This is a genomic window from Erwinia sp. S38 (genome assembly GCF_016624545.1).
GTDB classification, from domain to species: Bacteria; Pseudomonadota; Gammaproteobacteria; order Enterobacterales; family Enterobacteriaceae; genus Erwinia; species Erwinia coffeiphila.
Genome location: NZ_JACVTS010000020.1, coordinates 1 through 112,836 on the forward strand (window position 1 = coordinate 1; position 112,836 = coordinate 112,836).

Below are 112,836 nucleotides of genomic sequence, written 5' to 3' on the forward strand. Positions count from 1 at the left end.
CATCGGGCGTTTTACAGGCAGAACGTTGTCAACCTAAATCAGGACTAGTCAGTGAAATTTCAGTATTCATCCGTCCCCCTGCTAGATTAATTCTCTAAAGGTCAACCCGCATCAACGTACATCGATCAACACATGTTGGTACAGATGATGGTATTTCCGGTTCGATAATGCTTGTACCAACGATGCCTTGCAGCTCATTCAGTGAGTCAGGACTCTGATCAAAAGATGCAGTAGAACGCCAGATGAGTCATATGGAACGTAATTCGGTACGCATAGCGTATATCCAGAAGGCAGAATGTATCGATGAATTTAAGTTGATGCTGCAGTGGTGGGCTGATTTTTTGAATTAGATCAGTTAGATGAAGTACCAACAGAAAAAAGAATGCCTGAAATAATGCCTTGAATGTACATATATTTGCGAGCATCATCGCAAATATATGTACATGGATTCTTCAACATAATGACCTCCGACAAATCCCTAAAGCAAGCGATATCAAATATTACTATTTGGCGAAAAGGTGAACAGCGTGCGCCACATAAGCCATTATTGCTGCTGTACGTCCTCTCACACTACCGTCAGGGCCATGATCGACTGTTTAACTATGGTTCTGAAATCTATGAGCCACTGTTGGAACTCCTGGAACGTTATGGACCGCAGCGCCGCGATCAGCGCCCGGATATGCCGTTCTGGCGTCTGAAGGGCGATGGCTTCTGGGAACTGCAAAACGCAGAACTGTGCTCAACCAATGGAAGCCGCCAGCCGCCCCGACGTGAACTGACCGAATATAATGTCGCGGGTGGATTTGATGCCCCCAATTTTACGTTGGTGGCAAAAAATCACAGGCTAATTGATACGCTGGCGCAACAACTTCTTGAGGCGCATTTTCCGGCCAGTATTCAGGAGGACATCGCTGACGAAATGGGGTTTGATATTCGCACCTCTCTCCGTCAACGCGATCCGAAGTTCCGCCAGTTGGTGCTACGTGCATACAATTATGAATGCGCGGTCTGCGGCTTCAATATGCGCCACGACAATGCGCCAATTGCTTTGGAAGCTGCCCATATCAGATGGAAGCAACATAATGGCCCCTGTGAAGTACCTAATGGCCTGGCGTTGTGTGCGATCCACCATAAAGCGTTTGATCGTGGTTCGATTGGGCTGGATGAAAATATGCGCTTGAAAGTTTCAAATGCGATTAATGGCGGTAGTGTTGTTCAGAGACTGTTCTGGGATTTTTCGGGAAAGGCGATTGCGTTGCCACCGATTAAAGAAAATTATCCGAGTGAGCAGTTTATTGAATGGCATCTGGAAGAAGTATTCAAAGGATAATATTGATCTGGGATAGGACAGTTATTTAACGTGCCGTATAAAAATCATTCACCCTTGATGAATTAATGGTTTTTCAGGGGGGGTACGATGCCTCACATTCTGCAAGTTCGGAGTATCTGCCATAAGGTTTTTTTCCAGAAGGTACAACTTCTCTGAGACTGTAATTAAAATTCAGATAAAAATTTTATGGATTGAATAGGATATAAAATCTTCGAGCCGCCTTCCTGATTTTTATCTGTACTCTTTCGTCTTATCTTATTCATTGCATAATGAATTCGTTACACCCTATATATTTTTGCCTTTATGGAAGATTAGCAATGAAAACAGAATGCGACGTTATAATGGAACATACCGAGCTGATCCTGGCGATCGGTATTGAACGAATTGTCACTGGCCGAAACGCTGCACTAGCAAAGATTGAAAAAATCCTTGAGCAGATTGATGCTATCTCCCAATTAACTGCAGAAATCGGTGGGGGGACTGTCAAAGACTGGGCGATGAAAATGGAAAACTGTTATGGCTGTTGGCTTATGGAAACATCTGACCAGGCGATACCAGAGATCATCCGTAATATTGACCGAAATATCTGGCACGACTTGATGCTGAAGTCTGGCCTGATGGCATTGATGGATACACAGGCTCGCGTTATCTGGCGTAAAAGTCTGGAGGAGAATAATTTTCCATTCATCAGCAAAGAAAGTATTTTAACTACCTTTGATAAGCTGCAAAGTAATAAAATGGATTTTTTTGAACGAGGAGTTATCAATGTATTTAGAGGACTATCGTGGGATTATAAAACAAACAGTCCCTGTCGATTCGGTAAAAAAATAATTCTAAAAAACCTTGTGGCGCACAATGATTGGGGCTTCAGCCTGAACGGTGACTGGCATAAGAAACAACTTGCTGACCTGGAAAAAATGCTGCTTCTGCTTGATGGAAAGCCTGCTCCCAACGACGGGCGAGATATCTCTATCCGGTTAATGGAACATGTGCGTGATCATCCGATGATGGGGTTTTACGAAGATGAATTGTTCAGTATTCAATATTTTAAAAAGGGAACCGCTCACCTGACCTTCAAAAAAATAGAGTTGATTGCAAAAATGAATAACATTATCGCTAAATATTATCCGGGCATGTTGGCCCCAAGACAATGAAAAATTAATGTTGTATGCACTATTCCTCAACCGGTTTTCGATAAGTAGCACGGATAAAGACCCTACTGGAGTTCTTTATCCGTGAAGATAGTGAATTTTAAGCCGCAGGGCTGATTTTTAAATAGTCCAACTATTCGATACGACTTCAGCCTGTTTGAGTATCAGTTCAACCGCATAAGGTGTTTTATCCGGTGGGTATTTGTATTTACGCAGTGTCTGTCGGACCAGAATGCGTAATCTGGCACGGACACTCTCGCGTACCTGCCAGTCTACGGTTGTGGATTGACGCAATTTTTGTGTCACTTCAATAGCCAGTTTCTTCAGGACATCATCACCCAGTTCGCGTACCGCACTTTCGTTTTCTGTCAGCGCATCGTAGAAAGCAATTTCATCAGGGTTCAGGCCCAGCGCTTCATCACGCGCCATCGCATCCTGAAACTCTTTTGCCATCTGGATAAGCTCTTCAATGACCTGTGCAGTTTCAATGGCGCGGTTATTGTATTTGAGCAGTACGGCTTTCAGGCGGTCTGAGTATTTCTTCTCCTGAACCACGTTGTTCTTAGTGCGGGCATGAATGCCGTCGTTCAGCAGTTTTTCCAGTAACTCGACCGCCAGATTGCGCTGCGGCATTTCACGTACTTCTTCCAGAAACTCGTCTGATAATAATCCGATATTGGGTTTATCCAGACCTGCCAGTGCAAACACATCATCCACTCCTGTCGCAATAATAGCGTTATCGAGGATTTTACCGAGCAGCGTGTTTTTCTCTGACTGGCTGAATTTCTTGTCGGTTGTCGTCAGTTTGATGATTGCTACTTTCACCGCAGATAGGAACGCTATCTCTTTTTGCAATGGTTTGGCTTCATCCAGCGTACTGCACAGCGACCAGGCTTTGTTCATTGCCAGCACAACATCAAAAAAGCGTTTTTTACCATCATCAAGCCCCAGCACGTAATCTGCGGCTTTGAGTAAAAATCGTTGGGGTACTTCTTCAAAACCGGTGTAATCAAACCCGGCAGCGGTTGGTGTTTTGGCAAACATGCCGTGAATCACATCCAGCTTTTCTAGCAGAATAGCGAAAGCTTCATGAGCATCGACAGTCGTCTGTCCCTTACCTTTAGAATCGGTATAAGTTTTTAGCGCCTGTTTCAGTTCATTGGCGATACCGATGTAATCAACCACTAAACCGCCAGGCTTATCCTTAAAGACGCGGTTGACGCGTGCAATAGCCTGCATCAGGTTGTGACCACGCATCGGTTTGTCGATATACATGGTATGGCAGCAGGGGGCATCAAATCCGGTAAGCCACATATCGCGCACAATTACCAGCTTCAGCGGATCGTTAAGATCTTTAAACCGTGCCTCAAGGCGTTTTTTTGCCTGCTTATTGTAGATGTGTGGCTGAAGGAATTTATTATCAGAGGCAGAGCCGGTCATGATGATTTTAATTTCCCCCTTCTCAACATCATCACTATGCCATTCCGGACGCAGGTCAACCAACGCATCATACAGTTTTACGCAGATTTCGCGGCTCATGGCTACAATCATCGCTTTGCCATTCATTGTGGCGTTACGGGCCTCGAAATGTTGAACAAGGTCGGCTGCTACCTGCTTAATTCGTGGATCGGAACCCACCAGTTTTTCCAGCCGGCTCCAGTCTCCTTTGGTTTTCTCTTTTTGCTCGGTCTCTTCGTCCTCAACCAGCTCATCAACCTGATCGGAAAGTGTTTCCAGCTCATCGTGATTGAGGTCGAGTTTTGCCAGACGCGATTCGTAGTAGATAGGCACGGTTGCACCGTCTTCGACTGCATCCTGAATGTCGTAGATCGAGACGTAATCACCAAATACCGCGCGGGTATCTTTATCTTCGGAAGAGACAGGAGTTCCGGTAAAGCCCATAAACGAGGCATTGGGTAATGCATCGCGCATATGTTTGGCATAACCATACTTATAAGCACCCGTTTCGCGATCCAGCGTAGCGCTCAGACCATACTGGCTGCGGTGCGCTTCATCGGAAATGACGACGATATTGCTACGTAAATTGAGCGACGGATGTGTTTTTTCGCCCTCCAGAGGAGCAAATTTTTGCACGGTGGTAAAAATAATCCCGCCTGATTCACGGGCATTAAGCATTTCTCGGAGCTGGTCGCGGTCGTTCGCCTGTAATGGTTCTTGCTTAAGCAGATCCTGCGCCTGGCTGAACGTGGCATAAAGCTGTCCGTCGAGGTCGTTACGGTCGGTCACCACCACGATGGTCGGGTTGTTCATTTCTGCCTGTTGCAGCAGCTTACCTGCGTAACAGCACATTGAAATACTCTTACCGGAACCCTGCGTATGCCAAACGACGCCTGCTTTTCTGCTGCCAGGCGTGATGTTGCTGCGGAGCGGCAGGTGTTTACCGGTTGAGGCCACAATCGTCGCTGCTACTGCTTCACGTACTGCATGGAATTGATGGTAGGCGGCAATCTTTTTAACCAGTCGTTTACCATCGCTTTCAAACAGGATGAAATAACGAATGTAGTCGAGCAGCAATTCACGATTAAAGAATCCTCTAACCACCGTTTCAAGCTGCCACTCAAACAGCGGCTTGTCGTCTTCATTGGTTAACGTTTTCCATGGAAGGAAGCGTTCTTCGTTCGCGGTAAGGGAACCTATGCGTGCGTTATAACCGTCGCTGACCACCAACGCCTCGTTGCAGATAAACAAATCGCTGAGTTCATTTTTATAGGTTTGTAGCTGATTAAATGCCGCCCAGATATCGGCATTGGCATCAATTGGACTCTTGAGTTCGATAACGGCTATGGGCAGACCGTTGATATAGCCGATGATATCCGGGCGGCGTACTTGCTTCGTTCCCTGAATGGCTACCTGATTTACCACCATATAGCGGTTAGTATTGGGGTGGTTGAAATCCATCAGGAACGCTTTATCGTGAAGGACTTTGTCATCCTTCTTATACTGTACCGACACGCCGTCGAGCAGCAGGTGGTGGAACGCTTTGTTACTGACGACCAGATCCGGGCTTTGAGCGTGGGTGATACGTAGTATCACCTCCTCCAGCACGGTAACCGGTAGATGCGGGTTAATCTTTTGCAACTGTTCCAGTAACACCGGGCGCAAAAACACATCGTGGAACGAAGCACGCAGCGGATGATTGCCATCTGGCGCAATATCCGGCCCGTGCAGTACTTCCCAGCCCAGTTCAGCAAACCATTTCAGGCTTTGCTGTTCTAAATCGTCTTCGCTTAGCATCAGGCTTCCTCAGTATCAGTTTCTTCCATTTCTTCCGGCACGTTTGAAATTTCTTTGAGCGCCATATTCAGTGGGGCAATAAAGGGAGCGAGCGCTTTTTCAAACGCCGTCAGATTTACCAGCAGCCAGTCGATCATCTCAGACCAGTTCGCTTCATCAAGGCTGATGGCCGGGCTGGCAAAGGAAATTCGACACGATTTTTTACCTGGCAGGGGCTCCCACTTAAGCGTATGGCCAAACGTGTTTTCAATTGTCTCATTGCGCTCATACAGCCAGTTAAAAGCAAAGGTGTTGCTCTCTGAGGAGGCTTTGGCAATCCATAGCTCAACGCGGATCTCTTTTTTACTGAAAACCAGGTTGTATGAAACGCCACTAATACCAGAACCCGCGCTGATCCAGTGGTCAGTTGAGGGGCTGATATTATTATAAAGGTTACAGGCACTGGCTTTGAGGCGCTCCAGCATCTTTGTCCAGAAGGCTTTACGCATCAATTGAACCGGCTTTACACCACCGCTGACGGATTGCTCTTCCGCCTCTTTTTGCGCCATGCCGATCATGTAGGATTCGGCTTCCGGCGTGGGGATTACCTGCCGGATATCAACGAAAATATCGTCGTTGAATTTATAGGGTTTTACCTTAAAGCACTGTACCCGCAGACCAAACTGCATTAGCCACAGGGCGGTGTTGGTCACCTCTTTGCGAAAGCTGGCCGCGACCATGATGATTCTCTGTGTACGGCTCTGGTTGATTAAAACTTCATCCAGCGTTTCATATTCGAGGAATTCAGCAAGTATCTCTGCCGCCGGACGATTTTCCTCTAGCTCGTACTTATCCAGATAAAGCTGGAAGATTTGCAGAATTTGCTCTTTACGCAGATTGGCGCAATACCCGGCGTATTTGAGCGCTTGCCAGACGACGTCGCGACCTGAATCATCAAGCTTGTTCTCGATGATCACCAGATTGCCTTTTTTATCGATAGCCAGCAGGTCAAGGCGTTCTTTGGTGTCGTCAAAACCGGCGAACTCTTTCTGTATAATTAGTAGCTCATCGTCATTATCGCGAGTTAGCGCTTGGGGATTCTGTGCCAGCCATTCCTGCAGATTGCCCCGTTCGGTAAAACCGAGACTGCTGAAAGAGACTTCCTGTAAGGAGTGCAGGCTGTTAGTGGGCGTATCAACTTTATACATTTTCCACCTCGCTTACTGCCTGCTCCGCTGCTGGCAGTGTGATTTCGCCGGAGAGGAGCTTGGGGAGGAGGGTGTCGCGGGTATTGGTGAGTACCTCATTCTGATCTAAGTTATTTGCTCGATACGAGAAAAATACTCCAGTTCTTGAACTGAAAATTTTTAGTAACGACTCTAATTTTTTCCGTTCGAGAGGCAGTACACATTGTGTGGAGAGAACAACATCTGCGTTCACTGCTGGATAAGCACCTCCATCAGCCAAATGAGCTAAACGTTCAATACTTTCCTTTGATGTAACGCAGAGATAAATATACTCACTAAAAACCCGAGCCTTAGGAGTTAGTACAGCAAACCCAGTGCTTCCGGTTAATCCTGTTTTATTTATGTAGGAATAGGACCCATTTCCCGGCCGGACTGTGCCAACGATTGTATCGTGCGGCTTTAATATTCTTCTTGCTCTACTTGGTGCATCTGAAAATTGATACGTTTCTATAGAGTTAATAACCCCCCATTTGGTATTTGCCAAATCAACGTAACTGACAGATTCAGGAGCATTTTTCTTCGACCATGATTCTGCATTCAATGAGGCTACTTCTGATAAATCACTAACGTACCAACCCTCAGGAATCTCCCCCAACTCACTATCCTGCATCGCAGACGGGAACAGTTCTGCTGCGGCTTTTAACTCAGCATATTGCTCTGGGTATTCACGCTCAAAAACTACCAGCGCATCAGCATCTTTCCCAGAAATCGCCGTCATAGCGGCCAGCGTCGCATCTTCCTGAGAACCACCCGCTTCCAGCACTGCGATTTTGGCTTTGACCGGTTCAAAATCGACAAACCAGCTTTTGAACAGGGCTTGTGCTATTTGTTCGAGGGTTTTATTTATGTCCTCATTGAGAATAATTTTATCATCAAGAGCTTTGCTGAATAACTCCAATCGTAATAAATCTGCCTTCGGTGGTACTGATACCTCTAACTCTTGCAATACTTTTGTATCTAATTTACCCGCACCAATTCCAGTATTCTCAACCTTATCTAAGAGAAGTTCTCTCGACGAAATCAACCAAGCGAGAAGATAATATGGGGTTATATCTTCACTTTTGGGGACTAATGCTTTCACGTCTTGATTAAAAGTTACCTCACGTGTCGTGATACCAACTGGTATTTTATTATGGAGAGCTCCACCGCGAACTAACAAAAGAACGGTCCCTGCAGGTACTCTACGAGTGCCATTAGTGCATCCTAAAGAAGTTACCCGTAGGTCTGAATCTTGGTATCTAGTTGACTGCATGGAAGAAGCACTAATCCATGGAATTTCTCCATTCCAGTAATCTTTGTTACTTTTAGATGGTGTCCCTCCGGAAAGGAAAGTAACCAGCTCGCCGAGCTTTTTAACAGTCCAGTTAGAACTCATAACCAAGCTCCCCCAGATTTGTCTTAATCTGTGCTTCCAGCTTGGCGCTCTCTTCTAGCTGGCATTTAAGTTGAGCCGTCAGTCGTGCCATCTTTTCAGCAAACGGCTCATCGTCTTCATCTTGCTCAGCAGCACCCACATAGCGCCCTGGGGTTAGCACAAAGTCATTTTTCTGGATATCTTCAAGAGTTGCGGAGAAGCAGAACCCTGCTTCGTCCTGGTAATTTTTATCTTCCTGCCACGCGTGGAAGGTATCGGCAATTTTGGCGATATCCTCACCTGTGAAGTCACGCAGCACGCGGTCTCTCATAAAACCAATCTGACGAGCATCAATAAACAGGACTTCCCCTTTACGGTGCGCTTTGCCATTACCGCCTGATTTATCTTTGGTCAGGAACCAGATACAGGCCGGGATTTGGGTGTTGGTAAACAGCTGGCCTGGCAGGGCCACCATGCACTCCACCAGATCGGCTTCAATCAGCTTACGGCGGATTTCGCCTTCGTTGTTGGTGTTAGAACTCATTGAACCGTTGGCCAGCAGTAGCGCCATCGAACCTTTCGGTGCGAGGTGGTGGATCATGTGCTGCATCCAGGCGAAGTTAGCGTTCCCCTGCGGCGGCGTGCCGTATTTCCAGCGCACGTCGTTTTCCAGCTTCGCGCTCCACCACTCCTTCATATTGAATGGCGGGTTAGCCATCACGAAGTCGGCGCGCAGATCCGGGTGCTGGTCGTCCAGCAGGGTATCGGCGTTTTTCGTGCCGAAGTTAAAGTCGATGCCACGGATTGCCATGTTCATCGCCGCCAGTTTCCATGTAGTCGGATTCGACTCCTGGCCGTAGACGGAAATATTGCGCTTCTGTTCGGCAGCGTTGTAATTCTTCTCGCCGGCGTGCTCTTCAATAAAGCGGTCGCTGGAAACAAAGAACCCACCGGAACCCATCGCCGGATCGTATACTCGCCCGTTATACGGTTGCAGCATTTCGACAATCAGGGTCACGATGCTTTTTGGCGTGTAGTACTGGCCGCCCTGTTTGCCTTCAGCCAGCGCGAACTGGCCGAGGAAATATTCGTAAACGTGGCCGAGAATATCTTTGCTCTTTAGGCTGAGTTTCTGGCCATTATGTTCCGGGTTGCTGAAATTGGCGTCAGAAAAGGTGTTAATCAGTCCGGTCAACAACTCGTTGCCCAGCTGATACTGGCTAATGCGGTTCAAAATGCCTTTCAGTTTCGGGTTGGTTTTTTCAATTTCATCCAGCGCGTTATCCACCAGCCAGGAAACAGAACGTAATTTGACGTCCTGTCCGGTTGTTTCATCCACCCACAGCACCGTACCGGTCGGCAGCATAGCTTTGTTTTTCAGTGTTTCCCAACGTGCTGCCTTTGGCACCCAGAAGACGTTTTTCTCGGTGTAGTAATCTTCGACCTCAAGCTCTTCCTGAATAGCCAGTGCGTATTCTTCGTCAGAATCGTAACCGTCACGCGACATGGCGTAGGTATTGTCCGGATTACCAACATCACGGAACAAAGCGATCAGATCCTGCTGGCGAGCCTCAAAGGCATCGGAAACATACTTCAGGAAGATGAGCCCCAGCACTACGTGCTTATAGTTGGCAGCATCCATGTTGGCACGCAACTTGTCGGCGGCCTTCCAGAATTTGTTATCCAGCTCATTGAGAAACTGTTGTTCAGCGTTGTTCATGAAAATCCTCGGGGTAGATCGCAGCGAAAGAGCAACCATGCCTTATCGCAAATTCAGGTTTGGAATGCAGTTCGCAAAATGATACCCGGAACGGATACGATTACAAACGACGCAGTGCGAAGATGTTTGCTTTTGAAGGGGAAAAAATAGGAAACTGGGGCACCGTTCCGCCAGCTTATTCTGCTTTACCATTCATCCCTTTGGGGGGGCTGAGGCCTTTCAGGCACAGTAGAGCGCTACGGCGTCAACCATTGCAGCATATTAATTTTGATTAAAGGCAATCAGAATATTGTCGATGGTCATTCTGATTATGGATTAATATATTAAACGGATAAAATAATGTCCTGGCTTAATTCTCTTTTAGTGACACTGACTTCTGTGGAACCCCATTGGGTGCCCGTCACCGTTATCGTCCTTGTTAGCTTTGCCTTCATCTGCTTTATTTTCTTTTATTTATTCAGAGCCATCAAAATTGTTAATGGCCTTAAAAAATATACAAAATCAATCAGCAGCGTTGAAAACAGTGCACCAGCGGCCCAGCTGGACCAGCTTAAAAGCCTGTTTCAACGGCCTGAACTCAGGCACGCGTGGAATGAGTTCAAAGATTCCCTGCACCCGCAGCGTGAACTGGAGAATGGGGAAGAGAAAATCGTTCGAATTCGCGCTACCGTTCCGAGCGCCAGCTTTTTCTCGGAAGAGCAACTGGTCGATATTCCACTGAATACTGAATTCTTCAAACACTTGCCAGGTATTCTGACGGGTATAGGGATTATCGGCACTTTCTATGGTTTGATGATTGGCCTCAGCCACTTCGATCCCAGCACGCCAGAGCAGGTCTCCAGCAGCGTCAATAACCTGTTACGAGATGTGCTGTACGCCTTCCTGGGGTCTGCATGCGCTATTTTCGCCTCCATTCTTGTGACCTGGCTGGAAAAACTGTCGATCGCCAAGTGTTACAAGTATCTCGAAAAATTCACCGCGGCCCTGGATTCCCTCTATAACAGCGGCGTTGGAGAGGAGTACCTTGCTTCACTGGTCAAATCCAGTAATGAAAGCGCGACCCAGGCCCGCCATTTGAAAGAAAGTCTGGTCACCGATTTGCGCGATATGTTGCTGCATCTGGCTGAAAGCCAGAAAGAGGAAAACGAGCGACTGGCTACAACGCTCAGCACCACCTACCGTGAATCAGGGCAACAGTTTGCCGAGCAGGTGAGTGGCGCAATTGAAAACAGCCTTAAGTCGCCGCTGGATAAAATTGCCGGAGCCGTGCAGACCGCCAGTGGGGATCAAAGCGGCATGGTACAGCATATGCTGCAGGATGTGCTGACGGCATTTATGGCCAAACTTGATACCACCTTTGGTCAGCAGTTTACGAATCTCAACGACATGATGGGCCAAACCGTTGGCGCTATTCAGGCAATGCAAACCGGCTTCTCCACGTTATTACAGGACATGCGTCAGGTGAGCGATGATTCCCGTCAGGGCAGTGCGCAACTCATTGAGCAACTATTATCAGAGATGAAATCTGGCCAGCAGGCTATGCAGGCTGGCATGAATGACATGCTGACCAGCCTTCAGGCCTCAGTGGCTAAAATTGGGGCGGAGGGTGAAGGGGCCGGTGAACGTATGGCTCGGCAGCTGGAAAAAATGTTCGCCGATAGCGAAGCACGAGAAAAGGCGCAGGCAGAACATATGGCTGCGTTTATTGAAGCCATTCAAAACTCGGTGCAGCAGGGGCAAAGCGCCACAATGGAAAAAATGGCAACGTCGGTGGAAGCGCTTGGCGAACAACTGGGTAGCCTGTTTGGGCAGATCGATAAGGGGCAACAGCAGATTTCATTGAATCAGCAAGCGAGTCAGCAATCCCTGCATGAACAAACTCAGCGTGTGATGAGTGAGGTTGACGATCAAATTAAACAGCTGATTGACACTGTTGCCAGTCAGCATCAGGGAACGACTGAAACACTCCGCATGCTTGCGGAACAAACTAACCGGCAGATTCAGGATATGCAAAATGGTGCGGACAAAATGCGTCTGGCAGCTGAGCGCTTTGAACATGCTGGCAATCGGGTTTCAGAAGCCAATCACATTACCGCTGAAGTGCTGAATAAAGCGCAATCAGCAGGTTCATCACTTTCCCTTGCTACCAGCGAACTGTCATCCGTTGTGGCTGATTACCGTAATAATCGGGAAGCGGTGAGTAAATCAATTGCCATGCTGGAACTGCTTGCTGCCAATACGCAGTCTGAACAAACCACGCGTCATCAATTTATTGCCGACCTCAAACAGCACGGTGAGCGTTTGCAGAGCTATAACCGGGAAGCGCAGGACTTTATGGAAAATGTCAGTGGCGTGCTCGGGAAAGGGTTCGAAGACTTCTCTGAAGGTGTTTTACGCAGCCTGGATAAAACAATGGGCAAGCTGGACGTTGAAATGGCAAAAGCCTCCAGTCTGCTGGCCGGTTCTGTGGAACAGATTGGAGAAAGTGTCAGCGAGCTTGATGATGTTCTGTCGCGTGTGCGCGCCTGAGGAGTAACGGCTGATGTTTGGAAACGCATTTGGCGTTAAAAAGCGCCGCGGCGATGAAGCGGAGAAGCCATTCTGGATCTCCTATGCCGATCTGATGACGGCCATGATGGTGCTATTTTTAGTCGTTATGGTGGCGTCGTTGAGCTCCGTTACGCAACGCATTCAACGAGCGGAGCAAGGTGAAAAAACAAGAGGGCAGGATATATCCCGACTGTGTGAGCGCCTGGAACTGCATGCCCGAAATATGAACAAAACCATCGTGGTGGACTGCCATGATAATCGCATCAGCTTTGGTGAGGCAGGGCGTTTCAATCACAATCAATTCTTCCTGAATGCTGAGGGACAAAAAGCGTTGCAGGATGTTGTTCCGTTGGTACTGGAAGCGGCTGACAGTGAAGAAGGGCAAAAGTGGTTCAAGCAAATTGTCATTGAAGGGTTTACCGATACCGACGGCTCATATCTGTATAACCTGCATCTTTCCCTACAGCGTTCCGAATGGGTGATGTGTAGTCTGCTCGACAGCCGCAGCCCCTTGCAAAAGAACCTTTCTGCGCAACAGCAGCTGCAAATCCGCAAGCTGTTCCTTGCGGGGGGCGTCTCCTTTAACAATGCGAAAGAAAGCAAAGAAGCCAGCCGACGCGTCGAGTTACGTATGCAGTTCTTCGGCTTGAAGGATAAGCGGGATAAGGCCGATGAGGTGGATTTCCCGCCGGTCGTTAATAAAGAAGTGTGCCAGCTGGTAATGCCCCAATGACGCCCGCACTGAGCGCTCTTTCTCAACGCATTGCTGCCAGGCTCGCATCCAAAAAACGGGATGACGGTTACCTGCAAAATGATTTCCATTCGCTGGCCTCCGCTGCCCTTGATATGGAAAAGCGTTTTGATAAGGCTGAAAAAATTCCTTCGCCGCCACAGGAAATGCGGTTGGCGGCTTTGCGCCGCCTCCGTCTTGCTGAAGAACTCACGGAACGAGAGTGGCGGATGGTCTTTTATGGCCTCGCCGATAACGATCCGTCATATCCCGACCAGCCAATACTGCTGGAGGATGATGCGTTCTTTCCTGAGGTAGACGATGCCATCAAAAGAAGGCTTGAAACTAAGACGCTGAAACGCAGGGATTGGGCTGCGCTTTGTTCAAGCTATTTTGCCTACCAGCGTGAATTACCCGAGGCTAACCCTCACTGGTGCGTACTGCGTGGGCATATTGCTCAGGGTTATTTCGTGGTAAAAGCTGCGATACGGCGAGAAAAATCGTGGATGAAAACCATCGAGTTTTATCACGATATATTTACCCCGCAGGCCGGGGGCGTAATCTCCAGGCAGTTGCTGGCGGGGGAAAGTAATTCACTGTCGTCGTTAGAGAAAATCGCGCAAATTCCCGATAGCAGCTGGCTGTGGAAGCGCATTTTTACGGTGCTTTTAGCGCAACTTGACACACTTGACGATCCCCAGTTTATGGAAAAAATTAACTGGTTGTTAGGTCTGGCCGCGCAGTGGGTACGTTTTCGTGATGACATCATGACGGCGACCCTGACCCGCTATTACCATTCAGTTTATCGCGATCAGGCACATTCCGCGCTGAAGCAGGCTGCACTGGAATACTGGGATAATCCCCAATTGAAAAGCCAGCAGAATAAATGGCATCAGTATGTCTCCGAGTCGGTTGCGGCAATGGTTCGGGGATGGTTGGCAAAACAGGATCTGACACATTTCTTTGAACTGCTGCGTGGAAACGGCGATGTCGATCAGGCGCGACTGCACTACTGGCTGCGTTTTGCCAATCAGATGGGATTCACCCGAATCGTCATGGGAGCTGATGCCTGGCAAGATGGTGGAAGTGACTTTGTTAAATTCCGTGAAGAAAACAAGGGACGGTTAAGCGAGTTAAGAGGTGGACGTAGCCTCGACAACGCCATGATTATGCAGATTAACAATTATCTGTTCGTTGAGTTTTCAGGAACAGGAAACGCGATGTACTACTACCGGGTAGGCCAGGCACCGTTTAATCCGGAATCACGGTTACTCGATATCAAAAACCAACTTAAAGATAAGGGATTATGCCCTAAACCTCTAACACACTTCCCGCCCGCTGAAGAATACAAAAACAATCAACTCACTGGCTGGATGTTGAAATATGACGATGAGCTACGTAAGTTGGGAATTCGGTGGATGGCGGAAGAACCCGTCAAATTTGTCGATAAAAAAGCGTCTTCCCCTGTCTCTGTATCTAATATCAAAATCATCAATCCGCTGCGGGATACGGCAATACAGCACCTGGTAGAAAACACGTCGTGTATCGTCAGCGATAACCGACAAAATGGCGGATTGTTGTCTATTCAGCTCAAGATGCCTGATGACGCAATAGAAAGGGAGTTGTTACGACTAGGCTTTGCGCCCGTGGCAAAAGAACCGCATCGTTACTGGATAAAATAATGCTGAAACGTCTGTTAAGTAGACTGACGGGTGACCGTCAGCAGATAGAACGCCACCTAAAGAATCAGTATCAGGTTGAGGAGAGTGGCCTCAGCTTTCCATTATCGGTGGTTGAGAATTCACAGCTTTGGGCTCTGGCGTCCTGGCTTGAGCAGCTGGCTGAAGAAGACTATCTGATATCACTAACAGATCGATGGTTGCTGAGCTGGGATGCTTTGTATCGCCTGCTGGAAGATGAAGAACATGCCAGCAGTTTGCCTCTGATTGGTGTACCTGACGTGCTGCCATTACGCGCCAGCCTGTGTTCACGTGGTGCATTAAGCGACAGTGATTTTCGTGTCTGGATTGCTGAATGGGCCATACTTCCCGCCCGTCGTCCCATCCAATTCAGCCGCACGGGTGCCATTTTTACCTATGATGGTCAGCAGTATCTGTTATCGCGGGAAAACTGGACGCTTTTAAAAGCAACAGAACAGCTAAACGTTCAGCAAAGTCTTGTGTCTGGTGAAACCACTAACCAGCTGGGATGGGCTGCTATTCGCAAATGTGCGAAACAAGCTGCAGCAAAATTTGATGATTATTTAGAGAAAACGAACGTCGTCAAACCGACATCATTGTCATTGCGTTTACGTAAAGCAACGATTGCCGATACTGCGGTTATTGAAATTGAACCGCACTTTGAGGATCAGCCGGCTAACTGGCTGGGCAGTTTTGACAGGAATTCGCAGGTTCACGATAGCTATCGTATTCCTGGCGTTAATGGCGAACTCAGCCACGTCATCATCACGCCCGAAGTGAAAGAGGTCCTGAATTCAATACATTCAATCCCTGGAAGGCGAGTGGCGGGAAGTGAAGCGCTTTCGTTTGTTCGCAATCCCTATACATTTTTGGGCGAAGACGCCGCCGATGTTATCGCTCCCGAAAAACATGAACAGGCGTTGTTTGATGCCGGAATTTTCTTTCACCATTTTAAGTTGATACCTCAGCAGAATACTGAGAATAAGATTGTGGACGTTACGCTGGTGCTTGAACCCGTTTCACCTGTTCCACAGCCAGAAACCACGTTTGTGTTCACTGCGCCCTGGGAGCTTGAAAAATTCATTCAGCAACTTGGTATTAGCGTCGCAGCACAGATGCCTGCAGGCTCCTGGCAAGGTTATGAGCTGGAGTTAAGTCAGTTTACCGATCGGCAGTGGTGCGATTGCCAAGCATTGCTGATCCGTTGGCAACAGGAAATTGAAGGGAAAGAATTTTCCGATGTTCTGGATATTGCGAAGTATGGCGATCGGGTAATAGGCATCGGTGAATTTGAGAAAATTTCCTCTCCGTGGCTGACCAAGGCCGAAAGTGAAAATTGGCTTCCTGATGATATGGATTTTTCAGGGTTTTCAACAGAAATACTGGATGGCTGGCAATCTGAAAACGCTCACCAGTTGGATGAGCTTCGGGAGAGAATCACTCAGGCAGAAGCCGCTGGTGAAACCCAGATCACCGCACCCTGGAATGACAGTAAGTTATCACTGGATGTAGCCAAAAAACTCACTAAAAACTGGGAAAAAAAGCTGGAGGCGGAAAGGGGGGCTCAGGAACATGCTGCTGATAAATCTGCCCGTGCCGTACTCAAAATTGAGCAAAATATTGAAGAAGCGGCTTACATTAAACAGCGTCGGGATTCACTGCTTAATGCGCGCCATGCCGAACCTGAAATTCCCCTGAGTCTTAAAGAGCATATCCGACTCAAAGATCATCAACTTGAAGGCGTGGCCTGGCTTCAGCAGCTCTTCCTTCGTTCACCTGAGGAAACCGCTGGCTGCCTGCTTGCAGATGATATGGGATTGGGAAAAACGCTGCAAATTCTGAGCTTCCTGGTCTGGTTTATCGAAAAATTTCCGCAGGAACCGCCAAGCCTTATTGTTGCCCCTGTCTCTCTTTTAGATAACTGGGAACGAGAGCTGAACAATTTCTTCCACACCTCGGGCTTACCCGTGCTGAAATTGTATGGCGAAACAATCAAAGCAGTGAAATATCCAAAACAGGCTATTCCTACTCATCTGCAGTCCCAGGGAATAAAAAACCTACTTAAACCAGGCTGGCAAGGTGAGGCGAAGATCATTCTGACGACTTACGAAACGCTCCGCGATCAGGAGTTTTCACTGGCACGCCAGCCCTGGTCCATAATGGTGTGTGACGAGGCTCAGAAAATCAAAAATCCCGCTGCGTTAATCACGCATGCTGCCAATGCGGTACAGGCCCGGTTTAAGGTGGCATGCACCGGCACGCCTGTTGAAAACACGCTTGTAGACCTGTGGAGCTTATTTGATTTTGCGCAGCCAGGGTTGTTAGGTGCACTCAATGAATTTGGCAAACACTATGTTCGTGCCATAGAAAATGAGGCAGGGCGCGATACGGATCGACTGGAACGTTTGCGAGCGCTGATTGAGCCCCAGACATTACGGCGAACTAAAGAAGAGGTCGCCCGTGATTTACCACAAAAAATTGAAGTGGAAAGTTGTAAGCAATTGGCATTGTCTGGTGTACAAAAACAGCTCTATTTGTCGTCTGTTGCAAACTGGCAACAACAGCAAGCATTAAGCGAAGGGATGCAGCAGGCGGGAGCAGGTATGTTGAGTTTGTTGCACCGATTAAAGCTTATTTGCGCACATCCTGCCGTCGTGAATCCTGAACCACGTTTTCGTGATAACTCACCTAAGCTTAACTGGTTGCTGAAAATACTCGGTGAGATAAAACACAGCACTAAAGATAAAGTGATTATTTTTACTGAGTTACGAGATTTACAGCGTGAACTTCAACATGCTATCCATCAAAAATTTGGTTTACGCCCCGTAATAATTAATGGTGATACCAGTACCAACAGTCACAGCCAAAACAGCCGTCAGCGCCTGATTGATGATTTTCAAGCCCAGCCTGGATTTGGAGTGATCATTCTCTCTACGGTCGCAGTTGGGTTCGGTGTTAACGTCCAGAAAGCCAATCATGTTATTCACTTCACTCGATGCTGGAATCCAGCCAAAGAAGATCAGGCAACTGACCGGGCGTATCGAATTGGGCAAACGAAAGACGTCTATGTCTATTACCCGACGGTAAGAGACAGCGAAATCACCACGTTCGAAGAAACTCTGGACGATCTCCTTCAGCGAAGACGTTCATTGGCGCGGGATATGCTTTGCGCTACTCCTGATTTGAGTGGTGCCGATTTTGAGGTGATTCTGCAAGGGACTTAAACCTATTCAATTCATCTTACAAAACTAAACAGTATTTAAGACCATCGCAGAGGACATTGTTCACTGTCCCTGCAACTGAATTAAACGGAATCTTTGATAAGGAAATCAGCATGAAAAAATGGTTGGCGAAAATATTTGGCAAGGAAAACCGTACGCAGAACAGTCCAGCAGGTACGGTATTCACGATCCCATGGGAAATTAACCGGCAAAGTATCTATCAGTATTTATTGCCTTATACCGAAGGGAATGAGCCACTGCCAGAAAAAGCGCAGATTCTCCCTGATGAAAATAGGCTGAAAGGGGAGCTTTGCTGGGTGGCGGGCGGCATCGATGGCGCTTTTGGGCATCATGGCGGAGGCTCTACTGCGGAAGAAACCGCAGAACAGCTGCTCGATATGTTAATTGCTGCGCTCGAACATCCCTCTAAAAGCAATATGCAAAAACTTTATGCCTTGCTCACCGATGAGTCCCCGCTTGATTACATCGATTTGCTGATGGAAAAGCTGCCGCAGTCCCCTTCAATTTCTCCGCCAAAATTATGCGATCTGATGCATTGGCTGGCAGTCGAAAGCCCCGATCGTAACCCGGTGAAATGCGCAATTGCTTTGCTGGCCTATTTTCCATCAGACGAGAACAAAACGCTGGTGGCCACTCTTGGATTGCACGAGGAATTTACTCTTTTCACTGTCGTAGCGCTGCGTAACATGCTTCCTGCAGAATGCCTTGAAGAGGCGCTGTTTAAGCTGGCGAAAAGGGTAACAGGATGGGGTAGGATTCAGCTTATTGAGCGTTTGCCGGACGATGTTTCTGCAGCGACCAAAGACTGGTTGCTGCGCGATGGTTACTCCAATTCCGTGATGCTGGAATACACCGCCTGGGATTGTGCCACTAAGGGGCAGCTTCTTACTGCGCTGACGAACGATAATGTTGATTCCGGGCTGCTTATTGGCGCGGGTGATATTCTTTCTGTTCTAATTAACGGCGGTCCAGCGCGAGATATAGATGACTATGCTGACGGTGCGCAGGCCTGCCATCGTTTTCTAGCGTTGGTGCGGCAAACTGCGGATGACAATATAAATCACCTGTTGAACGCTGGAATTATCGGCGACTTTGTTAATGACAAGGATAAAAACTGGGAATCTCTGCTGGCAAAAGGCTGGAGCGAAGATCTCAGGCAGAAAATGAGTGATGATTCTGGAATTATTCTTGACCAGCCCAAATGGCGGGAGAAGGTCGAAAAGGATCTGACCCTCAGTGAAAATCCACACTACTTGACGATTCAGGCCGCTAAGCGGTTAGAGATCGATTACTGGGGTGCAATTTTCGCCAGTCAGTCACTTTGCCCGGAAGTGAGTAACTGGTATGAATTGATGCAGACCGAATCTGTAGAGCGCCTTGAACAGATTCTGGCTCTGGCGGAGTCACAGCTGGATCTGCCCGCGATAGCAACAGGACCCGATACGCAAATGGGCCTGGGACCACAGTACCAGCAGCACAGCGCGCTAGGTTTTATTCTGCAGGATCTTAAACGTTTTCCCGGTAAGGGATGGAAGCTAATCAAAACAGGCTTACGCAGCCCTGTCATCCGTAATCGTCATATGGCGTTGAATGCTCTGGAAAGCTGGCCGCTGGAGGAGCCCCCTGCCGAACTGCGTGAATTACTTGTCGCCGCTTATCAACAGGAGCCAGAGGATAGCATTCGTGAACGGTTAGAGAAGGCTCTGAGCGAGTGTAAGGTTTAAAGCTGTAAAGGCGATAATCGTCGACTAAATATTATAAGGCAACAGCCTAAAGGGAAGCATGGATATGACAAAGGGTGAATACGCGTCAGTGTTGCAAAATATTCTGAAATTACACACGCAGGAGGCTATCGATAATATTATCAATATTAAGCGTATTCTTCCTGAAAAAGCGTGTATTGCTGAGGTTGGCATCCATCCTGCTCAGGATGAGGAAGGCATGTTTTCAATCATTGTCCACCTTTGTGGCCTGGACTTGTATCTACTTAATCAGGTGATCGCACCCTATCGGGTATTATTCGATGTGAAGTATAGCGAGGGTAAGTTACAACCGGATGTTCCTCTATTTTGCCCTGAAGAAACTAGCTTCTCGGTCAATGATTTGATTGTAGAAGTGAGTATTAATTGGGTTCAGGAAATATGGGCTCTTTCAGGTGGCTTAGGTATCCCGGCATATACTTTTGGAGAAGAATGCTCAAAGCCTGAAGGATTTATTTCTCTGAAAAGTATGTGATTTTTAGTGAGTCATCACGTGATTCTAACCTAAATACAACACCGTCAAGATACAGATACATAATGTTAAAATTGTTTGATGTCGGTGAAATAAATGGGGGGGGCGGGTTAGGCTGTTACAACTTCTGAGTTATTAAGAAGCGCTGTTCGGTATGTTTGTCGAAGGAGGATGCTATAACAAGAGTATCCAGGTTGATCTTGCAGATGTTAATACTGACCCTGTGATAAGTCACTCGGGCATGCTGAATTTCTCCAATCGTTTAAATAAATCATAATAAATGGAAATTCATTGGGCGATTAGATCTCATAATCATCTGGAACATACCTTCCGTTTTGCTATTCAGTATAGCCGCAAGCATGCAGCAACGGCTTTAAGGTTTACTACGGACTCTGTGAGAGCTGTATTTACATCGTGGAACTTTGGCATAAAAAATGAATGATGAGGAAAGTTATTTTCGTTAACTAATATTGTGAGTGATTTTCGATATTCTGGTATCAGCTCCAAAATAAACATAACGTTATTGAAAATGTGTAGAGCGTTACTGTTGTTAAAGGTCATCTTACCTTTTTGAAGATAATAAGGATAAGAGGGACACAGACAGCGAAACCAATAATAGAAGCTAGCGCCGAATCGGAGTGATTTTTCGATAGCTCCTTAACAAACCAGGTGTATTGAGAAGGTGTAAATTCTCCGCCCTGGCTCATTGTCTCAGAAAAGTTAAGAGCGAAAACTAGATCGAAATAAAGCACAATAAAGTAATACGCTACGCAGATCAGCGCGATACTCACCCACCTGATCCAAAATTTCTTATTCACCATCATAAGTGCTTCCCAGTTAGCCGCCAACAGCGTTGCCGGAATGCCGGGGCTGGAGAGTTCCAGATTTTGAACTTCATCTTACTTTCCTAAATATAAGCAAGATGAGCACGGTTGAAATTATATAGCCGAAGAGAGCAATATCAATCAGTTTGTCATAATATCGTTCAAATTCGGTAACAACAGCATTACATGCTTCAATGGTAATTGTCTTATCATTGAGTATGTCAGTGTATTTTCTTGTTATCCCGTAATCTAATACGCTAACTAACACGGATGCTATGTAGATAAATGAGATCGTAAGTATGCAGCCCCATCGGACGAAGAACTTTTTTCTACTCGTCAAGGTCATACGAACCTCCCAGGAATCCTCCAACGGTGCCACCAGAATAACCAGAAACGGAACCTAATGTTGAGGCTCCCGCAGCAAGATTTTTCTCCATAGGGTTTTCTTCCGCAGTCGTATAGTTATCCACATTTGGAAATTGTTTTTTAAAGTAATGAGTCACTTCAAAAATTTGCATTGAATTCAGACTGCTGCTTTTTCGCACAAGATAATTTTGCAAAGATAAAGGCACAGTAAAATCCTCCCTACCTTCGATTGGTAATTGTGTTGAAGTTGATATGTAGTTTGTTTCGAAAATTTTTGATCCGGCTTCGCGAATTAACTTAACAGTATGAGTTGTGCAGTTGCTACCTGTAAGATCATAAATGTCAATTACTCTTCCTCTACGTTTGGTTCTTTCCCCCATTTTTTCCGTAAGGATTGGTTTTTCTCCGATGTTCCATAGGTTTTCAAATAATGAACGTGTCACTACTATGGAGGCATCATCAATCTGAAATACCCGCGCGTTAACTTTGTAAAGTTCTTCTCGGTAGTAGCTGCGAGCATCATCCTCAATAAAGAAGTTTAGTATTCCATCCCCCGTTAAGTTTGCTGGCCCTCTTCGACCAAAACGGCCGTAGGTGTAAACGTAAATCGAACTATCTTGATGTACGGAGACGAACGCATGCCCAGCATCGGTGATTTCAGTCCAGATAAACACCCCGTTCAGTAACGGGTTATCTTCTGGCTTGCAGGTCTCAGCAAAATTATCGGTTTCAGGATCGGCCAGTGGGCCAGGAAGCACTGGAAATTCAATCGTGTGGGATTGTGTCGAGTTGGTTTCTGCTGGCTCTTTAGAAAATTCGTAGGTGTCGTAGATTGAAGGAATAAAACGTGAGTTACAGGGGCAGGAGCTACGACTGTGCAGTGTTCCGGCAATCCTTTTGCCGTGTATGTCGTCGTTTTCAAGCCCACCCACGATGCGGAATCTACTCGCATATTTACCGCATGTCACCTGATGGCCTTCACATGCCATGTCTCTGTCGAAGTGCTGATGGTCTGTACATCCTTCAATAATTCGACCACCGCAAACCGTCTTATCACCCCTGAATAAGTAGTGACCTATAGCCATTTTCTTTCATCCTTGTATTGGCTTAAAATCCATACAAAAATTGTAGCCTTTTCATGTTGGTGAGTAAATAATCAGTCGCAACAAAGTGATAAGTAGTTAGTGAGGATAAAATTTTATTAATAGAATGAAAAATACAAAGAGATATTTGAAAGTTTATGTGAATTTATACCTTTTAGAAATTCTGGGTTGAAATCCAGAATCAACGAAGCGCGATTATCTATTTCACGAAATAAATCATTTCGATAAAAAAACCGTACAGCATCGGTAACAGCATCAAACCCAGTAAATTAACCATGGGGGGAAGCTGGCGGATAAGGAGTACGGGAAACATCATGAAAAAGATAACTATCTGAACAGGTAAGGTTTTCCACTCCGTGCGCCGCTGCCAGAGTACCCACCCAACCGGAAGAATCAGAAACAGCACAATCACCAGTATCCGCATCGTTATCATATCGGAACCCTGCCATGCACTGGCCCCCTGCCACCCGCGATAAAAAACCGTCAAAAGAATTAGCATAGAGGCCAGCCAGAAAGCACTGTGAACGCAGCTCTTGGCGATCCCATCAGTTTGGAACCGACGGATGAGGATTGGATAACCCCAGAGAAATATGGCTACCACGACTAACATCAACCCAGACTGTAGTGCCAACTTTGGTGATTCCTGGCCCGGCAACCATGCTGTGTATCCCCAGAATACAATGGCAATCACCGCTTCCCAGCTGAGAGTCCACTCGGACTTGTTAAGATTATCAAGCAGTAGTGGATTAAGGCGCTCCTGAAGAGCGGGATACCGTTGACGAATTTCGTTGACCTGCTGGGCCAGCTGTCGCAAAAGATCGGGAGCAAGCCTTCCCCACCATGGCACTGTGGTGCCTTTCTCCGCCAGCAAACGCCATTTAAACTGCCCGTAACGATTGTTGGCATAAACTATGGCAAGCTGCTGCCAGTAGTTTTCCTGCTCAGTATTTGTAATCTGCTGTTCTAAGGCACAAATAACGCTTTCGGGTAAATAGGATGAGAAGTAGCTGTCTAACTGCCAGTGCATCACCGCAGACACTTCGTTTAATAACGAGCGGTAAAGCCAACGCTGTTCGCTGAGTGCTTCAGCCAGCATCTGGCTAAAGGCTTGCCTGGCTTCGAGTGAGTCGGGAATGTCGTTATCAAGATAACGATGAAGTTCGCCCAGTCCTTCAAGCTCATCCTGAATTAATAATGTGGAAAGCTCTTGGGCTTTGTGCCAAAGCACCTCTCTGCTCCAGCCCGCTTTGGATAGCGCAGTTGGTTCCTGCATCAATTGTTGGACATATTCGACCATCGACGTCGGCTGAGGTTCTTGAGTCGATATGGCCTCTTCATCCGGCAGAATTTCTGCCGAACTGGCATAGCGTTTCGCACCATCAAATGCTTCTCTCAGTTCCTGAAACCCCTGTGGGTCACGGTCCGGCCGACGGTGTTTTAACTCTCGAGCATAGGCCCGGCGTATCTCACCTTCATTCGTTGTCGGTTCAATGCCCAGCACATCCCAGATTGTTGCCATGGTTAGATTCCATCCTTAATTTTATCCAACAACTCGTGCAGCTTATTTCCGAAACTAAAATTGGATTATACAGGAATCATATTATTTACCTTACTATATTAAAACTCACCTGATTAATTCCCGAAATTAACTTCTTCCCCAAACGTATTCATCAACTATCAAAAATCTTCATCATCATTCCATACCGAATCAATCTCTAACAATTAACACCTATCACACACCTTATTCAGATTAGTCGTAATCAATAACGGCAAACAAATTATTGCGATCCCTCTCACATCGTGGACAATACTTAGCCATGCACTGAATCTATATCAGCGAAATCAATGATTTTAAATCAAGGGATGGAATATGGACCGGAACACGCAGGCGTTCACCTCTTACTGGCGTAATGCGCTGGCGGATGCAGAGTCGGGTAAAGGGGCATTTGAGCGCAAAGATGCGGACAAATTTACCCAGTGGAACGATATCTCCTCGGGGCTACTGAATAGCGAGATCGTCCAGGCGTTTTTTATGGGGGAGCCGGACTCGGTTAAAACCGTTGAGGTGCTGCTACGGCCAGAAGCCTGGCTCCGCCTGCTGAAGCACGGCAAAGAGCGGACGGCAGGCGCACCGGGAGTCGTCACGCCGCTGGTCACTTCTGCTCTCCTGAACCGTGAAGGGCTATTATTTCCCGTCGCGCAAACCACCATCCCCCGCGATCTCCTTGAGCCTCTTCCCTCCGGCACCTTCTCGATTGGCGAAATGGAGCAGTACGACAGGTACAAAACCACCCATGACTCATACACCTTCGGAGAGGATGAAGAAGATCGAAGTGAAGAGACGGAAGAGCAGCGTGAAGAGCGACATACTAAGCACTATCACCAGTGGCAAAAATACCGGGAAGATATTGAGAAGCTTTTAAACGAAGTGGCGGGGTCGTGGAGCAAGACTCACGAGCAGTACGAACCCGCAGGCTATGGCTACGTGATTAAAGCGGGTCAGGCCAACGGGGCAAGCTTCCATATTCTTCCCCTGTACGACCATCTTGCGATGTCTAAAAAAGAGGTTCCGCTGCTGTCGCGCTTTGCCGCCGCGGACACCCCGCCGTTAAAACCGCTTCTTGCCGCCAATGCAAAGTTCACCCAGCGGCTGGGGCATTCCGGGGATGCGTTCCCGCTGGCCGCCGCGCAGCGCGATGCCCTCAGCCATTATCTTACTCAGCAGCCGGGCGATATCCTGGCCGTTAACGGCCCGCCGGGCACCGGAAAAACCACGCTGTTGCTCTCTATCATTGCGACGGAATGGGTGAAAGCGGCACTGAATAAAGCCGAACCGCCGGTCGTGGTAGCGACCTCAACCAATAACCAGGCGGTCACCAATATCATTGAAGCCTTCGGCAAGGACTTCTCCGCAGGCTCCGGCGCGATGGCCGGGCGCTGGCTGCCCGATCTGCATAGCTATGGCGCTTACTTCCCGTCTCAAACACGCCAGGCGGAAGCGGCGAAGAAGTATCAAACGGAAGATTTTTTCACCCGCGTTGAGTCTCTCGACTACGTGGAAGACGCGCAGGCCTGTTATCTCGCAAAAGCTCAGGCGGCGTTCCCGTCGGCAGAGTGCAGTACCCCTGAGCGCGTGGTCGATCTCTTGCATGAGCGTTTAATCCGCTCCGCCATGCAGCTTAAAAAAATCGAGCCAGCCTGGGAAAAACTGAACGTCATCCGCCAGCAGCGTCAAGCCATCGGGGACGATCTTGAACAGTATATCCAGCAGAAAAGCGCGCTAGTGCAGGGCTGCCTGGATGAAATCGCGTTGCTGAACCAGGGCAAAAAACAGTGGCAGCAGTACCGCGCCGGGGAATCCATGATCTATGCGTTCTTCTCCTGGCTTTCGCCTGTCCGAACCAAGCGCCTCTACCAGATGAATCTTTTCCTGGATGAGACGTTTGGCAGCCGCATGGCCGGGTTTCAGGGTCAGATCCCGGAGGGGATTGAAGGCTTTATCGCTGGCCTGATTGCACAGGCGGAGAAAGCGCAGGGCGAGTACCAGCAGCAAATCGATCTGGCCGAGGCGATTCGCCAGCGGGAGAGTGAAGCGCTGGGCGACTGGCAGGATCTGGCCCGTTCACTGGGGCATTCCGGTGAAGAGGAGTTGAGCCTGGCCGATGCCGACGATCTTGCCGATACCCATATCCGATTCCCCGCGTTCCTGCTGGCCACCCACTACTGGGAAGGGCGCTGGCTGATGGATATGGCTGCGATCCCCAACCTGCAGCAGGAAAAACGCCGCAACGGAGCGAAAGCTCTTCAGGCCCGCTGGCAGCGCTGGATGAAGCTCACGCCCTGCGTGGTGATGACCTGCTACATGCTGCCCCGGCATATGAAAATCAGCGAGCATAACGGCGAGTCGAAAAGCTTCGAGGACAGCTATTTTTATAATCTGGTCGATCTGCTGATCGTCGATGAAGCAGGCCAGGTGCTACCGGAGGTCGCGGCGGCTTCCTTCGCGCTGGCGAAGAAGGCCTTAGTGATCGGTGATACCGAGCAGATAGAACCGATCTGGAGCAGTTTATCCAGCATCGATATGGGGAATATGGTTGAAGAAAATATCCTCCCCGTCGGCAGTCAGGAAGAGCTGGCCGAAGCCTATGCGCGGGTGTGTGACTCCGGCAAAAGTGCGGCATCGGGCAGCGTAATGAAGATTGCCCAGTTCAGCTCGCACTATCAGTACGACGCTGAAATGGCACGCGGTATGTATCTTTACGAGCATCGCCGCTGCTTCGATAACATCATTGGCTACTGTAACGCACTCTGCTACCACGGAAAGCTACAGCCGAAACGCAGCGCTGAAAAGGACACGCTCTTCCCGGCGATGGGATATCTGCATATCGACGGCAAAGGGATGAAGGCCCACAGCGGTAGTCGATATAACCGCTTCGAGGCCGAAACGATAGCGGCCTGGCTGGTGGCGCATAAAGAGGACATCGAACGTCATTACGGGAAGCCGCTGCATCAGGTGGTGGGCGTAGTCACCCCGTTCTCAGCACAGGTTGAGGCCATCAAGAATGCATTAGCGTCGCTCGACGTTAACTGCGGCGGCGGTGAAGACTCGCTGACGGTAGGTACGGTGCATTCACTCCAGGGAGCAGAAAGGCCAATCGTGATCTTCTCTTCGGTTTACTCCAAGCATGAAGATGGCGGATTTATAGATAAGAAAACCAGCATGCTGAATGTTGCCGTCTCTCGCGCTAAAGACAGCTTCCTGGTGTTCGGCGACATGGATCTGTTTGAGATCCAACCTGGCTCAACGCCCCGAGGCTTGCTGGCGAAATACCTGTTCGCGTCGGCAGGCAATACCCTGCATTTTGAGTTCAGGGCCCGTAAAGACCTCAGCGCCGCACAAACCCAAATCTCTACGCTTCACGGGGTAGAGCAGCACGATACGTTTTTAAATCAGACGTTTGATGATATCGGTAAGAATATCACCATCGTTTCCCCCTGGCTGACCTGGCAGAAACTCGAACAGACGGGCTTCCTGGCATCGATGATTCAGGCACGTTCACGGGGTGTCGATATCACCGTTGTTACGGACAGAAGCTTTAATACCGATCACACCGATCCCACGCAGCGCAAGGAGAAGCGGGAGCGCCTTCAGGCCGCAATGAGCAAACTGAACGAGATGGGCATCGCGACGAAGCTGGTGAATCGCGTGCACAGCAAAATTGTGATGGGCGATGACGGGCTGCTGTGTATCGGATCCTTTAACTGGTTCAGCGCCACGCGGGAAGAAAAGTATCAGCGATATGACACGTCAATGGTGTACCGCGGTAACAGTTTAAAAGGTGAAATCGAAACGATTGCATCCAGCCTGGAGCAGCGGTTGCTATAAAACGCAGGAGAGGACATTAGCGCTTTGCGATTGAGTTTAAGCAGGGCGCTAATATTTTTGGAGAGTCCGGGATTAAGTTTTAACTTCGTTGATTCAGCTATTGTGGTAAGACATCGCTCCAAATCATAAAACACCCTCTGGATTGACAAAGAGGTCAGCCGTATCCTGTGGCACACTTAAAACAAGGATGTTCAGTGATATGGCCTTACATGGAAAGCTCGTTATCAATGATGCGTATTATTGTCCCCTATCATTTCCCGGAGTCGGTACATTTTTAGCGTTTTCTGGCGATGGTGCCTATCGCAATCGCGGTGCGTGTGGAATGAAACCTGCGGTTGGTCCTGTTCCTGCGGGTAAATACTGGATTGTGGACCGCCCAGAGGGTGGTATCAAATCGCAGGCGATCACGGCAATGAAAGATGTCTGGAACCATTATCAAAAGGGCGCCACCTTTACACACAAAGAATGGTTTGCATTGTGGCGCGATGACGGGAGCGTTGATGATTACACGTGGATAGAAGGTGTTAAACGAGGAAATTTCCGTCTTCATCCGGGCACTTTATCAGAAGGTTGTATCACTCTGCCACACGATACCGATTTCGCCATGTTACGAAATGCGCTATTGAGAACACAGAAAATAGATGTTCCTTGCATGAAAAGACTCAAGGCATACGGCACTATTGAGGTGATTGCTAATGGTAAAGTATGCCCTTAGTATGGCGATGAAAATATTGCTATTTTCTTTTCTTATGATGGTCGTTGCAAAAGCACTTTCTTATGATGATTTGGTGAACAGTTTCGTAATAAAATATGTCACCTATGATAATGCTAGTTTCATTAGTGAACTGATCTTAGGTGAGCCCGACCCTGAGCCTTATGATTCAATGATTTTCTATATTGACGTTCTGCTCAATATGCTAATTTGTGTTCTATTGTTCAGTGCAATATTTTCATTTTGTCATGCTATTAAGCGAAAGCTTAAGGTTGCAGAAACTCTAAGAGACTGTGGAGTATCTACACTTCGGCGATTCGTTAAGCTATCCTTTTTCACAGTTTTGTTCTGCACTTTGTTTCGAATTTTACCTTATCAGTCAATATTACCCGTAGGCGAAAAATATTCAGTCGGAATGATAGTGGCTGTAGTTATGTTTAACCTGATACTAACAATTTTCTGTTATTGGTTTGTTACGGAAAAAATCACAATCAAAAGGAGTTTGTAAAATGCCTATTCCGGCTTATATGTGGCTTAAAGATGATGGTGGTGCAGATATCAAAGGATCTGTAGATGTTCAGGATCGCGAAGGTAGTATTGAGATTGTGGGCTTTAGCCACGGACTGAATATCCCTGTGGATAGCGCCAATGGAAAGATCACAGGTAAGCGCTCGCACTCACCGATGATGATTGAAAAGGAGTTTGATAGTGCCAGTCCGTATTTGTACAAAGCGGTTGCTACGGGGCAGACACTGAAGTCTGCGGAGATTCGCTGGTACCGTATCAATCATGCAGGTCAGGAGGAATGTTATTTCATTATGACGATTGAAGGAGTTAAGATTACTGGGGTTAATCCAGGTATGCCAAATGCTAAAATGGCAGGTAATTCGCAAATCAATCATATGGAATCTATCGCTCTGATGTACGATAAAATTACATGGCGTTATGTGGATGGTAATGTTCAGTATACAGATGACTGGAATGTGAGAGCGTAGCAATTATCATTCAGGGCATTCTGTGTGGAAAATATCGCGATTTTCCTGAGAAAAAAAACGATCTTCTTTGGGAGTCAGTAATAGTAATTTAGTCATAGAGTTTTATTTTTAATAAAGTCGCATATGAGTCATATCGATACCATAAACATGTCATCCCAACATGTTTAAAAAATCGTGTTTTATCGACATATCGGCCAGATGTGTCGATGCCATAAACATGTTCGGGCCATATGTTTAAGAAAAGCGGTTTTATCGACATATACTGAGAGGTAAAATGCATGTTTTACGGCGCTATCGGCAGCCGTTTTCAGCCACATCTGTGGCAAAACACTCGCTCCATCATTAAGGAAGATATCCATGTTAAAACCCCTCCTCACCGGCACGCTGCTCCTTGCCGCATCCACTCCCGCTTTTGCCGCACCCACAACTGACGCACAGCTGGCCGATGTGGTTAACCGCACTGTCGCGCCGTTAATCAAAGAACAGGCGATCCCGGGGATGGCGGTAGCGGTGATTTATCAGGGCAAACCCCATTATTTTACCTGGGGACTGGCGGACGTAGCGGCGAAGAAGCCGGTGACGCAGGAAACCCTGTTTGAGTTGGGTTCGGTAAGTAAAACCTTTACCGGCGTGCTGGGTGGCGATGCGATTGCCCGTGGGGAAATCAGCCTGAGCGATCCGGCCAGCAAATACTGGCCTGCGCTGTCCGGCAAGCAGTGGCAGGGGATAAAGCTGCTGCATCTGGCGACCTATACCGCCGGTGGCCTGCCGCTACAGGTGCCGGATAACGTCACCGACGCAGCCGCGCTGCAAACGTATTACCAGTCCTGGCAGCCGGAGTGGGCACCGGGGGAAAAGCGCCTGTATGCCAATTCCAGCATTGGTCTGTTCGGCGCGCTGGCGGTGAAGCCGTCGGGCATGGGCTTTGTGCAGGCAATGAACAGCCGCGTACTGCAGCCGTTGGCGCTGAAGCATACCTGGTATCAGGTGCCGGCAGGTGAGGCTAAAAACTACGCCTGGGGCTACCGTAACGGGAAAGCGGTACACGTCTCTCCGGGCATGCTGGATGCGGAAGCCTACGGCGTGAAAACCTCGATTGAGGATATGGCCCGCTGGGTACAGGCCAATATGCAGCCGGAGAAAGTAACCGATGCGTCGCTGCAAAAAGGCATCGCGCTGGCGCAGTCGCGCTACTGGCAGGTCGGGGACATGTATCAGGGGCTGGGCTGGGAGATGTTGAACTGGCCGCTTCAGGAAAAAAGCGTGGTGGACGGTAGCGATAATAAGATCGCACTGGCCCCGATGAAAGCTACGGAGATCGCACCTCCCGCACCGCGTCAGCAGGCGTCATGGGTGCATAAAACCGGGTCTACCGGCGGATTTGGTAGCTACGTGGCGTTTATCCCGCAGAAGGATATCGGCATTGTGATGCTGGCGAATAAAAGCTATCCGAACCCGCTCAGGGTAGAGGCGGCTTACCGCATTCTGACCGCGCTGGAGTAACCTTTTTCAGCCTGCATCGGCAGGTTGATGTATTTAAGCGGTTGGTCGCCTGAGTCCGATCAACCGCTCTGATTTTTGTCAGGGGTGGCCTGGTTTTTCCTTTACATTTTCTGCTTTGACCTGCTCCATCCAGCCTTCTAACAGCCACAGGCATTCTGCTGCCTGCGGACCGGCATCAAGTAAAGACAACCGCGTATCATGATAAACACGTACGGTCTCCTTCATGGATTTATCCAGAGGAAATAAACAGGATAAAGCCGTTCCCTGCTGATAGCGAATATGCTGCTTATCCAATAAGGCTAGCGTTTTCAGTGTGGCATTAGCATTGGGGGCAAGAGAATAATAAAGCGCGGTAGTCAACTGGTTTGCCTGTTGCTGATCTACAATCGGAGCCAGATCTACGGCAAGAGCTATCCATTCACTTTTTCCGCTGGAAATATTATCCAGCGTAAGCTGCCAGTCGGCGGGGGAAAGATGAGTTGAAAATCCCGCTGCACCGTAGCGCTGAATATCTTCATGGATGGCGATAATCGTCGTCGCTGAATAGGACAAAACAGGAAAAAACAAAAGAATCAAAAGGTACTTAACCCGATGACAAATATCATTCCCTGTATTTATGGCTGTAGCCATAGTGAAAATCCTTTTTAGTTTAAAGAGATTTCACTCTAACCACGATTTAGGTTTGGCCTCAATCGGGTGCCCGGCGAAAAAGTCTAATATTGACCTCCTCGCGCAGGGCACCCGTTAATGCTATTCGCTATTCGCTATTCGCTATTCGCTATTCGCTATTCGCAATAACTCATCACACCAGCCCCTTCACCATATCCATCAGCTTCACCACATCTTCAGGCCGCGTGCAGCCCGTTGTTGGATCGATAATCGAGCTGTAGATATGCGGCATCACGCGCGGTACGCCCGCCTGCAGGCAGGTTTGCAGGATGATGCCGAAGTTTTCCAGATCGATACCGCCGGTAGGTTCAATCAGCGTCATACCGTTCCGTGCGGCTGAGGTGGCCAGCGCGTGCAGCTCGGCCAGCGATTGCTCACCGCCCATCGGGAAAAACTTCGCCGCGTGCGCGCCCATATCCTGCATCATCCGTATCGCCGCATCACAGGAGACGCGGGCAGGCGTTCCCTGGCTGCTGCTGACTCCGGTAGAGATCAGCACCTCGCCCGGCGTGCCGGTGGGGCTGACCAGCGCGTTGATATGCGTCTGCTCGCCGCCGGTTGCCGCCAGCGCACCGGCGGCAAAACCGCTGCCGGTAAAGGTCTGGTTAACGTGGGCCGGATGCACGGCAGAGGCGATCATCGCCGCCTTATAAAACTGCGACGGATCGCCCGCGCCCAGCCCGACGGAAATGGAAGGCACGGCGGCCGTCCAGCGTTTCACTTCGCGCACGCCCTCCTCAACGGAGGCAAACTGCGCGGAAAGCACGCCGATAACCGCATGGCCTTCGGCGGCGTCATAGATTTCCCTGGCGTTGGCGATATCTTTCGCCAGCACGTTAATCGCCACGCGCTGACGATAAAAATTAATTTGCTGCATGTTCGGCAATCTCCTTCAGACGTGCCACGATCAGCGCCATTTCTCCCTCTGCCACCGTACGGGGATCGAGGCTGAAAACGCCCTGGTGCAGGTTGTAGCGGCGGGCGTAAATTGCGATCTCCCCGCCGCGCAGCTGCGCCTCTACCTCGCGAGCGTCCAGCCCCAGCACGCTGGCCTCCACCCGGATGCAGATACGCCAGATGGCGCGGCCCGCCTCATCCTGCTCGATATCGGCCGCCAGCCCGCGAATCGCGGAGATCGCCTCGGCGGTGGGCTGGAGCTGTTCGGCGGTCACCACGGTCTGCCCCTGGTGGTAGTTCTCCAGCGCGTATACCAGCCCGACCATATTCTCCTTGCCGATTTTCATCGCCCGGGCAATGCCCTCGTGCTGGGCTTTGCAGGCGTCGATCCAGCGCGCTGTGCCGGTAATAAACCCGGAAGTCGGCGCGTTAAACGCCTTCGCGCCGCTGTAAATCACCATATCGGCCCCGCTGGCGACCCAGGCGTGCAGATCCTCTTCGGCGGCGGCATCGACAATCAGCGGCAGCTCGTGCTGACGGGCGACCGCCACAAAGTCCGCAATGCTCAGCATGCCTTTCTGTACGCAGTGGTGCGATTTCACATACAGCAGCGCGGCGGTGCGCGGGGTAACCGCGCTTTCCAGCTGCCAGCGGGCAGACAGATTGCTGGAACCAACCTCCACCACCCGTCCGCCGCCGGGGCGGATGGCGCTGGTAATCGGTGCGCCGTAGTCCACGTTGTGCCCGCGCAGCATCACGACCTCGTTCGCCATGCCCGTGCTGTCCGGCATCATCGCCACGCGGGCCGGATCGCCCCGGGTAATGGCCGCGGCAACGGCGATGGCAATCCCCGCCGAGGCGCAGGAGGTGATATAGCTGGCCTCCGCGCCGGTATAGCGGGAAACCAGCTCGCCGCTGCGGTCCACCAGCCGGTCAATCTCCACAAAGGCAGAGGCCGCCTGCGCCGTGGCCTGCATCACTTCCGGGGCCACGCTGGATACGCCCAGAATGGTCATCTTGCCGCAGGCGTTGATCACCCGTTTAAGCCCCAGACGTTGATAGATATTTTGCGTCATGATTTACAGTACCCCCAGCAGCGAACAGACCACGCTCAGCGCCACAATCGACAGCAGAATGGTGGTGTAGCGCGGCCCTTTTTTCACCAGATAGAAGTAGACCGAGAACACCGCCGCCAGCGGCAGCAGGCCGGGGGCGATCGAATCCAGGATCTGCTGCACCACCACTTCCGATCCTTCCAGCGCGCTGATCTTCAGCGGAGTAGTGATCTTCACGTAGCTGGCGGACAGCGCGCCCATCATAATCAGCCCCAGCACGTTGGCACCGTAGATCAGCTCTTTGATCCGCCCGCCCTGCAGCAGGCCGATTATCGAGTCGCGGCCCAGGGTGTAGCCTTTGTGGATCATGCCGTAGCTCACCGCCAGGGTAATCGCCGGATAGAGGATCAGCGGAATAATCCCGCCCATCGCGCTGCCGCCGGCGGCGAAGGGGATGAAGATGGCGATCAGCAGTGGCATCACCGCCGCCCAGATGATCGAGTCACCCATCCCGGCCAGCGGCCCCATCAGGCCAGTTTTGATCCCGGTGATCGACGCGTCGCTGATCGGTTCACCCCGCGTTTTTTGCTCTTCCATGGCGATGGCGATCCCCTGGATCACCGCGCCGAAGGTCTGCTCCGAGTTAAAGAAGTTCAGATGGCGTTTCAGCGCTTCGACCTGTTCCTCTTTCTGCGGATACAGCTTTTTGATAATCGGCGTCATCGAGGCGCAGAAAATCAGGCTCTGCAAACGTTCGTAGGAGCTGGAAACCTCCGCGCCCAGCCAGTAAATAAACCAGGCCTTGGTGATATCGCCCTTGGTCAGCGCCCGGCTCTCCCGTGCGCGCTCCACCAGTTCATGCTGCATTACGTCGCTGCTCATCATGCTGCTCCTTCATTTTTCGCCAGGCCCTTAATCAGGAAGGCCACACAAGTACCGAAGATCGCCATCGCCATGATGTCTAACTTGAGGTACAGCACCGCAAAGAATCCGCCGATAAACCACGGCAGCAGGCTCTTTTTACCAATCACCATAATGGTGATGGCGAAGCCGAGCGCCGGGAGGATACCGCCCATGATTTCAAAGGAGTGGGTCAGCCAGTGCGGCATCAGCTTGAGGAAGCTTTCCACCACGTTCTGACCGAAGTAGTTGGCGGCAAACACCACCGGGAAGCGCAGCGCCAGCCCGAGCAGGGCCGGATAGAGAAAGGCGCAGCGCATAATGCCGGACATATTGGCGGTTTCGGCGTGCTTATCGGCCATATGCACCCACGCGGCGTTCAGCGTGCGGCGCAGCTGATCGAGGAACACGCCGATCACGCCAAACGGAATCGCCAGGGCAATTGCCAGATTCGGGTCCATCCCGGCCTTCACGGCGATAGGGATCGAGATACAGGCGGCCAGCGCCGGGTCCGACGGCACGTTACCGCCGGGCGTGGAGGTTACGCCGAGGTACACCAGCTGCATGCCCGCGCCGATAATCATCGCCGTATGCATATTGCCCAGCAGCAGGCCGACAAACACCGCGATCACCACCGGCTGTAGCAGCATGGCGGAAAGGGTATATCCGAGGCGTAAACGGGCAAACCAGTAGTACAGGCCCATCAGGCTTGCAAAAAGTAAGGTATCCATAATGTTATCCTTTACACCTTATCCTTCAGGCGGGCTGCGCCTGAAAGAGGGGTGCAGTGAGTGAGTTAGAATTTTTTCAGGATATCGTCCAGCGACTGCGGCTTATCTTCCGGGATGGTCTGGAAGAACACCTGCACGCCGCGATCGCGCAGATCTTTCAGAATGCCGACGTCTTTCTCGTCGAGGGTGATGTTCTGGAAGACCGCTTTGCGGTTAGGCCCACCGCCCAGCCCGCCGACCTGCACATTGGTGACATCAAAACCCTGCTGTACCGCATCCTGGATCGCCGCCAGCGACGGGAACAGCACCAGCACTTTGCCGTCGCCCAGCTGGTTCTCTTTCCACGATGCCGCAAAGCTCTGATTGCTGTAGCAGTCCACTTTGATGTTCGGCGGTGCGGCCATCAGGTAGATGTTTTTCATAAACGGATCGGCGTCCAGCTCGTCGCTGACTACGGCGATGCGGTTGGCCTGGGACTGCCCAACCCATTTGGTGACCACCTGGCCGTGAATCAGGCGGCTGTCAATGCGGCATAAAACGATCGTTGCCATGCTGTGTTCCTTTTTATTGTGGTTGTTGTAATTGACGAACGTGGGCGACCACGTCCAGGCAGCTGCTGCGCCCGGCATCGACCAGATCGGCCACGCAGTCGGTCAGCGGACCCGCATCGCGGCGGTCCAGCGCTTCCAGCAGCAGGGAGGCGTTCAGCCCGCATATCACCGCCACCGGGTAGTCCGCGCTGAGCCGCGCCGCCACGTTAGAGGTGGTGCCGCCGATAAAATCGGTAAGGATCAGCGAGCCGTGCGGCATCGCTTTCACCACGGCTTCCACCCGCTGATAAAACTCGCCGAGCGTATCCACCGGCATCAGCGCGATTTCCATCACGCCCTGAATTTCGCCGGTCACCATGCGCAGGCTGTTGCAAAGCTGTTCTCCCCAGCCGCCGTGGGTCAGCAGCAGGATCTGGGGCAAGGGTTCAGTAGGGACAGCGGTAGTCAAAGTGGCCTCCTGGCTCAATTACGTTTACAGACGTACATAGAGCAAGGGCTGTGCCAGAGTTTGTGTCACGCAGGGGAGGTGGCAGGCACGGCCGGGCGCGGGGCCCCGCCGGATAAGGGGTTAACCGTAGAGCAGTTCGTAGATATAAAAATATTCCGCGTCGGACATTCTAATGGCGTAGGCCTCTTCAATCGGCAGAAACGCGGTTTTGATGACACTAAGCGCGCGGACGTCGAGATCGGGCCGGTTTTCCAGCGCCATCTGTAACGGTTTTCGATTAATCACGATACGCTCGACCATGCAACAGCAGTGGATCAGGAAGCGCAGTGTCACCTGGCGGCTCGGTTTAAGCGAAAGGGTGGTGGTGAGATGGTCAAATACGCTCTCCATCTCCTTCAGTATGCGCTGAGGATTGAGCACCGAAATGTGGTTGATGATGCTTTCCATGGTCAGCGCGCTGATAAAACGCATCGCGCTGCGCTCCATTTCCAGCCGGCGTTCGGCACTGGAGAGATCCGGCGTCAGCAGGCTCAGCACCAGCTCCGGCCCCTGCTCGGAGAACAGCTCCTCCAGCGAGATAAAGGGAATATCCGGCAGCCCCGGCTGGAAAGTACCGACGATGCCCGCCAGCCGTTCACCGGGCTTCAGCGCCTGCTGCACGCGCTCCAGGCTGCGCACCTCGTTGTAATCGAGGATCGCCAGCCGGGTATCCTGCGACATCAGCTCGCCGAAACTTTCCTCCAGCACCTTTTTGATTTTCTCTGCCGTGCCCATGCCGGTAATGCAGGAGATGGCCAGCACCTTGCCGCCGTGCTCTTGCTGCGGCGTGCAGAACTGGCTGGCGATGCCTTTATCCTGCATCAGCTGGGCCAGCTGCGGCAGATCGCTGGTTTCATAGCTGAGATCCAGCCCCACTTCCAGCAGGCTGGTCAGAGTGATATTCGGCATCAGCAGCACATCGATCTGGAACAGTTTGCTGATGGTGCTGCCAAAATGGACCAGCGAACCGATGTCCACCATCAGGATCAGCCGCCGGTACCGGCGGGCCTGAATCATCTGCGTCAGCGTTTCCAGCGTATCGTGCACCGACTGCTCAAACGGCATATCAATGGCGCTGAACAGCTCGCGCTCCAGCACCCGATTCACGTACTGCGCCATGCTGGTGGCGGTAGTCGCGCCGTGGGCAATCAGGATCACCCCGCAGTCGGGGCTGGCGTCGATCCGCTGGCGGTAGTGGCGACACTCCTTGAGGAACAGGCACAGCCAGACGACCTCCGTCGCCGGGCACTGGATATGCAGCAGCTCGTTGATTTTCCGGCACAGCAGGGTGGCATTCTCGTACTCATCCTTACAGCGGTCGAGGATCAGATTCGATGAATAAAGCTGTGGGATCAGTCCACGCTGCACGTAACCAATCAGCGCGAGGAAGTGTTTGCGCAGCGGGTTCAGCAGGTTTTCCGGCAGGGCAAAGCCCAGCACCTGTTCCACGCAGCCGATCAGCAGCGTGACCCGCTCTTCGATCCGATCGCCGTAGCGCGGCGGATGCGCGGTACTGCCGCGGCTGTAGAGTCCGTATTCAAAAATCGAGCTGAGCTTGTTTTTCAGGATCGCCAGCGTTTCAGCGGGCGGCACATTGCTGTTGCGCAGGTTGACGTATTCGCGGGTCAGGAAGCTGTAGAACAGATCGCTCTCTTCCGCCTCCATCCCGCTGGCCAGCGAGGTTTTTAACGCGGGCAGAGTGCGCGCATCCACGCTCAGCCGCTCCTTACCGGCAAACAGACCATCCACCCGCTGGCGCTGTTCTGGCGTGGCGTTAAACGGCATTTCCACCAGCTGCTTATCCAGCTGGAGCGTATCGTTATGTTCCGTCATCCCCGCCGCCCAGGCCTGCGCGCACAGGAACTGAATATCGCTTTTCAGCTGGCCGATATTGCCCTCCAGCGGCTTATTCAGCAGCCAGAGCAGCAGCGTTTTATCAATGCTGACGGTGCGTTCGATCTTGCGGCTTTCACGCTGTAAGAAGCCAACGATCAGCTCGATCTGTTCCTCAACCGATCGCTGACGGATGCCCGGCAGGTCGATGCAGACCTGAATTCGCCGCTGGAAGGTGCGCAGCAGGGCGGAGCTGACCGGTTCGGTGGTGGCACAAATCAGACGGATGGCAATCGGGCGCGGCGTGCTGCTGGTTCCCAGCGGGCGATACTCGCCCTTATCAAGGATAGAGAACAGTTTTTCCTGGCCTTCATACGGCAGGCGATGCACTTCATCCAGCAGTAAATAGCCGCCGTCCGCCTGCTCCACCAGCCCGATTTTATTTTCGCTGGCACCGGTAAACGCGCCCTGGCGATGCCCGAACAGATGGGAAGAGAGCAGCTCCGGATTGTGGGCGTATTCCGCGCAGTTAAAGTAGACCAGCGGCGGCGGAGTTCCGGCCGCGTGCTTGCAGGCAAAGCGATGCATCAGCTCGGCGAAAAAGGTTTTGCCCACGCCGGAAGGGCCGGTCAGCAACACGTGCAGCCCGTGCGGGTAGAGCACGGCGGCACGGCCTTTTTCCACCGCATCGCGCAGGCTGCGATCGAATCCGGTCAGCGCAGTGAAGGGATCGTCGGTAGCGTGATTTTCCCGGCGCGGCAGCAGGTCGGCGATCGATCGCACTTCGCGTTCCGACTCCTCCAGCGCTCGGCCCAGCAGCGCTTCCGCCGCCCGGCGGTGCAGAAAGAACACCGGACGGCCGCGGCTTTTGATTGCCAGGCCATCATTCCACAGCTGATTAAGGTCCTTGCTCACCGAGTTGCGCGCCAGTCCGAGGTTAAATCCCATCGCTTCGGCGGTGCAGGCTTTTTCTTCTGCCAGGTCGGTCAGGCTGAGTCCCTGCGTTAACCGTTCCAGCTCCCCCAGTATGATTTCAATCCGTTTCATCTCATTACCACTGAAAAATAAATGACGTTTCAGAACATACACTAATCGGCGGGAGGAGAAAGAGACGAGGGTTGCAGATGCGGGGTGGGGATTGGCGTTGAGATTGGCGATCGGGGCACGTCCTCTGCGGCGGTCGGGCGGTCCTCGCGCCGCTATGCGGTCCCTTCGGTTTCGGCTGCGGGTCTTGCGGATCGGCGCAGAGCGGGCGTCCTGCCCGCGCTGCACCTGAGTCCAGCATCCCTGCTGGTCTCTCCGGCCCCGCTGCCTGCACCTCAGCGCTGCGGATTGCCCGGCCGCCGCAGAGGACGTTTCCCTTTTGGGCTAATTAGTCGCTGTTTTAGAACTTGAAAGATTGATTTCAGGCTTACCGGAAGGTAAGCCTGAGTTGTACTCTTATACTCAGAACGTGTAGTTCAGCGACACCCAGTAGTTGCGGCCAGGCGTTACGTAGCCGGTGGTGGAGGCCAGCGTCTGGAAGTAATCACCGGCGTAGGTGCTGCTGCGGCCAGCCTGATACAGGCTGACTTTCGAGAAGTCCTTATCCAGTACGTTATTGATCGTGCCGTTCACCGTCAGCGCCGGGGTAATCTTATACGCCGCGCCCATGTTCACCACCGTCCAGGCCTTCAGGTAGGCACCGCGATCGTCGTAGACCGTTTTCTCAATCGCGCTCAGGTTGCCGTAGCCGGTGGTGTAGCGCGGGGTTTTGCCGTGATATTCCGCTGTGATCCACGAGGTCAGATCGTCGCTCATCTGCCAGGACATCTTCGCGTTAGCCATATGGCGTGCGGTATTGGTCAGCGGCGCACCCGGATTATCGCCACCGCGCTGTTTACTGTCGGTGTAGGTGTAGTTCAGGTTCAGCGTCAGTTCAGGGATAACCACCGGGAAGGAGGAGGCGAACTCAATCCCCTGGTTGATCGCCTTGCCGACATTACGATACGAGTTTGTCGAATCGTCGATGGTTTCACTGGAAATGGCGTTACGGAAGTTGCTGATAAATCCGGTGACGTTGGCTTTTACGTTATCGGCATTTTCATAGTAAATCCCGGTTTCGTAGTTAACGCTGGATTCCGGCTTCAGGTTCGGATTGCCGAGGGTGCTGACAAGGCCGTTGCCCGCCACGCCGCTGACGCCGTTATGCAGCTGGGCGAGGGAAGGGGCTTTATAGCCGGTGCTGACGCCGCCCTTCACCGTCCAGTCATCCAGCGCGTTCCATACCAGGTAGGCACGCGGGCTGACGTGGCCGCCGAAGCTGTCGTGTTTCTCGTAGCGCGCGCCCCAGGTCAGGGAGAGCGGGTCGATAATCTGCCAGTCGTCTTCGGTAAACAGGGACCAGGTTTTCTGCTTGAAGGTTTCGCCGCTGTTCGCCAGCACGATGCCGTCCTTCAGGCGGGAATCCCAGTATTCACCGCCCACGGTCAGCAGATGATCGTCACCGATCGGCGCCACGATGCTGGTATTGAAAATCGCATTGGTGTTCTTCAGCTCACGATCCTGTCCACTCAGACCGCTGTTCTCCGCAGAAAGCGTACGCGGGGTCAGTACGCGGCCTTTGTTTTCCGTAACCGCATAGGAAAGGCTGGAGCTCCAGCGGCCTAGTGACAGATCGGTGTCGTGGCCGATAACCACTTTGTTGCGCTGATAGTGCAGTTTGTCGCGATAGCCGCCGCCGCTGGTGCCGATCGGGCCAAGCTGACTGTGGCTGTTGTCATACTCCTGCTCGGCGGTTTCGCCATCGATCCACAGAGTATTTTTATCGCTGGTTTTGTAGTTCAGCCGCCCGCCCACGGTGTAGTTATTGCTTTTGGTGGGATAGGGAACGCGCGTATCGCTGCCGCTGTCGCTCAGGCTGGTGACGCTGGAACCCTGGCGGTGTTCGAAGTTGCCGCGCAGGGTCAGATCCAGCGTATTGGGGATCAGCGCGCCGCTGGTGTACAGGCCCACGGTCGAGCTGTCGCCCCATTTGCTGTGTTCCTGTACCGAATGGGAGAGGTTCAGCCCGCCGTGCCATTCGTCGGTATTTTTCTTAGTAATAATGTTGATGACGCCGCCCATGGCATCGGAGCCGTAAAGCGTTGACATCGGGCCACGGATTACTTCGATATGATCGATAGCGGAAAGCGGCGGCATCATGGCGGTATTCAGGGTGCCGAAACCGTTGGGGGTGGTATCGGAACTGGCATTCTGTCGGATACCGTCGATGAGGATCAGCGTGTAGCTGCTGGGCATGCCGCGAATGGAGATATCCAGCCCGCCGGTTTTCCCGGTGCCACCGCGGACATCTACACCTTCCATGCCGCTGAGTGCCTCACCCAGATCGCTGTAATTCTTTTTGGTCAGTTCATCCTGGCTGACGACGGAGATTGAGGCGGGTGCGTTAGTGAGTTTTTGTTCATAGCCGCTGGCCGTTACTACCAGAGTGCCTTCCTGGGCAAAAACGGGTGCTGATACCGCAAAGAGGATTGCGGCGGTGATGTTATTTTTTTTCATATCAGGACCATTAAGTAATTTCGAAAAGACGCGGCGTTACATTAATAAACACTTTCTAAACGGAGTGTTAACGATATAAAGAATGATAATGATTGGCATTTCTATTTTTGTGAGTCTTTTTTACTTGAGAGATTGCGATGTGAATGGCGGCGGGAATGGAGATCGCTGTACGTTTTCTGCTGCGGGGCTTGCGGTTTGGATTGGCGATCGGTGCACGTCCTCTGTGGCGGCCGGGCGGTCCTCGCGCCGCTGCGCGGTGCCTTCGGTTCCGGCTTCGGGCCTTGCGGGTGGGTTGCGTTGAGATTGGCGATCGGTGCACGTCCTCTGCGGCGGCCGGGCGGTCCTCGCGCCGCTGGCGGTGCCTTCGGTTTCGGCTGCGGGTCTTTCGGATCGGCGCAGAGCGGGCGTCCTACCCGCGCCGCGCCTGAGCCCAGCATCCCTGCTGGTCTCTCCGGCCCCGCAGCCTGCACCTCAGCGCTGCGGATTGCCCGCTCGCCGCAGAGGACGTGCCCCTTTTGGCTAATTGCTCGCTGTTTCAGGAACGTTATTCAGCATCTGTTTGCAGGATGTGCTCCTTACGGCTAATTCCTCGCTGCTCCTGAAATATTAAAGTTTGTTTTCATACTTTGTATTCGGCCTGATATCCGTAGTGCCAGTTTGTTAAAACGGGTTGGTGGGGAGTTTTCTCTGCTGATTACAGAGTGGTTTTGTGGAGGAAGATGCTTGCCGATACTGCGTCTGATTTTTTCCGCCATCCAATTCAGTAGAATCCCCCGATCACTCTTTGTTCAACACGTAAAACGATAGCCTGAATGGTGTTGTCTTTAATTTTCAGCAGGCAACGCGAAAGTCAGAAAGCAGGCGGGTTGTGCCCCCGAGCGGGCAATCCGCAGCGCTGAACGCAGAGAGGAAGCCAGGATTCGCCTGCATGGACGCAGGCGAAAGGTACAGCCGCGCAGGACGCGCGTCTGTGCCGGTCCGACAGGCTGACGATCGAAGTGAGGGCACCGCGCAAGCGGCGTGAGGACCGGCCGATCGGGGGCACAACCAGCCAGCGCTAACGTCAGACTTTGCAAACGACCCTCTGTTGAGCCGGTCCGGCAGCAATCCCCTCTGAGCAAAACACAAAACCATCACCTATAGTCAGTAACCCAGCCCCCACCCCGGACCCCACTATGCTGCTGCGCCTTTCCCTCCTGCTGACCCTCAGCGGCCTGCCGTTTATCACCTCCGCACACAACCTGATCCCCGGCCAGCCCCTGCCGCCGGTCGGCGTGACGGACCGCGGCGAGCTGGCCGTGCAGCAGGATGAAATACGCTACCAACGCTGGGACAGCGCCAGGCTGACCGGCAAAACGGGCATCGTGCTGCACATGGCCGGGCGACTGGCAGCGAAAGAGAGCAATGCCGCGTTAATTCAGGCAATTGAAAATGCCCGCTTCCCTGCCGCCACGGTCCGGATTACAACCATCGTCAATACCGACGATGCCATCCCCGGCAGCGCGATGTTTGTCCGGCAGAGCCTGGAAAGCAGCAAAAGGGAAACGCCCGGCGCACAGTTTGTGGTGGATGAAAAGGGCGCAGTCAGGCAGGCCTGGCGGCTGGCCGAAGGCGGATCGGCGGTGGTGGTACTGGATAAGCAGGGCCGGATCCGATTTGCCAAAGACGGGGCGTTAACCGATGAACAGGTTCAGCAGGTCATTGCCCTGGTTCAGCAGCTGCAGGTTTAGATCCCAGCGCGAAGACGGCCGGAAACCTGTACAAACCATATGTTTTTTGTAAAAGTTTGTCGCATCCCCCAATACTCAGAGAAATTTCTGAATATTGCACTAGGCTTTGCAAATAAAGCCATGTGAATGTCAGGGGTAGCCTGCAACGATGAACACTCATGAAGACGAACTGAAAAGGCTACGGGAAGCCCTGCAGAACCGCCTGGACCAGCTTTTACCCGCCGGAGAACAGCAGGATTTGGTGTTTACCGCCATGCGCGAAGGCACGCTGGCATCCGGGAAACGCGTTCGCCCGCTGCTGCTTATCCTTGCCGCCCGCGATCTGGGCTGTGCAGTAGAGCAGCCCGGCCTGCTCGACCTTGCCTGCGCGGTTGAAATGGTGCATGCCGCGTCGCTGATGCTGGATGATATCCCCTGTATGGACAATGCGTTACTGCGCCGCGGTCGTCCGACTATCCACACTCAGTATGGCGAGAGTGTCGCTATCCTTGCCGCCGTTGCGCTACTTAGCCGCGCTTTTGGCGTGGTGGTGGAAGCACAGTCGTTGACTCCCGCCTGCAAAACCCAGGCCGTTGCAGAACTTTCGCTGGCGGTGGGTTCGCAGGGGCTGGTGCAGGGCCAGTATCTCGATCTCAGCGAAGGCAGCCGGGCGAGAAGCAGCGAAGCGATCCTGCTGGCCAACGAACTCAAAACCAGCCGTTTATTTGATGCCTCATTACAGATGGCGGCCATCGTAGCCGGATCTTCACTCCAAACCCGTCAGCGCCTGCGCTGTTTCGCTCAGGATCTGGGACAGGCATTCCAGCTGATGGACGATCTCTCCGACGGGCTGAGCAACACCGGCAAAGACGCTAACCAGGACAGTGGCAAATCGACGCTGGTGGCCCTGCTGGGTGCCGAAGCGGTCCATCAGAAGCTGCGTGAACATCTGCGCAGCGCGGATGAACATATCGCCAGCGCCTGTCATCGTGGCCTCTCTACCCGGCATTTTATGCATGCCTGGTTCGACAATCAGATGGCGCAGTTTGGTAAAAACAGCACGCAGCCGGGGTGCTAATGAGCGATCTTATCCAGCGAAAAAGCGATCACCTCGATATCATTCTTGACCCTTCGCGCAGGGTGAAAACCCGTACAACCGGTTTTGAACGCTGGCGCTTTGAGCACTGTGCGCTGCCGGAGCTGAGTCTCGATCGCATCGATCTTCACACCGCGCTTTTCGGTAAAACGCTGCGGGCTCCGCTGCTGATTAGTTCGATGACCGGCGGGACCCGGCGCGCCAAAAGTATTAATCGTCACCTGGGGGAGGCCGCTCAGGCGCTCGGGCTGGCAATGGGCGTGGGTTCCCAACGCGTGGCACTGGAAAGCGAACAGGACTGGGGGCTGACGCGCGAACTGCGCCAGCTTGCTCCGGATATTCCGCTGCTGGCAAATCTTGGCGCGGCACAAATCGCCGGAAAAAGCGGTACGGAATATGCCCGGCGGGCGGTCGGAATGATTGAGGCCGATGCGTTGATTATCCATCTTAATCCGCTGCAGGAAGCCCTGCAGCACGGGGGTGACCACGACTGGCGCGGCGTGCTGGCCGCCATTGCCCATACGGTTGAAGCATTGCCGGTGCCGGTGATTGTCAAAGAAGTTGGCGCGGGGCTGTCCGTACCGGTGGCGCGTCAACTGGTTGACGTGGGTGTGGCGATGCTGGATATCGCCGGCGCGGGCGGCACCAGCTGGGCAGCGGTGGAGGGAGAGCGGGCCGTATCACCGCAGGCCCGGGCGGTGGCGATGGCTTTCTCCGACTGGGGTATCCCTACCGCGCAGGCGCTGACAGAGCTGCATCAGGCGCTGCCGCACGTGCCGCTGATTGCTTCCGGCGGTATTGCCGATGGCATAGATGCGGCGAAAGCGCTGCGCCTGGGAGCCAATTTAGTCGGCCAGGCCGCAGGTGTACTGAGCTGCGCAACGGTCTCCGGCGAGGCGGTGGTTGATCATTTTCAGGTGATGATTGAACAACTGCGTATAGCCTGCTTCTGCTCCGGCAGCGGCAGCCTTCGCGATCTCCGTCAGGCTAAACTGGTCCCCGCTGAATGAGTGCACCTCGCTGGGATCTGATACTGGTGGGTGCCGGGCTGGCGAATGGTCTGATTGCCTGGCGGCTGCGTCAATTGCAGCCAGGGCTGCGCGTGCTGATGATTGAGTCGGATGCTGAACCGGGCGGTAATCACACCTGGTCCTTCCATCAGCGCGATCTGCTGCCCGGGCAGCATCGCTGGCTGGCGCCGCTGGTGGCGCACCGCTGGGCGGGATACGACGTGCGCTTCCCGGCGATGAACCGCACGCTGGCGGGCGAGTATATCAGCGTGACCTCAGAACACTTTGCCATCGCGATCCGTCAGGCGCTGGGGGACAACCTGTGGACCGGTGCTCGAGCCGTTAGCCTGACGCCGGAAACGGTGACGCTGGATAATGGACAAACGCTGAGCGCGGCGGCAGTGATTGACGGGCGCGGCTATCGGCCCAGTCCCCATCTGATCGTCGGCTGCCAGGCCTTTTTAGGCCAGCAGTGGAGCCTGAGCCAGCCGCACGGTCTGACCCGGCCGATACTGATGGATGCCACCGTTGACCAGTCGGCGGGCTACCGTTTTGTTTACACTCTGCCGCTTTCCGAACATCGGCTGCTGATTGAAGATACGCACTACATCGATCGCGCTACGCTGAGCGGCGATCTCGCGCGGCAGCAGATCCGCCAGTACGCGGCGCGTCAGGGCTGGATGCTTGAACGGCTGGAACGAGAAGAGCAGGGCAATCTGCCAATCGCGCTGGCAGGGGATGCGCGTGCGTTCTGGCAGGCACAGGCGGGGCTGCCGGGCAGCGGGCTGCGCGTCGGGCTGTTTCACGCCACCACCGGTTATTCACTGCCGCAGGCGGTGGCGCTGGCGGATTTAATCGCCGCAGCCCCCGATCTGAACGCCGCTGCGCTGTTCAGGCTGATTCAGGATTACGCCCTGGCACAGTGGCGGCGTCAGCGCTTCTTTCGCCTGCTTAACCGCATGCTGTTTCTCGCCGGGCCGCCGCAGGCGCGCTGGCAGGTGATGCAGCGATTTTATCAACTGAACCACGGACTGATTGCCCGCTTCTACGCGGGTCAGCTAACGCTGCAAGACAGGGTGCGGATTCTGGCAGGTAAGCCACCGGTTCCGGTTGGCGAAGCCCTGCGCGCCGCACTGAACTACTCCCCCCGGCTGCGAGTTTTTCACGATGAATAAAACAGTCGTTATCGGTTCTGGCTTCGGCGGCCTTGCCCTGGCGATCCGCCTGCAGGCCGCAGGTATCCCCACGCTGCTGCTGGAGCAGCGAGATAAACCGGGCGGACGCGCCTATGTTTACAGGGAAGAAGGATTCACTTTTGACGCCGGACCGACGGTGATTACCGACCCAACGGCGATCGAAGAGCTGTTCAGCCTGGCCGGTAAGCGCATTGAGGATTACGTCGAACTGCTGCCGGTCACGCCGTTTTACCGGCTTTGCTGGGAAGATGGTGAAGTCTTCGATTACGACAACGATCAGGCAAGGCTGGAAGCACAGATCCACCGCCTCAACCCGCGCGATGTGGAAGGCTACCAACAGTTTCTGGCCTACTCGCAGGCGGTGTTTAAAGAAGGATACCTCAAGCTGGGCAGCGTACCGTTTTTATCCTTCCGCGATATGCTGCGCGCCGGGCCGCAGCTGGCAAGGCTTCAGGCGTGGCGCAGCGTCTACGGCAGGGTATCGGCGTTTATTGAAAACGAACAGCTGCGCCAGGCATTCTCCTTCCACTCGCTGCTGGTCGGCGGCAATCCCTTCGCCACCTCGTCCATTTACACGCTGATCCACGCGCTGGAGCGGGAATGGGGCGTGTGGTTTGCGCGCGGCGGCACCGGGGCGCTGGTGCAGGGGCTGGTGAAGCTGTTTGAGGATCTCGGCGGCACGCTGGAGCTGAACGCCGAAGTGACCAGGCTGGAGGCGGAAGGCGAGCGCATCTGCGCGGTGCAGCTGAAGGACGGGCGGCGGATCGCAACGGCTTCGGTGGCTTCAAATGCCGATGTGGTACAGACTTATGCAAAACTTCTGGGGCACCACCCCATCGGCGCGGCACGCGGCGCATCGCTGAAGCGTAAGCGCTTGAGCAACTCGCTGTTTGTACTCTATTTCGGGCTGAATAAGCATCACAGCCAGCTGGCGCACCACACCGTCTGTTTTGGTCCGCGCTATAAGGCACTGATCGATGAGATCTTTCACTCCCCCACGCTGTCGGAAGACTTTTCCCTTTATCTGCACGCGCCCTGCGTGACCGATCCGTCCCTGGCTCCGCCGGGCTGCGGCAGTTACTACGTGTTAGCGCCCGTACCTCATCTTGGCACGGCGGATCTCGACTGGACGGTGGAAGGTCCGCGCCTGCGCGACCGCATTTTCGCCTATCTGGAGCAGCACTACATGCCCGGCCTGCGCGAGCAGCTGGTGACGCACCGCATGTTTACGCCGTTCGATTTCCGCGATCGGCTGGGTGCCTGGCAGGGATCGGCATTTTCCATCGAACCGATCCTGCGGCAGAGTGCCTGGTTCCGGCCGCATAACCGCGACAGCCGGATTAGCAACCTCTATCTGGTTGGCGCGGGCACCCATCCGGGAGCGGGCATACCCGGCGTCATCGGTTCGGCAAAAGCCACCGCTCGCCTGATGCTGGAGGATCTCCAATGACGAACAGCACGTTGATGGATCACGCCACCGAAACGATGGCGGCAGGATCAAAGAGTTTTGCCACCGCATCAAAGCTGTTTGATGTTCCGACCCGGCGCAGTGCGCTGATGCTCTACGCCTGGTGCCGCCACTGTGATGATGTGATTGACGGCCAGGCGCTGGGCTTTCATCAGGCGGCCCCGGACAGCGACAGTGCGGTACAGCGGCTGCATTGCCTGAAAATGCAGACGCAGCGTGCCTTTGACGGCATAAAAATGGACGACCCGGCCTTCGCCGCGTTGCAGGAGGTGGCGCTAAGTCACGGCATTCCCCCACGTCTGGCTTTTGAACATCTTGAGGGCTTCGCGATGGACGTGCGGGAAACGCACTACGTTACGTTTGAAGATACGCTGCGCTACTGCTATCACGTGGCGGGCGTGGTGGGCCTGATGATGGCGCGGGTGATGGGCGTGCGTGACGAATCGGTGCTGGATCGCGCCTGCGACCTGGGGCTGGCGTTCCAGTTAACCAACATCGCCCGCGATATCGTAGAAGATGCGCAGGTGGGGCGCTACTATCTGCCCGCGCAGTGGCTGGCTGAGGAAGGCATCACCGCCGCTCAGATTGCCGATCCGGTTTATCGCGACAAACTGGCGCGCCTGGCGCAGCGGCTGGTGGTGGCAGCGGAACCTTACTACGCCTCTGCCCGCGCCGGTCTGCCCGGCCTGCCTTTACGCAGCGCGTGGGCGATTGCCTCTGCGCACGGCGTTTATCGCGAAATTGGCGTGAAGGTTAGCGCTGCCGGCCCCCGCGCCTGGGATGTTCGCCAGGGGACCAGTCGGCCGGAGAAGCTCGGGCTGCTGGTTAAGGGTGCTGCGCAGGCGCTCAGTTCTCGCCTCGCGAAGCCGACGCCTCGTGCGCGCGATCTGTGGCAGCGTCCCCGCTAGCTGCTGTTGTTTTGTCGGTTCTGTCGCTGCTGGTGTGTGCCTGTTTATTACGGCTGCGCAGCGTCGCCTGTAGCTTTGCCACCGGCGGCGCATAGAGAAAACCGAACGACACGCAGTGCTCTTTCCCCCGCACCGCATGATGCAGCCGATGGGCCAGGTACAGGCGTTTTAAGTACCCCTTACGCGGAATATAGCGAAACGGCCAGCGCTGGTGGACCAGGCCGTCGTGAACGATAAAGTAGAGCAGGCCGTACAGCGTCATCCCCGCCCCAATCCACTGTAATGGCCAGACGCCCGACGCGCCGGTGGCGATCAGCGCGATCGCCAGCGCGGCAAAAACCACGGCATACAGGTCATTCACTTCGAATTTGCCGCTGTGCGGTTCATGGTGCGAGAGGTGCCAGCCCCATCCCCAGCCGTGCATGATGTATTTGTGCGTCAGCGCGGCAATCACTTCCATTGCGGCGACGGTCGCCAGGACAATCAGGGTATTCCACAGCACGAGCATTTGTATTCCTTGTTGTCCAGGGGCTGAGAGGGTATGTGCTCCGGGTGATTGATAAGTATAGCAATGGGGTGGGGGGCTGCTGAGTATGCGGTGTTAATTGCTGTGGGATTAGCGATTTGGGTTGGCGGTGGGATTAGCGATCGGGGCACGTCCTCTGCGGCGGCCGGGCGGTCCTCGCGCCGCTGCGCGGTCCCTTCGGTTCCGGCTGTAGGTCTTGCGGATCGGCGCAGAGCGGGCGTCCTGCCCGCGCTGCACCTGAGCCCAGCATCCATGCTGGTCTCTCCGGCCCCACAGCCTGCACCTCAGCGCTGCGGATTGCCCTGCCGCCGCAGAGGACGTGCCCCTTTTGGCTAAGTGCTCGCTGTTTTAAGAACGTAGTTCAGCGTTGAGTACTCAAACCCGGCTGTATTGCTCAAGACTGCTCTCAGGTTGTTATCCAGGACCTTCAGCTAGCGACGGCAGTTCACAAAATGGATTTGTCATGAACTGCACTTAAGCAAAACGATCGCAGGAATGGTGATATTTCTGGCCTTCAGCGTGCTGGTTGTGCCCCGGACGGGAAATCCACGGCACAGAACGGAAAGAAGTAAGACCTGATTGGTTTTTCAGGCAACGCGGAAGTCAGAAAGCAGGCTGGTTGTGCCCCCGAGCGGGCAATCCACAGCGCTGAACGCAGAGAGGAAGCCAGGATTCGCCCACAGGGAAGTGGGCGAAAGGCATAGCCGCGCAGGACGCGCGTCTGTGCCGGTCCGACAGGCTGACAAACGAAGTGAAGGCACCGCGCAGCGGCGCGAGGACGCCCGACCGGGGGCACAACCAGCCAGCGCCAACTCAGACTTTGCAAACAAGCGACTGTGCCGGTCCGACAGGCTGACAAACAAAGTGAAGGAACCGCAAAGCGGCGCGAGGACCAGCCCGACCGGGCACAACCAGCCAGCGTTACCACCGATTCACATCGAATCTCACCGACCGTTAAACCGCCGGAGCATCCACCTCATTTAATCCCCCGTTAATACGAAAAGCCACCCGCTGCGGATGATTCACCGAAACCAGATACTCAATTGGCCGACGCTGCCTGTCGTAAATCACCCCGCGATACACCAGCGCCGGGCTCTCCGGCTTCGCCTGCAACAGCTGATGTTCCTCTTCGTTCATCGCCGCAGCGCGAAGCGTTCCTTCATCGTACACATCCTGAATCTGGTAGCGTTCGGCCAGCAGGCGATACAGCGATCCGGCTTCTTCCAGCATTTCGGCACTGAGATCCACGACCCACGCCCGGGGTAAATAGCTGGTTTCCAGACAGAAAGGCTGCCCGTCGGCCAGACGAAGGCGTTTGATCATCACCACTTCGTCGCCCTCTGCAATATGCAGCAGGCGTGCAATACGGGCGCTGGCGGTAGATATATGGAAATAGATCAGCTGGCTGCTGGGAACGGCACCGTTAAGCTCAAGGATCTTACCGATCCCCAATGCGGGCTGTAGCGGTCGTTCAATGGGGGTATCCAACAGCCAGGTGCCCTGATTGCCCCGGCGCTCCAGCACACCTTCCTCAACCAGCTCCGCCAGCAGTTTGCGCACGGTCATCCGGCTGAGGGACAGTAGCTCACATAGCTCGCGTTCGGCGGGGATCTGATCGCCGCTGTTGAAATCGGGGGAATGGAGGATCTCCAGCAGCCGCTTACGTGCCTCAAGATAGCTTTTTCTGGGCTTCCTGGTCTGCTTTTCAGATGTGCTCATGGTCTGTTTAGCTCTGATGTTGAAAATGAAACAGGTTGAATATCAAGATATTGTTTTAGTGAACTAAATGCGTTTAATTGAAGCGACAAACTGCACAAATAATAACATACCATCCGGATTTTTTTGGTATTTAATCAACAATAATTGTTGCTATATAAAGCACTAAAAGCGTATATCAATACTCATGGTATGTTTTTTGGTATAAATGCAACACCAGGGGAACAGCTATGAGAATAAAAACAACTATCGCAGTACTGGCGGCCGCTCTCGCTCTGTCAGCAAGTGTCCACTCAGCAACGGCTGCGGATCAGATCCGTTTCGGCATCGATCCCACTTTCCCGCCGTTTGAATCGAAAAACGCCAGCGGTCAGCTGGTTGGCTTTGATATCGATCTCGGCAATGCCATCTGTGCGGAGATGAAAGTGGAATGTACCTGGGTGCAGAACAGCTTTGACGGGCTGATCCCGGCGCTACAGGCCAAGAAATTTGATGCGATTCTCTCGTCCTTATCGATCACCGAAGAGCGTAAGAAAGCGATCGCCTTCAGCAACAAGCTGTTCAATACGCCGGCATTCCTGATCGCTGCGAAGAACAGCTCGCTGCATCCCACGGCGGAATCGCTGAAGGGCAAGCGTATTGGCGTGCAGCAGGGATCGGTATTTGAAACCTATGCCAACCAATACTGGCGTAGTGCGGGCGTGGAAGTCATTACCTATCCGGATGCGGAATCAGTGTATGCCGACCTGATCAACGGTCGCCTTGACGGCACGCTGGACGACGCGGTGGTGATTACCGAAGCGCTGCTCAACAAGCCACAGGGGCAAAGCTTCACGCTTATCCAGCCACAGGTCAAAGACGATACGATCTTCGGGCCCGGCACCGGTATCGGTCTGCGCCTGAAGGATCAGGTGCTGCTGGCCCGTTTTAACCAGGCTATCGATACCATCCGCGCTAACGGAACTTACGATCGTTTAGCGAAAAAATACTTTAATTTCAACATCTACGGTGAGTAACGCCATGCAGACCCAAACCATTATCGCCTCCCTGATGAGCAGCCATTTCCAGACAACTCCGCTGCGTCAGATTTTCCTGGTGGCCTGCGGTGGCTCGCTGGTGGATATGTATCCCTCTCACTATTTCCTCAGCGAGCAGAGTGACATCCTGCGTTCGTGGATGATGACCGCCAATGAGTTCGTTTACGCCACGCCGAAAGCGCTGGGGGCATCATCGCTGGTTATCGTCTGCTCGCACGGCGGTAACACGCCGGAATCCGTCGCGGCGGCGAAGCTGGCGAAAGCGCGCGGTGCGGCAACGGTAACGCTGACTCACAATGCGGAAGCGCAGCTGTTGCAGTGGGCCGACCATAACCTGCTGTACCAGTGGGGAGATGACACGCCGGTGACCGATAATCCAATGGCGCTGATCCTCAGCCTGTGTGTCGATGTGCTGCGCCAGGTGGAGGATTATGCCGGATGGCAGGATTTCCAGCAGGGCTTCACGCAGATCGATGCGGTGATCCGCCAGGGCCGGACGCAGGTGGCCGATCGCTGTACGGATTTTGCGGACCGCTATCAGCATGATTCCCTGTTTTACGTGCTTTCCAGCGGCGCGTCTTACGGCCATGCCTATGGCTTTGCCATCTGCTCGCTGATGGAGATGCAGCGTGTTGATGCTGCCTCCATCCACAGCGGCGAGTTTTTCCACGGCCCGTTTGAAGTCACCGACAATCACGTACCGTTTATTCTGCTGATGAACGAAGGCCGTACGCGTGAACTCGACCAGCGTGCGCTGTCATTCCTGAACCGTTACAACGATAAAACCGTGGTAGTGGATGCCCGTGAGCTGGGCCTGAACGCGCTGCCCGCGTCGGTAGTGGACTACTTTAACCCGGTACTGTTTTACAGCATCATGTGCGACTACCGCGCGGCGCTGGCCGATATCCGTCAGCATCCGCTTTCAACCCGTCGTTACATGGGCGTCGTGGACTACTAAGGGCAGCGTAAGATGAAAGTGATTGGCGTGGGCGACAACGTTGTCGATAAATATGAGCACCGGCGCGTGCGTTACCCCGGCGGCAATGCGCTGAACTTCAGCGTCTATGCCGCAATGCTGGGCGCGGAGTCTGCCTATCTGGGGATTTTTGGTGATGATAATGCGGCGGAGCACGTGCAGCGTGCGCTGGCCGCGCGCAGTATCGATACACGCTACTGCCGCCAGGTGGCAGGGGAAAATGGCTATGCGCGTCTGACTATCCAACAGGGCGAGCGGGTGTTTCTTGATTCCAATCTTGGCGGCGTGCGGCAGACAGAATCGATGGCGTTTATTTTGCCGCATCGCGACTGGCTGCAGGATTTTTCGTTGATCCACACCAGCAGCTACAGCTATATCGATGAACAGCTGCCCGAGCTGGCGCAGCTCCCCGGCTGGCTGAGCTATGATTTCTCGGATGATTTCGTAACCGAACAGGCGCTGCCGCTCTGCCGCTGGCTGGACGCGGTATTTTTCTCCTGCGCGGATCGTTCACTTGAGGAAACGCGCGAACTGCTGGTTAAGGTGGTTGAAGCCGGGAGCCGATACGCGATTGCCACGCGCGGTGCTGAAGGTGCGCTGCTGTTCGACGGGAAAAACTGGTATCAGCAGGCACCGGAAGCGGTTACGCCCGTTGATACGCTGGGCGCGGGAGATGCATTTATCACCGCCTTTCTGCTGAGTTTCCGCCAGCAGGGGGATATTGCGGTAGCACTACACGCCGGAGCGCAGTTCGCGGCGAAAATCTGCCTGCTGGAAGGCGCTTTTGGTGATGGGGAAGCTTACTGAGGAAAATGTCATATAGCACATTATTATCTTTAAAAATGAGAGGGAATAATAAGGCATTGCTCATTTTTTCTATTACAAGTTAGATTAAATACTACTGGCGATAGCCAGTAGTAATGATTCAACTATTACGCAAAGAGGCAATTTCTCAGTTTAATGTTGAAGTTTCGCTTTTTGTTACACATTTAATAAACCAAGTCGTGAATTGAATTTTATTTAGACGTACCATTTAATCCATTACATGGAATGTAAGAGGTTAACTTATGGATACAGTTGAAGAATTAAATGGAACATACTTCTATGATGGATCTTCTAATCTTAGTGCCGGCGAGTTGTTTTTCTGGATTATGATTGATGAAACATTAGACCATTTTGGTATATCAGACATCACTGCAGTGGCTGCAATATATATGGGTTCCAATACCGTTACGGTAGCAGGGAAGTTTTCAGGAGCGACACCGGGAACCTCTATTGCTTCTGTCTATTCAAGACGGTTATTCAGGGAGCGTATGATGCCAGTCAGGCTTCCAACGTGGGTGGGGTTTCCTCCTAACACTAAAAGAATAATGACTCAGAAATTAGGAACATTCGTTGGCAGAACCATTCCCGTATTGGGATGGATAATACTGGCAGTTGATGTGTCTACTATTTCATTCAAAGCAGTGAATAAATATAATACCCTCGCACATCCTTCCGATCGTATATGGTAAGAGCTTAATGGGTGCTTCCTGCGTAACACAACGGCAAGTGATGGCCTGGTATGATGAAAACTGGAACAGCCGCGTGTTTCCTTTTTTCAAGCGGCCGATGTTGACATTAGAAACCAGCCTGTCGACGGGGAAATATCCCTGGTCAGCTGATGATGCGATGGACATACTTGAAGATTACTTCAGTCGTTTTTCTGTCGACAGACAGACCTTCGCCTTTCACAGTTACTGGCCTAACGAAGAAACATTTATCCCGATAATTTTTTTACGTTCAAAAAAAAATAAATGGCAGTGGCTTGAACCCAAACCACTTACGTTAAATATGCTGGTGGAATCAGCTAAGGCTGGACGCTGGCTTTATGATTAAAAAGGAATTTGATTATGGCTATACCTGCTCATCTGTGGCTCAGAGATGACGGCGATGCGTTGATTAAGGGTTCATCCGATGTCAACGAACGGGAAGGTAGTATAGAAATTATTGGTTTTGGCCACGGGCTACATATTCCTACGGATAATAACACAGGGAAAATCACTGGAACCCGCATTCATGCACCAATGATTATTGAAAAAGAATTCGATAGTTCAACACCTTATCTTTACAAAGCGGTTGCTACAGGTCAGTCACTACGAAGCGCTGAAATAAAATGGTATAGAATTAATGACGCTGGCCAGGAGGTTGAATATTTTAATATGCTTCTTGAAGGCGTCAAAGTGGTGGCGGTGATGCCGACGATGTACAACACAAAAACTGTAGAAAAATGTAATCATATGGAACGCGTAGAACTTCGTTATGAAAGGATTACCTGGAAATATAACGACGGAAATATTCAGTATAGTGATGCATGGAATGAGCGCTCAACGGCATAAATGTACAGACCCGAAGCATGAGCTTTGGTTTTTTTAAACTATCTCAACGTTTCATGCAAAACATCTCGCCAAACTTCAGATCCAGCCGGGATTTTCTTTTTATACAGGCAACGCGGAAGCCAGAAAGCAGGTTGGTTGTGCCCCCGAATGAGCAATCCATAGTGCAGAATTGAAAGAAGGAAGAGCTGATTGGTTTTTTCAGGCAACACGGAAGTCCGAAAGCAGGCTGGTTGTGCCCCCGAGCGGGCAATCCACAGCGCTGAACGCAGAAAGGAAGCCAGGATTCGCCTGCAAGGACGCAGGCGAAAGGCACAGCCGCGCAGGACGCGCGTCTGTGCCGGTCCGACAGGCTGACGATCGAAGTGAAGGCACCGCGCAAGCGGCGCGAGGACGCCCGACCGGGGGCACAACCCGCCAGCGCTAACTCCGGGCATTACAACCATTCGTTCATGCAGATAGCGAAGCACTCATCTAATCCAGCCCGAAGCTGCAACCATCACCCCACATTAATATCCTCAGCGTGCGCCAGCAGATACTGCTCCGCCTCGCCGGACCAAATCCCATGATGCCGCTCCAGAATCGCCGCCAACTCAGGATCGGCAATCTTACCCAGCGGCGTCAGCGGCAGTGATTTACCGGTGTACACCAGCTTTTTCCCGCCGCCCACCGCAGGCAGATCCAGCGTCGTTTCCCCGGCCGCATTCAGCCCCAGAATATGAGTGACGATCTTCGCCGCATTGACTTTCTTCGCCTGCATCAGCTCAACGGCGGCACGCATATCGTCGGTATTACCGCCGGAAGTACCGACGTAGTGGGTAAAGGCATAGTGCACATCGTAGAAATTAACCGGCGCGCTGAAGGCCTTATCCTGCGGGCCGGCGAAGAAATTAACGCAGCCGTCCGGGGCCAGCAGCGAAGAGGAGAGGGTCAGCAGATGCTCCTTCGGAACGAAAACGAAAATATCATCAAAGCCTTTGCCGTCGGTCAGCGCCATCAGCGTATCGTAATCGGCCTCGTTGCCGTCGATATAATGCAGTTCGGTCTGCGGCTCGGAATGATAGTGCTGGCGCGCATAGCTCATCTTCGGCTTATTGGTATCGGTGACGACCAGCAGCGACGGGTTGATCGGGCCGTGCAGGGCATAGTCGATGGCCAGCAGCCCCATCGGGCCGGTACCGCCGAGGATCAGCGTGCGGCCCTGCGGGCGAATGCCCATCACGTGATTATAAGTGCCTTCCTGCAGGTGATAGTTGGCGTTAAACGCGCCGATCACGCAGGAAAGCGGCTCGACCATCGATCCTTCAAACCAGGTATCGCCCTCCCAGGAGAGCAGACAATCCTGCTCCATCACCTCGTTGGGGATCACCACGTGAGTCGCGCCACCGCCGATCCACGGGAATGAATAGCCCGGGCAGTCGGGGCGATCCGGCAGTTGCAGGTTGGCCTGGATCACGTAGCGCTGCCCGGCGTGGAATTTATGCTGCCATTTCTTGCCGACTGCGAGGATCTCACCGCAGAACTCGTGGCCGATAATGATCGGATTAGTTGCCACATCGTCCGGCACCTTTTTGTGGTCCGCGCCCAGATTGGCCTCTTTCCAGGAAGAGAGGCACAGGCTGTCGGTCACCACGCGTGCCAGAATTTCATCGTCCTGCATCTCCGGCAGCTCAAAGGTTTCCAGGCGCAGATCGCGTTTGCCGTACAGGCGTAAAGCTGTTGTTTTCATAAACCACCTCATTGTTTAGTGTGCCCCGCCAGCGATGCGGGGCGGAAACTCAGGACAGGAAGCCCAGCGCGTTGCCGACAATCCCTAAGCCAAACAGGGCGAAGATCAGCCACACCGGGTTAATTTTTTTGTTGAGAAGACGCACCATCAGCAGCGTCAGGCCCAGCGCCAGCAGGCCGGGGCAGAGCTGATCGAGAATGTTCTGTACGGTAGTCGTCACCGTGCTGCCGTCCGGGCCGGGCGTTTGTGACACAATCACCGGCACGCTGATGCTGGTCCATTTGGTTACCAGCACCCCCATCACAAACAGGCCGAGGATTGATGCCCCCTCGGTCAGTTTTTGCAGCAGGTTACCGCCCATATCGCTGACGATGTTGACCCCTTTACGGAAACCCCAGGTCAGGCCGTACCACTTCAGTGCCAGGCGCACCGCATTGAAAATAAAGAAGAAAAGCAGCGGGCCGAGAATATTGCCGGACAGCGCCAGCGAGGCACCCAGCGCGGCGGTGATCGGGCGCAGCGTGCCCCACACCAGCGAGTCGCCGACCCCGGCCAGCGGTCCCATCAATCCCACTTTGATACCGTTAATTGCCCCGTCATCAATATCGGCACCGTTGGCGCGCGCTTCTTCCATCGCCACCGTCACGCCAATCACCGGCCCGCAGACCGCTGGCGTGGTATTAAAGAACACCAGGTGCCGCTTCAGCGCCGCGACCTGATCTTCCTTCAGCGGGTACAGGCGCTTGATGGCGGGAACCATGTCGTAGCAGAAGCCCAGCCCGTGAATACGTTCGAAGTTGAATGACGCCTGCTGCAGGTTCGAGCGCAGAAACATCTTAATCAGGTCGCCCTGGGTGATTTTTCTCTGTTCCATTGTGGTCACCATCAGTCATCAAGCTGGTCGAGGGAGGAGGAAGATGTGGTGGAAGCCTGAGGTTCGGCCTTGCGCCACTGCGGATTCAGCTGGATATAGATCAGCGCGATAATCACACCGACGCCGCCGAAGGCCAGCAGGCTGAAATTGAGGTAGCCGCCCGCGAGGAAGCCGAGGAAGAAGAAGGGCATCAGGTACTTCACGCCCATCATGCGCAGCACCATGGCGTAGCCGACCACCACGATAAAGCCGCCGGCGATTTGCAGGCCGCGGGTGACGAATTCCGGGATGGCGTTCAGCATATTGCTGACCATATCGGCGCTGACAAACATCGAAACAATCAGTGCCGGAACGGCCACGCGCAGCGCCTGAACGCCCAGTGCGGAAACGTGCAGCAGATCGATGGTGCCAAACTTCGCTTCCTCTGCGGCTTTATCCGCCGCGTGCTGGAACACCACGGTAATGGTGCGGGCGAGCACCGTCAGCACCTGGCCCGCCGCGGCGACCGGCAGCGCAATAGCAATACCGGTGGCGATGCTTTGGTGGCCGACAATCACCAGAATGGCGGAGATGATGCTGGCCAGCGCGGAGTCAGGCGACTGCGCCGCGCCAACGTTCATCCAGCCTAGGGCAATAAGCTCCAGCGTGCCGCCGAGCATAATCCCGGTTTTTAAATCCCCAAGAATTAAGCCAATAACGGTACAGGCAATTAACGGACGGTGGGTCTGGAATTCATCCAGCACGCTGCCCATTCCGGCAATACAGGAAAAAATAAAAATAGCGATTATTTGTAGGGTACTTATTTCCATCTTTTTCACCATTGAAATATGACGGTGCCTGCCTGTCACGGCATAAATACAGGCGCTGTTGTTTTTTATTCTGTGGCGGCGTGTTCTTTAATCTTGTCGAGGATATTTACCGATGGATCGGACGCCACCACGCGTAAATCCAGTTTTACACCCAGCTTATCCAGTTCTGTGAAAGCCTGAATATCCTGCTCATCCAGAGAAACCGCTTTGGTTAACTGTTTTTTCCCCGGTCGCCATGCCATGCCGCCAATATTCAGTGTGGCAATTTTTACGCCCTGTTTAACCATCGACAGCGCATCCTGCGGATTGGTAAATAAATAGAAGACGGTTTCATTCTGATATTGTGGGTTGTGATAAACCGCGACGGCTTTTTCAATATTCACCACGTTCACTTTCATACCCGGCGGCGCGGCCTGGCGCAGCAGCGTGCGGCGGACTTCATCGTTAAATACGTCATCATTGCAGATAATAATGCGCTGGGCGTTGGCCACTTTCGACCAGACGGTGGTGACCTGGCCGTGGATCAGGCGGTCATCAATACGGGCGAGCGTAATGTTCATTACAAATCCTCCTCAACGGTTTCCGGTTGCTGCCAGACGACACAGCACTGGCTGGCTATCGCGGTCAGGTGCTCGCACAGGGCATCAACGTTCAGTGCATCCTGGTTATCCACCACTTCCAGCGCCAGCGGTAACGACAGGCCGCTGATGACCCTCAGTCGGGGATTGTGCATGGCCAGTGCTGCCGCCGCATTCCACGGGCTTCCGCACTGTAAATCCACGGCTATCAGCCACTCCTGTTCATTGTGAGCACTAACTAACTTTTCCAGTTTAGCTGTGATATCCCCGGCGTTCTCACCCGGGACAAACTCCACCGCCGTGGCGTTGACCTCGCCGTACACCATCCTCACGGAATCCAGTACGGCGCAGGCAAACTGGCCATGGGCACAGAAAATAACGTTGACCATTTTTCTCTCCTTAACCGCGCGTTTTACCGCCAGCGATGTTAGTGGTCACTCCGGTTATATAGCTTGCACGCTCTGAAAGCAGGTAACAGGTGAAGTCCGCGACTTCGCTCAGGCGGCCAGAGCGGCCGATCGGGATGGTATTTTTGCTGTAGCCGTCGCGCAGCTGCTGCACGCTGATATTGCGCGTCCAGGCCAGCGCCTCTTCATATTCCGGGGTACGCAAACCGGTTTTCTCCAGAATGCCCGGCGCAACGCCCACGACGCGAATGCCGTGTTTGCCCAGCTCTTTTGCCCATGAGCGGGTAAAGCTGTTCAGCGCCGCCTTGGTTGCCGCATAGCAGCTCTGGCCTTCGGAACCTTCCAGCCCGCTTTCCGACGAGACGTTAACAATCACCCCTTCGCGCTGTTTGACCATCTGCCGCGCGACCGCCTGCGACATTAAGAACACGCCTTTTTGATTGATATTGACCATTTTCTCAAAGGCTGCTTCATTCAGTTCATAACGGCCCGCCGGTGCCTTTTCATCGACTAATAAACGCGGGAAGTTGACCCCGGCGTTATTGACCAGGCCATCAATGCGGCCAAATTTTTGAATGATATTTTCTACGCTTTGATTAACGTCAGTCGCGCTGGAAATATCGGTTGGCCAGAAATGATAATTCTCGCCATTATGATATTTATCACCGCCGTGGATATCGGTCATCTGTACATTGGCACCCTGCGCCAGTAATTCATCGACGATTGACAAACCAATTCCCGATGCGCCGCCGGTAACGATAATTATTTTCCCTTCCAGGTTTAACCATGTGTTCATTTCATACCCCTCGTTTTTTAGATAAAGGGATTTCCCGCAGAAAAATCTGCGTGAAATCACGTTGTTATTTTTTACTTCAGTAACGACTCGGCGGTTTCTTTATTCGTTATCAAACCATTAATATATTTACCGTGCAGCGCACCCAGAATACCGGCGTATTTGGCTTCCCCCATCGCGATGCCGATGCGATAACGCGCCTGTTTTAGTTTTTCCATTTTTATCGACAGGGTTTTCTCATTCATATTGGTTTCAACCATTTCGCCGTCGATATCGTAAAAGCGCGAACAGATATCGCCGACCACGCTGCGGGCGTTGAGATCGTCACTCTCTTCGCTGCCGTAAAACGCGTGCCAGTTTGCCCCATCGCGAATCGCCGGGGAGCCAATCCCTACCAGGGCGATGTCCAGATTATCCCAGTAGGAGGAGATGGTTTTAAAATGCTCGGACTGCATAATGCCGTTACGAATCAGTGCGTTGTCCAGCAGCGCCGGAAAATCTGCCAGGTGAGACTCTGCTTTTAACTTCGCGGCGGCATCGTAGGTCAGCGTATTCACGTGATAGCGGCTTTCCAGTTTCCCGGACGGGCCGCCGATAATCGGTACGCAAATCGTATGCCGCGACTGGCCGGCCTGCGGCAGGTTGTCGACCAGCGCACGTAAGGCCCGGCCCCATGAAAAACCGACGATATCGCCCGGTTCCAGCAGTCGGTCGACCAGCTGCGCACCGTGCTGGCCGATGATGTTCAGCTGGTCGTCCTCCTGCTGGGATTCACAGGAAGCAACCACCACCTCTTTCAGGCCGAATTTCTGTTTGAGCTGCTGTTCCAGCCACAGGTTTTCGTTGCAGTCGTAGTTGATGGCAATCGTCACGATGCCCTGATCCCGGCCGCGTTTGAGCAGGCGGCTAATCGTGGTGCGGTAGATCCCCAGTTCGCGGGCAATTTGTGCCTGCGTCATATCCTGCTCGTAATAGAGCTGGGCGATTTTTACAATCAGGCGGATATCATCGCTGGTTTCCATCGTCATCCTCGGGTTTCTGCACATTTGTGCAAATCACGTTTTCGCTGTCCTGATCTGATATAACCCGATCGATGAACGACTTAAAAGTAATATTCACGTGTTTCAGGCCAGTTTTACGGAGCTTTGTCTTGCACATTTGTTTAATGATTGGGTGTTTTCCGGCACGTTTGTGCAGCTAGCTCTAATTAATTGATTATGCTGTTTTTTGCCGGGCAAGTTTGCACGAGGTGGGAGTGGGCACTTTTGTGAAGAAAGGTGTAATGGATCACATTTAGTTCGGCAGGTAATGGTTTAAGCAATTTCTTCGCCATTTCAGGCGCGAGCGGATAGTTACTTTTTACAGCTTAAGAGCTGTTTATATTTATTACAGCTTACAGGCTGTATTAGATTTTATACAGTCTTTAAGCTGTATTTTGCATTAACAGCCTATCGGGTGTAAAGTGGCAGGGCCGATTATATTTTGTACAGATTTAGAATGAGGGTTGAAACTCTATGAATACTGTTTATCCGTTGAAGACCCTGAATCAGCTGAGGCCGCTGCTGGTTGGTTTCCGTAAGGAAAAAGGGATGACGCAGAAGGATGTGTCAGAAAGGTTGGGTGTAACACAGCAAACCTATGCCCGCCTGGAAGCCAATCCTGCCAGCGCCAGCATCGAACGTCTGTATAAGGTCTTTACTGTGCTGGGCATTGAAATGGTGCTCTCTGCCGGACCTTCTTCGCTGATGGTCACTGCTGCGAAGGAGCCAATGAAAGAAGTCTATTCGCCTGCCAGACAGGAGAAATGGTGAAACTATGCGGCGTACTCAGCAGCGTTTAGCTATCTGGATGAATGGCATTCATGTGGGGTTCTGGGAAAAGGTCAGGGGAGAAGATCGGCTGGAATATCTGCCTGAGTGGATTGATGACGAGTTGGGCAGGCCCCTGTCGCTTTCACTGCCTTTCACGCCGGGTAATCAACCCTGGCGTGGCAGTATTGTACGCGACTATTTTGATAATTTGCTGCCTGATAGCGAAGGGATCCGCAGGCGTTTAGCGATGCGTTATCAAGCTGAAAGTCTTGAGCCTTTCGATCTTCTGGCTGAGCTGGGAAGGGACTGTGTTGGTGCGATACAGTTACTGAATGCAGGTGAGCATCCCAGTAATTTATTCTCAGTGAACTGCCGCCCGCTTTCTGAAGCTGAAGTTGCCGCTGTACTGCGCGATACCACGACAGGGTTGCCAGGACGGCAGTCTGAACCTGGCGATTTGCGTTTATCTATCGCCGGTGCTCAGGAAAAAACGGCCCTTCTTTGGCAGAATGGGCAGTGGTGCCTGCCTGAAGGCAACACACCGACCACCCATATATTCAAGCTGCCACTAGGGCTGGTCGGCAATATGCAGGCAGACATGAGTACCTCCGTGGAAAATGAATGGCTGTGCTCTCTTATACTTGATAGTTATGGTATTCCTGTCGCAAAAACGCATATTGCGCAGTTTGAAGAGCAGAAAGTTTTGAGCGTTGAGCGCTTTGACCGGAGGTGGTCGCAGGATCGTCAATGGATCGTTCGTCTACCCCAGGAGGATCTGTGCCAGGCCCTGGGGGTTTCTCCGCTGAAGAAATATCAGGCGGATGGCGGTCCGGGAATTTCCGATATTATGGCCATCCTGAATCATTCAAAGCGGGCGGCGCGTGACAGGGAACAGTTCTTTAAAGTGCAGATTATTTTCTGGCTACTGGCCGCGACGGATGGGCATGCAAAGAATTTCAGCATTACGCTTGAACCGCAAAACAGATATGAGCTGACGCCTCTTTATGATGTTCTATCCGCATGGCCGGTGATCGGCACGGCACGGGGTCAGCTTGCCTGTAGGAAATGCAAGCTGGCCATGGCTGTTCGCGGTAGCGGTAACTATTACGAGCTTTTTCGGATCCAGCGGCGACACTGGCTTAATCATGGAGAATTAGTTGGGCTGGATAGCCAATACGTTGAGTCTGTGATCGACGAACTTATTGCAATCACACCGAAAGTGATCGAAAAAGTAGCCGGTTTGCTGCCTGATTCGTTTCCTGCGAAAGTCGCGGAGGCTATTTTTACAGGCATGCGGCAGCAGTGCGAAAGATTAGCTGCCAGCGCATAAAATCCGACAGGCTCACAGCAGATCCATCTGCCCCCAGGCATCCTGCTGATGCATTTTTCCGGCTTTCTTTACTTTCTTTGTGTTCACCACCGGCGTGCGGTTCACAGACGGTTTGCTTCTTCGCGCAACCACCGCTGCAACGCTTTGCCCTCTTCGCTCAGTTCCACTCCCTGCCGCACGCAGAGATAGTAGTCGCGGCCGTCGTCGCTGGCGTGGTCGAACAGCTTGACCAGTTCCCCCGACTGCAGATAGGGGGCGATCATCGGCTCGCGCATCAGCGCGCAGCCCAGCCCGGCCCTTACTGCGGCCAGCGTCAGCAGCCCGTCCTCAAACAGCGCGCCGTCGCGGCGAAAGCGCCTGACGTTCTGTTCGGTGAACCACTGCTGCCACGACGATCGCTCCTCGTCGTGTACCAGTCGGCTCTGCGCCAGAATCTCCGGGGTATCGATGTAGCCGTGCACGCGCAGGAAGTCGCGGCTGGCCACCGGGATCATCCTGCCCGGGATCAGCTTCTCCGCCTGATAGCCGGTCCACTGGCCGCTGCCGAAGCGAATCGACAGATCCGACGCATCGCTGTGGTAGTTACGGTGGTTGGCGTAAACCACGTGGATCTCGATCGACGAATGGGCATTAGTGAAGCGCGGCAGCCGCGGAATAAACCAGCCCATACCGAACAGCGGGATCAGGCTGATAGTCACCTGCCGCGAGCGGTTCTGCTCCATCAGATGCCCAGTTGCCTGGCGCAGCACGCTGAAGGCCGATCGGATCGAGCGGTAGTATTCGCGCCCGGCGGCGCTGAGGATCAGCCGCCTTCCCTGACGGTGGGTCAGCGGCTGCTGGAGAAACGTCTCCAGCACGCGCAGCTGGTGGCTGACCGCCGACGGCGAGATATCCAGCTCGTCCGCTGCGGCGCTCAGGCTGCCCAGCCGGGCGATAGCTTCAAATACGCGCACCGCCCGCAGCGGCGGGTCGTCCGAGAGTTCACCGCTCGCCGGAAAACCCGACTGTTCTGTTTTATTCATATGAATCAATAATTCTCAGTTTTAAGGTGGTTGGCGTTTTTATAAAACATAGTGAATTCAGCTAACTACCTCAAATCAATTTTACGATAAGTAAGAAGGATTCCGTATTTCACAATTTAACTCAGTTAACGGATCGTAGGCCCGCAACGCACTATTCCATACGACAACTGTGGATACCCGATTGGCGGCTACGCTGGCGTCGGGGTGTAACTAACGGGAGAGGCACGATGAGCTGTAGTCAGAATCAGGAGCTGGGCATTCTTGCCCGCCGGAAAATTGAAGCGGAGATCATCAAACCGATCTATGACCTGCTGGTGCGCGATCTGGGCAAGGGTCGTGCACAGGCGATCATTGGCGAGGCGATCGAAAACGCGGCGATCCAGGCCGGGCGCGAATTTGCCGCCCGTGAGCCGAAACGGGCCGATCTGCGCAGTTTCGTCGCTCTGCAATACCTGTGGGAGAAAGACAACGCGCTGGAGGTACGGGTACTCGACGACGACGGCCAGCAGTACAACTATGACGTTACCCGCTGCCGCTACGCGGAGATGTATCACGAAATGGGGCTGGGTGAGATTGGTCACCTGCTCTCCTGCGCGCGCGACGACAAGTTTATCGTCGGCTATGCGCCTGACGTCGAGCTGACGCGGACCACTACCGTGATGTCGGGCGCGCCACGCTGCGATTTTCGTTACCGGGTGAAACCGGACGGCGAACGATGAGCGCCGATCTGCGGGTTAACGGTGAACGCCTGTGGCAGACGCTGCGCACCTTTGCCACGTTCGGTGCCACCCCGGCGGGTGGAGTTACCCGGCTGGCGCTGAGCGCCGAGGACCGCCAGGGGCGCGACACGCTGCGCCACTGGGCGACTGAGGCGGGTTTTCACTGCGAGATTGACGAGATTGGCAATCAATTTATCCGCCGACCGGGGCGCAATCCGCAGCTGGCATCGGTAATGACCGGTTCACACGGCGACTCGCAGCCGCTGGGCGGCAATTACGACGGCATTTACGGCGTGCTGGCGGGGCTGGAGGTACTGCGCACCCTCAACGAGCGCGGTATTGAGACCGAACGCGATTTGCTGCTGGTGAACTGGACCAACGAGGAGGGCGCGCGCTTCGCCCCGGCGATGCTGGCATCCGGCGTGTGGACCGGCGTGTTCTCCCGCGAGTACGCGCTGGCACGCCGCGACGGCGACGGCATCAGCGTGGAGGAGGCACTGCGGGCCATTGGCTATCGCGGTACGGCGGCGGCGCGGGCGATCCCGCTTCACGCCTGCTTCGAGCTGCACATTGAGCAGGGACCGATTCTGGAGGAGACCGGCACCGACGTGGGCATTGTGCGCGCGGCGATGGGTCAGCGCTGGTTTGAAATTACCCTGACCGGCTTTGCGGCGCATGCCGGAACCACGCCGATGGACCTGCGCCAGGATGCGCTGTGCGGCTTCGCCGAGGTGGCGCTGGCGGTAGAGCGCATCGGCAGGCAGTTCGCCGACGACGGCCGGGCGACGGTCGGTATGGCGCAGCTGACCCCCAATTCGCGCAACGTCGTGCCGGGCCGGGTGTTCTTCACCGTTGAGTTTCGCCATCCCGACGCCGACGCCCTCGATCGCATGGAGGCCGCGCTGCACGCTGCGCTGGCAACGCTCGGCGAGCGGCGGCTGACGGTCAGCGCCGGGAAAATCTTTGACTACGCGCCGATCGCCTTTGACCGGGGCTGTGTGGCACACATCGAGCATGCTGCCGGAGCCCTGGGGCTGACGCAGCGCAGCATGGTTTCCGGAGCGGGGCACGACGCCTGCTACCTCAGCCGGGTGGCTCCGACGGCGATGATCTTTATTCCCTGTGAAAAAGGTATCAGCCACAACGAGGCCGAGAACATCCTGCCAGCGTGGTCAACGAACGGCGCTGACCTGCTGCTGCACACGCTGCTGGCGGCGGCCAACGAGCCGGACTGATCGTTCTGTTTTTTTCATATATTGATGTTGTTTCGCCTGATGTGATTAATGTGGTTTTTTATATTTTTATTAAAAACAACATGATAGGCGTTAATTAAAAAATAATAAGAAAGAATAACTGCGTATTTCCCTCTTCAATTCAATTATCGGATTGTAAGGGTATTACAGACGTTGAGATGAAAATAATGAACCAGTGGCAAACCTTTACAGCACAGAGTGACGACGGTCCTGCGCGGCACGCGGCAATTGGCCTGATCGTGCTGGACAGCGATGTGGTGATTGAGCAGGAGGTGCGGCGCTTCCTGCCGGCCGACGGTGTCGGGCTGTTCGCTTCTCGCATCAGCATGGCACCGACGCTGTCGCCGGAGACGCTGGGCGCGCTGCGGGATGAGATCCCGGCGGTGGTCGCGCGGCTGGTCCCTAACGACCGACTGGACGTTATCGCCTTTGGCTGCACCTCGGCGTCGATGGTGCTGGGCAGCGCAGCGCTGGAACAGATTATCCGGGCGGCGCGCCCGCAGGTGGCGGTGACCGACCCAATCCGCGCGGCGCTGGCGGCGGTCTCAACGCTGGGGATTAACCGGCTGGCGGTGCTGACGCCCTACGAACCCGCGCTGAATCAGCTGTTCGACGACTTCTGGCCGGCGAACGGGGGAGCGGCAGTCGTGGCGCGCGGCTGCTTCAGCAAGAACAGCGATCCGCAGATTTGCCGCGTTGCGCCGCAGGCCATCTGGCAGGCCGCACTGCAGCTGGTACGGCAGTCGGGTGCCGACGGCCTGTTTATCTCCTGCACCGCGATGCGCTGCTCCGACATTATTACCCGACTGGAAGTCGACCTCGGTATTCCGGTGATTACCAGTAACCAGGCGCTGGCCTGGCATGCAATGCAGTTAGCTGATTGTCATCATAATTCAACACATTACGGCAAAATTTTCTCTTCCTAACACCAGGGGCACTTATGAAAAAATCACTCGTACTGCTAGCGACGCTGCTGCTCGCTAACGTCTCTGCCTGGGCGCAGAGCACCACCATCAAGATCGGCGCAAATACCTTTGTCGGCTACGGTCTGCTGTATCTGGCACAGGAAAAAGGCTATTTCAAACAGCAGGATCTCACTGTTGATCTGGTCAGCACCGAAGACAAACCGTCAACCGCTGCCGCAGTGGTGCGCGGCGATCTCGACGGCTGGGTCAGCACCGTCGACACCTTCATTTTCTACAACGCCGAAAAGCTGGGCCTGAAGCAGGTGCTGGATATCAGCCAGTCGTACGGTGCGGAGGGGATTCTGGCGACCAAAGATATCACCGACGTTGCGCAGCTGAAGGGCCGCAAGATCGGCGTGGAGGAAGGGTCGCCCGCGTATTTCCTGCTGCTTAACGCGCTGAAAGATGCCGGCCTGAAGCCGTCGGATATTTCGGTAGTGAATATGAAAGGTTCCGATGCCGGTGCGGCGTTTATCGCCGGTCAGATCGACGTTGCCGCCACCTGGGACCCATGGCTGGCGCAGGCGAGCAAACGTGCCGGTGGCCACGTGCTGTACAGCACCAAACAGAAACCGGGCCTGATTGCCGATACGCTGGCGCTGTGCACCGACTTTATTGCTCAGCATCCGCAGGCGGTCACCGGCTTTATTAACGCCTACTTTGCTGCATACCAGTTCTGGCACAGCCATCCGCAGGAGAGTGAAGCCATTATCGCCAAAACGTCCGGCATCCCGCTGGAGGATGTGAAGAGCGGCCTGACGCTGCTGAAATTCGGCTCGCCGGAAATCAACAAAGCCTATTTCCTGCAGGATGACGGCATCGACAGCGTGATCAATAACGGCTCGGCGATTTATCAGCAGGCCGGTGCCATCGCCAAACCGGCGACGGCGGACAAGCTGGTTGACCGCAGCGCACTGCGCACCGTACTGAAATAACGGGCGGGCAGTAATGAATCCTCAGCAGCAACGCGCGTCGCGTCATCACCGCGGGCGGCAATACCGCTACGGCCTGCTCGGCATTTTCATCCTGCTCGCGCTGTGGCAAGGGGTGTGGCTGGCGCAGCTGTTCCCGGCGATGTTCCTGCCGGGACCGCTGGCGGTCGCCGCCCGCGCGCAGCAGCTGTTTATCGACGGCAGTTTGAGCCGCGACCTCGGCGTCAGCATTCTGCGGGTGACCGCCGGCTTCCTGCTGGCGGTGCTGGCGGCGGTGCCGTTCGGCGTGCTGATGGGCGTGACCACGCGCGGCCAGTACCTGCTGGCCCCGCTGTTCTCGTTTATCCGCTATATGCCCGCCACCGCCTTTATTCCGCTGCTGGTGCTGTGGATGGGCATTGGTGAGGGACAGAAGCTGGCGGTGATTTTTATCGGTGCCTACTTCCATCTCACCCTGATGGTCGCGGGCTGCCTGCGTGAGGTGCCGAAAGAGTTTAAGGAGTCGGCGGCGATCCTCGGTGCCACGCGCGGCCAGCGCCTGCTGCGGGTGATCCTGCCTGCCGCCCTCCCGGCAATATGGGAGAAGATGCGCATTACGCTGGGCTGGGCCTGGACCTACATTGTGGTGGCGGAGATGGTGGCGGCACAGAGCGGCATCGGTTTCGCCATCCTGCGCGCTTCCCGCTATATGGATATCACCACGCTGTTCGCCGGGGTGATTGCCATCGGTGTGGTCGGTATTATCAGCGACGCGCTGTTCGTGCTCGGCGGCCGGCTGCTGTTTCCCTATGTTCCTTCGGCACAGGAGGCCACGCGATGACCAGCGTTGTCGACGTTCGCCGGCTGGGGAAAACCTTCCCCCACGCTGGAAAAAACAGACAGGTGCTGCGGGATATTGACCTGCAGGTGGCGCAGGGCGAGATCGTGGCGCTGCTCGGCCCGTCGGGCTGCGGCAAGTCGACCCTGCTGCGGATTATTGCCGGGCTGGAACAACATGATTCCGGCGAGCTGCGGCTGGCACCGGCAGTGAAGATCGGCATGGTGTTCCAGTCGTATTCCGTGTTTCCCTGGCTGAGCGTGGAGGATAACGTCGCCTTCGGCCTGACGCTGCAGGGTGCGACGAAAAAGGCCGCCCGACAGACGGCGCGCGAGCTGCTGGAGAAAGTGGGGCTGGCCGGGCAGGCGAAGGCGTGGACCTCGGTGCTTTCCGGCGGCATGAAGCAGCGGCTGGCGATTGCCCGCGCGCTGGCGGTGCGCCCGGAACTGCTGCTGATGGACGAGCCATTCGGCGCGCTCGATGCTTTTACGCGTTTCGAGATGCAGCAGCTGTTGCTACGGCTGTGGCAGGAGAGCGGGAAAACCGTGGTGTTTGTCACCCACGATATCGACGAAGCGATTCTGCTGGCCGACCGTATCGTCGTGCTGTCGCCGAACCCCGGCAGCGTAAACAGCATTATCCCGGTGGATCTGCCGCGCCCGCGTCACGATCTGACGGACCCAACGCTGCTGCAGCGGCAGGCGGCGCTGCGCAGCCACCTTTATCAACTGTTTTTCAGTATGCAGCGCCCGGTCGGGGCATCGCACTAAACCGCGCCGGGCAGGGAGGCCCGCGCCGCTACAGCAGATCCAACTGGCCGCCGTTCTCTTCTTGTTGCCTGCCTTTCTTTGCTGCTTTTACTTCTTTTACTGCCTTTACCGGAGCAGGCCGCTGCATCTCCTGATTGATCCAGTGCAGAATGACCTCACACACCCACTGCTGCTGCCGTTCGCTCATCGGTTGATGCTGAGGGATATCATGCCATTTACTCAGGCAGCCGCGGCAGCAGGTGGCGGTGGCGTGCTGGGCGATAAACACCGGATGGCCGCGCATCGGCGTCTGTTTTCCGTCATTGGCTGGTTCTGCCGGTGCCAACCGGGCGCGGACAAACTCTGCGGTATGCTGCTCGACCAGCGCCCGGCCTTTCTCCTGGCAATAACGATATTCCGCGCTGCCCAAATGAAAGCGCTGACGGAACGGGGAGCGGGCAAGCCGCTGGAAGAGGTGATCGATTGCAGGCATAAAACGGTCTTATTCAACGTTGAAGCAGTCTCTTTGTCTCGCCACAGCATGTGCCATAGTGCGGAAGGCTGGCAATAGACAAGCGGTGAAAAAACGCGAACTGTGGCATCTGCCCATCATTCACGAATGAAGGTAATACACATCGTGTAACCTCGAAACTACCCGCAGGATACCCACGAAAAAGCCACGCTCCGTGACCATTTCTGGCGGGGATAATCGCTCCCGCGTATCCTGTGAGCCAATGACAGTCGCCCTATTTGAACAGAACGATTCCGAAGGAAAAAAGATGAATTCAATCGGCATTTTTTGCGGTTCAGCTGAAGGATGTTCCCCAGAGTATATGAATGCAGCGCGCGCCACGGGCCAGCTACTGGCGCAAAAGGATATTGCCGTAGTTTACGGCGGTGGCCGGGTGGGGCTGATGGGCGCGGTCGCGGATTCTGCCCTGCAGCACGGCGGACGCGTGACCGGGGTGATCCCTCATGCGCTGTTTGAGCGAGAAATTGGCCATACCGGGCTGACCGAGCTGGTGGTGGTGGAGAATATGCATCAGCGCAAGCACCGGATGGCGGAGCTGTCTTCGGGCTTTATCGCCTTACCGGGCGGGGCCGGCACGATGGAAGAGATCTTCGAACAGTGGACGTGGGCGCAGCTCGGTATGCATCAGAAACCCTGCGCATTCCTGGATGTGAACGGTTTCTACCAGCCGCTGAAAGCGATGATTGAGCGCATGGCCGCTGAAGGATTTATCAGGCAGAGCTATATCGATATGCTGCTGTTTTCCGACAGCCTGGCGGAAATTATCGACTACTTTAACGACTACACGCCGCCGGCAACCAAGTGGGCTCCGCCTGTGGGGAGCCAGCATGGTTGATAAGAAGAAGATCCATATTGCCGCTGCGACGATCGCTGAAGGTTAGCAGGTGGCGTGAAAAGGCGTGCAGACCGCGCCGAGTTTCCGATCTGTTGAGGGTAACGGCATCGCCGCAGCCATGTCGTTACCCCTATCAATTAGGCTTTGAAGCCTGAGCCGATAACGATGATTTAGCGGCTCAGCGTGGCATTCAGCGCATCAATCGACGTCTGTAATCCCGCTTCCACGCTCATGGTCAGATCTTCCATCTCCAGCGATACGTAGCCGTCGTAGCCGGTCATCCGCAGCACCGAGAAGAACTCCTTCCACCACAGCAGATCCTTGCCGCAGCCCACCGCCACGTAGTTCCAGGTGCGGGTTTTGGTATTGGTCACCGGCTGATACTCCATCAGGCCGTCAACGTCCGCCAGGCCGCGCTCGATGCGGGCATCTTTACCGTGAACGTGGAAGATCGCGCCTTCCAGCTTGCGTGCCGCTGCGATCGGGTCCGCGCCCATAGCAATCAGATGCGAAGGATCGAGGTTCATACCGATCATCTCATCCACTTCGTTACGCAGGCGCAGCAGCGTGGACGGGTTGTACACCAGCTGGCACGGGAACTCTTCAATGGCGATCTTCTCGATCCCGTGCTGTTTCGCGTGCTGTACGAATTTTTTCCACCATGGGATCGCCACTTCATTCCACTGGTAGTCGATCACGCCAGGCATGTAATCAGGCCAGGAGATGGTGGAGGTGATCCAGTTCGGCACACGATCTTCCGGTCCGCCGCCCGGCAGGCCGCTCATCATCACGATCTTTTTCACGCCCAGCTTGCCCGCCAGCTCAATGGCGCGATAGCTGCTTTGAGTGTGCTTCTCACCCAGCTCGCCCGGGGCCAGCGGGTTGCCGGAACAGTTCAGCGCCACGATTTCGATATCGCGTTTAGCCAGCTCGGCCTGGAACTGGCGCAGTTTTTCCGGCGAGCCCAGCAGCTCTTCGGTTTTCACATGCGGGCACGGCGACCAGCCGCCAGCGGTCATTTCCACGCCGGAAATACCGTAGCCTTTCACTTTATCCAGCATATCCGGGAAGGAAAGATCGGCCAGAACATCGGTACATAATGCGAGTTTCATGCTACATCCTTAATAAAAAGATTAATGCTGTTCAAACTGGTCAATAAATTCACGTTTAGTTTTGGCGCTGGCGAGGATTAACGTATTGGCATCATCCCCCAGCATATCGGCAATATCCGCCAGTACCTGAACGTGTTCATTTTTCGTCGCCGCTACGGCGACCATAATAAAGACCACCTGACCGGCTCCCCAGCTCACGCCGTTTGGAAACTGGAAAATCAGGAAGCCGGTTTTTTTAACCAGATCGATATGTTCTTTGGCACAGTGTGGAAAGGAGATGCCCGCGCCGATACAGGTCGAGACGTCTTTTTCCCGCTTCAGCATCGCCTCAAAAAAGCCGGGCTTAACGTAGCCCGCCTTTTCCAGCTCATCCGCAGCGATTTTAATTGCCTCGGTTTTATTCGCGGCCTGGCAGTCCAGATAAATAACCTCTTCAGACAATTTCAACATGGCGTTCTCCTGACACTGACTGTGTTATGCCAAATAAAGAGCAGGGCACTCTGGAATAGTGACATCGTGTTTCTGGCCATCTTTCAGCGATGCCAGACCGGCATCACACACCAGCGCAACAACATACCCATCCCACGATGACGGGCCGGTCATGGCGCTGCCGCGGGAAATATTGTCGACAAAGTTCTGCACTTCACGGTCGTAAGCGGTGGCGAAGCGCTCCATGCAGGACTGGGAAATATGGCGGCTGACACCGTTGGGGGAGCGGGTGTAGGTCAGCGCCTGCTCGGTCAGGCCGCTGATGGCGTTCTCACCGATCACTTCACAGCGAATGTCGTAGCCGTAGTTGCAGTTAACGAACAGCTCATCATCAATGCGCACGCCGGATTCCGTTTCGAAAATCACAATCAGCGGGTCCTGCAGATGCGGATACGCCCGGCTGGTTTTCTTACGTGGTTTATCCACGCGCACCGAGACGATATTTTCGTTCAGCAGGTAGCGAATAATGTCGATTTCATGGGTGGCCGAGTCGTTGACCGCCATTTCCAGCGTATAGCTTTCCGGTACCGACGGGTTACGGTGCGCGCAGTGGATCAGCATGATTTCACCCAGCTCACCGCCGTCAATGGTCTGCTTCAGAGCCTGATAGCCCGGATCGAAGCGGCGCATAAAGCCCAGTTGCAGCAGGCGCTTACCGGCCGCGACTTCAGCAGCGATGATTTCCTGCGATTCATCTGCGGTTGGCGTTAGCGGCTTCTCGCAAAATACCGGCTTGCCGGCTTTAAACGCGGAGAGGATCTGCGCTTTATGCACCGGGCCAATCGAGCAGATAAATATGGCATCAACCTGGTCTGAGTTAATCAGCTCGTCGGCATCATAAAACGCCGTGGCGTGATATTCGGCGGCAACGGCATCGGCCGCTGCACGGTTAATATCACAGACTGCGGTGACCTGCGCGCCGGTAATGACATTGTTAAAACGCTGAAGATGGTCGCGGCCGATCATACCCAGGCCAATTAAACCGATTTTTACCGTCATTCTATTTCCCTTTACATCTTTAAGTTAAAAACGAAACTTTTTCTCGATTTGTTCTAACGTCAGCCCGCGCGTTTCCGGCAGATATTTCACCAGCAGAACCAGCATGACGATATTCGTGACAGCGAAGAAGCCGAAGGTCATTCCGCCGCCGTACTGGCTGAGCAGGACCGGGAAAATAAGCTGGATAATAAAGTCGAAGATCCACAGGCCGAATACCGCAAAGCCCATTCCCACCCCGCGCATCCGCAGCGGATAGATTTCTGCCAGCATCAGCCAGAACACCGGGGCAATCCATCCCTGCATAAAGACCAGGAACACCAGCATTAAGCCGAGAATGATGTAGCTGGCGCCGTCGAAGTTCGCGTGCAGGGTGTCAACGCCGTTGAGGGTTTCGGTGTGGAAGAAAACCTTAAAGGACAGTCCGATTAAGATCAGGCTGATGGTGACGCCCGCCTGGCCGGTAAAGAACATTTTGCGCCGCGAGTGTTTGCCGATGAGTACCATTCCCAGCAGCGTGGCCAGTACCGATACCACGCCGTTGGCGACTGCGCCGGTCACCGCTGCCGCATCGCCAAGCCCGGTCGACTTCAGCACCGTCGGTGCGTAATACATAATGGTATTAATCCCGGTCACGCGAGTGGCGAGGACGATCATCAGGCCGATTAACAGCAGCTGTACCACCCAGCGCTTTTTCAGCTCTTCGAACAGATTAAACTTCACCGCATCAGCTTTAATAACCTGTTGGATCTCCCTGATTTCACGCTCAACTTCTTCCGGAGCGCGAAGGGTCTTTAATACGTTAATGGCTTTTTCGGTTTCGCCACGGCGTATAAAGAAGCGCGGTGACTCCGGCATCATTAACATGCCGATCCACAGCAGCGCGCCCGGTAGTGCGGGGATGGCCAGCATGATGCGCCAGTTGTGGCCCATATCCGGATAAAGATTAACGATGGTGGCGTTGACGCTATAGGCGAGGAATTGCCCGGTCACAATCATCAGTTCGTTAACCGTCACCAGCCGCTCACGCTGATCGGCGCGCGCCAGCTCGGAGATGTAAATCGGCACCGTCACCGAGGCGCAGCCGACCGCCAGGCCCAGAATAAAGCGCGCCACAATCATTGAGGGCACATCCCAGGCAAATGCCGTGCCCAGTGCACCAAACATAAAGATAGCGGCAACCCACAGCAGGTTTTTGCGTCGCCCCTGTTTATCGGAAAGATAGCCGCCAAATAAGGAGCCTAACGCCGCACCGAACAGCAGGAATGAGGTAATAAATCCTTCTTGTGCAGGCGTCAGATTTAAATCATATTTCATGAAGATTAATGCGCCGGAAATAACCCCGGTGTCATAGCCGAAACACAGACCGCCTATCGTCGAGACGATAGTAATCATCCGCATCCGTTTATTATTTTGCAGGTTTGTAATATTAGACATAACTGTTCCATCTGGTTATAAGGTAAAACAGGGACGAGCCGATATTATCGATTAGGTTATGATTAATTAATTTTTATAGCGCAAAGCTGGCGCTAAATATTCAGTCACCCTTTTCTGAATGCAAAGACAGAGTGGGAATCTAATTTTCACCGGTTGTTACGTAGTGAAAGTGCTGTCGTTGAGGTTACGTTACATCAAAGTGAAAATAAAAAACCATGAGGGCGAAAAGATAAGATTTAAGAACGTGCCGGAGATCATAAAACGCGCATGATATTGCGCGTTTTGAGTGACATTAATCACATTAACCATTGTCATGATTGACAAAGCAAGAATGAAGATGTGCCGAAATTGATGTTTCGAAATTCACTTTAATACATATACCGTTTTGATGATTTTAATTATTTCCTCGCTCCACCGGATAAAGTGGGGGATTTTTGAGCGACAGATCGTCAGCGATTTTTCTCTATTTATACGTTTGTATTAAAAATGACTCACTCCGGTGTGATTTATGAACAGATTTAAAATGTGACGGCGATCATGTTTCCTTTTCTGCAAAATTAGCGATAGCAAATTTATACATTTCTGCCACTGGCGATTATTTTCAAAGCTTTTAAACTCAACAGGTTAAATAATCATAAAAAGCAAAAATGATGACTACTGCCGTCATTGATGATGCAAGAATAGCGGCACACCCACTGGAGACATCATGCAGATCTACTGCCTCAACCCACAGTCCTCTTCCCGCTTCTTTGAGCAGGGCACACGGCCAAAACTGGCCTTTGTCTGCAAGGCTGAAGGCATGGAGGCCGCCATTCCGCGCGTGATGCACCAGCATGATGACCGCTTCGAGCTGATGTTTATCGCTGAGGGCAGCGGCATTTACAACATTGACGGTCGCGGCTATCACGTGAAGCGCGGCGACATTCTGCTGTTTAACCACGGCATCCTGCATGATGAAAATCCCCATGCCTCAGACGATCTGCTGATTTTTAGCTGCGGAGTTGAACAGCTGAAGTTTGACGGGCTGCCGCTTAATTTCCTTACCGCCCGTTCGCAGGTTGCGGTCATGCCCAGCGGTGAGGCTTACGCCGAGATTTGCGGAATGTTCGGACAGATGTGGCAGCACGTTAGCAGCAGAAGCGTATACGGGGAAGAAATCAGCCAGGCATTGCTCAGCGCACTGTTACTGCTGTGCCGCAGTATCTGGGTTGCCAATAAGCAGGAAAAGGAAACTTCGGAATCCCTGCTGGGGCAGAGAATTAAAGATTACATCGACAGCCGCTATAAAAGTGATATTGCCCTTAAATCGATTACCGCTGCGCTAAATATGAACCAGTTTTATCTGGCACACGTATTCAAAGCCTATTCAGGCTATTCACCTAAGCAGTATCAAACCCGGCGGAGAATAGGCGAAGCGCAGACGCTACTGCTCAGTACCGATTTAGGCGTGACGGAAGTCGCTAATGCGGTGGGCTATGACAATGTGAATAACTTCCACCGCATCTTTCATAATCTTGTTGGCATACCGCCGGCCCGCTATAAAAAATTCTGGCTGACGGGGCAGATAAAGTCATGATATTTATCCTTCATCTGGAAAGTAAATTAAATAATTCCCATACGGCTTGAATATTCTGTCAATTTAATTTGCATTTTCTCCTGTGGCTCCAATAGTATTGTAGCCCGACATATTATTTTACGGTTTGCAGTATTTTGAACAGGCACCTTAATACGATCGCAGCCTGCTTTCTGGTTTGGAAAGCGAAAGGCGAGGTGCCAGCATGGACGACAACGCAAGGAGCAGGGAATGCGCCAGGACTGCGCTCAGGGTTTATTACGTCTTATTCGATGGGGATGGCTTGGCCTGTCCGTCGCCGTCACGCCGGTATTGGCTTCACCCAACAGCCCCGCGCGGGAAGCCGCCTCGATAGATGCGCAGGAACAGCTACGCCAGCAGGAGCGCGAGCGCGTGCTGCGCGAGGAAAATACCCCGCACCCCGATGCCCGGCTGCGCCGCCCGGATGTGGCTCTGCCCGATTATCCGCAAAATGAGTCTCCCTGCTTTATTATCAACAGCCTGCGCCTGATCGGGGATTCCGCCGATCGTTTTGGCTGGGCGCTGAATGCCGCAAAGGGCGCAAAAGGGCGCTGCCTCGGTAGCCAGGGTATCGTGCTGACGATAAACAAGGTACAGAACGCCATTCTGGCCGCAGGCTATGTCACGACGCGGGTGATGGCGCAGGAGCAGGATCTGACGACCGGCGTGCTGACTCTGACGCTGCAGCCGGGCCGTATCGGCCAGGTTCGCTTTGACGATACCGTTTCGTGGCGCGGTCGGCTGTGGAATGCCATTCCGGCCTCCCCCGGTGAGATCCTTAACCTGCGTGATATCGAACAGGGGCTGGAGAACTTTAAACGCGTTCCCAGCGCCGCCGCCGATATTCAGATCGTTCCCGGTCAGCAGGATGCAACCAGCGATCTGCTGGTGAACTGGCAGGAAGGCCGCCCGGTACGTTTGAGCCTGGGGCTGGATGACAGCGGGTCGAAAAGCACCGGCCGCTACCTGGGATCGGCTACACTGGCTGTGGATGCTCCCTTTGCCCAGAACGACTTGTTCTACGTGAATACGGGCAAAGACCTGTTTGAACACGGGCCGTTTGGCAACCATTCTCATGCCCTGAACTACTTTTTCCCGTTTGGATACTGGGCGCTGTCGGCCAACTACAACAACTATACCTACCACCAGAATATCCCTAACGCCAACGAGGTGCTGACCTACAGCGGCAAAAGTAACAATGCCCAGCTGACCCTGTCGCGGCTGATTTTTCGTAATCAGTCGCACAAAACCACGCTGAATCTGCGCGGCTGGCGCAAGCGTTCCACCAATGCGGTCGACGGCATCAATATGGATCAACAGAGCCGCCGCACCGCCGGTTGGGAAATTGGCGTTAATCAGCACAGCTACCTCGGCGACAGCACGCTGGATGCCAATATCAACTGGCATCGCGGCACGGGCGCATTGGGCGCGAAGCGCGCCCCGGAAGAACTCACTCACAGCGGCAGCGCCCGTACCGGCATCCTGCTGGCGGATCTCAGTCTTAATCAGCCTTTCGCACTGGCGGAACAGCCGTGGCGCTACTACACCGCGGTGCGCGGCCAGTGGAGCAGCAACGCACTGACGCCGCAGGAACGCATGGCCATTGCCGGGCGCTACACGGTACGCGGCTTTGACGGCGAGCAGATGCTCTCCGGCGAGAAGGGATTTCTGTGGCGCAACGAGCTGGCGTGGAACGTGCTGGCACAGGGGCAGGAGCTGTACCTGGCCGCGGACTACGGGCGCGTAAACGGACCCGGCACCCGCTATCTGGTGGGACACCAGCTGGCGGGCAGCGCCCTTGGCGTGCGGGGATCGCTGTGGCAGCGGTTCAGCTACGACCTGTTTGCCGGCGTGCCGCTGTATAAAGCGGACAGCTTCCACACCTCAGGCGCTACGGCGGGTTTTAGCCTGAACCTGGAAATCTGACACCGCTGATTATCCTTTACCGCCGGCAGGAAACGCCACGGCGGCACCAAACGGACTGGCTTTTTTCACGGACGAAAATCATGAATAAACATTGCTATCGCCTTATCTTCAGCCGCACTCACGGAGAGCTGCGGGTGGTTTCCGAGCTGGCCCGCAGCTGCAGTACCGAACCGGGGCAGAGCCGGGGCAACGGTGCGCCCCGGCTGTGGGTGACCGTTCGCCGTGCGGTGTGGATGCTGGGGCTGGCTATCGTCGCCGGGCCTGCCATCGCCGGTGGGATCGTGGCCGACGGCAGCGCGGCTCCCGGCCTGCGTCCGCAGGTGATTGCCACCCAGAACGGGCTGTCGCAGGTCAACATTACTGCGCCGAATCAGGCGGGCGTCTCGCACAACCAGTTCACGCAGTTTGATGTCGATCGGAATGGCGCGATCCTCAACAACTCATCGCTGATGACCTCCACGCAGCTGGCCGGGATGATCCAGGGTAACCCGAATCTGAAGCCGGGCAATGCGCCTGCACGCGTGATCCTCAACGAGGTGAACAGCAATAATCCCAGCCAGCTGCGTGGTTTTCTGGAAGTCGCGGGCGGGCGTGCTCAGGTCATTGTTGCCAACCCGTCGGGGATCGTCTGCAGCGGCTGCGGCACCATCAACGCCGGGCGAATGACGCTGACTACCGGTAAACCACAGCGGGATGCCAGCGGAGCGATCTCCGGCTATCAGGTTGAGCGCGGCACGCTCCGCATTGAAGGCGGCGGCCTGAATGGCGATGCCCGTCACGACACAGGCTACGTCGATCTCCTTGCCCGTGCGGTTGAGGTCAATGCCGGCATCTGGGCTAACGATGAACTGGCGGTGATTGCCGGCCGCAACCGCATCAGCGCCGACGGCAAGTCGGTACAGCCGATTTCCGGCGGCGGTGCAAAGCCCGAGCTGGCCATCGATATGGGCCAGATGGGCGGCATGTACAGCGGGCAAATCCGCATGATGGGTACTGAAACTGGCGTTGGCGTGCGGAATCAGGGCGGGCATTTGCAGGCGGGAAACACCCTGACCGTCAGCAGCGCCGGGCGTCTGGTGTGGCAGCCGGGCAAGCAGGAGGCGTTCACGCAGGCTGCTGGCAACATCACGCTAACCGCGCAGGACAGCATTGAGCATCACGGCAAACTGCACAGCGGCGGTACGCTGACCGTCGAAAGCCGTGGAGGCGATATCCGCCAGTCCGGCACGCTGGCCGCCGCCGGGGATGTGTACCTTAAAGCGGGCGGTAATGTCACCAGCAGCGGGCATCTGCTGGCGGGCAGTAATGCCAACAGTCAGCTGGTGCAGGCGGCGGATTTGATTTTAAACAGCCAGGGGGATATCCGCGCCAGCGGCAGCCTGCTGAGTAAAAAAGAGGTCAGTCTGAGCGCGCGGCAGGTCGATACCAGCCAGAGCCAGCTCGCTGCCCGCCACGCCACGATAGCGGCGAAAAGCGGCAGCGTGGCAATCCGCCAGGCGAAGATCGACAGCGGCAGCCTGGACATCAGGACAACGGGAAATATAGAGGCGCAGCAGTCGCAGGTGAAAGCCGGGCGCTGGGATATCAGCGCCCGCAACCTGCTGAACCACGAGGGTGCCTGGTCGCAGTCGGCAAGCGCGGAAAGCCGCTTTACGATCAGCGGCACGCTGGACAACAGCCACGGCACGATCGAAGCGCAGCGGCTGGCATTGAACAGTGGCAGCCTGATTAACCAGTACGGGCGGCTGGTTTCCCTGGATGGCACCGCGCAACACTGGCAGATCGCCGGGAATCTCAATAACACCCGTGGTGAACTGGGCAGCAATGGCGATCTGGCACTTGATGCTTCGCGCCTGATAAACCAGAACGGCACCCTCGTCAGTCAGGCGGCGCTTTCCGTCAGTGCCGGGGGTGATATTGATAATGCCGCCGGTCAGCTGCTGGCGGGAAAACGCCTGACGCTGAATACCGCAGGCGCGATCGATAACCGTGGCGGTACTCTGAACGGCGGCGAGCTGAAGATGACGATGCAGCAGCTGCACAACGCGCAGGGCAGCGTCATCAGCCAGGGCGATCTGAACCTGGCCTCACAGCAGGACCTCGATAACCGGCAGGGGATGATTGGCGCGGGCGGCAGATTAATCATCACCACGGAAGGCGACTGGCACAATCAGGCCGGTACGGCGCAGGGCGAAACCGAGCTGAGCGTATCTGCACAAAATATTGATAACGCGGGCGGCAGGCTGCTCTCCGGCCAGCGGCTGACGCTGAATGCCCGTCAGGCGCTGGATAATCGCGACGGCGAAATCGGCGGTGAAACGCTCAGGCTGATTGCCGGGCGGATCGACAATAGCAACGGGCGGATTATCGGCCAGCACTCGCTGACGCTGGAGGCCCGCCAGGTGCTGCAAAATACCCTCGGGCTGCTGGCCGCCGGAAAACAGCTGGATCTGGCGGCGCAGCGATTTAATAACGCCGAAGGCCGGATCGTCGCGCAGCAGGATCTTAAACTGAACGCACAACAGGCGCTGGATAACACCGGTGGACTGCTTGAGGCGGGTGAACGGCTGTCGGTCAGCAGCGGCGGAGAGTGGGATAACCGCAAGGGGACTGCGCAGGGGGGAACCGCCGTTATCGCAGCCGCTGCCCGCCTTGATAATCGCGGTGGCAGATTGCAGTCCGGCGGCGATCTTCAGCTCAGCACGTCGGGCGATGTGCTGAATCAGGCCGGGCGGCTGACGGCGCAGCGTGCGCTGGGCTGGCAGGGCGGTGCAGGCAGCGGCTTGAATAATGACGGCGGTTCACTGCAAAGCGGCGGCTCGCTTTCCCTGACCGGTGGCCAGCTCAGCAACCGCCAGCAGGGCGTGGTGTTCAGCCAGCAGGCGCTGTCGCTGGCACTGACGGGGGAGTGGAATAACCATAACGGCACGCTGACCGGCAGCGGCACCTTCGATAATCATCAGGGCAGCGTACAAAGCCAGCAGGATGCCACGCTTGTCGCAACCAGCCTGAACAACGAACTGGGCATGATGCAGTCCGCCGCCGGGCTGGCGCTGCAAATCACCCGGGATATCGTTAACCGTGCGGGGAAAATCAGCGCGGGCGGGCAGCTGAGCGTGCAGGGAGAGAATGCCACCGCGGCTGGTCGGCTGAATAACGCCGGTGGGCAGCTGCTGGCGGGTGAGCGGCTGACCGTATCCGCACGGGAAGTGGATAACCGCCAGAGCGGCCTGCTCTACAGCCAGCAGCAGATGATGCTGATGCTGGGCGAGGGGCTTGATAACCGTTCGGGCCAGCTGCAAAGCGGCGAAAGCCTGACGCTGGTGGCACAGTCCCTGCTGAACGGCGACGGGGCGATAGACAGTCAGCAGCAGCTGGCTTTGCGCATTTTCGGCGAGATCGCCAATGCCGCCGGAGCCATCCGCAGCAACGGCGATCAGCACATTACCGCAGGCCAGATCGATAACCGCAAGGGCGTATTCAGCAGTCGTGGCGGCATGGAAATGACCGTCGTGCGGCTGGAAAATACCGATGGCACGGTGATTAGCCAGGGCCGTGGTATTTACCGCGTTGAAACGCTGAATAACCGCCAGGGTAAGATCCACAGCGGCAATGCGCTGACGCTGACCGCCACGCAGGTCAGTAATCAGAGCGGGCAGCTGGTTTCCACCGGAGCCCTGGCCCTTCATACCGCACAGCTGGATAACAGCGCAGCAGGAACGGTCAGCAGCCAGGATGCACTGAGCGTGCAGGCGGAGCGGCTGAACAACCGCGACGGTGGCCTGCTGCTGGGCAGCGCGCTGACGACGCTCACCGTGCAGGCACTGGATAACACCGCTGGTCGGCTGCAAAGCGCCGGTGCGATGACATTCAGTGGGCTGAATACGCTGGATAATCGCCAGGGGCGTATTCTGGCTAACGGCGCACTCAGTTTTAATGCCCGTGCCGTGGCTTCTGCCCTTGCGCTACTCAACCAGGGCGGCGCCATTCAAAGCGGCAATACGCTGCACCTCAATACCCGCACGCTGAACAATCAGGGCGGCATGCTGCAAAGTCAGCAGGCCCTGACGCTGGCAGTACAAACGGACTATACCCATCGCACAGGCGATACCCTGAACAGCAACACGGTAGTCACGCTGACCGTGGCCGGTGTGATGACCAACCTCACTGACTGGCTGCTGCCCGGCAGCCTGACCCTTAACAGTACGCATCTGACCAACCGCGGATCGCTGGTGGGGAAAGTGCTGCGGCTGACAACCGGCATGCTGGTCAACGGCGGGCGACTGGAGGCCAACCGGATGACGCTGAACGTCGACACTCTGGATAACGCGGCTGCGGTGATGGGCGATGAGATAACGATCCATGGCCGGATCGTCGATAACCACGGCGAGGCGGCAGCGATCGCCGCCGTGCAGGATCTGGATCTGCAGGCGACGCAGCGCGTTACTAACCGCGACGGATCGCTGATCTACAGCGGAGATCGTCTGCATCTTGGCAGCGGCGATCTGATCGAAAACCGCGCCAGCTTTATCGAGGCCGATGGTGATATCACGATCGAGGCCCGCCGTCTGGAGAATCTGCGTGAAGGGCTGGAAATTGAGCGCGACGCGGAGAAAAGCGAATACAAGTGGCATCGGTATAACTACTACTGGCGATCGTATGGATCGGAAGTCGGCACCGATAAAAACACGATGACACCGACGACACAGCAGATGACCTTCCAGAATGAGGACGCGGTAAAAAATAGCCCGTACGGCACACTACTAGAGATTGATGCTACAGGAAAGCGGGCAAAAGTCCGGGTTAAGTACGATAAAGGCGCTGTGACTGATATGTGGGTGAATTACCTTTCCCTCATCCCACATGCGGACGGCAGCTATGACATGACGTTTTATGAAACGCGTGGATTCCGGCAAAACGACGTTCCGACGCCCTATCACAATACGTTCTGGCGTGAACACGATCGCGGGCGTCTTGAACAATGGGACCCTGAAAGGCATCTGGACATCTTTGATGCGCCGTTTGTAGACGATTACAACAACCTCCGCGAGCGTTCCGTTACCGGCACCGCATCGCGCGACAGGCTGATCTCGGAAGGCACCGGCGCACGTATCCTGGCGGGCGGCAGTATGGCACTGCATATCACCGACAGGCTGCTGAACGATGCCAGCACCATTTCCGCCAACGGCAATCTGTCTATCGGCGGCGGCGGGACGGTGGAAAATAAAGGCTATTCGGTTAACGAACGCCGCCAGGAATACATCGTTGACCACTACGATCGTAATACCAAACACTGGTATCCCACTTTCAATCGTGATGAAACGACGGCGCTGACCACTATTGACGGCATCATTACCGGCAACGGTAACGTCACCATCAGCGGTGCCAGCATCAGCAACACCACGGTCAATCAGGCGCAGATTAGCAGCGTGGAAGCGGCGCTGAAGGCGGCGGAAGCCGAACGCGCCGAGTGGCAGCGCAATCCGCTGGCCTTTGAGGTTGAAGGAGCAGGCCGCCAGGAGGGGGAAACGCAGCTTGCGCCGGGCAGCAAGCCATCGGAGACGATAACCTTCCCCGGGCGGCCGCTGCTGCCTGCTGAACTGGCACTCACCGAAAAACAGCACCTGGGTGACGTTGCGACCTCAATACCGAATAACGGGTTGTTCCGCCAGGATACTGCCGCTGGCTCTCCGTTCCTGATCGTCACCGACGAGCGTTTTACCAGCCGCAGCAAATTTATCAGCAGTGACTACATGCTGGAGCGGGTGGGCTACGACCCGTCCCGGGTACAAAAACGGCTGGGCGACGGCTTCTATGAGCAGCGCCTGGTGCGGGAGCAGGTGCTGAAGCTGACAGGCCGCGCATCGGTCCGGGGCGAAGACGCCATGGAGCAGTACCAGCAGCTGATGAATAACGGCGTGAAGGTGGCGGAGGCGTTTAGTCTGGTCCCGGGCGTGGCGCTGACGCCGGAGCAGATCTCGGCACTTCAGCAGGATATCGTCTGGCTGGTCAGTGAAACCGTACAGACCGCCAGCGGCCCGCAAACGGTATGGGTTCCAAAAGTGTACCTGGCGCAGAACACCCTGCGGCTGACCGGTGATGGCGCGCTGATTGCCGGGGGGAATCTGCAACTTTCCGCCGACAGCGTGCAGAACGCGGGCAACCTGTTCGCCGATCGGGCGCTCAGCATTGATGCGACAGACTTCCGCCATCAGGGCGGAGAGATAAAAGCCGACAGCATCAACGTGCAGGCCGACAGTCTGTCGATAAGCACCAATCTGCAGGATGCCCTGCGCCAGGCAACGATGAGCGCCGGGGATATCTCTTTGAGCGGTAGCGACATCAGCCTGCAGGGCGCGAAGCTGGATGCCACGCAGAACCTCAGCCTTAATGCGCGCAACAGTCTGGATATCTCGGCAGCGAAAAGCAGCCACACCGCCAGCCTGGCGGTGATCTCCGGGGCGATGGGCAATCGTAATACCGGCGTGACGGAAGAGGCCGGTAAGCGTATGGCGCAGGTCAGCGGCGAATGGCAGCAGGCGCAGGGTAGCCAGCTCAGTGCCGGGGGCAACCTCAGCCTTCAGGCCGGGCAGGATATCACCCTGCAGGGCAGCCAGGTTAAAGCCGGAGAGCAGCTTGGCGTGCAGGCGGGCGGCGATATCAAACTGCTGGCGGACAGCACCAGTAATAAAACGCAGCTGGAGGCCGGAGCGCGTACCACATCGGTCAGCAACAGTCGTGAAGAGGAACGCCTGCTGCTCAGCACGCTGAGCGGCGACAAAGGCGTGAGCCTGCATGCGGGTAACACGCTGCTGGCCGCAGGCGCACAGGTTGACAGCACGGCGGGCAACATTGGATTAAGCGCCAACGATGTGACCATTAAAGAAGCGCATCAGCAGACGCAGGATCTGGACAGCGAACGACGGGGCGGCGGGAAATCCAAAAGCAGCCGCGTGGTGGACTCTTCGCGCGATGAGGTCACGGGAAGCACCTTCAGCGGGCGTGATGGCGTCACCGTTATTGCGCGTGAGGGCGATATCACCGCCACCGGCAGTACGCTGCACAGTGAAAAAGGGGGCATTGCGCTACAGGCGAAGAACGATGTGCTGCTCGACAGCGCCACGAAGCAGCAGTCGGAATACGTTGAATCGCACTCGCAGAAAAAAAGATTCCTGAAAAAATCCACCACCCATACGGTGCAGAACGATCGTGTGACGCGTGAGCAGGGCACCTTGCTGAGCGGCGACACGGTCAGCGTGGTCGCCGGGAAGGATGTAACGGTCAGCGGTTCGGCGATTGCAGCCGACCATGACGTGACCCTGCAGGCCGGTAACAACGTGGATATCCGCGCCGCCACGGAAAGTGAATCCCACTACCTGCTGAAGGAGAAGAAAAAAAGAGGACTGTTGGGCAGCGGCGGCATTGGCTTCAGCATCGGTAAACAGTCCACGCGCCATGAGCTCGATGAGAAAGGCACCACCCAGAGCCAGAGCGTCAGCACGGTGGGCAGCAGCCAGGGTAACGTCAGCATTACGGCGGGCGATAAGCTGCATATCGGCGGTGCCGATCTGGTAGCGGGGAAAGATCTGACCCTGAGCGGCGACAGCGTGCAGATCGATCCGGGCTACGACCAGCGCACGCGTAATGAGACGTTTGAAACGAAGCAGAGCGGGCTGAGCGTGGCGCTGTCGGGAACGGCAGGCAGTGCGCTGAACACGGCGGTCAGTACCGCGAAACAGGCGAGGAAGGAGAGCGACGGAAGGCTCAGTGCGCTACAAAATACTCAGGCTGCACTCTCCGGCGTGCAGGCGGCACAGGCGCTGGAGCGGGACGGGCTGGTGACTGAAGCCGCGAATGCCAGCAACGCCGCAGCCGGTCTGCAATCAGGCGACAACGGCGCAGCGCAGGGTGCCACTAATACCGTGGGGATCAGCGCATCTTACGGCAGCCAGTCGTCGAAAAGCGAAACGCATAGCGAAAGCCGCCAGTCGCAGGGCAGCACGCTGACTGCCGGGCAGAACCTGTCGATTAACGCCACCGGGAAAAACCAAACCGGCGGAAGCGGCGATATCACCCTCAGCGGCAGCGCGCTGAAGGCGGGCGGCGGGATGACGCTGGACGCCGCGCGGGATATTAACCTGCTGTCGGCGCAAAACACCGAACGCACCGAAGGTAAGAACAGCAGCAAAGGCGGCAGCGTGGGCGTGGGTATCGGCGCGGGAGCTGGCGGATACGGTATCAGTGTTTCCGCCAGCGTTAATGCCGGTAAAGGTCATGAAAAAGGCCACGGCCTGACGCATACTGAAACCACGCTGGATGCGGGCGGCGGCATCAGCCTGACCAGCGGGCGCGACACCACGCTGAAGGGCGCACAGGTCAGCGGCGAGAAAATTACCGCCGACGTGGGCCGTGACCTGACGCTGCAAAGCGAGCAGGACAGCGATCGCTACGACGCGAAGCAGCAGAATGTCAGTGCGGGCGGCAGTTTTACGTTTGGTTCAATGACCGGCTCGGGCTATGTCAGCGCCAGCCGGGACAAGCTGCACAGTAACTTCGACAGCGTGAACGAGCAGACCGGGCTGTTTGCCGGTGACGGCGGCTATCAGATTACGGTGGGTAAGCACACGCAGCTTGACGGTACGGTGATTGCCAGCACGGCGGATAAAGCAAAAAACAGCCTGGACACCGGTACGCTGGGCTGGAGCGATATCGACAACCGGGCGGACTTCAGCGCGGAGCACAGCGGCGGTTCGCTGAGCACCGGTGGCCCGGTGGGCAAAGACCTGCTGACCAATATGGCAGGTGGAATGCTGTCCGGTGCGAACAACAGCGGCCATGCGGCTGGCACCACGCAGGCCGCGGTCAGCGACGGTCAGCTGACTGTCCGCGACGGAGAGCATCAGCAGCAGGATATTGCCGAGCTGAACCGGGACGTGGAGCACGCCAACGACGACAGCATCAGTGCGATCTTTAACAAAGAGAAAGAGCAGAAACGCCTGAAGGAAGCGCAGCTGATCGGTGAGCTGGGGATGCAGGCGATGGATATCGCGCGGTCGCAGGGAGAGATAGCGGCGCTGGAGGCGCAGAAAGATCCGGCGAAGCTGGCGGCAGCGCGGGCGGAGCTGGAGAGTAAACATAAGCCCGGCGACGGAAACATCACCGACGCAGCGGTGGCGCAGCAGGCGTATAACAATGCGCAGGCAGAGTGGGGCACAGGCAGTAACGTGCAGAAGGCGATGCAGGCAGTGACGGGAGCGCTGACGGCACTGGCAGGGAATAACCTGGCGGGCGCACTGGCGAGCGGCGCATCGCCGTATCTGGCGACGGAAATCAAGAAACGCATCGGCGAGGACAACGTTGCCGCCAATGCGATGGCACACGCGGTACTGGGTGCCGTTACCGCCGAACTGAATAACCAGTCAGCGCTGGCAGGTGGCGTGGGCGCAGGCGGCGGTGAGCTGACGGCCCGTTTCATTATGGAGAAGCTGTTCCCGGGTAAACAGCCGTCGGAGCTGACTGAAAGCGAGAAGCAGCAGGTCAGCGGCCTGAGTCAGCTTGCGGCTGGGATTGCAGGCGGAGTGGCGTCAGGGGATATCTCCGGAGCGGTAACCGGTGGTCAGGCTGGGAAGAATGCGGTTGAGAATAATACGCTGAGTCTGCCTGCCGGGATGATGAATTATGGTCAGGCGGTTGCCTCATGGAGCCAGTATGCTCAAGACAATAATTTGACACCGGAACAAACTCAGGCCGGGCTAGATAAACTGGTGAAGGGGGATTTGCCTGAAGGTGCGAATATCACCAAAGTCATCGTGAATGGATATAAAGATGGTGTGCTGATAGTGGGTGCTGCTTATCTGGGGCCAGCGGCCTCGGCAGGTAAAGTAGTGGGTGGAGCAGTGATTGCGGAAATCGCTAATGGCACGTATCAATGGTTTAACCTGAATGAATCAGGTAATGAAAATAATAGCTGGGACTATACAGGAAGTATATCCGCTGGGATTACAGGTGCGCTGGCACCGGGACGTGGCGTCTGGCAGAACGTCGGGATAGCTGCAGGAGGCACAGTATTCACTGATGGGCCAGATGTAAGTGCTGTGGGCAGTTCTGCTGCCGGGGCTTGGGCTGGGGGAATATTTGGTGAATTAGCTCCGGGGGGTGTTAATTCGTTGGTAGGTAAGGAATTGCCTGGATTCATTTATGATATCGGAGGCGCATTCATATATGAGTCAGTAAATGATGCAAGTAAAGACATCCTTAAAAAACAGGAGGATGATAAACAATGAAAAATATATTTAAATATATTGCGTTGTTCCTGTATTTTTCTATGACCTTTTTCTTGCTCGGTTTGGCTGTTAGGGCTGGGGTTAGCTTAATTAAAATAGGTGAGTTATATATATCGTATGAGGGTATTGTTAGTAATGTGATTAAAAGCATCATTGCAGGTGCAGCAATTACATTAGCTGCAATATTTTTTAACCTGATAGATAAATATAAAGCTCGTAAAAAACCACCTTTCAACTCGGAGTGATTTTTTTGGAATCCCAACCAACTCTAATGGTTGGGGTTTTGATACAGTTGAGAATAACTATCTGAGTGAGAAAGAATCACGACAGCTTGATATAGAGATGCAGGCTTGCAAAGCATCTGGTGGTGACTGTAATAAGGTTGTCGAGAAATATATCGACATCAGTAATAAAAACAGTAAGGAACTGGTTGAAGCCTGCACAGGTGGCGGAGTTAAATGTGTCACCTGGGAGTAAATGGTTCAGGCGGATACTAATGTGGCTCTGGATGAAAATAAGCATCAGATAAGGCTGAGCGACAAGTTGAAAGATCCTGATGCCGCAGCTTTAGTGAAATATCTTAATGGTTCTGATCTAAAATTCCTGCAGGATAATATAACGACAGGCGATCGGATTATGGATGTAATACTGACACCTACTTCCTGGCCTGTAGCGGTGATGGGCGGAAAAGCTATTATTACGAACAGTGTCACTCAGAGGAAAGTGTTGTTAATTGCGGCAGGGGCGTCGGCTACTGGCAGTGCGGTTATACAGTATGGAACCACAGGTGAAGTAAGACTTTCCGATGTGATAGGTGCAGGTGTTATTGGAGCCATCACGGCTGGTAAAACTTATAATCCGACAGTGACGTGGAATGCTGCAGGTGGTTACTACTCAGCTGAAATAAAAGGAGATGATCCTTTTATGGCTGCAATACTGAGTAAATCTGGTACAGCAGCGGGTTATGCTGCTGGGAATGTTCTTAAGGTTCAAGCTGATAAAATATTTAACCCAGTATCAAAGCAATATGACTGGGTTCCAACAGGTGTTTGGACGATAACCAAGCCAGTTCCACAAAGTTCTATACCTTCAATATTTAGTAATAGCGGGAATTCTGTGATTTCAGGAGGTCTCACAGAGGGAGTAAATGAGGCATTAAAAGATAAATGAGGGGATAAATAATGAGATGGAAATATAAATCTTTTATAGCATTACTTTATTTGTGTTTCGCCACTTTTATTGTTTTTTTGTTATGGCAATGTTATCAAGTTTGTTCGGGTATTGGATTGGAAATGGAGAAAATATAGCTTATTTTTTTTATGGTAGATTGCTTAACTATTTTAAAGTAGGGCTTGCCGGGATATGGATAGGCTTGATTATATGGTTTTTTTACTATCGAAAAATATGATTTTGATTTTTAAATAATTAATCCGATCTTTAACAAAGAGAAAGAGCAGAAACGCCTGAAGGAAGCGCAGCTGATCGGCGAGCTGGGGATGCAGGCGATGGATATCGCGCGGACGCAGGGAGAGATGGCGGCGCTGGAGGCGCAGAAAGATCCGGCGAAGCTGGCGGCAGCGCGTGAGCAGCTGTTGAGCCAGAGCCGGAATAACGGCCGGGACGTGGCGGACGCAGCGGTGGCGCAGCAGGCGTATAACAATGCGCAGGCAGAGTGGGGCACAGGCAGTAACGTGCAGAAGGCGATGCAGGCAGTGACGGGAGCGCTGACGGCACTGGCAGGGAATAGCCTGGCAGCGGCGCATCGCCGTATCTGGCGACGGAAATCAAGAAGCTGACCACCGGGCCGGATGGTCAGGTGAACACAGCCGCCAATGCGATGGCACACGCGGTACTGGGTGCCGTTACCGCCGAACTGAATAACCAGTCAGCGCTGGCCGGTGGCGTGGGCGCAGGCGGCGGTGAGCTGGCAGCCCGGGTTATCACCGATAAACTGTTCCCGGGTAAAAAGCCGGCGGAGCTGAGTGAAAGCGAGAAGCAGCAGGTCAGCGGTCTGAGACAGCTTGGTGGCTTGAATGCTAACCTCGTTACGCGTGCCTTGACTAAAATGTGCAGCTCTTTAGTTTAACCTTAATGCTCTCTTCGCATTACCCGTTGAGTTTTTTGTCATTAAATATATCTGTAATCATCCTTACAGGTTGTCACACCGGCTCCATTCCTTCGTACGGAATGAATTAAAGTGACTTAATTCATGCATGCTGTTGACTAAAAAACCGCTCTGGATTTTCGAAGCGAAAAATATTTATACACGGACTTTTGTTTGTTATGATCCCTCTTCGTGTGAAGGGTGTAAAAATATCAATGCGATAAGGTTATGAGTGTAAATAAATGATAATAGTTAGATTATTATGAAGATTGTTAATATTCTTGATCTTGTCGATTAATTGATTATTCTGTTATGCTTTTCCATAGTATGTTAATGGATTTTTTTTCAAAGGACATGGAGGCTGTTATGAGTAAGAGTTTGGAAATTTCCATTTCAACAGGGCGATTCAAAAAAATAAGGGAATGGAACAGAAGGCGGAATTATTACTTTAAAAAGCTAAAGCTTAATGTAAAGATATACGTGGCTAAAATATTATGGGATAAATGGTTAAAAAACGAGTTTAATATAAATTCCGTTAAAACTATACTGCTTCTGCGCAATGAGGGCACAGTTGGCGATGTAGTGGTTTCGACTCCACTGATAAAGTGCCTTTATGAATCCGGCTATACTGTTGATTTATTAGTTACAAAATCAAGCTGTGCCGCCGTAAAATATAATCCCTACATCAGAACCATCTATAAAGCGGATGATTGTAATACTGAGGCTTTCTTAAAGAAATTTAATCATACTGTCGATGTTTCGACAATTAAACAATTGAATAAAAACCGCTACGATTTGGTCATTGATCTTTGTTTGTTCGATATACCTGTCCACCGCATGAGGCTTTTTAAAGATATTAATCCTAATTTCGTGCTAGGATTTAATAAGTGGGGCTGCATTAATCACTATAGTAAATCCATTTCGTTTAAGAATGGAAAGGAACATGTAACAGAAGCTATATCTCTTGCTGCTGAAGTTATAGGGCTAAAAATAATAAAAAGGCGTTCCTATGATTTACATATCCCTGAGTCTGTTACGAACGAAGTGAAAGCGTTCTTAAATTCTTTTGGTGATGGTCAGATTGTTATTGTTAATGCTTTTACTGGAAGTTTAGAAAGGGATTTTTCTCAATGTCAACTATCAGAAATAATTGATTTAATTATTAAAGAAAAAAACGATGTCAGACTTGTTATACTCGATCATCGACAGGAGATTACTATATCGCTTCCTGTCAATGCAGTCATAAATCCATTTATGTCGATACATCACGTCATGGCATTAGTCCATGAGGCCGATTTGATTATATCTCCAGACACCTCAATTGTACATATTTCCGCAGCATGGGATAAATCAATAATATCTGTTTATAAAAATGTCGTTGACAACAATGATCTTTGGGCTCCAGCATATGAAAATGCTAGCCAGATCATTGTGAATAAAAGGAAAATATCAGATGTTGATTGCGTTCCTGAGTTGATATTACATGAGATAAATCGAAGGGGTTTGTTATAGGTTAAAGTACATTAAAAAATGTGCTTTTAGTGATGTTTGTTATTATATTTCATGGCATTAAATTTATTAGCAGGTTGGTTTAATGCCATTTCTATTGCAAAATAACACGCTGGGATTTGCAGAGTCGGCGCTGGCTCAATGAGACTAAAGAACCAGCATGACGATTTATTCACTGTCATTTATAAGCATAGGATCACATTACGGTTATTGCGGATCTCCAATCAGAACGTCACCGGCGTATTCACCCACAGCACCTTCGCCACCGACTTCCCGCTGTTGCGATAGCCGTGCGGTACGTTGCTGGGGAAATAAAATGAATCTCCGGCGGTAAGGGTGTATGTTTGCTCGCCTAAAGCCAGCTCGATTTCGCCTTCCAGCACGTAGCCCATCTCTTCGCCGTGGTGCTCAATCTGCCCGTCGCTGGCCACGCCCGGTTCGATAATATGAATATTGCCCTGCAGCAGGCTGCCTTTATGGTGATGGGTCAGGTTCTCCAGCTCAATGCCGCCCTTTTTGTTGCGGGCAACAAAGCGTTTGCGCTGGCGCTGATCGGGCTTTAGTACCGGGGAATCCGCCACCCAGCTCTCGGCCATCAGATCGGAAATATTGGTTTCCAGCGCGCTGGCCAGCCGGTGCAGCATCGCCAGCGAAGGCGAGGCCACGTCATTCTCCAGCTTGGAGAGCAAACTTTCCGAACAGCCGACCTTCAGCGCCAGCTGCTTCAGTGTAATCTCCTGCGCTAAACGCGCATGGCGCAGGCGCATGCCCAAATCAGGTAAAACAAAGCCACCGCTATCGCCGTTTTTTTTCATAAGTGTTTATCTGCAACCCTTCAATCCGTAAACGCCCGGCATTCTGCGGCCGGGCACTGTTGCACTGGCCAAACAGGCCGGTTATTCGGTCACGCTAAAGTGGACTTCCTGCGGGTTCAAGCCGTTGATCGGCACGATATCCTGCGGGCAGGCCGACATCACCACGATGCAGTCCAGTTCGGCGCGGATCTCTACGTAATCACCGGATTTGCTGACCGTTGGCAGCCAGGAGATGGTGTAATCCGGGTTAACCGGCGTGTTCATCCACAGGTTCAGCGGCTGCGGCACTTCGCGCGCGCGCAGTCCGATGGCGTTCAGCGCAAGGCGCATGTTATCCGCGCAGCTGTCATGATACTCGGTGATGCCCATATTGCTGTAACGATACAGATCGCAGGCGGCAATCATCGTGTCGTGCACGCCCGGCGAGGTATCGGTCAGCAGGGTGCCGATGGCGCGGCGCTGATTCGTCACCAGCACATCGCCCGGCTGCGGGATGATTTTATTGATAAAGGCGCGGGTATGCTCCATCGAAGAGAACTCGCTTAAATCCGCGCTGTTAAACAGCCAGGTATCGCACACCTGGCTGCCCGGGGTGTTAATGATGCGAATAACCTGCCCCTTGCTCAAGCGTACCGCGCGGCCACAGCGGGCAGGGACGGTGTACAGTTCGCCGATAACCGGCGTGCCGTCTGCGGAAATCGGCTCGCCGATAGTGGCGTTGGTGCCCAGCGCGCTGCCGTTATCTTTGTCGCAGCAGGAAGGATAGGTATGGGTGCTCATGGGGTAACTCCTGTCGTTTGATTGGCCAGTTCTGTCAGGCAGCAGGCAAGTGCTTTTGCGCCAAGGTACAGATACTGAGGGTCGGTGTACTCAGCCGGGTTGTGGCTGATGCCTTTATGGCTGGGAACGAAAAACATGCTGGTCGGGCAGTGGCTGGCCAGGTGCATCGCATCGTGAAATGCCCCGGAGGTCAGCGTTGCCGTCGCGATATTCAGCGCGTCGCTGCAGGCGAACTGCTGTGCCAGCAGCTGCGAATGAAACGCTACGGGCGGGTTATTGAATACGCAGGCCAACTGCACGTTATCGGCGGCAATCTGCTGCATCCAGCGGTCAAACTCGGCCAGCACCTCAGGGTCGGCATGGCGGAAATCGAGGGTAAAAGTCACCCGTCCGGCGATGGTGTTGATCGCGTTGGGTTCCACTTCCCAGCGGGCGAACGTCAGGCGCAGCTCGTCTTTCGGCAGTGCTTCTGCACGCTGCTCCAGCTGGCTGACGATACGGCGAGCGAGGGTCATCGCATCCTGGCGGTCGGCCATCGGTGTGGTGCCGGCGTGGGCCGCCTGCCCGAGGCAGGTCACCTGATACCAGCGTACGCCCTGAATGCCCTGTACCACCGCCAGCGGCAGTCCGGCCTGCTCCAGCACCGGTCCCTGCTCGATATGCAGTTCGATAAACGCGGCCATTGGCACGGCGCTGCGGTGCGGCAGTGCGGGGAAACGCTGATGACAGCGGGTCAGCGCCTCGCCTAGCGTGATGCCCTGCGCATCCTGATGGCTGAGGTAATCCGTCAGTCGTTCCGGCTGTACGAAAGCGCTGGAGCCCATCGCGCCGGGCGCAAAACGGCTACCTTCTTCATTCATCCACACCGCGACTTCAATCGGGCGCAGCGTCTCAATCCCGGCTGCCGCCAGCGCGCTCAGGCACTCCATCCCGGCCATCACGCCGTAGCAGCCATCGAGGTTGCCGCCCCCGGGTTGAGTATCAATATGACTGCCGGTGACCACCGGCGGCAGATCTTCGCGGCCCGCGCGGCGGATAAACAGGTTGGCGCAGGCATCGGTAAACACCTCGCAGCCGAGGGTGCAGGCCCAGTCAATCAGCCAGGATCTGGCATCCAGTTCAGCTTCCGACAGCGCCTGGCGGTCAACGCCGCCGTTCTCCAGTGCGCCGAAGCGGGCCAGCTGCGCGAGTCGGTCCATCAGCCGCTGCTGGCTGATGGCATTAGCGGCGCGCAGCGCGATAGCATCAGGCATGGGTGGCCTCCGCATCATCCAGCTGTAGCGGGCGCTTAAACCACGGCGCAAGGAACGATTTCAGGCGTTCGGTCTGCGGCTGGCGGAACAGCGTGGCGGGCGCGCCGCTCTCAATGACCGAGCCGTCGGCCATAAACACCACGCGGGAGGAAATTTTGGCGGCGAACGACATCTCGTGCGTCACCATCACCATCGTCATGCCGTTGTTCGCCAGTGCTTTAATCACATCCAGCACCTCTTCCACGCGTTCCGGGTCCAGCGCTGAGGTGGGTTCATCCAGCAGCAGCAGCTCCGGCTCCAGCGCCAGCGCGCGGGCAATACCCACTCGCTGCTGCTGGCCGCCGGAAAGGCGTGCCGGGCGTGCCTGCGCTTTCTCCAGCATGCCGACCTGCGCCAGCGCCGCCGTCGCTTTTTTGCGGGCGTCATCGCGCGACATCTTTTTGCCCAGCACCAGCGGCGCGCAGACGTTCTCCAGCACCGTTAGATGCGGCCACAGATTGAACTGCTGAAACACCATCGCCAGCGGGCGGCGCACGTCGGCAATCAGCCCGGCACCGTCGCGATGTTTCGGTTCCCGGCCGGTGCCGCTGTAGCCCAGCAGCTGGCCTTTAATCAGGATCTCGCCTTCGTCGTAGGCTTCCAGAAAATTCATGCAGCGCAGCGCGGTCGTCTTGCCCGAGCCGGAAGGGCCAATCAGGGTGACGATCTCCCCGGCATTGACCGCCAGATTGATGCCCGCCAGTACCCGGTTGCTGCCAAACGATTTGCCGACGTTGCGTAATTCTAAAATCGGTCCGTTACTCATCATCTTATCCCTCTGTTGCCTGACGGCCGAGCAGCCGCACGCCCACGCTGACACCCTGCGCCAGCAGCCAGTAGCTGAGGATCAGCAGGGTGTAAGGCACGATGTAGGTATAGGTACTGGCGACGATCTGCCCGGTGGTCATGGTCAGCTCCGGTACGGTAATAATCGAAGCCACTGCGCTCTCTTTAATGGTCAGAATGAACTGGTTACCCAGCAGCGGCAGGCTGAACCGCAGCGCCTGCGGAGCCTGGATATGCCAGAAGCTCTGCCAGGCGGAAATATCGTGAACCTGCGCCGCCTCGAGCTGGCCACGGCCAATGCTCTGCCAGGCGGTACGGAAGATCTCGCCGAAGTAGGCCGAGCTGTAGATCGCCAGTGAAATCACCGTCGCCTCCACGGCGCTCAGTGTGATGCCCACGGCGGGCAGGCCGAAGTAGAACACCGCCAGCTGCGCCAGATACGGCGTACCACGGATCAGCCAGACGTACGCACGCCACGGCCAGAACAGCCAGCGGCTGAGGCTGCCCACGGCCTGCAGGATAAACCCGCCACAGGCACCGATCAGTGCGGCGCTCAGGCTGATCGCCAGCGTCACGCCCAGCGCACGGGCGAAGTCCGGCAGATAAAGGATGAAATCGTTCATCGGTTCTCCCTGTTCCAGCGCCGTTCAACATAGCTCCCCAGCAGTGCCAGCAGGCTGGTCAGCACCAGGTAGGAGAGGGCGATAGCGATATACACTTCTAACGGGCGGTAGGTGGCGGAGGCCAGCTGCTGTCCCACCCGCATCAGGTCGGTAATCGCAATCACCGATACCACCGCCGACGCCTTAATCACGTCGATCAGCTCGGATATCAGCGACGGCATCGTCAGCCGCAGCACCTGCGGGATCTGGATATGCCACAGCGTCTGGCGCGGGCTGAGCCCGCAGATCGCCGCGGCTTCCAGCTGCCCTGGGGGGATAGCCTCAAAGCCGCTGCGCAAAATCTGCGACTGGTAGGCGGCGGTATTGAACGTCAGGGCCAGCACCGCTGCCATATAGCCCGGCAGCGACAGCCCCAGCTCGCCGGGCAGGTAGAAGCAGAGTAAAACCTGCGCCAGCACCGGCGTGCCGCGAAACAGACTGATATAGAGACGGGCGAAAGCTCTGCCGACCGGTGAACGGCCGTTTTCCATCAGATAAATCACCACGCCGACGGCAAAACCGGCCACGATCGCCACGATGCACAGCGAGGCCGTGGTCACCGCGCCGTTAAACAGCATCGGCAGCCACGAGGTCAGCAGCGGAAGAAATTCGCCCATCATCACTCCTCTTACAGCGCCGGTGCCGGCATTTTGTCCGCCGGAATATCCATCACGAAGCCAAACCACTTCTGCTGTAGCGCTTTCATGGTGCCGTCACGATTGGCTTCACTGATGCCGTCACTGAACAGTTTCACCATGCTGGCGCTGTCGGAATCTTTGCGGCCAACCCAGCCAAAGTAGGTGGTCGGGCCTAACATGGGTTTCAGCGTGGTAAAGATCCCCGGACGGGCTTTGATCAGCGGGCCAAGGTTCGCGAGCGACTGGGCAACGCCGTCCAGGCGCTTATTCGCCAGATCGGCATAGGCTTCATCAAACGACACGTACTGTTTGATCTCTTTGATCCCCGGCTTGCCGCTGGCCTTCAGCTTTTCATTGAACTCCTGAAGCACCTGCAGCTGGCCCGATCCGGCCTGCGAACCGACGATTTTGCCGCTGAGATCGTCCAGCGTGGCAATCGATCCGTCGTTGTCACGCTTAAGCAGCGCAACGGTGGATTCGGCAATCGGCACGGTGAAAGCGAAGTGATCCATGCGCTGTTTGTTGACGGTAACGGCGGTGATCACGAAGTCGAATTTTTTGGCATCAAGGCCGGGAAGGATGCCCTGGAAAGGCAGATCCAGCTGTTTTACCGCCACGCCCGGCAGGCTTTTCTGCAGGATGTGGTTCATCAGATCCACGTCGTAGCCGACGATCTTGCCATTCTCGACCGACTCAAACGGGGCGTAGCGCGCCTCGGTGGCGATGGTGATCGCCTTGTCGGATTTAATGCGATCCAGCAGATCGGCGCTGTGTGCCGCCGCAGAAAAGAGCCCCGAACACAGCATGGCCCAGCAGAGAGAACGTGTTGTTTTAAGTTTCATGATGACCGCCCCGGTGAAAGTGGTGTGAAGTGTATTCAAGTAACTTGAATGTAATGACATAAGCATGAAGCGTGCCATCTGGGGTGATGCGATAAAAATGGCGAGAAATAAGGCAATAAGGCGCTATATTTAAACGAAAATTTCTCAAAGCGATATTGGTGGCAATAACGGGAACCCTGCCGCAGCACCAGGAACGTTGCCGATAAAGCTGCACATAAAAAGTGCAGGTGTGGCAGTTTTATGTGCTAATGATGTGCAAAGGCGGGTAGGCGGCACGGGTCAGGCTGTCGGACGTCATCGTCGTTCATCGCGGACGGTTAATGGTCTTTGCTGAACGTTTATCAGGTTACAGGAGAGAGGGACGAACAAGTTATCGGGGAGCGTGCTGGCTCTCTCATTGAGTCTGGCGGCGACTGCACAGGGCCAGTCGCCAGCGCCTAACGGCGTGCTGGTGGACAAAGCGCCGCTGCCGGAAGCGCATGGGTTGCAGGAGGCGTCATCGCAGTAACTTATCCGCTACACCTCAATCAGCGGCGTCGATGGCAAAACTCACCGCGAGGATACCGGGGCGGTATTCCTGCCAAAAGGTCCGGCACCGCAGGGTGGCTGGCCGGTAGTGGTCTGGACGCACGGCACCATTGGCGTGGCGACGCAGTGCGCGCCGTCGTTGAATCCCCGCTCCGATCGTGACAAGCAGTACCTGAATACCTGGCTGTCGCTGGGCTTTGCCGTCGTGGCACCGGACTATGCCGGGCTGGGATCGTCGGGATTGCACCATTACCTGAATGCCAGAGGCGAAGCCTGGAGCGTGCTGGACAGCATCAGTGCCTCGCTGAAAAACTTCCCGCTGAGCAATAAAATATTCATCGTGGGGCAGTCGCAGGGCGCACATGCCGCCTTTGCCGCCTCCGGCTATCAGCAAAGCTATGCGCCGAAGCTGCACGTTATCGGCACTGTACTGACCGGCACGCCTTACATTAATGCCGATACCTCAGTCAGCGACATTTTCAGCGGCGGCACATCAACGGCAGACGCGGGAGATCCGAAAATCCCTTACGCCTACTACATCTTCCTTTCCGCCGCCGATACCAATAAATCATTAAAAGTTGCGAACTACTTCCAGAAGGATGCGGTGGCCGACGTTGAGCTGGCGAAAAACCTGTGCATTACCCCGCTGACCCAGCACGTTATGGACAATAAGCTCAACGCTAAAAACACCTTCCTGCCTAATTTCCAGGAGCTGCTCAACACCCAGCTTGCGTCCCTGCGCTACAACACGCTGAAAATCGATCATCCGGTGTTTATCGGTATCGGCCAGCAGGACGTTAACGTGCCGACGGCGATGCAGCAGCGGTTCGCTCAGGATGTGAAGGCGGCGGGCACCCCGGTTGCCGTGCATGAATATGCCGGCATGAACCACGGCGAAACAGTGAACGTCTCCCTGCGCGATTCGGTACCGTTTGTGTTTAAGATCCTGGCTGAAAAACCGTGATTTCTGGCGGGCTGCTTTGGGCAGCCCGTATTTTCCCGCCTCAATCATCCGCCTGAAAAACCACAAAACGTTACTCATTCTCAGATAATCAATATATGGAAATATTATTAGTGTGACGGGGTGAATTCTTTTATATTAACTTTAATATTGAAATATTCTTGCCCGTCTGGAGTTATAACCATGCTAGCAACGCATGACATTGTCGATGTCTTTGTTGACCTCCATCCGACATTACAGCGGATAGTCACCTATCGTACCGGTTCGCGGCAGGTTGCTCAGGATCTGACGCAGGATATTTATTTTCGCATCCTTAATCTGGCTAATCAGTTTCCGACCCACGACGATGCGCGAAATTATCTGATCCGCATCGCGATGAATGCCTCTACGGACTATGTACGCACCGAACAGCGCCGCAGTCAGCTACTTAAAGGCACCTTCGAGCTGTTTGAAAACTACATGCCTACCCCGGAAGAAAATCTGCATTACAAGCAGAAAATCAAGGAGATAGATGAGGCGCTTTCTTCGCTTCCTGAGAAATCTCGTGAAATCCTTTACATGAGCCGCGTTGAAGGCATGACCCATGCGCAGATCGCGGAAAAGCTCGGTGTGTCCCGCAGCCTGGTAGAAAAATATGCGGTAAAAGCGGTGCTGCACTGCCGGGAAGTTTTACTGAAGAACCAGTCATAATTAAAATAGATTATCATTCCCTTCTTTATTTATTCTCTGCCGACTTTATTCCACCCGGTAAAAATGAAATATTTTCACTTTTTTAATTCATTTAATTTTATACGGACGTAAATAATCGCCACCGCCGCATAACGACGATGACGATAGTTTTATATTATGCCTCAGCTAAACATTGCGAATAGCAAATGACACTGGCACCACTAATTCCATTCTGTCCGATTGCGTAAATGCGCTGGCCGGCGGTTTTGGCAGCGGAGATGCGCGCTCCAGAAGCTGTAGTGACTCTCTATCCAGCGTCGCATAGCCTTTACTTTTCTCAATGGCGGTTTCCAGCACGTTGCCGTCGCGGTCAATAGTAAAGCGCACCATCACCGTATCCTGCTGTTTCATCCGCAGCGCATAGCCGGGATAGCGTTTTTCACGCTGAAGCTGGGCGAGGATCAGTGATTGCCAGCTCTGTTTCGCCGAGGCGGCCTGATTACTGGCGGCGCCGACCTGCGGTGCCTGATTCTGCCGCGAAAGCTGTTCGCTGCTGTTGCTGCGCATTGAGTCCGGGGTGGTGACCGGGGCCGGTTTTTTCACCTCCACCTTTTTCGGCAGCGGTTTCACCTCACGCGGCTTAACGGTTCGCTGCGGCTTGGGTGGCTTTGGCTCTGCCTTCGGCTGCGGCTTACTGTCGTGTACCACCGCTTTGACTTCGGCGTTTTTCACCTCTTTCTCCGCCACGTCCAGCTTAGCGGGGGAAGGCGGCGGTGCCGATTCGTCGGGCTGGCTGGCCTGCTGCGCCACGCTTTCCTGGCTGGAGATCTGCGACGTGGTTGGCATCACCGCCATGGTGATCACCATCGGGGCCGCCGCCGGGCTGGGCATCACCATCGGTGGTGGTGCCGGTTTCCACAGCAGGTACATCAGCACCAGCAGATGGGCGGTGACCGCCAGCAGAGGACCGGTTGACCACAGCAGCTTCTCGCCGCGCGGTTTCGCGGGCGGCGGCAGGGCGTTATCAAGAATAAAGCTGGTCATGGCTTGGTCCCCGCAGCCTCTCCGGGCAAGCCAATCAGCGCCACTTTGGTATAGCCGCCGTCGCGCAGCAGATCCATAAAGGTCATCAGCCGGGCGTAGTCGATATCTTTATCCGCCCGCAGGAAAATCCGTGCGTCCTTGTCGCCGTGGGTGCCGCTATCCAGCTCGGCGATAAAACGCGCCCGGCTGACCGACTTATCGCCGATATACAGCTGGTTATCGCTCTTCAGGCTGACGGTAATCGGTTCCGGCGCGGGCGTCGGCTGGCTGGAGGTGGTCGACGGCAGGTCCAGCGGAATATTGGCGGTGGAGAGCGGTGCCGCCACCATAAAGATGATCAACAGCACCAGCATCACGTCGATAAACGGCGTTACGTTGATTTCGGCCAGCGCGTTCAGATCGTCGCCGTCAGCGGGTTGAGAGGAAAAGGCCATCGCTATGCTGCGCTCGTCAAAAGAGGGTGGGCGTTCTGTTCCAGCGCATCCAGATCGTGGCTGAGCAGGCACAGGGTCAGGGTCATCGATTCGGCCAGCAGCAGGCGATAGCCGCTAATCAGTCGACCGATCACGTTGTAGAGGATCACCGCCGGAATGGCGACGACCAGCCCCAGCGCAGTGGCGAACAACGCCTCGGCTATGCCCGGTGCCACCACGCTGAGGTTAGTGGTCTGCGACTGCGCGATAGAGATAAAGCTGTGCATGATGCCCCACACCGTGCCGAACAGACCGATAAACGGCGCAACGGCACTGGTGGTGGCGAGGATGCTGGCTCCCCGGGTAGCCCGTCGCGCTTCTGCCGCCTCAACGCGCTGGATGCGGGCGACAACCCGGTCGCGCAGCGCCTGTAGCGCCTGAGCTGAGAGGCGGCTATCTGCACGATCCAGTTCAGTCAGTGCCACCTGACGCATCTGTTCACAGCTTTGCGCCGAGAGTTCACCGCACTGGTGCAGCGAGCGTTTACCGGCCAGCAGCGCGAGATTTTTTCTCAGGCGGCGACCGCGTACCAGCAACTCAAGAGTTTTGCCGGACCAGATACTCCAGCTGAGTACGGAAGCGAAAATCAGGATCAGGATCACCGCTTTCACTATCTGGTCGGCGTGGTGATAGAGGGCGAGCGGTGAAAAGTCGGTCAGCACCGGCGGCTTCGCGGCTGCGGTGACGACAGTTTGTGGCGTGCCGGAAGTGGGTGCAGCCCCGTGGGACTGTGCCACATTGCTGGATGTAGGAGGATTCTGCGACTGAGCTGAAATCTGAGACGGTACGCGCTCCGTATTCACCGACCGGTTCTGACTCTGTGCCTGCACCTCAGTTCGATCGGCCGTCTGCACAACAGCCTGTTGTTGAGCCTGGTCGGTAGCAGGAACCGCCTTTTGTACCGTAACCCGATCGCTGGCGGAAACCGTATCGACCGGCGTGGCCGATGTTTCGGCCTGCACGGTCGTCGAGGCTGCGAAAGCTAACAGCAGCGCCAGGCCGACACCGACGCGGATTTTTGCCGCACCCGACGCGTCGTCAGATTTTTCAGAATTGGTATGCACGCTCACTCACTCCTCACCACACTGGCAGAAATCATTCGGGAAGCCGCAGGTCAGCAGAGAGCACAGCGGCGATATGAGGAAAACGACCCTGCCCGCCGTTTTCATCACTCGCCGCGGAAAAATAACGCGATATTTTTAATGTCGTATAATTTGTGGTGTTTTTTTCTCCATGAATCGCAATGGTTAGATAATTATGCTGATTAGATCCGCCTTCAGCGTAAGCACCTTTATATCCTGTTGATTAACCGGCGGCAGAAAATATTTTTCACCGCCGCTGCGAATAATCACTCGTTCAGTCGTTTCTCTCTCGCCCGGCCCCTGAGCCGGTCTTCCCTGAATGCCGCCTGGCGGCGTTCTGATATGTCATGGCACAGCCGAGAGAGGATTGATTTTGACTACGCAGTTCACGCCACAACCCGCATCGGATAAGCGCGAGCCTCTGGCCGATATCGCTTTTCCCACCGGCACCTTCACGCTGGCTAACGGACTGACGGTTATCGTGGCTGAAAACCGCGACGTGCCGCTGGTGTCGTATCAGCTGATCTACCAGGTCGGTTCTAAAGACGAACCCGCAGGGATGACCGGTTTCGCCCATCTGTTCGAGCATCTGATGTTCGAAGGCAGCGAGCATGCGCCCGGCTCGTTTCTGGAACATATGACCCGCGCCGGGGCCACCAATCTCAACGCCTATACCAGCACCGATCGCACCACCTATCACGCCACGCTGCCGACCGGGTCGCTCGACTATGCGCTGTTTATGGAGTCGGACCGCATGGGGCATTTCTGCGACAGCATCAGCCAGGCGTCGCTGGATCAGCAGCGGCGGGTGGTGCTCAATGAGAAACTGGAAACCGAAAGCGGCCCGTACGGCAAGCTCTACGAATTTAAATCGCGGGGCTGCTTCCCCGCTGAACATCCCTACGCGCATACCGTTATCGGTGAAAAGGCGGATCTGGTTGCCGCCACCCTCGACGATGTGCAGCGCTGGTTTCGCAAATACTACACGCCGTCCAATGCGGTGCTGGCGCTGTGCGGCGATCTCGATCTCGCTACCGCGCGGGAAAAGGTTAGCCACTGGTTCGGCGATATCTCCCCCGGCCAGCCGCTGACCCGGCCCGACAGCTGGATCGCCGATATCACCCCGCAGCGCCGCGATCGCTACCAGGCGAACGTCGCCAGCGGCACGCTGCTGCTGGTGTGGAATATTCCCCAGGCGGGCAGCCCGGATGCCACGCTGCTGTCGCTGGCAGCGGACTATCTGGCCTCCGGCCTGTCATCTGCGCTGGTAAAAAACCTGGTGTACGTCAGGAAAACAGCCAGCAGCGTGCAGGCCGAGGTCGCCGACGGTGCGCTGTGCAGTCAGTTTATTCTCAGCGCCACCGTCGCCGAGGGGCAGTCGCTGGCCGCGCTGGAGCAGAGCCTGCTGGATGAGCTGCACGCTTTCCTTGCGCAGCCGTGCGATGGCGCGCGCCTGCGCGAGGTGAAAAACGATGCGCTTAACCTGTTCCGCGACAGCTATAAAACGTCGGCGCAGATTGCCGCGCTGCTCTCCGTCAGCCGGGTCACGCTGGGCCACGCCGATGCTTTTCGCCAGCAGCTCAGCCAGCTGGATGAGGCATCGCCTGACGATCTGCATCAGGCCGCGCAGCGCTGGCTGAGCCGCCCGCACTACACGCTGGAGATTGACCCCTTCAGCGCCAGAACCGATGAGTCGGCCACCGCCGCGCCGCGCACGACACCGCCAGTCATTCTGCCTCCGGTGCCGCTGGTGCTGCCGCAGGCGCAGCATGCGCGGCTGGATAACGGCATCCGGCTGGTGCTGCTGGAGCGCCACGGTCAGAACGATATCTACCTCGACCTGCTGCTGCCTGCGGGTGCGCTGCCACATCCCGGCCAGCATCAGTTGCTGAGCGAGCTGCTCAACCAGGCCGGAGCCGGTGAACGCGATGCCTTTGCCTTCAGCCAGGCCTGCCGCGATCTGGGCTGTCGCATGGGGCTGCGCAGGCGGCTGCGTCATCTTTCCCTGCTGCTCGCCTGCCGCAGCCCGCAGCTGCCCGCCTCACTGGCGCTGCTCCGCGATCGCCTGGCGTACAGCGTGCTGCTGGAGGCCGATTTTGAGCGCCAGCGCGCTATCCAGCTTGATGCGCTGACCGAACAGCTGCAGGTGGCCAGCGCGCTGGTCGAGCGCGTTCTGCCGGGCCTGATCTATCCCGCAGGCCATCCCTGCCGCGTGCCGGGCGGGCCGGAAGGGACGTTTGCCGGGCTGGCGCAGACCCCCTTTGACGCGCTGACGGCGGCGGTGCCGCAGCTGCTGAATATTCAGGATGCCACGCTGATTGTCACCGGCGACACCACGCTGGAACAGCTGCTGCCGCTGCTGAATGCATCAGTGGGGCGGCTGGCCGGGCTACCACGGGATACTGTTGCCGTACCGCAGGCCGAACAGCCGCCGCGGCCGCGCATCTGGCTGCTGGATATTCCCGGCGCGGAGCAAACCGCCATTGCGGCGGCCTCGCTGCTGCCGGGCGTCAGCGGCACCGATGAAGCCGGATTCGAGCTGCTGAACGCGGTCTTCGCCAGCGGCTTTACCTCCCGCATTAACCTCAATCTGCGGGAGGACAAAAACTGGACCTACGGCGCGAAAGGGCGGCTGATTAACGATTTTCAGCAGCGGGCGCACTACGTGCTGACCGAAGTGCAGGCGGATCGCACCAGCGATGCGATCCGCGAGATCCTGGCGGAATACCGTGCGCTGATCGCTGACCGTCCGGTGACGGCAGACGAGCTGGAAGAAGTGCGCCGCACCAGCCTGCTCGGTTTCAGCAGCAGCGCCGAAAGCCTGCCCGGCCTGAATAACATGATCTCCTGGCTGGCGCGCAGCGAGCAGCCCGATGATTTCTGGCAAACCCATCAGCAGCGCATTGCTGACATCACCCTGGAACAGATTAACGACCTGGCGCAGCAGCTGTTTTCCCCCGAGCGGCTGACGTGGGTGGTCGCCGGTGATATCAGCCTGTTCCGGGACGAACTGACCGCGCTGTTCCCGGCTGGATTGCAGTTTATCAACAACGGCGGCGATGCCCTGTATGACTGAGCAACGCCGCGTCATTACGCCTAATCGTGTTCCAACATCATGGAGTTACTATGTCTGACCTTATTATTAATCTGACGGACAGCACGCTGGACGACGCCCTGAACCATGCTTCCCAGCCGGTGCTGCTGGATCTGTGGGCACCCTGGTGCGGCCCCTGCCTGGCTATCGCACCGCTGCTGGAGAAAGTGGCGGCGGCAACCGAAGGGCAGCTGACGGTGGCCAAACTGGACGTGGAACAGTATGAACATTTGCTGCCGCGCTTCCGCGTGCGCGGCATCCCAACGCTGCTGCTGTTCCGCAACGGCAGTGAAGTGGCGCGCAAGGTGGGCGTCGATTCCCTCTCCGATCTGAACAGCTGGCTGCGATCGCAGGGGATCGCCATTGAATCTGAGGGGGAAGTAGTGGTGCCGGAGGTGCAGCCGTGGTCGTCGTTCTACGGCGACGATGCGCTGCGGGGGTTCCTGACCGATCGTCTGAAAGCCAAAGCGCTGGCCGCGGAGATCTCCCACTATGCCTTCCCGCGCCCGCAGGATCTGCTGACCACGCCTTACGTGCTGGCCGGGCAGGAATCGCTGGACGTCTTTGAGCGCGTTACCGGTCTGCCGCCCGCGCTGGCGCTGTGGCTGGAGGTGCTCGACTTCGTTACCCCGCAGCAGATCGACGAGCTGACCGCCGTGTTGGCGAGCGGAAAAGCCTACGGCGATGCCCCGCTGCACCTGCTGGCGCAGTGGCTGGAAGATGCCGATGTTCGCTGGGCAACCGTGCTGTCTGCGCCGCTCAACGCGCTGCGCCTGCGCTGGCTGGCGCTGACCCACCGCTATCTGAACGGCCAGCAGACGCCGCGCCAGGCGTGGCTGGCGATCCAGCAGGAGGCCAGCGCGCATCACGATCGCTGCCAGAGCGGGCAGGATCTGGAGCAGCACCTCTGCTCAACGCTGTTTATCCTCTCTCCACCGTCGGCGCTCAACGATACGCAGGCATCAAGCACCATTCAGCATCACTGGTATCAGATCCAGTTCCACCTGGGGCAGATTCATGCGGGATGGAGCCGCGAGGAGCTGGCGCTGGCCGATCGGCGCTGGGCGTGGATCGAGCCGCAGCTGGCGGCCATTCCGGAAGAAGAATATGAGGAGTCATTAGAATTACTACGCCTGCAGTGGCAGCAGCAGTCACCCGAATTTGCCGACTACGTGCAGAAAGAAGCGTTGTATCACGAGGACTTTGCCGCAGGAGAACCGCAGCGCACCCGGCTGTTCAGAAAAAGGTTCCTGCAGCTGCTGAAGCAGGCACCGGACGCCGCATAATCCCCTGAAGTAAAAAGCCTGCCCGCAGGCCTGATGCCATCGTTTTAAGCGACCGGCATCGGTCCCGGAGCAGGCTTTTTTTCGTGCTGAATTTGGCGCATAAAAAACCCCGAACGATCGTTCGGGGTGCAGCAACAGGCGACGACTGCCAACGGAGTAGCCGGTTAGTCAAAGGTCCCGCTAATCGACAGCAGAAAGTTACGCGGATCGCCGTACCAGTAGCCGCCACTGGTTGAACCTATCGTTGAGTAGTAAGTTTTATCAAACAGGTTATTGCCCAGCAGGGCCACGCTCCAGTTGCGGTTAATGGCGTAGCCGATTCTGGCGGAATACACCGCATAGAACGCCGTATTGGCGTTGTAGTTGCGGATCGTATCGGTTTTCTCGTCGTACAAGGTGCCGACCTGTTTGGTTTTGCTCTGTGCCTGCACGCCAACACCAAAGCTGAACTTGCTTAAGGTTTCCCCCGCATCGTTAAACTGGAAGTCGTTCCACCATTTGATAGTGTGCTTAGGCGTAAACACACTGATGCTGTCGTTGAGGCCGTCCGGCGATGTAGAGTATTTGTTAAAGTTGTAGGTGTAGCCCAGCGAAGTCTGCCACCACGGCTGGATGCTGCCGGTGATCTCCAGGTCCACTCCCTTGCTGATATCCGCATCCGAGGCGTTACGGTAGTAGCCCTGGCGTCCGCCGCCCAGATCCACGGAGCTATCGCCAATCAGCTGCCCCTGATTCACCAGCCGGATCTGATATAGCGACAGCGAGGCGTTCAGCAGGCCGCCCGGCTCGGCATACTTGAGTCCGGTTTCCAGATTGCTGCCGGTTTCCGGGTCGATCTGCTGACCGGAGGGCGAGATCATATTACTTTGCGGGATAAAGATTTTGGTGTAGCTGCCGTACCAGCTCAGATCGTCGTTAATGTCGTAGCTGACCGAGTAGTAGGGACTCTCCCATTTGCGGGTGAATTCGCTGGTGTCGCTCTGATCGTAGGCGGTGCTGGTGTGGGTATTGCTTTTATAGGCGTTCAGCCGCAGCCCGAGGCCAAAGTGCAGCGGCTTCCACGGGGTGAGCACCAGCTGGGAATACATCCCCCAGTTGATCGAGGAACCGCTGCTCAGGTAGGCGTAGTAGCCTGCGGGAACAGACGGAGCTGGCACCGAGGTATCCCAGTTCCACGGATCCATCGATGGTCCGTTTCCACCAAACCAGCTGCTGATATTGCTCTCCGCATCCGGCGAGGTCATCCAGTAACTCTGTTTGGAATAATTAGCGCCCAGGGTCAGCTTTTGCGGCAGGTCGAAGACATCAAACTCACCGGTCAGCGTGGAGTCAAAAGAGAACTGCTTGTTGTTGCTGTTACCGCCGTCAGCGGCGATAGGATCGGCTGAGAACAGGCCGGTGTCCGGTTTAATATCCCCGGCAACGTTGGAGTAAATCGTGCTGTTGCGCTGATACAGCCCGCTGTAGTTCAAATTGAAGTTCCAGCGATCGCCAATTTTCTGGTCCAGCTTGGCGAAAACTTCACGCGTATCGGAGTCGGCTTTTTCCCACGGAAACACCCACGCCGTTTTGCGGCTGAAGTGCGGGTCGCTACCGTCCGAGTAAAGCGTGAGTCCGTTTGACAGCGGCACGCCGCGAATGCGCTGGTAGCTGCCGCCGAAGGTCAGCAGGGTTGAGTCGGTGAGATCGGCCTCCAGCATGCCGTAGGCCACGGTTTTTTCATCTTTCGCGGTGCGGTAAAAATGGTGGCTGTCCTTGCGGGTCAGCACGGCGCGGGCGCGCAGCGTACCGGCATCGTTCAGCGGTGAAGTGAGGTCCAGCGAGTTCTGATAGTTATCCCAGCTGCCCGCCGATCCGTCGTACTTTAGCTGAAAGTGATCGAGCGGGCGCTTGCGCACCAGGTTGACGGTGCCGCCCGGTCCGGTAGTGCTAAAGCCGTTAAACAGATCGTCGGCACCGCGCAGGATCTCCACGTGGTCGTACATCGACATATCAAAAGAGGGCGAGAAACGCTTATTCAGGGTGGTGCCGCCGGTGATATCGATCGGCGATCCGCCGTCGATGCTGGCGCGGGTGATCTGGAAGCCGCGCGAGTAAAACGCCTGCTCGCGCGAGTTTTTCCCCTGCTGCACGGTAATGCCGGTGGCCTTTTGCATCGCATCGTTCAGCGTACGAATGCCCTGTTGCTGCATGGTTTCACTGGTGATCACGCTGACCGACTGCGGCGTGTCCTTGACGCTGGTGGCCCCCTTCGATCCAACGGTGAGCATGCTGCCGTTCAGACTGCCGGATCCTTCGGTGGCGGTGATATCGGTACTGCCGTTGACGCCGCCGATCGCGGTGGCCTGATCCAGCGCGCCGTCCACCTGCACCGCGCCTAACACCTCGGTGCCGTCGGTGGAGGCCACCGCGTTGCTGTAAATCTGGATGGTATTGGTGCTGACGTATTTAAAGCCCAGCGAGGTGCCCGACAGCAGCGTGCGCAGTGCGTCATCCGCCGGGTAGCTGCCGCTGACCCCGGCGCTGGAAAGTCCGCTGGTCAGTTCGCTGGGGGCAATCAGCTGCAGGCCGCTCTGCTGACCAAAGGCCAGCAGCGCCCCGGCCAGCGAACCGCCGCCGGGGATGCTGAAGTGATGCCGCAGTGCCTGGGTGGCGCTGTCTTCTGCTGGGGCTGCCTGTTGCGCCAGCGCGGAGGTACCGCCCGCCAGGTTTCCCCCCAGCACCGCCAGCATCAGCCAGGAGTGGTAGTGTTTCGATGCCATAAAGTGTGATTCCAATCATGAGTTAATGTTATCTCTGAGTGAACGAATCAGCGGTGAAAACATCGCAACGAAAAACCGGCGGTAAAAAAATTTATTTATACAGATCTTCCGGCTGAGGTGGGAAATGCCCGGCAGGCAGCGACAGGCTGGCTGACAGTTGGTCGGCAATGGCGGCCACGGATCCGGCAATCAGCCATTTTCCGTACCCCGGGGCGATCGCCTGGCGCAGCAGGGGATCGATGCGATCCACGCTTAAGCCGGTGATGTCGTCCAGCAGCTGCTGGCGGTAATCCTCCGGCAGCCCCTCGCGCAGCAGCGACTCCTGCCGGCACAGCGCCTCGAAGTCATTGCCCAGCGGGCGGCTCAGCCGCAGCTGCTCGATCTGGATCAGTCCAGCCAGTTCCTGTGCGGTCAGCGGGCGGTCGCCCAGCAGGGCATCGCATTCGCGGCGAATGGCGCGCACCGCCGCCAGCGTGCTCCCGGCGGCCACGCTCAGTTCAAAGCCCAGCAGGCGGCTGCCCGGCAGCGACTGCATCAGCGGCGTAACGTTATAGGTCAGGCGGTCCACCTCGCGCAGGGCGAAGTTAATGCGCGAGGCAAAGCTGGCGGCCAGCAGCGGATGGATCAGCTGCACGGCGGCATCGTGCGGCGATCCGCTGCCCGGCAGCACAAACCACGCCTTCAGCGTGCTCACCGCCGCCGCGGGGCTATCGATCAGCAGCAGTGCGCCCGCGCTATCGGCTGGGGGAATCGCCGGTTTCTCCGGGGCAGGCACTGCACCGGGCTGCCACTGCGCCAGGCTGTTTTCCAGCAGCGCGATGAGCTGTTCAACGGGCAGCGAACTGCGCAGCAGCAGGGTGGCATTGTGCGGCTGATAGTGCCGCTGATAAAACGCACTCGCCGCCTCGGGCGTCAGCTGTGCCAGGCTGTCAGGGGTTCCCTGGATAAACGCCGGGCGCTTCAGCGGGTGCTGCGGCGGGAAGCTGAGCGCCGGCAAGGCCCATGCCGTGCTGTCCAGATTGCTGAGTATCTGGCGATAATGCTCGCGGTGCGCCTCAACGCTTTCCGCCGAGGTCGGGTCGCGGCGCAGCACCTCGCTCAGGTGATGGAAAACCTGTGCGGCGTTCGGCTCCGGCATCTGCATTCTCAGCGCGACGCTGGCTGCGCCAACGTCCAGCGCGATGCCCGCGTCCTGCGACCACAGCCACTGTTCCAGGGTAATACCGTCGTTTTCGCCACCGGCGACCAGTCCGGCAACCAGCTGCGCCAGGCCGTCGTGCTGCGGGGGATCGAACTGCGATCCGGCGTCGACGATCAGGCTGGCGCTGAGCAATCCCGGCTGGATCGCTGGCACCACGACGATCTTCAGGCCGTTTGACAGCACCCGCCGTTCGGCAACCGGTGCGGGGGCCAGCGGTGCGACGGTAATCGGCGGTGGGGTCAGGGCGGGGGCGGGAT

General features: G+C 54.8%; 87 protein-coding genes and 3 pseudogenes. 47 read left to right on the plus strand and 43 right to left on the minus strand.

Annotation, left to right across the window (positions count from 1 at the left end; all coding sequences use genetic code 11):
• Positions 1-179: 179 nt before the first annotated feature.
• From IBT46_RS27380 to IBT46_RS19935, 3 genes and pseudogenes are all read left to right on the plus strand, one after another.
• Positions 180-350, plus strand: a pseudogene (locus tag IBT46_RS27380) (integrase); the annotation flags it as partial.
• A 110-nt stretch (positions 351-460) separates the two neighbouring features.
• A complete protein-coding gene (locus IBT46_RS19930) occupies positions 461-1,330 on the plus strand; it encodes a phosphorothioated DNA-binding restriction endonuclease (RefSeq protein WP_200547082.1) in 870 nt (289 codons plus the stop codon).
• A gap of 317 nt (positions 1,331-1,647) precedes the next feature.
• Complete coding sequence (locus IBT46_RS19935) at positions 1,648-2,484, plus strand: DUF4942 domain-containing protein (protein WP_200547083.1); 837 nt, start codon at positions 1,648-1,650, stop codon at positions 2,482-2,484.
• A 117-nt stretch (positions 2,485-2,601) separates the two neighbouring features.
• Here the strand turns inward: IBT46_RS19935 and IBT46_RS19940 are convergent, their stop codons facing one another.
• From IBT46_RS19940 to IBT46_RS19955, 4 genes are read right to left on the minus strand one after another with little or no spacing between them, the layout of a single operon-like run.
• On the minus strand, positions 2,602-5,736 hold the full coding sequence (locus tag IBT46_RS19940; protein WP_200547084.1) for a type I restriction endonuclease subunit R: 3,135 nt from the start codon (positions 5,734-5,736) through the stop codon (positions 2,602-2,604).
• Positions 5,736-6,923: a DUF4268 domain-containing protein gene (locus IBT46_RS19945; protein ID WP_200547085.1), complete on the minus strand. Its 1,188-nt coding sequence runs from the start codon at positions 6,921-6,923 to the stop codon at positions 5,736-5,738. Before IBT46_RS19945 ends, IBT46_RS19940 begins: the two co-directional genes overlap by 1 nt.
• Positions 6,916-8,337: a restriction endonuclease subunit S gene (locus IBT46_RS19950; protein WP_200547086.1), complete on the minus strand. Its 1,422-nt coding sequence runs from the start codon at positions 8,335-8,337 to the stop codon at positions 6,916-6,918. Before IBT46_RS19950 ends, IBT46_RS19945 begins: the two co-directional genes overlap by 8 nt.
• A complete protein-coding gene (locus IBT46_RS19955) occupies positions 8,327-10,036 on the minus strand; it encodes a class I SAM-dependent DNA methyltransferase (protein ID WP_200547087.1) in 1,710 nt (569 codons plus the stop codon). The genes IBT46_RS19950 and IBT46_RS19955 overlap by 11 nt, the downstream gene beginning before the upstream one ends.
• A 339-nt stretch (positions 10,037-10,375) precedes the next feature.
• Between IBT46_RS19955 and zorA1 the strand changes: the two genes are divergently transcribed.
• The 6 genes from zorA1 to IBT46_RS19985 all read left to right on the plus strand — a co-directional run bounded on the left by zorA1 (position 10,376) and on the right by IBT46_RS19985 (position 20,493).
• Entirely contained in the window at positions 10,376-12,565 is a 2,190-nt protein-coding gene (zorA1, locus tag IBT46_RS19960) for a type I Zorya anti-phage system protein ZorA1 (protein ID WP_200547088.1), read from the plus strand.
• A gap of 13 nt (positions 12,566-12,578) precedes the next feature.
• Positions 12,579-13,319 (plus strand): type I Zorya anti-phage system protein ZorB1, encoded by a 741-nt coding sequence (gene zorB1 / locus IBT46_RS19965; RefSeq protein ID WP_200547089.1) that lies wholly within the window; start codon positions 12,579-12,581, stop codon positions 13,317-13,319.
• The gene (gene zorC, locus IBT46_RS19970) at positions 13,316-14,998 is read left to right on the plus strand and encodes a type I Zorya anti-phage system protein ZorC (RefSeq protein WP_200547090.1); all 1,683 of its coding nucleotides are present in this window, start codon (positions 13,316-13,318) and stop codon (positions 14,996-14,998) included. Before zorB1 ends, zorC begins: the two co-directional genes overlap by 4 nt.
• A complete protein-coding gene (gene zorD, locus IBT46_RS19975; protein ID WP_200547091.1) occupies positions 14,998-18,240 on the plus strand; it encodes a type I Zorya anti-phage system protein ZorD in 3,243 nt (1,080 codons plus the stop codon). Before zorC ends, zorD begins: the two co-directional genes overlap by 1 nt.
• Before the next feature lie 110 nt (positions 18,241-18,350).
• Positions 18,351-19,982 carry a hypothetical protein gene (locus tag IBT46_RS19980; RefSeq protein ID WP_200547092.1) on the plus strand — a complete coding sequence of 544 codons (1,632 nt, stop codon included), beginning with the start codon at positions 18,351-18,353 and terminating at the stop codon, positions 19,980-19,982.
• Positions 19,983-20,046: 64 nt separating this feature from the next.
• A complete protein-coding gene (locus IBT46_RS19985; protein WP_200547093.1) occupies positions 20,047-20,493 on the plus strand; it encodes a DUF6389 family protein in 447 nt (148 codons plus the stop codon).
• Between the two features lie 554 nt (positions 20,494-21,047).
• Here the strand turns inward: IBT46_RS19985 and IBT46_RS27745 are convergent.
• The 3 genes from IBT46_RS27745 to IBT46_RS19995 all read right to left on the minus strand — a co-directional run bounded on the left by IBT46_RS27745 (position 21,048) and on the right by IBT46_RS19995 (position 24,302).
• Complete coding sequence (locus tag IBT46_RS27745; RefSeq protein WP_370569505.1) at positions 21,048-21,311, minus strand: hypothetical protein; 264 nt, start codon at positions 21,309-21,311, stop codon at positions 21,048-21,050.
• A gap of 332 nt (positions 21,312-21,643) precedes the next feature.
• Positions 21,644-22,765 carry a PAAR domain-containing protein gene (locus IBT46_RS19990; RefSeq protein ID WP_200547094.1) on the minus strand — a complete coding sequence of 374 codons (1,122 nt, stop codon included), beginning with the start codon at positions 22,763-22,765 and terminating at the stop codon, positions 21,644-21,646.
• A gap of 217 nt (positions 22,766-22,982) precedes the next feature.
• Positions 22,983-24,302 (minus strand): molecular chaperone DnaJ, encoded by a 1,320-nt coding sequence (locus IBT46_RS19995; protein WP_200547095.1) that lies wholly within the window; start codon positions 24,300-24,302, stop codon positions 22,983-22,985.
• 351 nt (positions 24,303-24,653) lie between these two features.
• Here IBT46_RS19995 and IBT46_RS20000 point away from each other — a divergent pair, with 351 nt between their 5' ends.
• The 4 genes from IBT46_RS20000 to ampC all read left to right on the plus strand — a co-directional run bounded on the left by IBT46_RS20000 (position 24,654) and on the right by ampC (position 31,379).
• A complete protein-coding gene (locus IBT46_RS20000; protein ID WP_200547096.1) occupies positions 24,654-28,169 on the plus strand; it encodes an AAA domain-containing protein in 3,516 nt (1,171 codons plus the stop codon).
• Positions 28,170-28,368: 199 nt separating this feature from the next.
• Positions 28,369-28,884: a DUF2778 domain-containing protein gene (locus tag IBT46_RS20005; protein WP_200547097.1), complete on the plus strand. Its 516-nt coding sequence runs from the start codon at positions 28,369-28,371 to the stop codon at positions 28,882-28,884.
• Positions 28,885-29,390: 506 nt separating this feature from the next.
• Positions 29,391-29,876: an Hcp family type VI secretion system effector gene (locus tag IBT46_RS20010; RefSeq protein ID WP_200547098.1), complete on the plus strand. Its 486-nt coding sequence runs from the start codon at positions 29,391-29,393 to the stop codon at positions 29,874-29,876.
• A gap of 357 nt (positions 29,877-30,233) precedes the next feature.
• The gene (gene ampC, locus IBT46_RS20015) at positions 30,234-31,379 is read left to right on the plus strand and encodes a CMY2/MIR/ACT/EC family class C beta-lactamase (RefSeq protein ID WP_200547099.1); all 1,146 of its coding nucleotides are present in this window, start codon (positions 30,234-30,236) and stop codon (positions 31,377-31,379) included.
• A 78-nt stretch (positions 31,380-31,457) separates the two neighbouring features.
• On the opposite strand, the gene IBT46_RS20020 is transcribed toward ampC, so the two are convergent.
• From IBT46_RS20020 to IBT46_RS20060, 9 genes are all read right to left on the minus strand, one after another.
• The gene (locus IBT46_RS20020; protein ID WP_200547100.1) at positions 31,458-32,009 is read right to left on the minus strand and encodes a hypothetical protein; all 552 of its coding nucleotides are present in this window, start codon (positions 32,007-32,009) and stop codon (positions 31,458-31,460) included.
• 172 nt (positions 32,010-32,181) lie between these two features.
• Complete coding sequence (locus tag IBT46_RS20025; RefSeq protein ID WP_200547101.1) at positions 32,182-32,925, minus strand: 2-dehydro-3-deoxy-phosphogluconate aldolase; 744 nt, start codon at positions 32,923-32,925, stop codon at positions 32,182-32,184.
• Complete coding sequence (gene dgaE / locus IBT46_RS20030) at positions 32,912-34,021, minus strand: D-glucosaminate-6-phosphate ammonia lyase (RefSeq protein ID WP_200547102.1); 1,110 nt, start codon at positions 34,019-34,021, stop codon at positions 32,912-32,914. Before dgaE ends, IBT46_RS20025 begins: the two co-directional genes overlap by 14 nt.
• 3 nt (positions 34,022-34,024) lie before the next feature.
• A complete protein-coding gene (locus tag IBT46_RS20035; RefSeq protein ID WP_200547103.1) occupies positions 34,025-34,885 on the minus strand; it encodes a PTS system mannose/fructose/sorbose family transporter subunit IID in 861 nt (286 codons plus the stop codon).
• Complete coding sequence (locus IBT46_RS20040; RefSeq protein ID WP_105593015.1) at positions 34,882-35,631, minus strand: PTS sugar transporter subunit IIC; 750 nt, start codon at positions 35,629-35,631, stop codon at positions 34,882-34,884. Before IBT46_RS20040 ends, IBT46_RS20035 begins: the two co-directional genes overlap by 4 nt.
• Before the next feature lie 65 nt (positions 35,632-35,696).
• Positions 35,697-36,182: a PTS system mannose/fructose/N-acetylgalactosamine-transporter subunit IIB gene (locus tag IBT46_RS20045; RefSeq protein ID WP_105593016.1), complete on the minus strand. Its 486-nt coding sequence runs from the start codon at positions 36,180-36,182 to the stop codon at positions 35,697-35,699.
• Positions 36,183-36,195: 13 nt separating this feature from the next.
• The gene (locus IBT46_RS20050; protein ID WP_200547104.1) at positions 36,196-36,630 is read right to left on the minus strand and encodes a PTS sugar transporter subunit IIA; all 435 of its coding nucleotides are present in this window, start codon (positions 36,628-36,630) and stop codon (positions 36,196-36,198) included.
• 120 nt (positions 36,631-36,750) lie between these two features.
• Positions 36,751-39,549, minus strand: coding sequence for a transcriptional regulator DagR (gene dagR, locus IBT46_RS20055; RefSeq protein WP_200547105.1), 2,799 nt, complete (start codon positions 39,547-39,549; stop codon positions 36,751-36,753).
• Positions 39,550-39,948: 399 nt separating this feature from the next.
• Complete coding sequence (locus IBT46_RS20060) at positions 39,949-42,042, minus strand: TonB-dependent receptor (RefSeq protein ID WP_200547106.1); 2,094 nt, start codon at positions 42,040-42,042, stop codon at positions 39,949-39,951.
• Positions 42,043-43,217: 1,175 nt separating this feature from the next.
• On the opposite strand from IBT46_RS20060, the gene IBT46_RS20065 reads away from it, so the two are divergent.
• The 6 genes from IBT46_RS20065 (at position 43,218) to crtB (ending at position 49,429) form a co-directional block, all read left to right on the plus strand.
• Positions 43,218-43,772 (plus strand): YtfJ family protein, encoded by a 555-nt coding sequence (locus IBT46_RS20065; protein WP_200547107.1) that lies wholly within the window; start codon positions 43,218-43,220, stop codon positions 43,770-43,772.
• A 148-nt stretch (positions 43,773-43,920) separates the two neighbouring features.
• Positions 43,921-44,829, plus strand: a complete 909-nt coding sequence (locus IBT46_RS20070) for a polyprenyl synthetase family protein (RefSeq protein ID WP_200547108.1) — start codon at positions 43,921-43,923, stop codon at positions 44,827-44,829.
• Entirely contained in the window at positions 44,829-45,857 is a 1,029-nt protein-coding gene (gene fni, locus IBT46_RS20075) for a type 2 isopentenyl-diphosphate Delta-isomerase (RefSeq protein ID WP_200547109.1), read from the plus strand. The genes IBT46_RS20070 and fni overlap by 1 nt, the downstream gene beginning before the upstream one ends.
• Positions 45,854-47,032, plus strand: a complete 1,179-nt coding sequence (crtY, locus tag IBT46_RS20080; protein WP_200547110.1) for a lycopene beta-cyclase CrtY — start codon at positions 45,854-45,856, stop codon at positions 47,030-47,032. The genes fni and crtY overlap by 4 nt, the downstream gene beginning before the upstream one ends.
• The gene (locus IBT46_RS20085) at positions 47,025-48,503 is read left to right on the plus strand and encodes a phytoene desaturase (RefSeq protein ID WP_200547111.1); all 1,479 of its coding nucleotides are present in this window, start codon (positions 47,025-47,027) and stop codon (positions 48,501-48,503) included. Before crtY ends, IBT46_RS20085 begins: the two co-directional genes overlap by 8 nt.
• Positions 48,500-49,429, plus strand: coding sequence for a 15-cis-phytoene synthase CrtB (gene crtB / locus IBT46_RS20090; protein WP_200547112.1), 930 nt, complete (start codon positions 48,500-48,502; stop codon positions 49,427-49,429). The genes IBT46_RS20085 and crtB overlap by 4 nt, the downstream gene beginning before the upstream one ends.
• Here crtB and IBT46_RS20095 read toward each other — a convergent pair.
• Both IBT46_RS20095 and IBT46_RS20100 read right to left on the minus strand, forming a co-directional pair.
• On the minus strand, positions 49,368-49,937 hold the full coding sequence (locus tag IBT46_RS20095) for a sterol desaturase family protein (RefSeq protein WP_200547113.1): 570 nt from the start codon (positions 49,935-49,937) through the stop codon (positions 49,368-49,370). The two genes, crtB and IBT46_RS20095, sit on opposite strands and share 62 nt — an antisense overlap.
• 972 nt (positions 49,938-50,909) lie before the next feature.
• Positions 50,910-51,674, minus strand: a complete 765-nt coding sequence (locus IBT46_RS20100) for a GntR family transcriptional regulator (protein ID WP_200547114.1) — start codon at positions 51,672-51,674, stop codon at positions 50,910-50,912.
• Positions 51,675-51,901: 227 nt separating this feature from the next.
• On the opposite strand from IBT46_RS20100, the gene IBT46_RS20105 reads away from it, so the two are divergent.
• The 6 genes from IBT46_RS20105 (at position 51,902) to IBT46_RS20130 (ending at position 56,062) form a co-directional block, all read left to right on the plus strand.
• A complete protein-coding gene (locus tag IBT46_RS20105; protein WP_200547115.1) occupies positions 51,902-52,687 on the plus strand; it encodes an ABC transporter substrate-binding protein in 786 nt (261 codons plus the stop codon).
• A gap of 4 nt (positions 52,688-52,691) precedes the next feature.
• Positions 52,692-53,666, plus strand: a complete 975-nt coding sequence (locus IBT46_RS20110; protein WP_200547116.1) for an SIS domain-containing protein — start codon at positions 52,692-52,694, stop codon at positions 53,664-53,666.
• A gap of 12 nt (positions 53,667-53,678) precedes the next feature.
• Positions 53,679-54,491, plus strand: a complete 813-nt coding sequence (locus tag IBT46_RS20115) for a PfkB family carbohydrate kinase (RefSeq protein WP_200547117.1) — start codon at positions 53,679-53,681, stop codon at positions 54,489-54,491.
• Between the two features lie 260 nt (positions 54,492-54,751).
• Positions 54,752-55,198: an STM2901 family protein gene (locus IBT46_RS20120; RefSeq protein ID WP_200547118.1), complete on the plus strand. Its 447-nt coding sequence runs from the start codon at positions 54,752-54,754 to the stop codon at positions 55,196-55,198.
• Between the two features lie 7 nt (positions 55,199-55,205).
• Positions 55,206-55,562 carry a DUF1493 family protein gene (locus IBT46_RS20125; RefSeq protein WP_200547119.1) on the plus strand — a complete coding sequence of 119 codons (357 nt, stop codon included), beginning with the start codon at positions 55,206-55,208 and terminating at the stop codon, positions 55,560-55,562.
• A 14-nt stretch (positions 55,563-55,576) separates the two neighbouring features.
• Positions 55,577-56,062: an Hcp family type VI secretion system effector gene (locus tag IBT46_RS20130; protein ID WP_200547120.1), complete on the plus strand. Its 486-nt coding sequence runs from the start codon at positions 55,577-55,579 to the stop codon at positions 56,060-56,062.
• Positions 56,063-56,558: 496 nt separating this feature from the next.
• Here the strand turns inward: IBT46_RS20130 and sorE are convergent, their stop codons facing one another.
• The 7 genes from sorE to IBT46_RS20165 all read right to left on the minus strand — a co-directional run bounded on the left by sorE (position 56,559) and on the right by IBT46_RS20165 (position 62,271).
• Positions 56,559-57,788: an L-sorbose 1-phosphate reductase gene (sorE, locus tag IBT46_RS20135; RefSeq protein WP_105593029.1), complete on the minus strand. Its 1,230-nt coding sequence runs from the start codon at positions 57,786-57,788 to the stop codon at positions 56,559-56,561.
• Between the two features lie 49 nt (positions 57,789-57,837).
• Positions 57,838-58,662 (minus strand): PTS system mannose/fructose/sorbose family transporter subunit IID, encoded by an 825-nt coding sequence (locus IBT46_RS20140; protein WP_200547121.1) that lies wholly within the window; start codon positions 58,660-58,662, stop codon positions 57,838-57,840.
• Between the two features lie 11 nt (positions 58,663-58,673).
• Positions 58,674-59,471, minus strand: a complete 798-nt coding sequence (locus IBT46_RS20145; RefSeq protein ID WP_200547122.1) for a PTS mannose/fructose/sorbose transporter subunit IIC — start codon at positions 59,469-59,471, stop codon at positions 58,674-58,676.
• 65 nt (positions 59,472-59,536) lie between these two features.
• Complete coding sequence (locus IBT46_RS20150) at positions 59,537-60,031, minus strand: mannose/fructose/sorbose PTS transporter subunit IIB (RefSeq protein ID WP_200547123.1); 495 nt, start codon at positions 60,029-60,031, stop codon at positions 59,537-59,539.
• Complete coding sequence (locus IBT46_RS20155; RefSeq protein ID WP_200547124.1) at positions 60,031-60,438, minus strand: mannose/fructose/sorbose PTS transporter subunit IIA; 408 nt, start codon at positions 60,436-60,438, stop codon at positions 60,031-60,033. Before IBT46_RS20155 ends, IBT46_RS20150 begins: the two co-directional genes overlap by 1 nt.
• A gap of 10 nt (positions 60,439-60,448) precedes the next feature.
• Positions 60,449-61,252, minus strand: coding sequence for an SDR family oxidoreductase (locus tag IBT46_RS20160; RefSeq protein WP_200547125.1), 804 nt, complete (start codon positions 61,250-61,252; stop codon positions 60,449-60,451).
• A gap of 71 nt (positions 61,253-61,323) precedes the next feature.
• Entirely contained in the window at positions 61,324-62,271 is a 948-nt protein-coding gene (locus IBT46_RS20165; RefSeq protein WP_200547126.1) for a sugar-binding transcriptional regulator, read from the minus strand.
• Between the two features lie 492 nt (positions 62,272-62,763).
• Here IBT46_RS20165 and IBT46_RS20170 point away from each other — a divergent pair, with 492 nt between their 5' ends.
• Positions 62,764-63,060, plus strand: a complete 297-nt coding sequence (locus tag IBT46_RS20170) for a helix-turn-helix transcriptional regulator (protein WP_200547127.1) — start codon at positions 62,764-62,766, stop codon at positions 63,058-63,060.
• Between the two features lie 4 nt (positions 63,061-63,064).
• Entirely contained in the window at positions 63,065-64,390 is a 1,326-nt protein-coding gene (locus IBT46_RS20175) for a type II toxin-antitoxin system HipA family toxin (protein WP_200547128.1), read from the plus strand.
• A 101-nt stretch (positions 64,391-64,491) separates the two neighbouring features.
• Here IBT46_RS20175 and IBT46_RS20180 read toward each other — a convergent pair whose 3' ends face one another.
• Positions 64,492-65,412: a LysR substrate-binding domain-containing protein gene (locus IBT46_RS20180; RefSeq protein ID WP_200547129.1), complete on the minus strand. Its 921-nt coding sequence runs from the start codon at positions 65,410-65,412 to the stop codon at positions 64,492-64,494.
• A 227-nt stretch (positions 65,413-65,639) separates the two neighbouring features.
• Here IBT46_RS20180 and IBT46_RS20185 point away from each other — a divergent pair, with 227 nt between their 5' ends.
• The 6 genes from IBT46_RS20185 to IBT46_RS20210 all read left to right on the plus strand — a co-directional run bounded on the left by IBT46_RS20185 (position 65,640) and on the right by IBT46_RS20210 (position 70,868).
• The gene (locus IBT46_RS20185; protein ID WP_200547130.1) at positions 65,640-66,131 is read left to right on the plus strand and encodes an L-2-amino-thiazoline-4-carboxylic acid hydrolase; all 492 of its coding nucleotides are present in this window, start codon (positions 65,640-65,642) and stop codon (positions 66,129-66,131) included.
• On the plus strand, positions 66,128-67,366 hold the full coding sequence (locus tag IBT46_RS20190) for a Zn-dependent hydrolase (protein ID WP_200547131.1): 1,239 nt from the start codon (positions 66,128-66,130) through the stop codon (positions 67,364-67,366). Before IBT46_RS20185 ends, IBT46_RS20190 begins: the two co-directional genes overlap by 4 nt.
• Before the next feature lie 176 nt (positions 67,367-67,542).
• A complete protein-coding gene (locus IBT46_RS20195; RefSeq protein WP_200547132.1) occupies positions 67,543-68,310 on the plus strand; it encodes an aspartate/glutamate racemase family protein in 768 nt (255 codons plus the stop codon).
• 14 nt (positions 68,311-68,324) lie between these two features.
• A complete protein-coding gene (locus tag IBT46_RS20200; protein WP_200547133.1) occupies positions 68,325-69,284 on the plus strand; it encodes an ABC transporter substrate-binding protein in 960 nt (319 codons plus the stop codon).
• Between the two features lie 13 nt (positions 69,285-69,297).
• Positions 69,298-70,101 (plus strand): ABC transporter permease, encoded by an 804-nt coding sequence (locus IBT46_RS20205; protein ID WP_200547134.1) that lies wholly within the window; start codon positions 69,298-69,300, stop codon positions 70,099-70,101.
• Positions 70,098-70,868, plus strand: coding sequence for an ABC transporter ATP-binding protein (locus tag IBT46_RS20210; RefSeq protein WP_200547135.1), 771 nt, complete (start codon positions 70,098-70,100; stop codon positions 70,866-70,868). Before IBT46_RS20205 ends, IBT46_RS20210 begins: the two co-directional genes overlap by 4 nt.
• A 28-nt stretch (positions 70,869-70,896) precedes the next feature.
• On the opposite strand, the gene IBT46_RS20215 is transcribed toward IBT46_RS20210, so the two are convergent.
• Positions 70,897-71,340 carry a DUF4186 domain-containing protein gene (locus tag IBT46_RS20215; RefSeq protein ID WP_200547136.1) on the minus strand — a complete coding sequence of 148 codons (444 nt, stop codon included), beginning with the start codon at positions 71,338-71,340 and terminating at the stop codon, positions 70,897-70,899.
• Positions 71,341-71,626: 286 nt separating this feature from the next.
• On the opposite strand from IBT46_RS20215, the gene IBT46_RS20220 reads away from it, so the two are divergent.
• Entirely contained in the window at positions 71,627-72,214 is a 588-nt protein-coding gene (locus IBT46_RS20220) for a TIGR00730 family Rossman fold protein (protein ID WP_200547137.1), read from the plus strand.
• A 170-nt stretch (positions 72,215-72,384) separates the two neighbouring features.
• On the opposite strand, the gene IBT46_RS20225 is transcribed toward IBT46_RS20220, so the two are convergent.
• The 4 genes from IBT46_RS20225 to IBT46_RS20240 are packed head-to-tail and all read right to left on the minus strand — an operon-like array spanning position 72,385 to position 76,248.
• Positions 72,385-73,326 (minus strand): sugar phosphate isomerase/epimerase, encoded by a 942-nt coding sequence (locus IBT46_RS20225; RefSeq protein ID WP_105593048.1) that lies wholly within the window; start codon positions 73,324-73,326, stop codon positions 72,385-72,387.
• A gap of 21 nt (positions 73,327-73,347) precedes the next feature.
• Complete coding sequence (locus IBT46_RS20230; RefSeq protein ID WP_200547138.1) at positions 73,348-73,776, minus strand: PTS sugar transporter subunit IIA; 429 nt, start codon at positions 73,774-73,776, stop codon at positions 73,348-73,350.
• Between the two features lie 24 nt (positions 73,777-73,800).
• Positions 73,801-74,814, minus strand: a complete 1,014-nt coding sequence (locus tag IBT46_RS20235; protein ID WP_200547139.1) for a Gfo/Idh/MocA family protein — start codon at positions 74,812-74,814, stop codon at positions 73,801-73,803.
• Between the two features lie 24 nt (positions 74,815-74,838).
• Complete coding sequence (locus tag IBT46_RS20240) at positions 74,839-76,248, minus strand: sugar porter family MFS transporter (RefSeq protein ID WP_200547140.1); 1,410 nt, start codon at positions 76,246-76,248, stop codon at positions 74,839-74,841.
• Positions 76,249-76,954: 706 nt separating this feature from the next.
• Here IBT46_RS20240 and IBT46_RS20245 point away from each other — a divergent pair.
• The 8 genes from IBT46_RS20245 (at position 76,955) to IBT46_RS20280 (ending at position 93,667) form a co-directional block, all read left to right on the plus strand.
• Positions 76,955-77,824 carry an AraC family transcriptional regulator gene (locus IBT46_RS20245; protein ID WP_105593052.1) on the plus strand — a complete coding sequence of 290 codons (870 nt, stop codon included), beginning with the start codon at positions 76,955-76,957 and terminating at the stop codon, positions 77,822-77,824.
• A gap of 228 nt (positions 77,825-78,052) precedes the next feature.
• Complete coding sequence (locus tag IBT46_RS20250) at positions 78,053-79,768, plus strand: ShlB/FhaC/HecB family hemolysin secretion/activation protein (protein ID WP_200547141.1); 1,716 nt, start codon at positions 78,053-78,055, stop codon at positions 79,766-79,768.
• Positions 79,769-79,848: 80 nt separating this feature from the next.
• The gene (locus IBT46_RS20255; RefSeq protein ID WP_200547142.1) at positions 79,849-90,051 is read left to right on the plus strand and encodes a hemagglutinin repeat-containing protein; all 10,203 of its coding nucleotides are present in this window, start codon (positions 79,849-79,851) and stop codon (positions 90,049-90,051) included.
• Positions 90,048-90,296: a hypothetical protein gene (locus IBT46_RS20260; RefSeq protein WP_200547143.1), complete on the plus strand. Its 249-nt coding sequence runs from the start codon at positions 90,048-90,050 to the stop codon at positions 90,294-90,296. The genes IBT46_RS20255 and IBT46_RS20260 overlap by 4 nt, the downstream gene beginning before the upstream one ends.
• A 253-nt stretch (positions 90,297-90,549) precedes the next feature.
• Entirely contained in the window at positions 90,550-91,221 is a 672-nt protein-coding gene (locus IBT46_RS27390) for a hypothetical protein (protein ID WP_234480214.1), read from the plus strand.
• 335 nt (positions 91,222-91,556) lie between these two features.
• On the plus strand, positions 91,557-91,847 hold the full coding sequence (locus IBT46_RS20270) for a hypothetical protein (RefSeq protein WP_200547144.1): 291 nt from the start codon (positions 91,557-91,559) through the stop codon (positions 91,845-91,847).
• A gap of 20 nt (positions 91,848-91,867) precedes the next feature.
• Positions 91,868-92,137, plus strand: coding sequence for a hypothetical protein (locus IBT46_RS20275; RefSeq protein WP_200547145.1), 270 nt, complete (start codon positions 91,868-91,870; stop codon positions 92,135-92,137).
• Between the two features lie 384 nt (positions 92,138-92,521).
• The gene (locus IBT46_RS20280; protein WP_200547146.1) at positions 92,522-93,667 is read left to right on the plus strand and encodes a glycosyltransferase family 9 protein; all 1,146 of its coding nucleotides are present in this window, start codon (positions 92,522-92,524) and stop codon (positions 93,665-93,667) included.
• A 221-nt stretch (positions 93,668-93,888) separates the two neighbouring features.
• Here IBT46_RS20280 and IBT46_RS20285 read toward each other — a convergent pair whose 3' ends face one another.
• The 7 genes and pseudogenes from IBT46_RS20285 to IBT46_RS20315 form a co-directional block, all read right to left on the minus strand.
• Positions 93,889-94,479: a cupin domain-containing protein gene (locus IBT46_RS20285; RefSeq protein ID WP_105593055.1), complete on the minus strand. Its 591-nt coding sequence runs from the start codon at positions 94,477-94,479 to the stop codon at positions 93,889-93,891.
• An 81-nt stretch (positions 94,480-94,560) separates the two neighbouring features.
• Positions 94,561-95,259, minus strand: a complete 699-nt coding sequence (locus tag IBT46_RS20290; RefSeq protein ID WP_172606598.1) for a DUF1989 domain-containing protein — start codon at positions 95,257-95,259, stop codon at positions 94,561-94,563.
• A pseudogene (locus tag IBT46_RS20295) lies at positions 95,219-96,458 on the minus strand (M20 family metallo-hydrolase). The gene IBT46_RS20290 and the pseudogene IBT46_RS20295 overlap by 41 nt, the downstream one beginning before the upstream one ends.
• A gap of 46 nt (positions 96,459-96,504) precedes the next feature.
• A complete protein-coding gene (locus tag IBT46_RS20300; RefSeq protein WP_200547147.1) occupies positions 96,505-97,320 on the minus strand; it encodes an amino acid ABC transporter ATP-binding protein in 816 nt (271 codons plus the stop codon).
• Between the two features lies 1 nt (position 97,321).
• A complete protein-coding gene (locus IBT46_RS20305; RefSeq protein WP_105593057.1) occupies positions 97,322-97,960 on the minus strand; it encodes an amino acid ABC transporter permease in 639 nt (212 codons plus the stop codon).
• A complete protein-coding gene (locus IBT46_RS20310; protein WP_200547148.1) occupies positions 97,957-98,619 on the minus strand; it encodes an amino acid ABC transporter permease in 663 nt (220 codons plus the stop codon). The genes IBT46_RS20305 and IBT46_RS20310 overlap by 4 nt, the downstream gene beginning before the upstream one ends.
• 8 nt (positions 98,620-98,627) lie before the next feature.
• Positions 98,628-99,443 (minus strand): transporter substrate-binding domain-containing protein, encoded by an 816-nt coding sequence (locus tag IBT46_RS20315; RefSeq protein WP_172606602.1) that lies wholly within the window; start codon positions 99,441-99,443, stop codon positions 98,628-98,630.
• A gap of 418 nt (positions 99,444-99,861) precedes the next feature.
• On the opposite strand from IBT46_RS20315, the gene IBT46_RS27750 reads away from it, so the two are divergent.
• The 3 genes from IBT46_RS27750 (at position 99,862) to IBT46_RS20325 (ending at position 101,658) form a co-directional block, all read left to right on the plus strand.
• The gene (locus IBT46_RS27750) at positions 99,862-99,987 is read left to right on the plus strand and encodes a hypothetical protein (RefSeq protein WP_370569503.1); all 126 of its coding nucleotides are present in this window, start codon (positions 99,862-99,864) and stop codon (positions 99,985-99,987) included.
• Positions 99,988-99,990: 3 nt separating this feature from the next.
• The gene (locus IBT46_RS20320; RefSeq protein ID WP_370569506.1) at positions 99,991-100,971 is read left to right on the plus strand and encodes an alpha/beta fold hydrolase; all 981 of its coding nucleotides are present in this window, start codon (positions 99,991-99,993) and stop codon (positions 100,969-100,971) included.
• A gap of 180 nt (positions 100,972-101,151) precedes the next feature.
• A complete protein-coding gene (locus IBT46_RS20325; RefSeq protein WP_105593060.1) occupies positions 101,152-101,658 on the plus strand; it encodes an RNA polymerase sigma factor in 507 nt (168 codons plus the stop codon).
• Between the two features lie 165 nt (positions 101,659-101,823).
• On the opposite strand, the gene IBT46_RS20330 is transcribed toward IBT46_RS20325, so the two are convergent.
• The 3 genes from IBT46_RS20330 to exbB are packed head-to-tail and all read right to left on the minus strand — an operon-like array spanning position 101,824 to position 104,218.
• Entirely contained in the window at positions 101,824-102,681 is an 858-nt protein-coding gene (locus IBT46_RS20330; protein ID WP_200547149.1) for an energy transducer TonB, read from the minus strand.
• Positions 102,678-103,115 (minus strand): TonB system transport protein ExbD, encoded by a 438-nt coding sequence (gene exbD / locus IBT46_RS20335; RefSeq protein ID WP_105593062.1) that lies wholly within the window; start codon positions 103,113-103,115, stop codon positions 102,678-102,680. The genes IBT46_RS20330 and exbD overlap by 4 nt, the downstream gene beginning before the upstream one ends.
• A 2-nt stretch (positions 103,116-103,117) precedes the next feature.
• Positions 103,118-104,218: a tonB-system energizer ExbB gene (exbB, locus tag IBT46_RS27755; protein ID WP_370569504.1), complete on the minus strand. Its 1,101-nt coding sequence runs from the start codon at positions 104,216-104,218 to the stop codon at positions 103,118-103,120.
• A gap of 391 nt (positions 104,219-104,609) precedes the next feature.
• Here exbB and IBT46_RS20345 point away from each other — a divergent pair, with 391 nt between their 5' ends.
• Both IBT46_RS20345 and IBT46_RS27760 read left to right on the plus strand, forming a co-directional pair.
• Positions 104,610-107,312, plus strand: coding sequence for a pitrilysin family protein (locus IBT46_RS20345; protein WP_234480217.1), 2,703 nt, complete (start codon positions 104,610-104,612; stop codon positions 107,310-107,312).
• Positions 107,313-107,362: 50 nt separating this feature from the next.
• Positions 107,363-107,674: pseudogene (locus tag IBT46_RS27760) on the plus strand (thioredoxin family protein); the annotation flags it as partial.
• Between the two features lie 1,106 nt (positions 107,675-108,780).
• On the opposite strand, the gene IBT46_RS20355 reads toward IBT46_RS27760, so the two are convergent.
• Both IBT46_RS20355 and IBT46_RS20360 read right to left on the minus strand, forming a co-directional pair.
• A complete protein-coding gene (locus IBT46_RS20355; RefSeq protein WP_200547151.1) occupies positions 108,781-111,378 on the minus strand; it encodes a TonB-dependent receptor in 2,598 nt (865 codons plus the stop codon).
• Between the two features lie 91 nt (positions 111,379-111,469).
• Positions 111,470-112,836 (minus strand): pitrilysin family protein (locus tag IBT46_RS20360; RefSeq protein ID WP_200547152.1); only part of this gene is annotated, 1,367 nt, incomplete at its 5' end.

Coding starts and splice junctions, on each gene's coding strand:
- IBT46_RS20000 (WP_200547096.1), top strand. CDS start 24,654: ATGGACCGGAACACGCAGGCGTTCACCTCTTACTGGCGTAATGCGCTG.
- IBT46_RS20060 (WP_200547106.1), bottom strand. CDS start 42,042: ATGAAAAAAAATAACATCACCGCCGCAATCCTCTTTGCGGTATCAGCA.
- zorC (WP_200547090.1), top strand. CDS start 13,316: ATGACGCCCGCACTGAGCGCTCTTTCTCAACGCATTGCTGCCAGGCTC.
- zorD (WP_200547091.1), top strand. CDS start 14,998: ATGCTGAAACGTCTGTTAAGTAGACTGACGGGTGACCGTCAGCAGATA.
- IBT46_RS20125 (WP_200547119.1), top strand. CDS start 55,206: ATGGGTGCTTCCTGCGTAACACAACGGCAAGTGATGGCCTGGTATGAT.
- fni (WP_200547109.1), top strand. CDS start 44,829: ATGAGCGATCTTATCCAGCGAAAAAGCGATCACCTCGATATCATTCTT.
- IBT46_RS20160 (WP_200547125.1), bottom strand. CDS start 61,252: ATGAACACATGGTTAAACCTGGAAGGGAAAATAATTATCGTTACCGGC.
- IBT46_RS20040 (WP_105593015.1), bottom strand. CDS start 35,631: ATGGATACCTTACTTTTTGCAAGCCTGATGGGCCTGTACTACTGGTTT.
- IBT46_RS27745 (WP_370569505.1), bottom strand. CDS start 21,311: ATGGTGAATAAGAAATTTTGGATCAGGTGGGTGAGTATCGCGCTGATC.
- IBT46_RS20315 (WP_172606602.1), bottom strand. CDS start 99,443: ATGCTGTGTTCGGGGCTCTTTTCTGCGGCGGCACACAGCGCCGATCTG.
- IBT46_RS20010 (WP_200547098.1), top strand. CDS start 29,391: ATGCCTATTCCGGCTTATATGTGGCTTAAAGATGATGGTGGTGCAGAT.
- IBT46_RS20020 (WP_200547100.1), bottom strand. CDS start 32,009: ATGGCTACAGCCATAAATACAGGGAATGATATTTGTCATCGGGTTAAG.
- IBT46_RS20290 (WP_172606598.1), bottom strand. CDS start 95,259: ATGAGCACCCATACCTATCCTTCCTGCTGCGACAAAGATAACGGCAGC.
- IBT46_RS20310 (WP_200547148.1), bottom strand. CDS start 98,619: ATGATGGGCGAATTTCTTCCGCTGCTGACCTCGTGGCTGCCGATGCTG.
- IBT46_RS20245 (WP_105593052.1), top strand. CDS start 76,955: ATGCAGATCTACTGCCTCAACCCACAGTCCTCTTCCCGCTTCTTTGAG.
- IBT46_RS19980 (WP_200547092.1), top strand. CDS start 18,351: ATGAAAAAATGGTTGGCGAAAATATTTGGCAAGGAAAACCGTACGCAG.
- dagR (WP_200547105.1), bottom strand. CDS start 39,549: ATGAAACGGATTGAAATCATACTGGGGGAGCTGGAACGGTTAACGCAG.
- IBT46_RS19945 (WP_200547085.1), bottom strand. CDS start 6,923: ATGTATAAAGTTGATACGCCCACTAACAGCCTGCACTCCTTACAGGAA.
- IBT46_RS20155 (WP_200547124.1), bottom strand. CDS start 60,438: ATGGTCAACGTTATTTTCTGTGCCCATGGCCAGTTTGCCTGCGCCGTA.
- IBT46_RS20045 (WP_105593016.1), bottom strand. CDS start 36,182: ATGGCAACGATCGTTTTATGCCGCATTGACAGCCGCCTGATTCACGGC.
- IBT46_RS20070 (WP_200547108.1), top strand. CDS start 43,921: ATGAACACTCATGAAGACGAACTGAAAAGGCTACGGGAAGCCCTGCAG.
- crtY (WP_200547110.1), top strand. CDS start 45,854: ATGAGTGCACCTCGCTGGGATCTGATACTGGTGGGTGCCGGGCTGGCG.
- IBT46_RS20215 (WP_200547136.1), bottom strand. CDS start 71,340: ATGCCTGCAATCGATCACCTCTTCCAGCGGCTTGCCCGCTCCCCGTTC.
- IBT46_RS20170 (WP_200547127.1), top strand. CDS start 62,764: ATGAATACTGTTTATCCGTTGAAGACCCTGAATCAGCTGAGGCCGCTG.
- IBT46_RS19930 (WP_200547082.1), top strand. CDS start 461: ATGACCTCCGACAAATCCCTAAAGCAAGCGATATCAAATATTACTATT.
- IBT46_RS20230 (WP_200547138.1), bottom strand. CDS start 73,776: ATGTTGAAATTGTCTGAAGAGGTTATTTATCTGGACTGCCAGGCCGCG.
- IBT46_RS20225 (WP_105593048.1), bottom strand. CDS start 73,326: ATGAAACTCGCATTATGTACCGATGTTCTGGCCGATCTTTCCTTCCCG.
- IBT46_RS20285 (WP_105593055.1), bottom strand. CDS start 94,479: ATGAAAAAAAACGGCGATAGCGGTGGCTTTGTTTTACCTGATTTGGGC.
- IBT46_RS20175 (WP_200547128.1), top strand. CDS start 63,065: ATGCGGCGTACTCAGCAGCGTTTAGCTATCTGGATGAATGGCATTCAT.
- IBT46_RS20240 (WP_200547140.1), bottom strand. CDS start 76,248: ATGTCTAATATTACAAACCTGCAAAATAATAAACGGATGCGGATGATT.
- ampC (WP_200547099.1), top strand. CDS start 30,234: ATGTTAAAACCCCTCCTCACCGGCACGCTGCTCCTTGCCGCATCCACT.
- IBT46_RS20005 (WP_200547097.1), top strand. CDS start 28,369: ATGGCCTTACATGGAAAGCTCGTTATCAATGATGCGTATTATTGTCCC.
- IBT46_RS20305 (WP_105593057.1), bottom strand. CDS start 97,960: ATGAACGATTTCATCCTTTATCTGCCGGACTTCGCCCGTGCGCTGGGC.
- IBT46_RS20250 (WP_200547141.1), top strand. CDS start 78,053: ATGCGCCAGGACTGCGCTCAGGGTTTATTACGTCTTATTCGATGGGGA.
- dgaE (WP_200547102.1), bottom strand. CDS start 34,021: ATGACGCAAAATATCTATCAACGTCTGGGGCTTAAACGGGTGATCAAC.
- exbD (WP_105593062.1), bottom strand. CDS start 103,115: ATGGCCTTTTCCTCTCAACCCGCTGACGGCGACGATCTGAACGCGCTG.
- IBT46_RS20280 (WP_200547146.1), top strand. CDS start 92,522: ATGAGTAAGAGTTTGGAAATTTCCATTTCAACAGGGCGATTCAAAAAA.
- IBT46_RS19995 (WP_200547095.1), bottom strand. CDS start 24,302: ATGGCAACAATCTGGGATGTGCTGGGCATTGAACCGACAACGAATGAA.
- IBT46_RS20200 (WP_200547133.1), top strand. CDS start 68,325: ATGAAAAAATCACTCGTACTGCTAGCGACGCTGCTGCTCGCTAACGTC.
- IBT46_RS19950 (WP_200547086.1), bottom strand. CDS start 8,337: ATGAGTTCTAACTGGACTGTTAAAAAGCTCGGCGAGCTGGTTACTTTC.
- IBT46_RS20105 (WP_200547115.1), top strand. CDS start 51,902: ATGAGAATAAAAACAACTATCGCAGTACTGGCGGCCGCTCTCGCTCTG.
- IBT46_RS20300 (WP_200547147.1), bottom strand. CDS start 97,320: ATGATGAGTAACGGACCGATTTTAGAATTACGCAACGTCGGCAAATCG.
- crtB (WP_200547112.1), top strand. CDS start 48,500: ATGACGAACAGCACGTTGATGGATCACGCCACCGAAACGATGGCGGCA.
- IBT46_RS19985 (WP_200547093.1), top strand. CDS start 20,047: ATGACAAAGGGTGAATACGCGTCAGTGTTGCAAAATATTCTGAAATTA.
- IBT46_RS20085 (WP_200547111.1), top strand. CDS start 47,025: ATGAATAAAACAGTCGTTATCGGTTCTGGCTTCGGCGGCCTTGCCCTG.
- IBT46_RS20110 (WP_200547116.1), top strand. CDS start 52,692: ATGCAGACCCAAACCATTATCGCCTCCCTGATGAGCAGCCATTTCCAG.
- sorE (WP_105593029.1), bottom strand. CDS start 57,788: ATGAAAACAACAGCTTTACGCCTGTACGGCAAACGCGATCTGCGCCTG.
- IBT46_RS20100 (WP_200547114.1), bottom strand. CDS start 51,674: ATGAGCACATCTGAAAAGCAGACCAGGAAGCCCAGAAAAAGCTATCTT.
- IBT46_RS20260 (WP_200547143.1), top strand. CDS start 90,048: ATGAAAAATATATTTAAATATATTGCGTTGTTCCTGTATTTTTCTATG.
- IBT46_RS20150 (WP_200547123.1), bottom strand. CDS start 60,031: ATGAACATTACGCTCGCCCGTATTGATGACCGCCTGATCCACGGCCAG.
- IBT46_RS20130 (WP_200547120.1), top strand. CDS start 55,577: ATGGCTATACCTGCTCATCTGTGGCTCAGAGATGACGGCGATGCGTTG.
- IBT46_RS20235 (WP_200547139.1), bottom strand. CDS start 74,814: ATGACGGTAAAAATCGGTTTAATTGGCCTGGGTATGATCGGCCGCGAC.
- IBT46_RS20330 (WP_200547149.1), bottom strand. CDS start 102,681: ATGACCAGCTTTATTCTTGATAACGCCCTGCCGCCGCCCGCGAAACCG.
- IBT46_RS20165 (WP_200547126.1), bottom strand. CDS start 62,271: ATGGAAACCAGCGATGATATCCGCCTGATTGTAAAAATCGCCCAGCTC.
- IBT46_RS20115 (WP_200547117.1), top strand. CDS start 53,679: ATGAAAGTGATTGGCGTGGGCGACAACGTTGTCGATAAATATGAGCAC.
- IBT46_RS20035 (WP_200547103.1), bottom strand. CDS start 34,885: ATGATGAGCAGCGACGTAATGCAGCATGAACTGGTGGAGCGCGCACGG.
- IBT46_RS20185 (WP_200547130.1), top strand. CDS start 65,640: ATGAGCTGTAGTCAGAATCAGGAGCTGGGCATTCTTGCCCGCCGGAAA.
- IBT46_RS20255 (WP_200547142.1), top strand. CDS start 79,849: ATGAATAAACATTGCTATCGCCTTATCTTCAGCCGCACTCACGGAGAG.
- IBT46_RS20065 (WP_200547107.1), top strand. CDS start 43,218: ATGCTGCTGCGCCTTTCCCTCCTGCTGACCCTCAGCGGCCTGCCGTTT.
- IBT46_RS19940 (WP_200547084.1), bottom strand. CDS start 5,736: ATGCTAAGCGAAGACGATTTAGAACAGCAAAGCCTGAAATGGTTTGCT.
- zorA1 (WP_200547088.1), top strand. CDS start 10,376: ATGTCCTGGCTTAATTCTCTTTTAGTGACACTGACTTCTGTGGAACCC.
- IBT46_RS20205 (WP_200547134.1), top strand. CDS start 69,298: ATGAATCCTCAGCAGCAACGCGCGTCGCGTCATCACCGCGGGCGGCAA.
- IBT46_RS20120 (WP_200547118.1), top strand. CDS start 54,752: ATGGATACAGTTGAAGAATTAAATGGAACATACTTCTATGATGGATCT.
- IBT46_RS20210 (WP_200547135.1), top strand. CDS start 70,098: ATGACCAGCGTTGTCGACGTTCGCCGGCTGGGGAAAACCTTCCCCCAC.
- zorB1 (WP_200547089.1), top strand. CDS start 12,579: ATGTTTGGAAACGCATTTGGCGTTAAAAAGCGCCGCGGCGATGAAGCG.
- IBT46_RS20325 (WP_105593060.1), top strand. CDS start 101,152: ATGCTAGCAACGCATGACATTGTCGATGTCTTTGTTGACCTCCATCCG.
- IBT46_RS20025 (WP_200547101.1), bottom strand. CDS start 32,925: ATGCAGCAAATTAATTTTTATCGTCAGCGCGTGGCGATTAACGTGCTG.
- IBT46_RS20220 (WP_200547137.1), top strand. CDS start 71,627: ATGAATTCAATCGGCATTTTTTGCGGTTCAGCTGAAGGATGTTCCCCA.
- IBT46_RS20140 (WP_200547121.1), bottom strand. CDS start 58,662: ATGGAACAGAGAAAAATCACCCAGGGCGACCTGATTAAGATGTTTCTG.
- IBT46_RS20190 (WP_200547131.1), top strand. CDS start 66,128: ATGAGCGCCGATCTGCGGGTTAACGGTGAACGCCTGTGGCAGACGCTG.
- IBT46_RS20195 (WP_200547132.1), top strand. CDS start 67,543: ATGAAAATAATGAACCAGTGGCAAACCTTTACAGCACAGAGTGACGAC.
- IBT46_RS20145 (WP_200547122.1), bottom strand. CDS start 59,471: ATGGAAATAAGTACCCTACAAATAATCGCTATTTTTATTTTTTCCTGT.
- IBT46_RS19935 (WP_200547083.1), top strand. CDS start 1,648: ATGAAAACAGAATGCGACGTTATAATGGAACATACCGAGCTGATCCTG.
- IBT46_RS20270 (WP_200547144.1), top strand. CDS start 91,557: ATGGATATCGCGCGGACGCAGGGAGAGATGGCGGCGCTGGAGGCGCAG.
- IBT46_RS19990 (WP_200547094.1), bottom strand. CDS start 22,765: ATGGCTATAGGTCACTACTTATTCAGGGGTGATAAGACGGTTTGCGGT.
- IBT46_RS20095 (WP_200547113.1), bottom strand. CDS start 49,937: ATGCTCGTGCTGTGGAATACCCTGATTGTCCTGGCGACCGTCGCCGCA.
- IBT46_RS20180 (WP_200547129.1), bottom strand. CDS start 65,412: ATGAATAAAACAGAACAGTCGGGTTTTCCGGCGAGCGGTGAACTCTCG.
- IBT46_RS20355 (WP_200547151.1), bottom strand. CDS start 111,378: ATGGCATCGAAACACTACCACTCCTGGCTGATGCTGGCGGTGCTGGGG.
- IBT46_RS19955 (WP_200547087.1), bottom strand. CDS start 10,036: ATGAACAACGCTGAACAACAGTTTCTCAATGAGCTGGATAACAAATTC.